Origin of the sequence: Petroclostridium xylanilyticum, assembly GCF_002252565.1 — a bacterium.
Classification (GTDB): Bacteria; Bacillota; Clostridia; order SK-Y3; family SK-Y3; genus Petroclostridium; species Petroclostridium xylanilyticum.
Genome location: NZ_NPML01000007.1, coordinates 57,672 through 173,014, shown reverse-complemented (window position 1 = coordinate 173,014; position 115,343 = coordinate 57,672). Strand labels below are relative to the sequence as shown.

The following is a 115,343-nucleotide window of genomic DNA, read 5'->3' as shown; positions in this document are numbered from 1 at the left end:
AATGTCTTTCATTGAAGTAATTGTGTCGGTTGCTATATTAGGAATCATGGCTATACCTTTTGCCAATATGTTTATTAGTTCCATAACAAGTAATTATGCTGCTCAAAAGGAAATGGAGGCTTACGCAATAGCCAACCAATTTATGGAGGCTGCGAAAGCAAATGATGTCCTGACCGAGGGTTCATCTTCTATGGACGTTGGAACAAAATATAGGGTAGATGTGGTCGTAGAAAGTCCGGTTACTTTAGCAACACAAGATGTTCCTGAAAGCATAGATGATGTGGATATAACGATGGATTTTACAGAGGGGAATTCCTTGAAGACGGGTGGGCATTCAGAAACCCTGTCAGGAAATATTGACAAAGAGATTCATGCCCACTCATCCGATATTGAATATGAAATAGATGCTGTTAAATATTCAGCAACAAGGCAGAATCACAACGTGCTTATAAAAGCTCCCTCCGCTTTTGATGAAAACATTGATAGCATAACCCTTAATTTTTATAATTATTCTGACCAGCTATTGACCATTTATAAAGAGAACGATGTCAGCCAAAAAATAAAAATTAAGGCTATGACCGGGGCAGTCAAAGTGTGGGATAACCTTGTATCATCTCAGGCCAAAACAAAAACATTAAAAATTACTGTAACAGTAATTGATTTAAATGCCGGCCAATCCTTAGTTCAACTGGTATCGGATAAGCTGCAGTATTAGGAATGTGAGAGAGTGCAAATGACGGGTGGTAAAATGGATAATTTCTTTAATATTATAAAGAAACAGCAAGGTTCGACCCTGGTTTTAGTAATGATGATTTTGCTTGTGCTGAGTATTCTTGGATTAGCACTGGTAACTGCATCTACGACCAATTATGTGATGAACAGGGCTTATGTTGATGCCAACCGGGCTTTTTACGGTGCCGATGATATTCTTGAACAGGTACATGCATTGCTGGAAAGCCAGTCCATAGAAGCGCAAAAATATGCAAAACAGGAAATAGAAAAGCATATGGCCGACCTCATTGCCATGTCTACGCTTATTGATGAAGTTACACAAGAAGAATATGTGGATGAAGAACTGCTGGAACAGAACATTCGTCGGTATTACCACGAGAAATATAACGAATATATCTTCAGTGAAGAAGTGGGGGAAGGAGTAAACAGACGGGATGGCGGCAAGAGAATAATAGAAAATACCTTTGCTGCATTAAGAGTTGAATATACCATGCCGGATGCCCCTCCCCAAAATCCCGAGGATGACATAGACAATATTATAGTAACTAAGACCTACACAATTAACAGTGCTCTAAAAAAGGTTAAAGCCGTATTTCAATTATTAAAAGAGCCGCAACAGTTGGCTGTCAGCAAAACTGTACTAAGACAGAAAAATCCCGTTTGGACAAGGCCTGTTACCACAGAAGGGGATTTAATTGTGGTTGGAGGCAAGGTGACCATAGAAGCTGCCAAAAGAAAACATAACGACAAAGATATTTACCTTGATGCTGTTTACGCATGGGGGACCAATCCCGGACGTTTAGGAAACAACAATCAGCCGGGTGAAAAATATGGCGGCGTAGTTGCCGGGCTGGAGCCTGAAATTGCGACAAATTTATTAGGTGAGAAAGCAGTGAATATTGGTATGACGACCGATGGCAACGGAAATGTAGATAGTGCCAATACTGCTAACTATAGGTCGGGTAAAATTGAAATAAAGGGCAATGTATATACCAATGGATACATTCATACTGCATACGGAACTGCTACCCAACCTTCTTCTATTTTGATTGATATTTATCAAAATCAGGATGACAAAGACCATCCGGGGTCCGATAATTTAGATGCTCTGGCAAATGCAGAAAATATTGGCAATGTATTTGCAGAATCCATTCAAACTGAAAAAACCTGCGAAGGAAATGAAAATGTTTATGGGGGAAGTATTACAGTTAGCGGCGATGTTAAATTGACAGATGATATTGAATTGAACGGTATTGCCAATCGAATTGACGTAGAGGGAAGTTTTTACGGCATAAGTACGGGAGACCCCACAGGAAACTTTTTCAATAAAAGTTCGGCAATCCTCTATAAAGACCTGACCTATAGGTCCAAAATCAATATTGGAAGATATGTCTTTGTTGCTGGCGTGGCGTATATTGAAGATGTTGTAAAAGACGGCACTCCTTATGGGTATCCGTATCCTATTCCCTATATGACAGGAGAAAGTGCAGCAATAGCAGGAAATTATTATGCCTATAAATATTACTGGAATGAAGAGGATAGAGAAGCCAATATGGATGATGACTGGAATATTGGCGGATATACTTATCCTATGTATTCCGGCGTTGCTGGAGCAAACGGGCCGAATGACTGCGGGTCAAACCGTCGGGAACGGTTTATGGAGTATGTAAGAAAACAATATGCCGATAGCACTACCTATACTTCACCCATTGGAATGGGGGCAGAATATCTGACAATAGGGACCGGTGTTGGGGGAGTAAAAGGGTATTCTCTTGGTGTTCTTCCTGCCAATGGATACGTTTATCGACCGGATTTTCAAGGTGCTGAATCCAACGGGCTCATTGTTGGATTTGATAAGTACAATTCGTTTGTTTTTATTACGCTGATTGACACATGGAAGAAGCAGTACAATAGTGCTACTTATATATTAAAGGAAAAATCACCCGGTTTTATCAATGATGCTAATACAGTTAAAACAAGCAGTGAATTTGACCATTTAGTTGAAAGCGGTTCATATAACATTAATTACGATATAACCGGTAATAAATGTTTAATTATAAAAACAACGGAAGCAGATACGGTAATTGATATGAGCAGTTTGCCCAAAGAAAATGGCATAGTAAAAGGTCTTATTTTTACCACCGGAAATTTATATCTCTACTCGTCCTCCGATGTCCAATTTGAAGGTGCAATCGTTGCACAGGGCAATATTGTATTTTTCGGAGATAAAATAAAAGAAATCAAGTATAATGAAGAAGCTGTAATTAATGCCATTAACACTAACGAGGATGCAGTGAAATTTTTTTCAAAAGGGAACAAGTTATTGCCGGGAGAAGTTAAATTTGATGCTATTATGGTAAAAACTCAAAAGACCAAAAATGTAAAAATAGTGGATTGGAAAGAGATACGTTAAAAAGACTATTTAATGAATATAAAAATGTTAAACATAAAACATAAAACTGCAAAGAAGGGGGTGGACAATCTGATTATTTAAGATGTTCCTTTTAAAGACATAATAAATAGTCAGATAAGAGGTATGAAGAAATGGATAAGCGGTATGCTGGTTTTTTTAATATTTTGTACATTGCTCACCGGAAACGCTGCAGCTTTGTCGACAAATGCGAATGATGTAGAATTGGAATTTCTCTATGCTGTTTTTGCCAAAAGCAAAATCTCATTAAACGGGAGTAGTAGAATAACAGGAGATGTAGGGATAAATACTGCCGATATCACTATGGGCAACGGCAAGCAATGCATAATTGATGGAAAACTTTTTATTGGTCCGGGGCAAAGTGTAAATTATAACAGCAGCAAAATTACCGGTGGGGTTTTTAACCTCGCTTCGGAGCAATTCTTTGCCCTTCCGGAGTTTTCTCAACTGCCATCGGATATTCCCCAAATGGGTGAATTGACCATAAAAAGTACATATACCATTAAACAAGATGCATGGTATGAGAAACTTTCAATTGTAAGTGACGGGACTTTGACAATTGATGTGGGCAGTGGTGACCGAATTATAAGAATAGGGACTTTAAACTTTTCACAAGGCCATATCAAGATTAATGGGACAGGAAGGTTATTTCTGTTTGTAGAAAATGCATTTTCTATAAAGGGTTCTAGTACCTTGAATAGACAAGGGGACTCGGGTAGAATACATGTGTATGTAGAAGGTGCAGGAACTGTAGAATTATCAGGAAACGCAAGAGTGGCAGGTTCTATCTATGCTCCTAATGCCAATATAGACATCCAAGGAAGTGCACAACTTGAAGGCAATATTGTTGCAGGAGGAAATAGTATTACGTTAAGTGGCAATACACCTGTCATAGGTGCAGTGTATGCGCCAAATGCAAAGGTTGAAATATCCGGCAGTTCCAAAGTTGTCGGTGCAATGGTCTGCAATGAAATAGACATTATCGGTAACTCGGAAGTGCAATTTGAACAGGTGAATTGTACGATACCTGAAGTTCTATTAGGTCCGAAAGTGACAGATAAAGACGCTTTATCATATTCTTTTGAAGATGACAAGGTTATTTTACGATGGAAAGATATGGACGCAGATTACTATTTATTATGGTTTCAGGACGAGAAAATTGATAATATTTTTCGGCATATGCCAATTAACATCGAGGATGAAGGCAAGTACTTGGATGAGAATTTTAATAATCTTAATATTGTCCAAAAAGCGCTTGTTTTGACAAGATTACAAATTAAATTGGAAACAATCAAGCGAAACCTTGAAGAAGAATTAGACAATCCGGCAACTCCATATACTAGGAAGCAAAAGGTTCGGGAATTTTTAAGAAGATTGAATATCTTTCTTGACTACTTAGTTTCTTTAATCCAAGGAAAAGACCCTGCTGCACAACATTATCTGCAAAAAAAAGACGGCTATTATGCTTATGAAGTATCAAACCTTGAAGACAAAATATATTATGCGGCTTTAAAAGCATATAAAGATCGAAAATTGTTTGACCGAAGCGAAAGTGAGTTAATGACCGTTACTATTGATTTGAGGCTGCCGCAATCAATACAGGTTATTCCTAATGCCCAAATAAATGCCGATAATACCTATAAAGTTACGGTGCAGTATATTCCATCTGAGTCATTGCCCGAAGTGACTTATGAGCTGTATAAAAGGATGGAAGGTAGCGATTGGACTAAAGTTGTACCCACAGGTACAACAGAAGATAGTTTTGTATATACCGAAGAAAACCATCAGAAAATATATTATAAGGTTGTAGCAAGAAACAAAATTAACCACACAGTTGAAGCTGGTGCGGGCAATTCAGTCTTTCTGGATTTAAGAAAGGCACCGTCTCCCGGCATTACTGCGAGATATGATAAGCAAGAACAACAAATAAATTTAACGATAGATGTCACTGATGCCGAAGGCATAACCAAAAAAATGGAGATTTATAAAAATGGTGTGCTGGTAGAGACCATAGAAAACGGGTTGTCACAAACCTGGAATGACAGCAGCGTTGTAACAGGTGAGACCTATACGTATCAGGTTTTTGCATTAAACCAATATGGCGTAAAGACCGCATCCAATACTGAAACTATTACGGTTGAAAAAGACATGATGGAGAAGCCGTCCATTCTTGAGGTGAATGTTTTTGAAAAGGATGTTCAGGACGGGGAAAAGAAATATGATGTTCAAGTAAAGTATACGGTTGATTCCAATGCAAAATACTATCACTTATTTATAGAAGGCAAAGCTGATCCGGTCGGGGAAAAAGAAGTAGTTCAAGGTTTGACTAAAGATTCAATAAGTTTTGAGACTTCATCAACTTCTTTTGAAGTTTACGTAAGGCCGATAGATAAAAACGGAGAATATGGAGAAAAATCAGAGTCTGTTGAGTTTGATAAAAATATTTTGTTCGAAGCCGTAAAGCCAAATAAAAATATAACCTCATCCGAAGTATATATTGTTGGAGACGACGTTACTTTCCAACTGACGGTTAATAGTAACAAAGACATGAAGAATGTTAAATTGGATATGACATTGAATGATAACGCTTCGGCGGTTTTTTATGAAAATAATATAAGAATTATTGATAATGAAGAGATAGATAGTTCTGCTGTTCATATGGAGAATAGCGGTAATGTGCTTGCCGGAACGTACCGGTTGTACGATGAGGAATACAATGAAGATGATGTACAAACCATTTTGAAAGCCAATAAAACCTATCAGTTTGTATTTAAAGTTAAAACGAATACAGACTTGGAGATTGGCCGGATAGAAAATGTTAGGAATCTTTTTAAACTTACCTATGAAGAAGAATTAGAAGGAGGAACCGCTTGTTCCGTGTCCTATAACAAGAATATGGATATAAAGGTGTATACTATAGTACCTCAATTAAGGTAATGATGTTTGGAGGTTGACAACAGTTAATAAAAAGTTATAAAAAGTCATAAATTAATGTTGACATTTATAATTTAGTATAGTCTAATACAATTAGAGGTGGTTAATGTGAAGTATTATACTATACATGAGTTTTCTAAATTAGTTGGAAAAACTCCTCAAACATTAAGAAACTGGGACAAAAAAGGATTACTTATTCCACATCATACAGGTGCTAATGGATATAGATATTATTCGCATGATCAATTAAAACAAGTATTAAATATTAAAGAAGATAAAAAATCAAAAGTTATTATAGGATATTGCCGAGTATCTTCGTATAAACAAAAAGACGATTTACAACGACAAGTTGAAAACATGAAATTATATTTAGACAAACAAAATAAAAATTATGAAATAATTGAAGATATAGGCAGTGGGATTAATTATACTAAAAAAGGATTAAGAACATTATTAAGAAAAATAGTCAACAATGAAGTTGAAAAAGTCGTTGTTCTTTATAAAGATAGATTGTTAAGATTTGGTTTTGAATTGGTGGAATATATATCTAATCTGTATGGATGTGAAATTGAAGTAATAGATAGTACAGAAAAAACTGAACAACAAGAACTTGTTGAAGATTTAGTGCAAATAATAACTGTATTTTCTTGTAAACTTCAAGGTAAAAGAGCAAACAAAGCACGTAAAATGATTGAGGAGTTGACCGAAGATGATAAAGACAATTAGAGTACAATTATTACCTAACAATAAACAAAAGACTTTATTAAAGAAATGTGCAGATGTAGCACGATGGGCTTATAATTGGGCTTTATCTAAGCAATTAGAAAATTTTAAAAACGGTGGCAAGTTTATAAACGATGAAGAGTTAAGAAAGGAACTAACACAACTAAAGAAAAATCCTGAATATAATTGGTTAAATGAAGTTTCAGCACAAATACCAAAACAAGCAATAAAGGATTTATGCATAGCTTATAAAAACTTTTTCAGAATAGAAAATAAACATTATTCTGAAAAAACTAAGAAAAAAGCATTAAGACAAGGTAGACAATTGACAGTTTATGATTTAGAAGGACATCCAAAATTTAAAAGCAAAAAAGATGTACAACAAGGGTTTTATCACAGAGAAGATTTAGGACATTTAAAATTTAAAGGTGATAAAGTAAAACTTGAAAAGATAGGATGGATTAAACTATCTGAAAATAGAATCGAATTACAAACAGCGGAAAAATTTTATAATCCAAGAATAAAATTTGATGGTTTTAATTGGTTTATAACCGTAAGTATTGATTATAAACCTACCAACAACCAAAAGTATTCAGATGGAATAGGCATTGACTTAGGAGTTAAAGATTTAGCAGTAATTAATGATGGTAGAAAAATACCTAATATTAATAAGAGTCAAGAAATAAGAAGATTAAATAAAAAATTAAAAAGACTCCAACGTAAATTATCAAGAAAATATGAAAAACAAAAAGAAGGAGGTGTAAACCGTTATAAGAAAACTAAAAACATTATTAAGTTGGAGTGCCTTATTCGTAAAGTCCATAAAAAAATAAAAGACATTCGTACAAATTATTTACATCAAGAAACTGCTAAACTGGTGAAAGCCAAGCCAGAGTTTGTGTGTATGGAAAATTTAAATATTAAAGGTATGGTTAAAAACCATAAATTAGCAAAATCCGTACAAGAACAAATGTTTAGCGAGTTTCGTAGAATAATGGAATATAAATGTAAATGGAATCATATTAGGTTTATAGTAGCAGACAGGTATTATCCATCAAGCAAGACATGTAGTGAATGTGGATATATTTTAGATAAGATGTCTTTATCAACAAGAAAATGGGTGTGTCCTGAATGTGGAATAATGCATGACAGAGATATAAATGCAGCTATAAATCTAATGAAATATGGAAAATCAGCATAATTCACTTAACGAATTATGTTGGTATGTACGGTGTCGTTACATCGGAATTTAAGCCTTTGGAGAGTCATACCAAACGCAAGTAGAATTCCGAAAGCGGACTCTATGAATAAGGAAAAGAACATAAAAGTTATAAAATTTATAACTTTTTATAAGTTTCTTATAACGGAAATAAGGCATTTTTATAATTCCAACCGTGATAATTATGAATACAGAACAATCAGCCATATTTATATTTCAAACTTAAAGCGAACTGATGCCGAGGCTGTGAAATTGGCTGCAGAAGTTTCACAAAAAGCAAAAAGCGGGCAGGATTTTTATCAATTAAAAGGTACTTATTGTGAGGAACTTACTGACAAAAATGATTATATGTATGAGTTTAAGCGTGGTACTAGGGAAAAATTATTTGAAGACATTGTTTTTTCATTATCAGTAAATCAGGTGAGTAATCCAATTAAAACATCATATGGTTATTACATTGTAAAAGTACTAGAGAAAAATTATTATTCTTATGATTCAGTAAAAGAGCAGATTAAGAAAGAGTTGAATTTTAGCAAAAACTATTCCGTAATGCTGCAAACAATAGAGCAATGGTTTAAAGAAGCAGAAATAAAAATAAATATTAATTAGTTAGGGGGAATATAAATGCACCTGAAAAACTACATGGAAGAAGTCGTATTTAATATGCTGGAAAGAGTATTAAATGACATTCATTGCTGTACCTGTGAAAAGTGTTTAATGGACATTGCTGCCCTTGCACTGAATCATTTGCCGCCCAAATATGTTGTTACCGAAAAGGGTGAACTGTATACAAAGGTAAATACTCTCCAGCAGCAATGTGAAGCTGATGTTACCGCTGCCATTATCAAAGCGGCTGAAATAGTGAAAAAAAATCCAAGACACAAATAGATGGAGGTTAGGATGAAACAAAATATTGTTCTTACCGGTTTCATGGGGACGGGAAAGTCAACCGTTGGAAAGCATGTGGCCGGTGAATTGGATATGGGATTTATTGATACGGATCATATCATTGAGCATGAGCAAGGGATGACAATTTCAGAAATATTCTCTCAAAAAGGTGAAGCATATTTCCGGGAGCTGGAGAGCAAGGTTGTTGAAAAGGTTGCACAGCAGGAGAACATGGTAATTGCAACGGGTGGTGGGGTAGTTCTCAGATCTGAAAACATGCAAAATCTCAGGAAGAATGGGATTATAATCCGGTTAAAAGCAGATGTTGAAACCATACTGAGAAATACTTCCCAAAATAGCAACAGACCTCTTTTACAGCATGGTGATTTAAGAAGTAGAATAGAGGCAATATTAAACCAAAGGGAAGCGTATTACAGCAATAATGATTATGAAATAGATGTTTCACTATTAACTGTAGAGCAGGTTGTATCGATGATTATGAATATATACAGGAAAGAAATGGAAAAATAATATTTGATACATTTCTATTGAAGTTGTGAAAGGAGAAACAGATGGCAGCAAAGTTCGGTCCTTCGGGAAATTCGGATATTTTTTATGAACAGGGTTATAAATCATCGCTTCAGATGCCGGAATGGCTTAAAAATATGGGGCTGGATGCTTATGAATACCAGTGCAGCAAGGGCGTCAATATTTCAGAGAAAACTGCCAAAAAACTGGGTGAAAACGCCAGGGCTTTTGGTATTGAATTAAGCGTACATGCCCCTTACTATATTAACCTGGCAAGCATTGAGGCGGAAAAAAGGGAGGGCAGCAAAAGATATATCATTGAAACAATGACAGCAGCCCGCTGGATGGGTGCAAAAAGAGTAGTAGTACACCCCGGTTCATGCAGTAAAATCAATAGAGAAGCAGCTTTAGAATTGGCAAAAGATACATTGAAAGAGGCACTTAAGGAGGCGGATGCTCTAGGGTTGGACGACATACATATATGTCCCGAAACATTAGGGAAGATCAACCAGTTGGGAACGCTTGAAGAAGTGATGGAACTCTGCAAAATTGATGAAAGACTTATACCCACTATTGATTTTGGACATATACATGCACGGGGATTGGGCTGCCTGGTTGGTAAAAGTGATTTTGAGAAAGTTTTTGATATTATTGAGAATTCGTTGGGCAGTGAAAGATTAAAAAACTTTCACAGCCATTTCAGCCGTATAGAATTCACTTCCGGGGGGGAAAAGAAGCACTGGAGCTTCTGCGATATAGAATATGGTCCGGAATTTGAACCGGTTGCTGAGATTGTCTATAAGAGAAATCTCAGTCCTGTAATTATATGTGAGTCGAGAGGTACTATGGCGGAAGACGCTTTAGAGTTAAAGAAAATATATATGAAGAAAGTGGGGAGTGGGGAGTGAAGAGTGAAGAGAAAAAGATACTGGTCATCCACGGGCCGAATTTGAACCTGTTGGGTATCAGGGAAAAAGGGATATATGGGACAGAAACCTTTGACAGCATAAACGATAGGATTAGACAGGAAGCTGAAAAACTAGGCGTTCAGGTTGATATTTTTCAGTCAAATCATGAAGGTGAAATTATTGATAAAATCCATGCTGCAATGGGAGTATATGGAGGAATTGTTATCAACCCGGGTGCATACACTCATTATAGTATAGCCATAAGAGATGCAATAAAGGCTGTAAGCATCCCTACCGTTGAAATTCACCTATCCAATGTTCATGCAAGAGAAGAGTTCAGAGCCAAATCTGTGATTGCTCCGGTGTGTGTAGGGCAGATAAGCGGGTTTGGGGGAGACAGCTACATATTGGGACTAAATGCTGTCATTATGAAGTTGAATGCAAGATGAGGCTAAGAAAGTTGGTGTGTTAATGATTCTACAAACACGATTAAATAATTTGCAGGAAAAGCTAAAAGAGAAAAATTTAGATGCTGTAATGATTACTAACTCTGTTAACCGGTCGTATATCACCGGTTTTTATGGTACGGCAGGGTATGGAATTGTTACACAGGATGGTGCTTTTCTACTTACCGATTTTCGTTATACCCAACAGGCAGCAAAGCAAGCGACCTATTTTGAAGTAATTCAGTTTGAAGGAACACCCTTCGAGTCAATCAATCTTTTGTTAAAAAAGCATCATATAAAAACATTAGGTTTTGAAGATAAAGATATAACTTATTCTCAATATGAGCAGTTTAAAGAAAAACTTGAGACAGCAGAATTAATTCCTATAGAGGATTTAATTGTAGACTTGAGAAAAATTAAAGATGAAGCAGAAATCAGCAGGATGAAAGAAGCGGCAAGAATTGCTGATCTGGCATTTTCACATATCATAAAAAATATTAAGCCTGGGATGACTGAGCTTGAGGTGGCTTTTGAACTGGAATTTTTCATGAGAAGAAGTGGTGCAAAAGCTTTATCCTTTGACATGATTGTGGCTTCAGGGGTTCGTTCCTCACTCCCCCATGGAGTGGCTACTGATAAAAAAATTGAAACGGGAGACCTTGTTACACTGGATTTTGGATGCATATTCGAGGGTTATTGCTCGGATATGACAAGAACCATTGGAATAGGAACCCTTAATGAAAAACAGAAAGAAATATATAATATTGTCTTAGGGGCGCAAAAGAAAGCCCTTGAATCAGTAATCCCTGGCAAAAAGGGGAGAGAGATTGATAAAATAGCGAGGGACATTATTGCTGGTTATGGCTATGAAAAGAATTTTGGACACGGTTTAGGCCATGGTGTAGGTAGAGAAATCCATGAAGCCCCCCGGTTATCTGTACTGAGCGAAGAAATACTTAAGCCGGGAATGGTAGTTACCATTGAACCGGGAATCTATATTGAAGGCTTTGGAGGTGTCAGAATAGAAGATATGGTTGTAGTAACGCAAGAAGGGATAGATAACCTCACATCATCTACCAAAGAATTATTAATAATTTAGTTGTTTAGCAAAATTATCCTTGAAATTTTACTGATTTTAATTTAAACTATTGTAGACAATACTATAAATAAAAGCATTATGAAGATTAGGTTTATAGAAGTATAAAGCTATTATGATTAAGAGGGTGCATTTTCACTATCTTAATCTCAATCTTCAAATAAATAACGGAGGGATTTACTAATGATATCTGCAGGTGAATTTAGAAACGGTATAACTTTTGAATTAGATGGTAATGTTTATCAGATTGTTGAATTCCAGCATGTAAAACCTGGTAAGGGAGCTGCTTTTGTTAGAACCAGGCTAAAAAATGTTATCACCGGTGCTGTTGTAGAAAAAACCTTCAGACCTACGGAAAAAATGCCTAAGGCACACATTGAAAGAAAAGATATGCAATATCTTTACAATGATGGCGGTCTTTACTATTTTATGGATCAGGAAACCTACGAACAATTACCTCTTAATGAGAGCCAACTAGGAGATGCTCTTAAGTTTGTGAAGGAAAATATGGTTGTTAAAATACTTTCATATAAAGGTAATGTATTTGGCGTAGAACCTCCTAACTTTGTTGAATTAGAAGTAACAGAAACAGAACCCGGTTTCAAGGGTGATACGGCGACAGGTGCGACAAAACCTGCTACGCTTGAGACAGGAGCTACTATCAACGTTCCTCTTTTTATCAATCAAGGAGATATAATCAGGGTAGATACAAGAACTGGAGAGTATATGGAAAGAGTTTAATGGTAATAATATCAAATAGTTATTGGTTCGGGGGTTGTATTTGGTAATAAATAGGTATATTGATTAAATATGTATATTTATTAACTGTTAACCACCAACCATGAACTATATTTATAGGAGGATGACACCATGGAATATTTAGGTGAAAGAGTTGCGTACCTGAAGGGACTTGCAGAAGGTCTAAAGATTGATGAAAATACTAACGAAGGAAAACTGCTTAAAAATATTATCGATATTCTTGCTGATTTTGCAGAAGCGATTACCGACCTGGAAGATTCCCATGCTCAATTAAGTGAGCATGTGGAAGATATCGATGAAGACCTTGCTCAACTGGAATATGAAGTATATGATGATGAAGACGAGTATGATGATTATGATGAAGATGAAGACGATGAAGATGAGGAGATAGAATATTTCGAAGTTGAATGTCCTAATTGTCATGAAACCGTATATTTAGATGAAAACATGTTTGATTCCGAAGATGAAGAGGAAATAATTTGTCCAAACTGTAAAGAACCTATTGAAATCGAGTTTGAATGTGACTGTGGCCATGATCATGACCATGAGCATTAAATTTTTAACCTAGCGAAAAGGCTGTAGAGCCTGTTAACGAAGTGGAGGAAAAGTCGCATCACCTGTTTGAGCGATAGCGAGTTTGATGCGACCCGGAACGAGTTTACAGGCTCTAAGCTTTGTAGCTTAGTTCTTGGAATCATATTTAAGCTAGCGCAACACGTTAAATTAAGATAAAGGATATTGAAATTAAAATTTTAATTTCAATATCCTTTATTTTTTTGTTCTAAAAGTGGACAAAGTATAATATTTATATTTATGAGAGAGGGGGCACGTACCATGATAATAGCTAATGAAAAAATAACAAAAATCAGTTGTTATAAGAATGTAGACAGGAGTACCAAAGACATCATTCAAAATGATATACTTCTATGTCTATCAACTGACATTAGAAATATCATTAAAAAGATACCCCAACATGTACTACAGCCGGTTGAGGAGATCCGGTTAAGAGTATATAAGCCTCTTATGCTGTATGATAACGCAATGGGATGGTTTGTTACTCCAGAAGGTAAATTTAGTGAAGATGAGTCTTTTGCATATATTGTTACGCAGGAAGATATAAATAAAACCTTGGAATTAATGAGTAATAACTCAATTTATGCTATTCAAGAAGAATTAAAAAATGGGTTTATTACAATTGCAGGAGGTCACAGGGTAGGAATTACCGGAAAAGTTATAACAAGCAACAATAAAATATCATTGATAAAAGATATATCCGGAATGAATATTCGCATTTCAAAGCAAATTATTGGTGCGGCAGACGATGTAATGAAGCATATAGTCAAAGGAAGCAATAGCGTTGAAAATACGTTAATTATCTCACCCCCTCAATGTGGAAAAACTACCATGTTAAGAGATATAGCCAGGCAGCTTAGTTATGGAATAAAAAGCCTCCATTTCCATGGAATAAAAGTAGGCATTGTAGATGAACGGTCTGAAATTGCCGGGTGTTATAAAGGGGTTCCACAGAATGATATAGGACCCAGGACCGATGTGTTGGATGCATGTCCGAAAGCATACGGGATGATTATGATGATACGGTCTATGTCTCCCACTGTTATTATAACTGATGAAATTGGGACGGAAGAAGATATAGTCGCTATGAGACAGGTTCTAAATGCAGGGGTGAAAATCATAACTTCCATTCATGGCTATAGCCGGCAGGATATCATAAAACGTCCTATCCTTGGAAGGCTGCTTGTTGAAAATATATTTGAAAAGATAATCGTATTGAGCAAGTCCAGAGGGACAGGGACCATTGAAGAAGTATTCGATGGGAGAGGTAGGGGATCGTATGATACTTAAAATTATCGGTTGTATTCTAATCATTGGATCTACAACCATTATGGGATATTCCCTGGCGAACAAGTATGCAAAAAGGCCTGAGGAATTAAGGGCACTCCAGGCAGCACTTCAGATGCTGGAGGCGGAGATAGTATTTTCTGTAAATCCTCTTCCGGATGCTTTTGAAAAAATATCCAGGTATGTACCTGAGAGCATTAAACAGATTTTTGAATATTCCTCACATTTATTAAAACAAAGGACCGGGATGACTGCCCGGGAAGCCTGGGCTCTATCCATCAATAAACTCAGCAGGGATATGCATTTGCAGAAGGAGGATAAAGAAATTCTTATTGCCTTTGGAAACTCCCTGGGGTGTTCTGACAGGGAAAATCAAATTAAGAACATCCACCTTGCCTGTTCTAAACTTTCAATGGAAGAGAAAAAGGCGGAGGTGTTGAAGGAGAAGAATGAGAGACTTTATAAAAATCTAGGATTATTAGGCGGATTATTAATTGCATTACTGTTAATATGAAAATAGTGGGGAGTGGACAGTGGGGAGTGGGGAGTAAAACCGAAACCACAGAAAAAGTCCGGTTTAGCAGGAAGAAGGGATGCGACTTGGGGACGGTTTGTCTGTCGAATGCGCTTTTCATGCGACTGAGGAACCGTCCCCATGTCGAAGCTGTGCCGAGCTTGCCCGGCGTGGCAGTTAGTATGAAAACAGTTCGGAGCTCGGAGTTTGCGGAATAAATATTTTCACTATTACGAAATGGAGGAATATTATATGGGAATTGATTTGATATTCAAAATTGCTGCAATAGGTATACTGGTCTCAGTACTTAATCAATTATTAATAAGATCAGGTCGGGAAGAACAGGCGATGCTTACAACTCTTGCGGGTTTAATCGTAGTTTTGTTAATGGTTATAAGAGAAATAAGCAATCTATTTGATACAGTAAAGACCATGTTCAGATTATAGTTTTCATTTCAGTTTTCTGTGAACTTTTAACTGTGAACCGTGAACTTAATTTATGAAGGTGAAATTATGGAAATATTACAGGTAGTAGGTTTGGGAATGGTGGCAGCAATTATTTCGATTGTCATCAAAGGTCAACGGCCGGAAATCTCCATGCAAATCAGTATAATAACCGGGGTTATTATTTTTATTCTGATTGCTGCAAATCTTTCTACAGTGTTAAAGCTGCTGGAAGGAATCGCGAATAAAGTAGATTTGGATTTAATCTACGTAACAGCAATCATAAAAGTTATTGGAATCGCATATATATCCCAATTTGGGGCAGAAGTTTGCAGGGATGCAGGGGAAGGAGCAATAGCATCCAAGATAGAGTTTGCGGGAAAAATATTGATTATTGTAGTAGCCGCTCCTATTATACTGGCACTGTTAAACTTGCTTGTTGAGATTTTACCATAAGGAGAAAAATATGAGAAAGATACTGCTTTTTATAATTTTATTATTAATACTTGCAACCACCACTGCTTTAGCAGACAATGAAACAAGAGATCTTATTGAGGAACAATATGAAGCAGCTGGTGTAGAAAAGATAAAGGATGTTGCTGATAAAGTAATTGACCCCCAGACAAGACAGGTCATTCCCGATTTTAATGTTGAAAAGATTACCAAGGATTTATCTGCGGGAAAACTTGAGTGGAATATGGATTCACTGTTTAAAAAGGTTCTGGGCCTTTTACTCAAAGAAATATACTTGAATGCAAAAATAATGCTTCAATTAATTGTCTTAGCGATTATTTGCGGCATACTAACCAACCTTCAAAGTTCTTTTGGAAAAGAAGGAGTGGGGGAAGTTGCATTTTTTGCCTGTTATATTTTTTTAGTGGGAGTTATGATAAAGAGTTTCACTTATGCAGTAAATTTAGGAAGGGATGTAATTGACAACATGGTAATGTTTATGCAATCCATGGTACCCACTTTAATGACCCTTTTAATATCTACGGGAAATATTACTTCTGCGTCCATTTTTCAGCCGGCCATATTATTCTCTGTGCAGATTATTGGAACAATCATAAAAAATTTTCTAATTCCCGTTTTGTTTTTTACCACAGCACTTTCGATGGTTAATAATATTTCAGATAAATTTCATGTTACAAAATTAATTGATTTTATGAAACAATTGGGGAAATGGTGCCTTGGGATATTGCTTACAGGCTTTATTGGAGTTATCACAGTTCAGGGATTGGCTTCTTCAGTAGTCGATGGAGTTGGCAGCAAAACAGCAAAGTTTGCCGTGGGGAACTTTATTCCGGTTGTAGGGGGGATTTTATCTGATGCTGTGGATACGGTAATTGGTTGTTCCTTGATTTTAAAAAACGCCATAGGAATTGCAGGGCTTATCATTATTGTTTTGATTTGCTTTATTCCAGTAGTAAAAATAATGGCTTTAATAACAATTTACCGCCTCACTGGAGCTATTATCGAGCCAGTCTCAGATAAAAGAATTGTTCAGTGTATAACCGATTTGGGAAATTCCCTTACTTTGATCTTTGCAATGGTGGTCTCGGTAGCAGTAATGTTTCTATTATCTATAACAATAGTAATTGGTGCAGGCAATATATCTGCGATGTTCAGGTAGGTGAAGAGGATGGACATAGTAAGAAACTGGGTTATAAATATTATAACTGTTATAATAGTGTCGTTCTTTGCAGAAATTCTTATGCCCAACGGTAATTTTAAAAAATATTCCAAGCTGGTAATAGGTTTGATAGTAATGGTCATGATCATAAAGCCGGTAGTACAAATATCAAACAGTGAATTGCTGCTTAATAAAATTACCCTGGAAATCAGTAACTATATTGACAAAGCAAGAATTGCAGAGCAAAGCAAAATAATGGAGGAAAAGCAGGCACAACAGATTATAAAAACATATCATGCTAACCTGACGGATCAGGTTAAACAAAGAGTTAAAGTAATGAGCGAAGCGTATGAGCCGGAAGTAAGAGTCAATGTAGATACTAATTTAAAAAGCAGCGGCTTTGGATCAATTAGGGAAATAGAGATCTCGTTGTTGCCCGATAGGGGTAACAAAGTAGTTGCGGCAATAGCACCTGTAAGACCTATGAAAGTTAATACTCGTTCTCAAAATATCAACCAACAGGAAACTTCTGCGAAACAGACTAATGCTTCACAGCAAGATATACTTACAAAAGAAGAAGAACAGTTGAGAATGAAAATAATAGATGGTTTGCAGGCTGTATATAATATACCCAGGGAAAATATAAAAATACACGTTAAGAAAAATGTACAGTGAGGAGGATTCGTATGGATTGGTTAAAAGATATTTCAAAAAAATATTTTACAAAAGAGCAGAATATTGTTAGCTTAACTGTAATATTAATTATTGGAATCATTATTGTAATAGCGAGTGGAAGCTTTTTTAAGGATAATAAGAAAAATACACCTGACTCTGTTCCGCTTACAGCAAACACAAACTTAACTAAAGCAAAAAATACTGAAGATACCTATGGAGATCAATTGGAAAATAAACTGGAGTCCATTCTTTCGCAGATTGAGGGGGTAGGAAAAGTATCTGTTATGATTACATTTTATTCAGGCTCCGAGATAGTGCCTGCAATAGACACACGGAATGGAGAAACTGTTACAGAAGAGAGTGACAACCAGGGGGGGAATCGAAAAATTACGGCAACTGAAAAAGAAAATAAAACACTTATTATTAATGAACAGGGGGGGCATCAAAAGCCTCTAATATTAAAAGAGTTACAACCAGCGGTAAAAGGGGTGATAGTTGCAGCAGAAGGGGCAGCGGATTTGAGGACAAAATCCAATATTTGTGAAGCAGTGAAAACTGCCTTGGGAATACCGGCACATAAGGTGCAGGTTTTTGTAAAATTAAAAAATTAGGGGGTAAATAAAATGTTGGTTATTAAAAAGAGACAGGTTGTTATTATAGCTTTGATAATTATGATACTGGTTGCAGGGTATTTAAACTGGTCCTATAAAAAGGACATGGAAAGTGTTCCTACCATAAGTCAGGACACCGAGGCATCATCCCAAAAAAACTTAGGGGAGGCAAAACTTGTAAATGGCAATTTGGAAGCAGAAAGTTCTTCTATGGAACAACAGGACCAAAAGGTAGTGGTTGATACGGGCAGCAGCAATAAATATTTCCTGGAAGCCAGAATGCAGAAGGAAAGCACAAGAAGCGAGGCTTTAGAACTGCTGCAATCCATCGTAAATGACCAAAATTCACCGAAGGAATCAAAAACAAAGGCACAAAATGAAGTGATCAAGATGGCTAAAGCGATGGAGACCGAGGCAATTATCGAAAATCTCATCAAGGCTAAAGGTTTTAAAGATACGGCTGTATTTATTAACGAAGGCAATGTAAACGTTGTTGTACAATCGGACGGGTTAATACCTTCCCAGGTAGCCCAGATCCAGGATATTGTTGTTACACAAACGGGGATAGCTGTTGAAAAAATAAAAATAGTAGAAGTGAAGTAAATAATATTCATTAACTAAAAAATATGCCCCAAAAATTATATATATTTGTAGATATTATATTTTTTTGGTATAATGGATAAGAGGCATTATTTTAGCATTAACACATGAGGAGGGAATAACGTGGAAGAGAATCAGATCATCACAAATGAGGAAATCGGTAATGTTAAGATCGCCGATGAAGTTGTCGCTATCATTGCAGGTTTAGCTGCGACGGACGTAAAAGGCGTAGCGGGAATGAGCAGTGGAATAGCCGGCGGCATCGCAGATATGCTGGGAAGAAAAAACCTTACTAAAGGAATTAAAGTAGATATTAAGGAGAAAGAAACTTTCATTGACCTGTACATAATTGTAGAATACGGATGCAGAATTCCTGAAGTTGCCTGGGAAATTCAAGAAAAGGTTAAGAAGACCGTAGAAACAATGACGGGATTAAAAGTTGGTAAAGTAAATATACATATTCAAGGTGTAAATACCGATAAAGAAACAAAAAAGGAAATACTCCCCAAAGAAGAAGAACAACAAAAATCAAAATAATTGCAAAAACCCTCAAATTAGAGGGTTTATTTTTATTTTAAAATAAATTATAATGGTAAATAAGCCAAATTAGATGGATAAGTTTTTCCAAATGGATTAAAATAGATTTTAGATACAATAACACATATAAATTACCTCAGCCTATAACATTTAAGGAGGATATATCATGAGCAGAAGGGCAGCAAGGGAAGAAGCTTTTAAATTACTTTACCAGATGGACATTCATAAGGAAGACAAAGATGAAGTTTTAGAAACCTTTTTTAAAGAGAATAATTTTGAAGATGGTGATAAAGCGTATATACAGGATGTTGTTACCGGAACCATGAAACACATTGATGAAATTAACAGTTTGATAGAGAAAAACACGATAGGATGGAAAATAAATCGAATATCCAAAGTAAATATGGCCATTTTACGTCTTGCTGTATTTGAAATGCTTAAGAGGGAGGATATTCCAATGAGTGTTTCCATCAATGAGGCGGTAGAACTGGCTAAAACTTATGATAATGTAGAGTCTGGTGCTTTTATAAACGGAGTATTAGGTTCCATAAGTAAACAACTGCAGGTCCGGAGTTAAAAACATGTTGCTTTCACTGGGTATAGATACAAGCTGTTATACTACTTCAATCGCTGTTGTAGATGAGAAAGAAAACTTAATAGCCAATTGCAGAAAGCTGTTATCCGTCAAATCCGGTGAAAAGGGTTTGCGTCAGTCGGATGCGCTATTTCAGCATGTAAAAAACCTACCTGAACTTATAGAAGAAATAAGGAAAAATGTTGATATTAGAAACGTAAATGTAATTTCGGTCAGCTCTAAGCCGAGACCGGTTAACGACTCATACATGCCTGTTTTTTTAAGTGGGATCGGTTTTGCAAAAGTGATCGCTGAGACTCTGCAGATACCCATAAAATATTATAGCCACCAGGAAGGACATATGATGGCAGGTATATGGTCAGCAGGAGTCAGGAGCCTGTTAAATCGTAATTTTCTCTCTTTTCATATATCGGGAGGGACTACAGAACTACTATATGTAAATAGAATAGAGAATGGATTTGACATTAAAATAATAGGGGGTACCAGAGATTTACATGCCGGGCAATTTATAGATAGAGTTGGTGTTTCATTAGGTCTGCCTTTTCCCTCCGGGCCATATCTGGAGAAAATGGCTTGTGAGGCAGAGAAAAAGGTTCGAATTCCCATATCAACACAAGATTTATGGATTAACTTTTCCGGACCTGAGACCCACGCCCAGCGTTTAATTTCTAAAGGGGAAAATCCCAATGAAATTGCCCTGGGAGTAATAAATTGTATTTCAGTCTCAATACAAAGAGTTCTTGAGAGTGCAGTGAACCAGACCGGAGTCAGGGATATATTAATGGTTGGGGGAGTATGTTCCAATAAGATTATGAAAGAATATTTAACCGGGAGTTTTTACGGAAAAGCAAATGTTTATTTTGCCCAGCCGGAATTTTCTACTGATAATGCAGTAGGCATAGCACTATTAGGACTGTATAATATGGTGGGAAGTGAGGTTTTTAAATAAATGAGTAAACATATTTTATCAGTAAGTGAAATCAATAGCTACATAAAAACACTAATGGACCACGACTTGGTGTTATATGGTGTATTGATACGGGGGGAAATATCCAATTTTAAACTGCATTATTCAGGCCATATATATTTAACTCTCAAAGATGAATACAGCCTCATCCGTGCGGTTATGTTTAAAAGTGCGAATTGCCGGCTAAAATTTAAGCCGGAAAATGGTATGAAAGTAATTGCTGAGGGAAGGATTACAGTATATGAAAGAGATGGCCAATACCAACTATATATAGAAGATATGCAGCCGGACGGTGTTGGCGCTTTACATATTGCTTTTGAACAACTGAAAGCCAAGCTGCAGCGTGAAGGCTTGTTTGATAAAGAAAGGAAAAAGCCGCTGCCATTATACCCTCAAAAAATTGGAGTGGTAACATCACCAACAGGAGCTGCAATAAGGGACATATTAAATATATTAAAGCGCCGTTTTCCTTGTGCTCAAGTATTTATTTACCCTGTGCTGGTGCAAGGGGAACAGGCTTGTTATCAAATTGTGGAGGGCATTAACTACTTTAATCAATCTAAAACAGTAGATGTGATCATTATAGGAAGAGGTGGAGGGTCTATAGAGGAATTGTGGGCTTTTAACGAGGAAATAGTTGCCAGGAGTATTGTGATGTCTGCTATTCCTATCGTATCTGCTGTAGGCCATGAGACTGATTTTACCATTTCTGACTTTGTTTCTGACCTAAGAGCACCAACGCCTTCAGCAGCTGCAGAAATTGTAGTTCCTTCCCGGTATGAATTAAAGGATAAAATAAATAATCTTCAGACAAGATTATTTTATTCCTTTAATAAAGGGATAGAAAGCAAAAGGCTAAAATTAAAAAATTTAATCCAGTCCCCTTCTTTTCGAAATCCATTGGATAAGATTTATGAAAATAGACTTTTGTTAGATACAGTTAGTAAAAATTTGATAAAAAATATCCAATTAAAAACTAAAATAAGGAGGGAGCTTTTAAAATCAATATGCGGCAAACTGGATGCTTTGAGTCCTCTGGCTGTATTGTCAAGAGGCTATGCAATTGCCAAAGGGAAGGATAATAAAATACTGAGGTCCGTTGATAGTGTGACACCGGGAGAAAACATAGAACTTCAGTTATCTGATGGAAGTATATATTGTAAGGTGGAGAGCTTGGTAAAGGAGGAATAAAGGTGGAATTCTCAATGAATTTTGAAGAGTCATTAAAAAAATTGGAGGATATTGTACGGCAACTGGAAGAAGGCGAATTGACACTTGAACAGTCATTAGATTTTTTTCAGCAAGGAATAATGTTATCTAAAATTTGTTCAAAGATGTTAGATGAAGCAGAACAAAAGGTTAATATCTTGATAAGGGATAAAAACGGGGGAATATCGGAGCAGCCTTTTCAAAGTAACCAGGAGGAAGCAGCAGATGGATTTTAAACAAAAGTTGATGGATAAAATAAATTTGGTGGATAAATATCTGGAAATATATTTACCGGAAAGAGAAAATTATCAAAAAAATATTTACCATGCTATGAAATACAGTATATTTGCCGGGGGAAAAAGATTGCGTCCGGTGATCACCCTTGCTTGCTGTGAAATTGTTGGAGGAAACGAGATACTGGCTATTCCTTTTGGATGTGCAATAGAAATGATTCATACCTATTCACTTATACACGACGATTTACCGGCGATGGATAATGATGATTACAGAAGGGGTAAGTTGACAAATCATAAAGTATTTGGTGAGGCAATTGCTATATTGGCTGGAGATGCCCTTTTGAATAAAGCTTTTGAAATAATGACTGAGGAATCATTGAAAAACAATATTGATTTAAGAAGAGCAATGCATGCAATGTCTGTTATAGCAAAGGCAAGTGGCAGTGAAGGAATGATTGGTGGGCAAGTGGTTGACTTGGAAGCGGAGAATAAAACAATTGACCGGCAGCATCTGGAATATATGCATCTGCACAAAACCGGAGCATTAATTATGGCAGCAGCAGAAGCAGGTGCTATTATCGGTGGTGCGGCGGAAGATGAATTACAGGCATTGAAAACATATAGCAAGAATATTGGATTAGCTTTTCAGATTAAAGATGACATATTGGATATAGAAGGGGTGCAGGAAAAATTAGGAAAGCCCACAGGTAGTGATATAAATAATAACAAGTCAACGTTTATAACGTTAATGGGAATGGACAAGTCTAAAACTTTGGTAGAGAGCCTGACTCAAGAGGCGATTGAACAGTTAAAGATATTTGATGATCGAGCATGTTTTTTAACACAACTTGCTCAGTACCTGGTAAATAGAGAAACATAGTATGAAAATAGTGGGGAGTGGGGAGTAAAATCGAAACCACAGAAAAAGTCCGGTTTAGCAGGAAGAAGGGATGCGACTTGGGGACGGTTCGTCTGTCGAATGCGCTTTTCATACGACTGAGGAACCGTCCCCATGTCAAAGCCCTGAGCATTATTTGTGCCGAGCTTGCCCGGCGTGGGCGTTAATATGAAACGAGGGGGGATAATGGTGGACAACATCAAGTTCTTGTTTTTTAATAATGATATTATTACGACATCGGTAATAGCATGGTTTATCGCTCAATTTCTAAAAGTTGTTTTTGTATTGATTGGACAAAAGAAAATTGATTTTTCAAGATTTATAGGTGCAGGTGGGATGCCCAGTTCCCATTCAGCCTTTGTAGTCTCCCTTGCAACATCTGTGGGGAAAAAAGTCGGGCTGGATTCGGTAGAATTTGCAATTACTTTTGCTATGGCAATGGTAGTGATGTATGATGCTTCCGGAGTACGTAGAGCAGCAGGCCAGCAGGCACGTATTTTAAATAAGCTTGTCCAACAATGGGGAAAACATGACCCTCATTTTGTTGAAGATAAATTAAAGGAATTACTTGGACATACACCCTTTGAAGTATTGGTTGGTGCTTTGTTAGGAATGGCGATAGCATTAGCGAGATAAATATGAATTGAAAATTGAGAATTGAAAATTGGCAATTAAAAATACAGATAAAGACAAAGGCAAAGATAAAAAATAAAGAGAATTAAAGTATTAATTTATATAACAGAGAATAAAGCATTTATAATGTAATATTTATTTTCAATTCTCAATTCTCATTTCTTAATTTATACCGTTTTGCTTTACAATATTTTATATTTATGTTATGATATGTGTCTTGAAAGAAATACGGTGGTGCAGTATTCTAGTCAGATCTACTGGTTCCTAAGACGGGCCTAAAAATCCGTTAAAGGGCACATCGATGAAGTTCCTTGTGTTAGCTTTCGACGCCCAGTCGGGGGTTAGTGCTGGGAGTTAAGGTTGAGGGGCGATCTGCAATGGCATGCGGGCGTTGACCCCTCTTCCGTGGAGACCTATGATCGTGGTTTGCTTCAGAGTATTGCTTAACATACCGGAGAAAGTACGACTTAGGATTAAACCTGTTATGCGGTACTTTTTGCGTGCTGTGAACAGAGTAGCCTGCCTTGAGTGAATATGGTGGATAATGGATCACACATGCCTGTATTGGCCAATACAGATATGTTATTGCTGTTTGAAACCATATTTGCAAAAGAGGCTAAGAACCAGTGTGACTGTTGAGGAAAACTCCTAGACTGTTCGGATAGAGGTGCATAGGGGATTGCAGTGTGGACTGAGTGGTAATCTAGTCCTACCCATGGTAACAGGGTAGAGAAGGATTTAAAGGGAAACCACTGATTTGGCGACATTTCAGTATCCTTCTGGGAAAGCCTACTAGACCTAAGCCGCAAAATTTACTCTATGCATTACCACCGGATAATAATGACATTAACAGCTGTTTTCATCTAATACCGGGAGGATAATCTTTTGCATCAACAGCATACAGAAAAAAAAATCAACAAGCCAAATAAAATAAAAATCAGAAATACAAATGCAGGGAATAAAAAAGTTAACTATAGATGGGCTGCTATTATTGTAATATGGACGTTTATTTTTTCAATCACACTAAGTTTTATTTCATCCAGTCTGATGAATAACGTCAGTATAGGGATAGCATTTATAATATTGATAATAATAATATTTTTAGGAATTTTATTTGATATTATAGGCATTGCTGTTACTGCTGCAAGTGAAACTCCCTTTCATTCTATGGCTTCAAGAAGGATAGGGGGTGCAAAGCAGGCTGTAAAGCTTATCAGAAATGCGGAAAAAGTATCTAATTTTTGCAATGATGTTGTAGGGGACATTGCCGGGATTATAAGTGGTGCAACGAGTGCCACGATTGTTGCCCAGTTAACAGAGCGATACAGTGCTTTAAATACGGTTTTTATTGGATTGATTTTAACGGGGAGTGTAGCGGCTTTAACAGTCGGAGGAAAGGCAATTGGAAAATCTATTGCCATTTCAAAAAGCAATTACATCGTTTATAAAGTGGGTGTTATAATCTACTATTTGAGCGGGGCACTAGGCAATAAAAAGCGTTGAACTATTTCTACACAAGAAAAGAGTTGGGATGATGGGGAAAATTCTAGATACGATAAATCAACCAAAAGATTTAAAAAAACTTAACTATGAACAGTTGAACTTGTTAACGGATGAAATAAGAAAATTTTTAATTGATACTGTTTCTAAAACGGGTGGTCACCTTGCTTCTAACTTAGGGGTTATTGAATTGACCATTGCACTTCATAAAGTGTTTTCTACTCCTGAAGATAAGATCGTATGGGATGTTGGGCATCAAACGTATATTCATAAAATACTGACAGGCAGAAAAGAACAATTTGCGACATTAAGAAAATTAGGTGGTTTAAGCGGATTCCCAAAAGTGAATGAAAGTGAACACGATATATTTAATACAGGACATAGCAGCACTTCTATTTCTGCTGCTTTAGGCATGGCTAAGGCAAGGGACTTAAAAAATGAAAAATATTCTGTAGTAGCAGTTATCGGTGATGGAGCACTTACAGGAGGGATGGCGTTTGAGGCATTAAATGATGCCGGGAGGAGTAATAATAATTTAATTGTTATACTTAATGATAATGAAATGTCTATTACAAAGAATGTAGGAGGTTTATCAACCTATCTTAACAGAATAAGAACAGAACCTGTCTATTTTAAAGTGAAAGAGGATATTGATTTTATATTAAATAAAATACCTGCCATAGGGAAAAGTATGGCGAGGACGGTGCAAAGAGCTAAAGGAAGTATAAAGTATATGATCATGCCTGGTATGCTCTTTGAAGAATTAGGGTTTACATATATTGGCCCTATCGATGGGCATAATATTACTAATCTTGTAAGAGTTTTTAACCGAGCAAAAAAGATGAAGGGGCCCATCCTGATCCATGTTTATACAACGAAAGGGAAAGGCTATTCTTTCGCTGAAGAAGAACCGGACATATTTCATGGAATATCTGCATTTAATATAGAAACCGGAAAACCGATAAGTGCTAAGACAGAACCGGATTATTCAGCAGTATTTGGTGAAACAATAACGGATATTGCAGCCCGGGATGAAAGTGTAGTTGCCATTACTGCTGCTATGCCTATCGGGACGGGTTTGGGAAAGTTTGCTGAGAAGTTTCCAAACAGGCTCTTTGATGTTGGAATAGCGGAGCAGCATGCTGTAACCTTTGCTGCAGGACTAGCGGCATCAGGCTTAAAGCCGGTTGTGGCTATTTATTCATCTTTTCTCCAAAGAGCTTATGACCAGATACTTCATGACGTTGCACTGCAAAATCTTCACGTGGTCTTTGCAATCGATAGGGCTGGAATTGTAGGACAGGACGGTGAAACCCACCAGGGTATATACGATTTGTCCTATTTAAGTCATATTCCTAATTTGGTAATCCTTGCCCCTTCATGTTATAAAGAATTGCAGCAAATGTTGCTCTATGCCGTATCCTCTCACCATGGACCTATTGCAATCAGGTATCCCAGGGGAAGAGAAGATTATCCGATACCATTTAAGCAGGAACAGATACTTCCTGGAAAAGGTGAACTTTTGCTGGAAGGCAGGGATATTTCTATTATTGCCATTGGTAAGATGGTGGAGGTTGCTTTAAAAGCTGCAGAAAAGATGGCAAAAATAGGAATAAATGCGGAAGTAGTAAATGCCAGAAGTGTTAAGCCGCTGGATAGTAATCTGATTTTGCATTCTGCAGCCAAAACCGGAAAAATAATAACATTAGAGGATAATGCGGTGATAGGTGGAATGGGAAGTGCTGTTCTGGCGTTATTAAATGACAGCGGTTATAATAATATCAAAGTGAAAATAAAAGGATTTCCCGATCAGTTTATACCTCATGGGTCGGTAGAGGAACTGTTTAAATTATATGGATTGGACTCGGACAGCATTGTTAACGAGGTTACTAAGCTACTATAAATGATGAAAATATGCTCAATTTATTTTAAATTATCACTTATTATGGGGGAGTTGTAGCTCTTGGCTGGAAAACAACGGATAGATGTTTTGCTTGTAGAAAAAGGACTTGTGGAAAGCCGTGAAAAAGCGAAAAGTATTATAATGTCGGGGCAGGTATATGTGGATAACCAAAAAGTGGACAAGCCCGGGACAAAAGTAGACACCGGTTCGACGATAGAAGCACGGGGGGCTGTTCTTCGCTATGTGAGCCGTGGGGGATTAAAACTTGAAAAGGCACTGCAGCAGTTTGATATCGATTTGAATGGTAAAATTGCTATGGATATTGGAGCCTCTACAGGGGGATTTACTGATTGCATGTTGCAAAATGGTGCCAAAAAAGTATATGCAGTGGATGTAGGATATGGCCAGCTAGCTTGGCAGCTTAGGCAAGATAATCGTGTTGTTAATATGGAAAGGACGAATATAAGGTATGTGGAGTCTTCTCAAATAGAAGATGAGATTGATTTTGCATCGATTGATGTTTCGTTTATTTCATTAAAACTTGTACTTCCGGTTGCAAAAAACTTATTAAAATATGGAGGAGAAATTGTCTGTCTAATTAAACCGCAGTTCGAGGCTGGAAGAGATAAAGTAGGAAAAAAGGGCGTGGTACGGGACCAGGAAGTCCATTTTGAAGTTATTAAAAATATAATATCCTTTGCCCGGTCAATAGAATTGTCGGTATTTGGATTGAACTTTTCTCCCATCAGAGGTCCTGAAGGGAATATAGAATATCTCTTGTATGTAAAAAAATTACAATATCCTCAACAAGACGAGTTTCATGATAAAACAATATATGAAATCGTTAAGCAATCCCATGAAATTTTAGAATAACTTCTATTGTTTTATAAGTTTTTCTTATATATAATGATATTGAATAAAAAACCCAAATTGGATGTGGACGAATGAAAAGAATTTCGGTAATTCCTAATATAGATAAAGATAAGGAACTGCAAAATACAAAAAAAGTAATTGAACTGATAGAAAAATTTAATAAAGAAGTATTGGTTAGTGAACAAATTGCAAAAGCTCTCAAGCTGGATAAAATAGGGTGTAAACAAACCGAGTTGTATTCTAATACAGATTTGGTTATTGTATTGGGAGGTGACGGGACTCTTTTAAATGGGGCACGTCATACAGCACCCTTTGGAATTCCGATATTAGGCATTAATCTTGGCCATTTAGGTTTTCTGGTAGAATTGGAAAAAAACAATCTGGAACAATTTTTTAAGAAATTATTTGCCGGTGAATATACAATAGATCATAGAATGATGATCGAGGGAACTTTATTTAGAGGTGGAATGGCCTTAGATACTTTCATTGCCCTAAATGATATAGGGATTACAAGGGGGTCTTTTTCAAGAATTATCAATTTAAAAATATTTGTTAATGAGCAGTTTGTTGACTTCTTTCCCGCCGACGGCATTGTAGTATCTACTCCGACCGGTTCAACTGCATACTCTCTTTCAGCGGGAGGACCTATAGTAGATCCGAATATGAATATGATTATGGTAACTCCTATCTGTCCCCATACCTTGCATTCCCGTTCCATTATTGTTCCTGATGATAAGATCATCAATGTGCATGTAGAAGACGCTTACCATCATGATGCTATGATTACTGTAGATGGCCAGCAGGGTTATAAATTGCAGCCGAAGGATATAATTACTATTAAAAAATCTACTTATGTTACACGGCTGGTCAGGATTAGCAATAGAAGCTTTTATGATGTACTAAGGAGAAAATTGACAGAAAGGGGAATTAAAAACCTATAGCATGAAGTATGACAGGCATTCAAAAATTCTTGAGCTTATTGAAAGCAATGTTATTGAAACACAGGAAGAACTGGCAGAAAAACTTAAGAGCAGCGGGTTCGATGTTACCCAAGCTACTGTTTCGAGGGATATTAAGGAACTTCGTCTTATTAAGGTGTTAGCGGAAAACGGTAAATATAAATATGCTGCGATTAATACTCCCGATGCCAATATTACAGGAAGGTTAAGAACTATTTTTGCTGAATCGGTTACAAATATTGATTTTGCTATGAATATTATTGTAATCAAAACGTTGTCCGGTATGGCCCAGGCGGCAGCTGCAGCAATTGATGCAATGAATTGGCCGGAGATAGTAGGCTCAATTGCCGGTGACGATACAATCATGGTAATTACCAGGAGTGAAAAAAATTCCCGAGAATTGGCGGAGAAGTTTAGGAAAATGATCAAATAACATACTCTAAGCCTTGTAGCTTCGTTTTTGGAATCATATTTAAGCTTGTGCGACGAGTCAAAATAACCAAATTGTGAGGGAGGGAATTGACCATGCTTTCCCAACTATATATTGAAAACGTTGCAATTATAGATAAGATGAATGTCAGCTTTGAAGAAGGTTTAAATGTTCTGACCGGGGAAACCGGAGCGGGAAAATCCATTATTATCGATTCCATCAATATGGTTTTAGGTGAAAGGACCTCCCGGGATTTAATCCGTTCTGGAGAGGAAAAAGCTGTTGTTGAAGCGTTATTTTATATTCACTCGGAAACGATTAGCGATATGTTAGGACAACTGGGAATAGAGCTGGAAGAAGATAACGCTTTATTGATATCAAGGGAAATAACGTCAGGTGGAAAAAATGTTTGCAGAATAAATGGACGTATTGTTACTTCCTCTATGCTCAAAGATATCGGAAAATATATCGTTAATATCCATGGACAGCATGATAATCAGGCTCTCCTTCAATGGGACAAGCATATTGATTTTTTAGATAGATATGGTGGAAGCGAATTACTAAAAGTAAAAGCTGACTACCAGCAAGTATATGAAGAAGTTAGTAATATAAAATCTGAAATTCGGAGAATCAGTGGTGACGAAAGAGAGAGGGAAAGAAAAATTGACTTGCTTCAATTCCAGTTGGAGGAAATTGAGAAAGCAAAACTTAAAAGAGGGGAAGAGGAGGAACTTACAAGTCAAAAGCTTCTTTTAAGTAATGCTGAAAAGCTTATGAACTCTGTATCCAATGTATATACTATTTTATATACAGGAAATTCGAAAGGCAATTCTGTACATGATAGTATAGCGGAAGCATTAAAAAATCTTGGAGAAGTAGAAAGATTTGATTCGAAGCTCAGCCAATATTATAAAAATCTTGAAGAAATCAGTTATCAATTAGATGAATTGGTACATGATATCCGGGATTACCGGGATAATTTAGAATTTGACCCCGCAATGCTTGAGACGATAGAACAGAGGTTGGATTTGATTTTTAAGCTTAAGCGAAAATATGGTTCATCGGTAGAAGAGATTTTAGACTATCAATGTAGAATACGACGGGAGCTTGAAGAGATTTTTAGTAGTGAAGAAAGACTTGTCCGGCTTAATTCCAGATTATCGGAGAGTGTTAAAAAGTTGGAACGCCTCGCAGATGAATTATCCTACCATAGGGTTAATGTTGCAAGAAGCTTAGAACAGAAAATAATGAAAGAGCTTCATGATCTAGACATGAATAAGACCCAATTTAAGGTAAAGGTAGAAAAACTGTATGATAGATCCGGAAATTATGAATTTTCACAACAAGGATATGACAGGGTTGAATTTTTAATATCAACAAATCCCGGAGAGCCGTTAAAACCACTGGTTAAAATTGCCTCCGGTGGAGAAATGTCAAGAATCATGCTTGCAATAAAAACTATACTTGCTGATACTGATGAAGTAAATACTTTGGTTTTTGATGAAATTGATATAGGCGTAAGTGGACGTGCAGCACAAAAGATTGCTGAAAAACTTTCTTTAGTTGCGAAAAAAAAACAGATATTATGTATAACTCACCTTCCGCAAATAGCAAGTATGGCTGACCATCATTATCTTATTGAAAAAAGCGTATCCGGTGATAAATCTGCTACTACTGTTCAAAAGCTGACTTTGCAAAACCGGAGAAAGGAATTGGCTAGAATTATAGGAGGGGCGGTAATTACTGATTTAACGTTAAAGCATGCTGAAGAAATGATAAATATTGCCAGACAAATTAAGAGTGCCCAAAAACTTCCCACATAAGTTGACATTAAGTAAGGTACAATAATTAATGAAAACTTATATGGAGGTGAAGTTATAAATGCAGTGTAAAGATTGCAAAAACTTCAAACCAGATATAAACTTGGAAGCAAGCCAAGAATTATCTTTTGATAAAAACTGTATTTCCGGGAAGTGCGGTATAACCAGCTCAACCTGTGCAAGTAATAGTAAATGCAGTTGTAACGGTTTTACCGAGAAATGTAGATAACCTTTATAAAGAACTGATCTAAAAACTGATTTTAGATCAGTTTTTTGTTTACCAAAAAAAAGATGAGGAAATATCATTGTTTTTTTGGTATAATTTGAGGTGGTAGATTGAAAGGGGTGACTTAGTTGGAACAAATTGGAGTAGTTAATAAAGTTTATAACAATATTGCCCAGGTTCAAATCAAGCGAACTACAGCTTGTGGAGGAAAATGTGGAGAGTGCGGCGGATGTGAAGTAACATCTCAAAAGGTTGAGGCGTTAAATACGGTAGGTGCAAAAGTAGGACAGGTTGTGCAGATGGAAATGAACGATACGCAAATACTATTTGCTGCTTTTTTGGTATATATTATACCATTGGTAATGCTATTTATAGGATATTTAGCGGGTTATTCAGTTTTTTCCAGTGAGTTTGCTGCAGGTGTAAGCGGAGTATTACTTTTAATTATTTCCTTTTTGGTTTTAAGGAAAATGGATAAAAAGCTTGCCCGCTCAGGAAAATATCAGATTAAAATAACAAAAATATTATCTTGATTATAAGTCTTTTATGATATAATAACTTATGCAAAAATTATGTATATAGGAGGATACTGACAGTGGTCAGATCAATGAAAGAGATTATAGATTTTTCTAAAAATCTTGGAAAAAAGAAAATAGCTGTGGCAGTAGCGCAAGATGAAGATGTACTTCAATCTATTCATCAGGCTTATAATTTAGGATTAATTGATGTCAGTCTCGTTGGAGACAAGGAAAAAATTTTTCAGATAGCCGATAAATTGAATATCGATGTTTCGCGATATGATATAGTAAAGGAACTCGACAAGGTGAAAGCTGCCAGGATTGCGGTAGATATGGTAAGCAGCGGCCGGGCGGATGTCCTTATGAAGGGAATGATTAATACCGCTGATTTGTTAAAGGTTGTTTTAGATAAAGATATTGGCCTTCGGACGAATAGAGTATTAAGCCATATAGCCGTTATTGAAATTGAGAATTATCATAAACTCTTATTTGTAACCGATGGAGGTATGAATATTGCTCCGGATCTAAAACAAAAAGCAGATATCATTCAAAATGCAGTGAACGTAGCTAATAGCTTAGGCATTGAGAAGCCTAAGGTTGCTGTTCTTGCCTCTGTAGAAATGATTAATCCTGCAATGCAATGTACACTGGATGCGGCAGCATTATCAAAGATGGCTGATAGGGGACAGATTAAAAACTGTATTATTGACGGTCCACTTGCCATGGATAATGCAATTAACCTGGATGCTGCAAAACATAAAGGCATTGAAAGCGAAGTTGCCGGAGATGCTGATATTCTTTTAGTTCCGGATATTGAAGCAGGAAATATCCTGCTTAAATCCCTAGTTTTTTTGGGTAAAGGAACACCTTGCGGCATCATTGCCGGTTCAAAAGCACCTATTGTTGTAACCTCCAGGGCCGATGACTATAAGGCTAAGCTTTACTCCATTGCTTTAGCTTCTATCGCATGTGTAAATAAAAATTAAGTTGGGAGGAAAATTATGCAGAAAATTTATAAAATTCTTACTATCAACCCCGGGTCCACCTCCACAAAAGTAGCGTTTTTTCAAGGCCTTGAATGTATTTCATCCAGGACATTGCAGCATAGTTCCGGTGAATTGGAACAGTACAGCTCAATTATGGACCAGTACTTTTTAAGAAAACAAGCCATTATGGAATATTTATCGGAGCAAAATATAGACTACAAGCTATTAGATGCTGTAGTAGGGAGAGGAGGATTGCTCAAGCCTCTAAAGGGTGGAACCTATCATGTGAATCATGCTATGCTGGAAGACTTAAAAAATGCCCGGTACGGACAGCATGCGAGTAATCTGGGGGCGGTAATAGCTTATGAAATTGCTTCTCTGGCGAATATACCTTGTTTTATAGTTAACCCGGTAGTAGTAGATGAATTTGAGCCTCTTGCAAGGTATTCGGGATTGCCTGATATACCTAGGAAAAGCGCTTTCCATGCATTGAATCAGAAAGCGGTAGCAATGAGGGCTGCAAAAGAGACGGGCAAAAGGTATGACGAAGTTAACCTGATTGTTGCTCATCTGGGCGGGGGTATCTCGGTTGCAGCTCATTGTAAGGGAAAGGTAATAGATGTAAACAATGGTCTGGAAGAAGGTCCTTTCTCGCCTGAGAGAAGTGGAAGTCTCCCGGTAATTCAGTTGGTGGATATGTGTTTTTCAGGGCAATATTCAAAAGACGAGATTAAGAAGAAATTGGTTGGCAAGGGTGGTTTAGCCGCATATCTGGGAACTTCTGACGGTAAGGAAATAGAGCAGAGAATTGACAGGGGAGATGAACAGGCAAGACTTGCTTTAGAAGCAATGGCATATCAGATTGCAAAGGAGATAGCATCTTGCAGTGCAGTTTTATATGGTAATGTAGATAATATTATCATAACAGGTGGCCTGGCCCGAGACCAACGACTTGTGACATGGATTACCGAGCGGGTAAAATTTATCGCACCTGTTAAGGTATATCCGGGTGAAAATGAAATGTCTGCAATGGCAGAGGGGGCTTACAGAGTTTTAACTGGAGAGGAAAAGGCACTTCATTATGAATAACTCGAGAATTAATATTTTTACCGGACACTTTGGAAGTGGAAAAACAGAAATTGCAATAAACTTTGCAATTTATTGCAAAAAGTATTATAATAAAGTGGCAATTGTTGATCTGGATATCGTAAATCCCTACTTCAGGACGAAAGATGTTTCGCCGGTGTTGGAAAGTCAGGATATAAAGGTTGTAGCACCTTTGTTTGCAAATACAAATGTAGATATTCCTGCTTTACCGGCAGAAATTATATCACTGTTTCAGGATAAGGAATACAGGGTAATTTTCGATGTAGGCGGGGACGATAGTGGTGCAACTGCACTGGGAAGATACTACCGATATTTTTCCAATGAGCCCTATGATATGTTTTTTGTAATAAATACTAAAAGGCCATTGACTGATAATGAAGATAGTATAATTGATATGCTGCGCCAAATAGAGCAAAGCTCACGCTTAACTGTAACAGGTCTTATTAATAATACAAACCTGTCCTATATTTCAACACTGAAAGAATTACTGGAAGGACAGGAGATTATAGAAAATATTTCCAGGGAAATAATGGTGCCTATTCGCTATATTACCGGGGAAAATAAAATACTTTCACAGTTACCTGACTATTTGAAAGATAAAGCGTTCCCAATTAGCTTATATTTACAGATACCGTGGGAGCAATATTGAATTGAGAAAGGGCGTATATTTTTTAGTTGAAGAATATTATGGAATAATATTTTCAACTAAATTAAATGCACCCATTGAGAAGGGAGAATGGGGGTGACAAGATGGCAAGAGTGATTTTTAATGAAGACAGATGTAAAGGTTGTGAATTGTGTACTACAGTATGTCCTAAAAAGATTGTGGTGATGGCAACTGATAGAATTAATGTAAAGGGATTTCATCCTGCTCAGGTAATTGAACAGGATAAATGCATTGGATGTGCTTTTTGCGCTACAATGTGTCCTGATGTTGTAATAGAAATAGAGAAGTAAGGGGGCAAAGTGATGTCAGATAAAGTATTAATGAAAGGTAATGAAGCTATCGCAGAAGCAGCTATTCAAGCTGGTTGCAGATATTTCTTCGGGTATCCAATTACCCCTCAAAACGAGATTCCCGCATATATGTCAAAAAGAATGCCTAAGGTTGGCGGAGTGTATTTGCAAGCAGAGAGCGAAGTAGCAGCTATCAATATGGTATATGGAGCTGCCGGAGCCGGAGCAAGGGTTATGACCTCTTCTTCCAGCCCCGGTATAAGTTTGAAGCAGGAAGGGATTTCCTACATTGCGGGAAGTGACCTCCCCTGCGTTATCGTTAATATTGTTAGAGGAGGTCCGGGGCTGGGCGGAATTCAACCTGCCCAATCCGATTATTTCCAGGCTGTCAAAGGTGGTGCGCATGGAGATTATTATCTGGTTGTGCTGGCACCTAGCTCTATCCAGGAAGCTGTCGACTTAACGATGGAAGCTTTCGATATTGCAGATATGTACAGGACTCCTGTTATGGTAATAGGAGACGGCATGCTTGGACAAATGATGGAACCTGTCCAGTTTAAAGATTATAAAGGAAGGAATCTACCTCCAAAAGACTGGGCAACCACTGGAACAAAAGAAGAAAGAAGAAAAAATGTTATCAATTCTTTATACATTGACCCTCAGGAATTAGAAATTATGAATCTAAAGAGGTTCGAACGCTATAAACAGATTCAGTTAAATGAAGTAAAATATGAAATGGTTGACTGCGAAGATGCAGATGTTGTCCTGGTTGCTTACGGTACTACAGCAAGAGTAGCAAAGTCTGCTATGAAGAGTGCACGAGCTGAAGGGTTTAAAGTAGGTCTTATTCGTCCTATTACTCTCTGGCCGTTTCCGGTGGAAGCATTCCAAAAGGCTGCGCAGACAGCCAAGGCCTTTTTAACCGTAGAGATGAGTATGGGACAGATGGTAGAAGACGTAAGACTTGCAGTGAATGGTGCAAAGCCTGTATATTTCTACGGCAGGACAGGTGGAATGGTTCCTACACCTGCCGCAATTATTGAAGAAATAAAAAAAATATCCGGGGGTGAAAAATAATGAAAAAAGTATTTGAAAAGCCTAAAGCTATGTGTGATGTTCCTTTCCACTACTGCCCCGGATGTACCCATGGGATTATTCATCGTTTGGTAGCTGAAGTGCTTGATGAGTTAGGTGTTCAGGGCAGGACAATTGGAGTTGCATCAGTAGGATGTTCCGTTTTCAGTTATAATTATTTTGATTGCGACATGCAGCAGGCTGCACACGGAAGGGCTCCTGCAGTCGCAACTGGAATTAAAAGAGTTCATCCTGACAGTGTTGTATTTACTTATCAGGGAGACGGAGACCTGGCTGCAATCGGTACAGCGGAGATGGTACACGCTGCTGCTCGGGGGGAAAAGATTACAATTATCTTTGTGAATAATGCTATTTATGGAATGACTGGGGGGCAAATGGCACCTACTACTCTTGTTGGACAAGTTACCCAGACCTCTCCCTACGGCAGAAACGCTGAAATTCAAGGGTATCCTATAAAAGTATCTGAAATGCTGTCTACTCTTGAAGGTGCTGCTTATATCTCAAGAGTTTCAGTGGATAATGTAAAGAATATTAACGCTGCTAAAAAAGCGATTAAAAAGGCATTCGAAACACAAATAGAAGGAAAAGGATTTTCTTTGGTTGAGGTTTTATCCACATGTCCAACCAACTGGGGACTATCACCCGTCGAATCATTGGATTGGTTAAGGGCAAATATGATGCCTTATTATCCTTTGGGAGTTTATAAAGAAAAATAATACAGGGAGGCATGAAAAAATGAATAATTCTCAAGAAATAATACTGGCCGGCTTCGGTGGACAAGGCATAATGTTTGCCGGAAAGCTTATTGCGTCTGCGGGTATGTTAGCGGGTAAAGAGGTTTCATGGCTCCCATCCTATGGACCGGAGATGAGAGGCGGAACAGCAAACTGTCATGTAATCGTATCAGACCAGCAGGTTGGCTCGCCAATTATTAACAACCCAACCACATTAATTGTCATGAACAGGCCTTCACTAGATAAATTTGAGAACACCGTAACTTCAGGCGGTATAATCATTATTGACAGTTCATTGGTAAATCGAAGCATTGCCCGTACAGATGTAAAAGGAATAGAAGTCCCTGCTACTCAAATGGCAGTAGATATGGGAGAAGGAAAACTGGCAAATATGGTTTTAGTAGGTAAATTCATAAAAGAAACCGGAATAATATCCATGGATATTTTGAAAGAAGCTTTGAAAAAAGTTGTTTCTGCAAGAAAACAAGAACTTCTGGATATAAATATAAAGGCATTGGAATTAGGGTATAATTACTAATGTTTAAATAATGGATAGTGGGGCGTGAAAAGTGGGGAGCAATATCTCCCGCAAAGCTTTCTACTATCCATTATTTTTATTATTATCTATATAGTTCACAGTTAACAGTTCTCAGTTCACAGTAGTAAACGATTTAATAGCTTTTACTGTGAACCGTGAACTGTGAACCGTGAACCGTGAACTTATTTACTTTATCTGCCATGTGAAATCATTATCAGTAAATATATATAAACATGTTAGAGTTTTATTTTTGACCAATGCGGTGATTAAATGAAGATGAACTAACACAACGTGTTAAATTACTTCTATAGGAGGCATATTCGTAAAATGTTAACCCGTCAGGATTTGGTTAAAACGCTTAATAGGATTGATGGAAAAGGCTACGGCGCTTATAAGGATTTAGCAGGAGAATATAAATTTGACAACTTTATTCTGTTTATCGACCATGTGCAAAGCGACCCTTTTGCACCCCCTTCAAGAATTAGAATCCGTGTTGATATGGGTGTGGCACAAATACCGAAAGAACTATTTGGAACCAAAATTCGTAAAATTGGCTTGGAGGATTATTTTACAAGAGAAATTACTTCTGCAATACGTAAAATATCATCCGGAATAACGGGGACAGGAAAAAGCGGGCTCATTGCGATCATGCAGTGCGGCCAGGAAATCTTGGAAAGAACTTCGGTTATTATTAATGAAAAATTTATTGAAGCAAGGTTAAGTATTGGACTGCCCGCACGGGGACGGACTGTGATGGGGAAGGAAGCAGAAAAGATATTTTGCAGTCAAATTCCCGGCATTGTATCCGGTTCGATGCTTTTCAAAAATATCAACGGGGAAAAGGCCAGGAGACAGGTAGAATTAATTGAAGATCAGGAATATCTTAGAAGACAACTATTAGAAAAAGAATTGGTAGCATTCATAGCCAATCAATCCATACTGCCCAGGGAGAGCGGGATAAGTAATAAACCCTTAAGAAATGACAGTATTGTCCCCTTTGAATCTCCAAAGGAATTGGAAGTCAGTTTTGAATTGCCTAATCATGGGCCTATCAGTGGTATGGGTATAAAGCAAGGAGTTACCTTGATAGTTGGTGGAGGTTATCATGGGAAATCGACGCTATTAAAATCCATAGAACGGGGAGTATATAACCATATTGAAGGTGATGGCAGGGAGTATGTTATTACTGTAGGAAATGCTGTTAAAATTCGTGCCGAAGATGGACGGTTTGTTCAAAACGTTGACATTAGTTCCTTTATCAATAACCTTCCCGGGGGGCAGAATACAAAGCAGTTTTCCACACAAAACGCCAGCGGCAGCACTTCACAGGCAGCAAATATTATAGAAGCCATAGAAGCAGGAGCGAAATTATTGCTTTTAGATGAAGATACATCTGCAACCAACTTTATGATCAGGGATGCACGCATGCAAAGACTGGTCCATAAAGAAAAGGAACCTATTACACCATTTATCGATAGGGTCAGGCAATTATACGATGAGCTGGGAATATCCACTATTATTGTTGTTGGAGGGTCGGGAGATTACTTCGATGTAGCAGATACGGTAATCCTGATGGATGAATATGTACCCAGAGAAGTAACCCAACAAGCGAAGTTTATTGCCGGAGACCTATCTACCCAAAGAGTGGCTGAAACTAAAGGAAACTTGAATATCTCTGTAGAGAGGGTTCCTCTTGGCAGCAGTTTTGAAATAAAAGGCCACAAGGAAAAAGTTAAATCAAAGGGGACCTTATCCATTCTTTACGGGTATAATGAAATTGATTTACAGTCTGTTGAGCAGTTGGTAGATAGTAATCAGACCACTGCAATCGCTTTAATGATTAGGTATATCAGGGCTAAATATGTTAATGGTAAAGATACTTTGGATGAGATACTTAATAAGGCGTATGACGATATTCATCGATATGGTCTTGATATTATCTCTCCTTATCATTCACAGCATCCCGGTGACTATTCAATGCCCAGGATACAAGAAACTTTTGCAGCAATAAACCGGCTTCGGACACTCAAAATACTGCACAGGCAATAAATTTATCTAAAAATTTCACCGAAATCCGAGCTCCGAACTAATGATTCATTGAATAGCCACAACACCTCTTGTAAATAATAATTTCCAGGAGGTGTTTTTATGGTTGTAGCAGTTCAGCGGGGATTAGAAAGTGTTAAGGATAAATTAAGGGAGAGAGGATATGATGTTGTCACTTTTGGAGAATATAATTATCCTATTGATGCTGTAGTTTATACCGGAAATGGACTTGAAACATCCTATATTAAAAATAATAATATGCCTAATCTGGCTTCCCACACGTTAGGTTTTGGAAATATTGACAGAAGCTACGGCGTATTGCTTATCAATGCTACGAATAAGACTATAGAAGAAATTGATACTATCTTAAAACGAAAAGTTTATAGTCCGCTTTTCTAAAAGGCATTTATGATAGCAGCAATAAATTTTTTATAAAAATTATATTTTAATATTGACAAAATCACTCGGAAATGCTAATCTTTAATTGAAATCCAAGTGCAAAAGTAGGAATTTGAGGGGTGATATAAATGAGGCTGTCTACTAAAGGAAGATATGGAGTTAAGGCAATGCTTGATTTAGCGATACATTCTGCAGAGGGACACATCGCATTAAAAAACATAGCTGAGCGTCAGGATATCTCAGAACACTATCTGGAGCAATTGATAGCGACTTTGCGAAAAGCAGGCTTGGTCAAAAGCGTCAGGGGTGCACAGGGGGGATACACTTTAGCACAAGAACCATCCCAGATTACTGTGGGTGCGATACTGCGAGCCCTGGAAGGGTCGCTGGCCCCGGTAGATTGTGTGATTGAAGATGAACCGATAGAATGTGCAAACTCGTCAAAGTGTGTAACTCAAAAAATTTGGGCCAAGGTTCGTGATAGTATAAATCAGGTTGTTGACTCTATCACTCTTCAAGATCTCATTGATGATTATAAATCAATGAATAGCAATAATGGTTATATGTATTATATTTAGTTGTTAAATTATTTGCGGTTGTGAAGAAGGAGAAAGTGGTATATAATATTCAGTATTATTTTAGCTGTGGATTATTAAACATAAATAGTACTAGTCATATTTGACTTCTGGAGGAGTTCGATATTATGGATAAGTTTGTATATTTAGACCATTCTGCCACCACATATGTAAAAGATGAAGTATTGCAGGCAATGATTCCTTATTTTACAGAAAAATTCGGAAATGCATCCAGTATATATTCTTTGGGAAGAGAAAGCAAGAAAGCGATTGAAGAAGCCCGTGAAAAAGTAGCGAAAGCATTGAATTGTGAGGCCAGGGAAATATTTTTTACAGCTTCGGGAACCGAGGCTGACAACTGGGCAATAAAAGGTGTTGCCTTTGCCAATAGAAATAAAGGCAACCACATCATTACCACGGCAATTGAACACCATGCGGTTCTTCACACATGTCAGTACTTAGAGAAGGAAGGTTTTGAGGTTACCTATCTTCCTGTAGATGAATATGGAATGGTTTCGTTAGAACGATTACGAGAAGCTATTACCGATAAGACAATACTTATCACCATTATGTTTGCGAACAATGAAATTGGTACAATTCAACCTATTGCGGAGATAGGCAGAATTGCGAGGGAGAAAGGTGTTTATTTTCACACCGATGCTGTACAAGCAATAGGCAATATACCTATTGATGTAAATGAGTACAATATTGATATGCTTTCTCTGTCTGCACATAAGTTTTACGGACCAAAAGGAATTGGTGCTCTCTATGTCAGAAAAGGTGTGAAAATGCATACCTTTATGCAGGGCGGTGCGCAGGAAAGAGGAAGAAGAGCAGGAACGGAAAATGTTGCAGGTATTGTTGGGCTGGGCCATGCCATTGAGCTGGCTACAAAGAATATTGAGGCTTATAATCATAAACTTAGAACACTAAGGGATAGGCTGGTAAAAGAAGTTTTAGAAAAGATACCTTATGCAAGGTTAAATGGGCATCCTACCCAGCGCTTGCCGGGAAATGCCAATTTTTCCTTTGAATTTATAGAAGGTGAATCACTGCTGCTAATGCTGGATATGAAAGGAATTGCTGCTTCCAGTGGTTCCGCATGTACCTCGGGTTCTCTTGATCCATCTCACGTGCTGCTTGCCATCGGGTTGCCCCATGAGATTGCGCACGGATCATTAAGATTGACCTTCGGGGATGAAAATACTCAAGAAGATGTGGAGTATATCATGGAGGTGCTGCCTCCTATCGTAGAGAGACTGCGCGAAATGTCTCCGTTATATGAAGAAGTGAAAAGAGGGGTAAAGAATGTATAGTGAAAAAGTTATGGATCATTTTTCTAATCCAAGAAATGTGGGAGAGATTGAAAATGCCGATGCCGTCGGACAGGTAGGCAATCCAAAGTGTGGCGACATCATGAAGATGTATTTGAAAATTGACAATGGTGTTATCACCGATGTAAAATTTAAAACCTTTGGCTGCGGCGCTGCTGTGGCTACTAGCAGTATGGCAACCGAGATGGTAAAAGGAAAAACAATTGAGGAAGCCTTGAAAATAACCAATAAAGCTGTTGCAGATGCATTGGACGGCCTGCCGCCGGCGAAAATGCACTGTTCAAATCTTGCAGAAGAAGCAATAAAATCTGCTATTCAAGATTATTATAAAAGACAGGGACTTGAAGAAAAAGCAGAAGAAATTTGCAATGGCTGCTGCGAGGGATGTCATGCAGACCATGAAGAAGCATAAAAGATTAAACTAATTGCAAGTTGCAGCATATGCAGATGATTATAAAAATCGTTCGTAGTTCGTAGTTCATGGTTGGTAGAATAAATCTTTTACCACCAACCATGAACCACGAACCAAGAACTATTTTTTATGTATAAAAGGTGATCAAATGACAAAAGAAAAGGTAATTATAGGCATGAGCGGCGGTGTGGATAGTTCTGTAGCTGCCGCTCTTTTGCTTGAACAGGGGTATGATGTAATAGGTGTTACCATGAAAATCTGGCCCGAATCCTTAGGACAGGATAAAATCAGGGAAGGCGGATGTTGTTCATTGTCTGCCGTAGACGATGCCCGGCGTGTGGCTAACCAATTGGGAATTCCCTACTATGTAATGAACTTTCAAGAAATTTTTGAAAAAACGGTTATAGATTATTTTGTAGACGAATATCAAAAGGGCAGGACGCCCAATCCCTGCATTGCATGTAATAAATTTGTCAAATTTGATGCGCTGCTTAAAAAAGCAGTGGCAATGGGGGTGGAATATGTAGCGACAGGACATTACGCCAGGGTAGTATATGATGGGGAGTTGAGCAGGTATTTACTGAAAAAATCAGTGACAGCTGCAAAGGACCAGACATATGCTTTGTATAACCTTACCCAGGACCAATTAAAGCATATCCTCATGCCGTTAGGAAATTATACGAAAGAGCAGACAAGAGAAATAGCCAGAAAACTGGGGTTAACTGTTGCTGCCAAGCCTGACAGCCAGGAAATTTGCTTTGTTGAAGATAATAATTATGCCCGGTTTATTGAAGAGAGAACGGGAAATGCGGGAAGAAAAGGTTTCTTCGTCGATACTGAAGGGAATATTTTAGGAGAGCATAAAGGAATTATCCATTATACTGTCGGACAGCGGAAAGGATTGGGCATTGCTTTTGGAAAGCCCATGTACGTTATTGCCATTGATGCAAAGGATAATAAAGTAGTATTAGGAGAATCCGGGCAGGAATACAGCGATGCTCTTGTGGCTATCCAACCTAATTTTATTCCCTTCGATAGACTGGAAAAGGACTTGGAAGTAACTGCAAAGATCCGTTACTCTGCAAAAGAAGCAGAAGCTACTATCAGTCCTTATCAAGATGACAAAGTATTAGTAAAATTTAAAACTCCCCAGAGGGCTGTTACCCCAGGACAGGCGGTTGTGTTTTATGACGGTGATGTTTTAGTGGGTGGAGGAACGATAGACAAGGCAGTTGAGAAATGATAATAATGCGAAATAAAATGTGCTAATTTCGGGCAAGATTAGCACATTAATTGCGCACCTTTGCCACGTGATTTTCCGGCTGCAACATTCCATAATATATTAAGTGCAGATTTATATTGAATAGTATTAGAATTTTCAATCTTATACTTGTATTTTGTCACAGGATGTGCTAAAATTACACAGTATATGAACATATGTCCTTGGGGCACGTACAAATCATTGTGTATGTATTCACTGAACAGGAAATTAAGGAAAGGGTGATCTTTATGGATAAAAAGTTAAAGGTAGGAATTATTGGAGGCACGGGAATGGTGGGGCAGCGTTTTGTTTCACTTCTGCACGATCATCCCTGGTTTGAAGTGGCATGTATTGCGGCCAGTGAAAGGTCGGCAGGGAAAACCTACCTGGATGCGGTAAAGGAAAGATGGACTCAAAGCATCCCCGTGCCGGAAAAGATAGGCGGATTAATAGTAGAAAACGCCATGGATGTCGATAAAATCAGCGGACAGGTTGATTTTGTGTTTTGCGCTGTTGACATGGATAAAAATGCTGCAAAGCAGCTGGAGGAAGCGTATGCAAAAGCTGAGACGCCTGTAGTATCCAATAACTCGGCTCACCGTGCAACACCGGATGTTCCCATGGTGATTCCCGAGGTAAACCATCATCATCTGGACATTATAAGCAAACAAAGAAAGCGTCTGGGAACCAAAAATGGCTTTATTGCAGTTAAGCCTAACTGTTCAATTCAAAGCTATGTTCCTGCTATCCATGCGTTAATGGAATTTATGCCCAAACAAATCGTGGTATCTACCTACCAGGCAATATCGGGGGCGGGAAAGACCTTTAAAGACTGGCCGGAAATTATTGACAATGTCATCCCGTTTATAAAGGGAGAAGAAGAAAAAAGCGAAAATGAACCGTTAAAAATATGGGGTAGGATTGAAAAGGATGAAATTGTAAATGCAAAGGAACCTGTAATATCGGCACAGTGTATCCGCGTGCCTGTATCAGATGGACACATGGCTACAGTATTTGTTAATTTTGCAAACAAACCTTCAAAAGATGAAATTCTGAAGCTTTGGGAAAATTACCAAGGCAAGCCGCAAATCCTTGGCCTGCCCAGTGCACCAAAACAATTTCTTAAATATATGCAGGAAGATAACAGGCCTCAGACAAAACTGGACAGAGATTATGAAAACGGCATGGGCATAACGGTAGGAAGGTTGAGAGAAGATAACCTGTACCATTATAAGTTTGTATGCCTTTCACACAACACCCTCCGTGGAGCTGCAGGAGGTGCGGTTCTTATCGCAGAATTATTAAAAGCTGAAGGGTATCTTGTTTCGAAGCAAAATTAGTGGTAAACGTTGTGAATATTGTATTATAGTCATAGATGCACCGGTTTGTTTAACCGTGCATCTTTTTTATTTTACTAAAATTGTGGAACAAAAATTCTTTTATAGCAGTCTAATTTTCTGTTAAATATTAAAAAGGTGATGGGATGGAAAAGGTGAATAATATTTTTGATAGTGAATTTCTTAGAAAAATTGAACAGCTAAAAATAAACTCCAGAGTCTTAATGAGCACGAATGGAAGCGGTAACAGAAAATCCAGAAGCAAGGGAAGTTCGGTAGAATTTTCCGACTATAGGGAATATTCCAGCGGGGATGATTTCCGGAGAATAGATTGGAATGCTTATGGAAGGTTCGATAAGTTATTTATAAAGCTTTTTATGGAGGAACGGGAAGCAAGGATTAATATCTTTATTGATACCAGTGCTTCCATGAATTGGGGCACTCCCCACAAGGGCATACAGGCAAAAAGACTGGCGGCAGCTATTGCATATATAGGGCTGGCAAATTTTGATAAAGTTTCAATTTTAGCAGTAAATGAACAGATAACCTCCTCCAGGAAGTCCATCCATGGGAAAGCGGGTTTTTGGCAGGTGCTCAACTATCTCCAGGACTTGCCTTTTACGGGGGGAACAACCTTGAATAAGGCAATCAGGGAATTTGATGGCGGAGGAGCAGGAATTTCGATTATTATTTCTGATTTTTTTTCCTTTGACGGTTTGAAAGAAGCGTTAAAATATTTACAATATAAGAAACAGGACATTATATTGTGTCATATGCTATCCCCGGAAGAAATTGCTCCATCTGTCGGAGGAAGTGTAAGGCTGATAGATGTTGAGACCGGTGAAACCAAGGATATCACAGTTACTCACAGCCTGCTCAAGGCTTATCAAAAGGCTTTGGAGGACTTTACCGGAGATATCAAAAAGTTCTGTTTTAAACGGGGAATAACGTATATTCGTCTAAGTTCAGATTTAAGTATGGAAAATATGGTAAAAATGACTATAGGAGAGAAGCAATGACTTTCTATTTACCACTTGCATTTATATTTTTAATATTATTACCTGTAATTGTGTTGCTGTATTTGCTAAAACAGCAGCACCAGGATTATCCTGTTCCAAGCATCATGCTGTGGCAGCAGGCCTTAAAAGATATAGAAGCAAATGCACCCTGGCAAAAGCTGAGAAATAACCTTTTAATGCTGCTGCAATTGCTGGCAGTATCCTTGTTGGTATTCTCGTTGGCCAAACCTTTTATGATGGCAAAAAGCAATATTTCCACCGATCTTGTCCTTATCATTGATACTTCTGCAAGCATGCAGGCTGCTGATGTTTTGCCCAGCCGTTTTGAAGCTGCCCGGAGAAAGGCTGTAAAGCTTATTGAAAATAGCAAACCGGACACACGTTTTACTGTAATTAACCTGGGGCCGAGCGTTACCATTGAAGTCAATAAAAGCAGCGATAAGAGCACAGTGATTAATCAGATTAAACAGATGAAGGTTACCAATGGAATTGCAAACTATCAGGACGCAAAAAGTATTGTAAATTCAATAGTAAATGAAGCTAAGAATGCGCAGGTTATTTTATTTGGGGATCATCAATATCCGGTTGCGGATAAAGGTGTTGAGTTTATCGATGTGGCAGGGAAGAATGATAATGCTGCCATCACCCTGTTGTCATATACCATGCAAAACGATAAAATTGTAGTGTTGTCCAGAGTTTCTAATTACTCTTCAGACAGTAAAAAGATTTCTTTGAGTCTTTACGGGGATGAAAAAGTTATTGATGCCCGGGATATTGCTTTAAATGCTGGAGAAACAAAAGATATATACTGGAATTCTATTTCTGCGGCTATTACGCTTTTATCCTGTAAAATAGATACTAAAGATGATATTGAAGCTGATAATATAGCCAGGACGGTAGTAAGTCCTCAAAAAAATAAAAAGATACTGCTGGTAACCGAAAAGAATGTATTTTTAGAGAAAGTAATATCTTTAATACCCGGTGTGGAATTATTTAAAACCAATCTACAAAATGCTGACATTAAGGAAGGATACAATTTATATATTTATGATGGTTTATTTCCTGAAAAGCTGCCTGTTGATGGGAATGTTTTAGTGTTTAATCCCCCACCGGGTAATAAACATATAGTAACCAGGGATGGGTATATAAAAGTATCAAGCATTAAAAAATCAACCCATCTCCTCATGTCACATATCAATGACTATAATTTTGCAATAGCAGAGATGAGGGATATGGTTGTTCCGGAATGGGGAGAAACTGTATTAAAAATGGGAGATAAAGCTGCAATTATTGCAGGCCAAAAGGAGAGCAGGAGGATTGTCGTTGTTGGATTTGACCTTCATCATACGGATATACCTCTGAAGCCTGCTTTTCCCATTATGATGAACAATTTTATTAAATGGCTTGTTCCTTCCAGAAGCCAGGAAATAGGCAGCCTGCTGCCCTATGAGAATGCGGTATTTAATATGAGTCCTGAAGTTGAAGAGGCCAGGATAATAAGCCCGTCGGGAAAGAGTACAAAAATTGCACCGCCTTTTCCGGCTGTACCCTTTACGCAAACGGATGAAATTGGATTTTATACAATAGAGCAGAAATCGCCAGGGCAGAAGACATATGAATTTTTTGCGGTAAACTTTCCTGCTTCTACTGAATCGGGTCTAACAGTTCAAAAAAATAGTTTGGATAATGCTCAAAAGGATAAAGAAATTAAAAAAGGAACTTTTGAAGCAGGATATAACCTCACGTGGGTGTTTGCCCTTTTGGCATTGATTACCCTTTGTTTGGAATGGTGGGTGTATAATTATGGGGATTAGTTTTATACAGCCCTTGTGGTTGCTTTTTATACCACTTGGGATTTTAATGGTCGTTTTTTTAAACCGGCAGGTACGGCAGCTTGTAAGGTGGCGAAGAAATATTATCACATCGGCCAGGATAATGGTTATGGTTTTTCTTACGATGGTATTGGCAGGGGTACATGTTAGAAGCTTTTCCGATGAAACGACAACCATTTTTGTTGTTGACCGTTCGGATAGTATTATAAAATCGGAAAAAACTGTTAAAGAATTTATTGACAAAGCAATAGAGAGGAAAAGACCAAAAGATAAGATTGGTATCGTGAGTTTTGGAATGCAAGCTGTGGTAGAACAGTCTGTATCGGATAAGCCGGTTTTTAACGGTTTTGAAGTAAAAGTCGAAAGTGGTTATTCCAATATACAGGAAGGGTTAAAGCTTGCCTATTCTCTTATGCCTACCGGTACCAGAAAGCAGATCGTTTTAATAACCGATGGTGAGCAAAATATTGGAGATGCTGTCCAGCAGGCGAAAATTTTAAAAGATGGGAATATTGCTCTGGACGTGCTTGCTATTGAAGACGGTGATATGGAAGACGTTCAGATATCGCAGGTATCTGTACCTGAATTTATACATTTAAATGAAAGTTTTGATGTACTGGTAAAGATAGATAGTAATGTAAGCACTCATGCAAAAATACAACTGTATGCAGACAATTACCGCATTGCAGAACAAAGGGTAGAAATACAAAAAGGGGAAAATAAATTTGTATTTAAAGATAAGGCTGTAAAAGGTGGAAATATTGTATATAAAGCCGTTATCGACCCTGAAATAGATGGTGTTTTAAAAAACAACGAATATTCCCAATTTACCCATGTGAAAGATACTCCCAAGGTATTGGTGGTTCAGGGGGCTGATGAAGCTGCGAGGGAACTTATAAAAATTTATAAAACGGACAGTGAGGTTACGGTTGTCCGGCCAACAGCAGTACCGCTGGAGATTTCTGAATTGCAGCGGTATGACAGTATTGTGCTGTCAAATGTTTCTGCCCAGGAGTTAAATGATAAATTTTTAGAAGTACTGGAATCCTATGTGAAACACCTTGGAAAAGGTCTGATTGTAACCGGGGGAGAAGACAGTTATGCCCTGGGAGGATATTATAAAACTCCACTGGAAACAATTTTACCTGTCAATATGGATTTAAAAAATAAGGCTGACGTTCCCAACCTGGGGTTGGTTTTAGTAATTGATAAATCGGGAAGCATGAGCGAAGGACAGTACGGCTTATCAAAAATTGAGCTTGCAAAAGAAGCGGCTATCCGTTCAACAGAAGCCCTAAAAGAGCAGGATGAAATTGGAGTTATTGCGTTTGACGGAGCTGTCCAATGGGTTGTGAAGACCGGGAAGGTTGACGACATAAGGTTGGTACAGGAGAAAATAGGAAGCATCAGGGCGGACGGAGGGACCAGCATACTGCCCGCCCTGGACGAAGCAGTTAAATCATTGAAGGGAAGAGATACGAAGTTAAAGCACATTATCCTTCTCACCGACGGACAGGCTGAAAAATACGGCTATGATGGATTGGTAGAGATCATGAAAAGAGAGGGAATTACGCTTTCCACTGTCGCTGTGGGAACCGGAGCAGATTTGGAACTGCTCCAGTATTTAGCCCAAAATGGAAAAGGCAGATTTTATAAAACTGATGAATTTTCAGATTTGCCCAAGATTTTTACCAAAGAGACATTTCTCGCCGGGAAGACATACATCAATAACAGGACTTTTACGCCTGTGCTGGCAGATATCTCTGAAATTATGAACGGTATTACTTCTGTCCCGTACCTGCACGGCTATATAGGGACTTCGGCAAAAAGTACTGCCCGGGTCATTCTGACAAGCGATAACCAAGACCCAATTCTTGCGGTGTGGCAATATGGTTTGGGCAGGACGGTTGCCTGGACACCGGATGTAAAAGGGCAGTGGTCGGCTGACTGGATGGCCTGGAATAAAGCCCAGACATTTTGGAAAAATATCTTGTCATGGACCCTGCAGCAAAACTATACGGAAGAATATTCCCTGGATGGAAATATAACAGGCAACAAGGTAAATTTACAACTAAATCTAAATGAAACAGCAACGGATACAAACGTAGAAGGGATTGTTATTGGTCCTGATAGGAAAGAAAGGGAAGTCCGTTTTAATGCTGTTGCACCGGGAAAGTATAAAGCTGAGTTTGAAGGTGACAGCATAGGGGCATACCTTACCCGTATCAACATTACTCACCCCGATGGCAGGGTAAACGCTATTCATTCCGGTGTTGTCATCCCCTATTCTCCGGAATATGATATCAATAAGAATAATGGCAGGGATTTTATAACAAGGTTAACAAAAGAGGGCGGCGGCAGATTGCTGGAAAATGTTGACCAAGTTTTTAGCAGACAATTGGATAAAGTATGGAGTGAAGTAGATATTACCCATGTTTTTCTTATTTTAGCGATACTGGTATTTATGATGGATATCGCAGTGAGAAGAATTAACATCCCATATAGCAAGATAAAAGTATTATCGAATATAGTTGAAAATTCGTGGATTCAAATAAACAAAACCATGACTGCTAAAGCAAAAACATTTATTCCGCAGCCTAAAGCAGAAAATGTGGAACATACAGAGAAAATTGAAAAGAAAAAGCCGGCGGCAGCACCGCAGCAGAAGGAAAAGGTTATTGAGCAGCCTATCCATACCAGCAGGCTGCTTGATATGAAGAAGAACAGGAAAGTATAATTTATATTTTCCTGTTCACTGCCAAAGCCACCGCTTTTAATTCTTCAACCAGTTGCGCAAATCTTTCAGGTTTCAACGACTGTGGACCGTCACATAATGCTTTTGAAGGGTCGTTGTGTACTTCAATAATTAGTCCGTCTGCCCCGGCTGCTATGGCGGCTTTGGAAAGGGCGTTTACATATTTCCATGTGCCTGTGGCATGGCTGGGGTCAGCGATGATAGGCAGGTGGGACAGTTCTTTTACAACGGGGATAGCGCTAATGTCAATAGTATTCCTCGTAGCTGTTTCAAAGGTCCGGATTCCCCTCTCGCAAAGGATAATATTTGAATTACCAGCAGAAATGATATATTCTGCTGCCATTAACCACTCTTCTATTGTAGCGGATAGGCCTCTTTTGAGAAGGACAGGTTTGTTTGTTGCTCCAACTTCCCGCAGCAATCTAAAATTTTGCATGTTTCTTGCACCAATTTGCAGAATGTCAGAATATTTTGCTACAACTTCCACATCCCGTGTGTCCACTACTTCGGTAACTATTTTTAATCCTGTTTCAGCACGGGCAGTATGCAGCATCTTAAGACCTTCCTCTTCAAGGCCCTGGAAAGCATAGGGGGAAGTACGGGGTTTAAAAGCTCCACCCCTGAGGATTTTTGCCCCTGCCTTCTTTACTTTATGTGCAGTCTCGTAAAAAACCTGCTCATTTTCGACGGCGCAGGGTCCTGCCATAATAATAAGCTCATCATCACCAATCCTGATATCGTCAATTTGAATGATTGTGTTGGCCTGTTTCAGTTCCCTGCTTGCCAGCTTGTAGGGTTTCATAATTGGAACAATATTTTCTACTCCGGGCAGATTAGTAATCAGTTGTGTATCCAGCAGTCTTTTATCTCCTATAGCACCTATAACAGTCTTTACTTCTCCATAGATGGGATGTGTTTTAAACCCCAGGCTGACCAGTTTTTCTTCCACATTATTAATCTGTTCTTTTGTCGCTAATGGACTCATCACAATAATCATATTCATACCTCCCTATAAACAATAAACCTTAAAAGAAATAATAAAAAACTCCTCATCCCATAGGGACGAGGAGTTATAATCCACGCGGTACCACCCAAATTTGAATCCTAAGAAAGGAAACCACTCTAAACAAATATACGGGAAAATGACTTTCTTTCCACTCATAAAGAAAATTTCCGATATACCCTCCTTACTAACGGCTGGAGCAGCCGGCACAGCCTAATAGCATCCGCATTCAGCCTGCAGCTCCGGGGAGAACTTCAGAATAAATACGTTTACCAGGCTCACACCATCCCTGGCTCGCTGAAAAAGTTCTTTAAACCTACTTTTCCCCTTCATGGCATTTAACACAATATGGTTATTTCTAATATTAGCATATGCTATCTTAAATGTCAATAATATTTTGCAATTTGTCTATAGTTTATGATATGATATAGTTGTAAAAATGGTAATAAATAATGACAAGAAAGTTTGAAAACTACTAATGCCAATAGAGGGGGAATCAAGATGCCAGACGTTCAATTGGTAGTATTTGAACTAATTGATGAGATGTGTGGGGCGGATATCTCTCAAGTTCACGAAATCATCAGATACCAGCAAGTTATGAAAGTTCCTGAACTGCCCGCCTTTATAGAAGGAATTGTTAGTCTTCGAGGTAAGGTTGTACCAATCATTGATTTAAATAAAAGATTTAACCTGGGGTCCCAAGTTGAAAATAAAAAGACAAAAATTATTGTAACCGATATTTCCGGTCAATTTGTGGGCTTTAAAGTGAATAACGTAAGTGAAGTGATGAAAATTTCCGATGAAAATATAGAACGGTCAATCGAACTCATAAGGAGAATGGGGGCAAAAAACTACATAAAAGGTATTGCAAAGCGAAATGAACAGTTAATTACTTTGATTGACCTGCATACAATTTTGGATGAGGGAGAAATGGGTCAAATAAAAGAGAAAGAGATCAAAATTTAAACAAAAAAAGATTGAGATTAAGCATAATAAAAATTCTATCTCAATCTCAATCTTAGTCTCAATCTTATAACTATACATTAAACCTAAATAGAATTACATCCCCATCCTGTACAACATATTCTTTTCCTTCAGACCTTACCAGACCTTTTTCTTTAGCGATAGTATAGGAGCCGCATTCCATCAGATCGTGATAGGCAACAACTTCGGCGCGGATAAAGCCCCTTTCAAAATCACTATGAATTTTACCTGCTGCCTGTGGAGCTTTTGTTCCCTTGCGAATGGTCCATGCTCTTACTTCCTGGGGTCCTGCGGTGAGATAACTAATTAAGCCCAGAAGTTTGTAACTTGCTTTAATTAATCGGTCTAAACCGGATTCCGCAAGTCCCAAATCGGCCAGGAACTCTTTTTTCTCTTCGGCATCCAGTTCAGAAATTTCTTCTTCTATCCTTGCACAAATGGGCAATACCTCAGAATTTTCACTACTTGCAAATTGTTTTAGCTCATTGACCATTTGGTTATTTTCTATCCCATTTACAAAATCTTCTTCTGAAACATTTGCAGCATAGAGAACCGGTTTAAGTGTGAGAAGAGGAATCTCATCCATAATTTCCTGCTGCTCTTTATCAAAGCTCATACTCCTGGCGGGTTTGCCTTCTTCAAGGGTAGATTTGACTTTTTCTAATAAATCAAGCTCTACCTGGTACTTTTTATCTCCGGATTTTAGCATTTTTTTTGTCTTATCAATTCTTCTCTCCAACATTTCCAAGTCGGCAAAAATCAATTCCAGGTTGATGGTTTCAACATCCCTCAAAGGTCCAATGGAACCTTCGACATGGACGATATTGCTATCTTCAAAGCATCTGACCACATGGACAATTGCGTCCACTTCCCTGATATGGGATAGAAACTTATTGCCTAATCCTTCGCCTTTGCTCGCTCCCTTTACCAAACCGGCAATATCTACGAACTCAATGGTGGCGGGAGTAATTTTTTCCGGATTATACATTTTCGCAAGATTGTCAAGCCTTTCATCAGGAACCGCTACGATTCCCACATTTGGTTCTATCGTACAAAAAGGATAATTTGCCGATTCTGCTCCAGCCTGGGTAATTGCATTAAACAGCGTGCTTTTTCCTACATTCGGAAGACCAACGATACCGAGTTTCATATATAACCTGTCCTTTCAGAAATTAATGAAAAATCTAAGTTAACTAGCTTATTACGAACAATTATTATACATGAATAAGCGTATTTCTGCAAGGATGTACTGGATCTTATTTTTGAGCAACGGGGACGGTTCTCACTGTCAAGCTTTACTGATAGCAACCCTATTAATCAGAGCAACGGGGACGGTTCTCACTGTCAAGCTTTGTTAGAGCAACGGGGACGGTTCTCACTGTCAAGCTTTACTGATAGCAACCCTATTAATACCCGTTATACCCGTTATTCTTGACAGAAAATTCCTCTATTTCCTTAGATTTCTTCAAAATACTACTTCTTTTTTCGCTATCTAATCTTTGTATGTCCGATGCGTCTATCCCTATCATCTTCAAAAATGTCTTGTTGATTGATCACTTTTAGCATAATATGATATATCCCACTGCTGCTTTTTTTCTCATGCATGTCTTGCCATGCCAAAACACCTCCATTTCGAAGCATATCATCTCGAAATAAAGGTGTCAACAACCCCGTCCCCTTGACACACAACAACCCCGTCCCCTTGACACACAAAAAAGGAATCTTTCTAGACAAAAAAAAGATTAACGATGTCTGTGAAGTGGAAAAAGACCGATTATCAATTAAGACGCCTAATCTGGAACAGACTGTAAATAATCTTAGCGGAGGAAATCAACAAAAAGTTCTGATTGCAAAATGGCTTTTAACAGATCCGGATATTTTAATACTTGATGAACCTACAAGAGGAATTGACGTAGGGGCAAAAGCTGAAATACACCGTTTAATGAGTAATTTGGTGCAGCAAGGTAAGGCAATTATTATGATATCTTCTGAACTTCCAGAGATACTAGGTATGAGCGACAGAATATTAGTCATGCATGAAGGAAGAATTACAGGAGAATTATCCAGAGAAGAAGCTAATCAGGATTCTATTATGAAGTATGCAACAGGTATAACTGCTTAAAAAATATGAAAATATTTGGGAGGGAAAAAAATGGGCAATATAGCTATAGAAAAAAATAGTCCTTCTTCGCAAAAGGAAGCAAGTAAAGAGAAGGCCAGGATAATATTTCGAAAGTATGGAATATTTTTAATTTTTATTGGTATGGTCATACTAATGTCATTTCTTTCACCAAACTTCTTAACTCCAAGCAACTTAATCAATGTTATTAGGCAAGTGGCGGTTGTAGCCATCGTAGGATTCGGTGTCACAATGATTATTATCACTACCGGGATTGACTTAGCGTCCGGCTCAGTCATTGCTTTGGTATCGGTTATTGCAGCTAGCTTTGCACACCCGAACCAATATCCTGTTATCGTCCCGGTTATAGTAGGATTAGCAGTAGGTGCACTTACAGGCTTCATTAGTGGGATCATTGTATCTAAGGGAAAAATTCCTGCTTTTATTGCGACACTGGGAATGATGATTGGTGCTAGAGGTGCGGCCCTAATATATAGTAATGGAAAGCCGATTACCAATTTTTCAGACTCTTTTGACTTTATTGGAAGAGGGTATATCTTAGGTATACCGTTTATGATTTATGTATTGGCGGTGGCATTTATTGTTAGTCATGTTCTACTGAGCAAAACGAAGTTTGGAAAGTATGTATATGCTATTGGAGGAAATGAACAAGCCGCTGTTGTATCCGGTATTAATGTCAGCAAATATCTATTATTAGTTTATACTTATGCTGGGCTTATGTCAGGGCTTGCAGGGGTGTTATTTACTTCTAGAATTAGTGCGGGGCAACCTACCGCAGCAGTAGGATATGAACTAGATGCCATTGCAGGGGTTGTTATTGGAGGTACAAGTTTATCCGGAGGAATCGGTACAATTACCGGAACAATGATTGGTGCTCTTATTATTGGCGTGTTAAATAATGGATTGGATTTACTACATGTATCTGCCTACTGGCAGCAGATTGTAAAAGCTTTCATTATTGTAGGAGCGGTATTAATTGATAAGATGAGACATAAATAACATTCATTAAATATTTAAAATATATAAATCGCAAAAATGATTTTACATAAGACTAATTAAATTTTTGCGATATAAGCAGCGGTAATATAAGCGCACAAAACTTGAAATGTAAAGTCTTTGTGCATTATATATAGTATTTTATTAATTTATCTAACATATTTAAAAATGCAAAAGGAGAGCTAGCTATGAATTCAAGAGAACGTATACTTGCCAGCATTAATCACAAAGAACCGGATCGTATTCCAATCGACTTAGGTTCAACAACAAGCTCAGGAATATCAGGAATTGCGTATAAGAGGTTAAAAAAATATTTATCTATTGATAAAGGGCATACAAGAATTTATGATGTTGTTCAACAACAAGCTCAACCTGAGGAAGAAATATTAGATAGGTTTAATATTGATGTTATTAATATAGGGAGAGCCTTTGGTACTGAAGATAAGGACTGGTATGAAATAAAACTTTCAAACGGAGATATTGTAGAATTTCCAACTTGGTTTAAACCGGTGCTTGAAGAAGGTGGACGTTATAATGCTTATTCTGAAGATGGAACATTGATTGCTACAATGCCAGAGGGTGCAACATATTATGACCAGGTATATTATCCTTATATTGAAGGATATCCTGAGGATTATACAAATATTGAGCAAGCAATGAAAAAAGTGAGTTGGTTTGCATTCCCTGCTAATCCATGGATGTATGCAAATGAACCTGATTTTTGGGAGAATCTACGCAAAAAGGCGCTTGAACTACAGCAAAATTCTGATCGTGCATTGGTCATTGAATGTGGATGTTCACTTTTAGAATCCGGGAATTATTTAAGACGAATGGATAATTTCTTAATGGATATATATACAGAGCCTGATGAAGTAGAACGATTATTAGATGTACTTGTTGAAAGGCATTTGTCCATGTTGGAAAAAGTATGTAAGGCAGTAGGAGATGTAGCGGATATTGTTCGTTTTTGTGATGATTTAGGAACAGACTTAGCACCATTAATGGCACCGGAAATTTATCGTAAAATTTTCAAACCAAGACTTACTATGATGTGTGATTATGTTAAAAAGCATAGCAAGATGCATATTTTAATGCATTCTTGTGGGTCCATTTATAAATTGATTCCGGATTTAATAGAAGCTGGAATTGAGATTTTTAATCCTATCCAGACAACTGCTAATGAAATGGATATTGTACGATTGAAAAAAGAGTTTGGAAAAGACATTACATTTTGGGGTGGAGGATGTAATACAAGAAGTATCTTAAATCGTGCAACACCGGAGGAAGTAAAAGATTATGTAAAAAGACAGATAGAAATAATGGCTCCCGGAGGAGGTTTTGTGTTTAATCAAGAACACAATATTATGCCTGATGTGCCGCCGGAAAATATTATTGCTATGTATGACGCTGTACAAGAATTTTCTTATTAGAATATTTATATACAGTTACATTAACATTAAAAGGGGAGATCTTATTATGAAGGTAGGTATTATTGGTGCCGGAAGAATCGGCAAAGTACACGCAAAAAATATTTCCATGTTTGTACCGGAAATTGAGATTAAAACCATTGCAGATCCATTTATGAATGGGCAGACGGAAGAATTTGCAAAAAAATGTGGAATTCCCAATGTGACTAAGGATGCAAATGACATTTTAAATGATCCAGAAATTGATGCAGTTTTAATTTGCTCTTCTACAGATACACACTCCAAATATATTATAGAAGCAGCAAAGGCAGGAAAACATATTTTTTGCGAAAAACCAATTGATTATGATTTGAAAAAAGTACATGAAGCAATCGATGCTGCAAAAAATGCAGGTGTAAAGCTGCAGATTGGGTTCTGCCGTCGATTTGACCACAATCATCATGCCGTATACCAGATGGTACGTGACGGAAAAGTCGGAAAAGTCAACATTATTAAAATCAGCTCCAGAGATCCGGAACCACCTCCTATTGCTTATGTAAAGGTATCCGGCGGTATCTTCTATGACATGATGATCCATGATTTTGATATGGCACGTTTTCTGGCTGGTTCTGAAGTTACAGAGGTTAATGCAGTAGGCTCTGTGTTGGTAGATCCTGAGATCGGTGCAGCAGGCGATGTAGATACTGCTGTTGTTACACTGAAATTTGAAAACGGTGCAATTGGAATTATCGACAATAGCCGTAAGGCAGTTTACGGATACGACCAGCGTGTGGAAGTTTTCGGTTCTGAGGGATGTGCTCGCAATGAAAATGATATTCCAAATACGGCGGTATTATCTAACGAAAGCGGAACAAGCTATGAAAATCCATATAAGATTATGTGGGATCGTTACACAGGTGCTTTTGTTGCAGAAATACAGGCATTTGTGGATGCTATTGTTAATGATAAAGAGACTCCGGTTACCGGCATGGACGGGTTGTATCCTGTATTAATGGCTGCGGCAGCAACTAAGTCATTAAAGGAAGGAAGACCAATAAAAATATCGGAGGTAGAATAAAATGGCTTTAAAAAAATGTGCATGCATTGATACTTTGTATACAGAATTGCCATGGCTCGAGAGGTTTCAGGCAGCAAAGAATGATGGCTTTGCAGCCGTAGAATTCTGGGACTGGAGAAGCCGGGATCTGGAAGCGACCCGCAATGCGGCAGAAGCAGCCCAAATTGCGATTAGCGGTTTCAACGGAGATGCTGACTAACTCTTTGGTGGATCCGACTCATAAAGAAAAATATTTAAATTATTTAAAACAGTCTATTGCGGCAGCAAAACAGGTGGGTGCATCCAGTGTGACCATTCATTCCAATGCGTTGGGTGAAGGTGGCATAGTTGTTAATCACTATGATAATCTGTCTGATACCGTAAAGCTTTGCTCTATGTACGACACGCTTCTGGCCTGTGTAAAGATTGCAGAAGAAGAACAAATCAATCTGAATCTGGAAGCTTTGAACATTACGACAGATCATGTAGGAAACTTTCTGAAATATACCCAGATGGGAGCAGAAATCTGTCGCCTGATTGGTTCACCGCGGTTGAAACTGTTATATGATGTTTATCATATGCAAATCAATGAAGGATGTATCTGTGATACCATTACCAATTACGGAGATCAGTTCGGTCATGTCCATGTGGCAGATGTGCCTGGACGTCACGAGCCGGGAACCGGTGAGATTAATTATAAAAAAGTGATTCGTCATCTGGAAGCCTGTGGTTATACCGGATTTGTAGGATATGAATTATTCCCGCTTACCGATACGGCTACAGCAGTAAAAGCAATTATGGAACATTGCTAAGGAGAGTGGAATGGGGACGGTTCCTTTTTCCACATTATGATGAGAGGAATTAACAAGCAAAATGTTTTTGAAGAAGATAATGATCGTTATTTCTTTTTGGAAGTGCTAAAGAAAGTAAAGGAAATTAATTGTTTTGATTTATATTGTTATTGTTTAATGAACAATCATAAATCAGGAAAGAAATCCTAAAAAACTAAACGGCAAACAATCACATGAGCTAGGTCAAATGAGTAAGCAGCAGCATAATCTATTTATAAAAGAGTGCAAAGAATTTGGAATGTCTACACGTCAAATTGTAGGGGTTACTGGTTTGAGTAGAGGAATAGTAGAAAGAGAATGGAATGTGGAAAATGAAACCGTCCCCATCCACATCCACAAAAGGTGAGTCTTGGGATAGTAACGAGTGGTTATACATATGGTTAGAACCGGAAAGCTGGTTGAACTATGATATATATGAATAGAATCTAATAAATAAGTATAGAGCATCCCTTCAGGCAGTGATATACCTGAAGGGATAGCTTTTTTGTATACACTTCCTATAAAAAATGATGAAAAATTTATAAAAATGCAAACAAAGTCATAGAAGGAGATTTGGAATTTTTTTATAATTAAACTAAATTGAGAGTAACGAAAATTGTCTGATTAAAAGCAATAAACAGATTTGGTTTTATCAATTTTGTTTGGGGGCTATATTTGTATCGACAATACTTAAAATTAATTTGCACAAAGAAAGGATGCAGAATAGTTATGAGGAGAGATATGAGAAAATGGTTGTTTGAGATTTTGAGCTCCAAGGAAAGATGTGCACTACCTATTATGACTTATCCGGGGCTGGAGTTTGTTAAGAAGAATATTATGGATGTTATTACAGACGGAAAAGCACAGTATGAGTGTATGGAAGCTCTAGCTAAAAAATATCCGTCGGCGGCAGCAGTGACAATAATGGACCTATCTGTTGAGGCGGAAGCTTTCGGCAGCCCGGTAAAATTTTCATACAATGAAGTGCCTGCTGTTTCAGCAAGGATCATAACGGATATGGAAAGTGCAAACGCATTAAAAATACCGAAAGTTGGCGATGCACGTACATCGGTGTATATTAAAGCGGCAGAGCTTGCGGCAAAAAACATTAAGGACCGTCCGGTCTTCGGTGGGGAAATCGGCCCCTTTTCTCTGGCAGGAAGGCTTCTTGATATGACAGAAATAATGGTATTAAGCATGCTGGAACCTGAAATGGTCCACACTGTACTGGAAAAGTGTACCGAATTCCTCATTGAATTCGCAAAAGCATTTAAAAGTGCCGAGGCGAATGGTATAATCATTGCAGAGCCGGCAGCCGGATTGTTATCGCCTGAAATGTGTACGGAATTTTCATCTAACTATGTAAAAAAGATTGTTGAAGCAGTACAAGACGATCATTTTATGGTTATACTTCATAACTGTGGCAATACAAAAAATCTTGTACCTTCATTGCTTTCAACAGGGGCCATGGGGTACCACTTCGGTAATGCGGTTAAAATGGAAGATATTATGCCGCAAATGCCGTGGGGGAGAGTTGCATTTGGAAATATCGACCCGGCAGGAGTATTTAAAAACGGTACTGTCAGTGATATGGAGTCAAAGGTGTGGGAGTTGCTTGAAAAAACAGCTATCTACAAAAATTTTGTATTGTCATCCGGCTGTGATGTCCCGCCGGGGACTTCGCTGGAGAATGTGGAAGTTTTTTATGATACCCTTGAAAGGTTTAATAATACAGTGTTTAAAAAAAAGTCAATAGGGACGGTTCTCATTGTCAAGATTTGCTAACAGCAGTTCTATTAATACCTGTTATCCTAAAATATATCCAAAACAGACATAACCTTGTCGTAAGACAGGCTAATCTGCAGTGAGTTGGACAGGTTAATGTTCATCTGAGAAAAGGAATCAACATAAAATTGTGTAAAACAATAGAGAGCTTTTACCCGAACCTGGCATCCCTGTCACCACAACCAACTGCCTTGAAAAGAAGGCTGATGAGATCAGCGACAGGTTCTTTGTGAAATTATCATTTTCATATGGTACCTTGCTTCTTTGAAGGAATGGCATATTGCCAAGGGAGAAGTGTTCACACACTGATTTTAAAATGTTATTCATCGTCTTCCTCCTTCATTTTTGACAGTTTCTCAAGGTATAGGCTTCGTATCTGCGCAATGTAATATAAAACTTTGCCCCTGCCTTTAATGACATTTCCCAACGCTCTTTAGGGGACATGCCCAGGGAAGAGTGGACTTTATCGTCATATTCTGTCTTCTTCCAGGCAAAGTAGAGGTCGTTGAGTTCTGCCAGGGATTTGACTTTTTAGATATGCCAGTCTGCTGCCGTTATTACCATCGGGTATGTAAAATGCGCTCATTACATCACTCTGCCACATGGCGCAGATTCTGTCCTTTTCATGCCTTACATATATGCGGTTATCCTTTGATAAACTCTCCCGAGTATATCCATACTGGTGGAGTATCCGGTTTACAGTCCTTACATGAATAGAATTTTCCTCGATTCTACCTGCAAGGGTGAGCATGGTTATAATCTTTGCAGCAGACCTGTTAGGAAGCTCCTTTTTAAGGGCAAGTATATCCCTGATAAGGTTTTCATCCAGCCCTGGATGGGTACCTTTATCACACCTGACCTTAGGCTTTAAGCCGTCAAAGCCATACTTTTTGTAATTTGAATAATACTTGAAAATAGTCCTTTCAGAGAATGTAACCATCCGTTTATTGACTACATCATTAAACTGCTGCTTGGAAAGCCTTTTAGCAGTAGCTTCAATAAATCCCTTTGGTGCATCCAGCATTTCAGATATCACTTGGAATCTGAAAAAAGCTACGGCATCTTCCCGTTTTATTGGCAGTTCTGCCATGTAAAACACCTCCATGAATTTTTCTTATGGGAGTATGATACAGCATAATCAATGGTGGGTGTGATACAACGGTTTCTTGCTATGGTACAAAATCTACGGAAGGTACAAATGCAATAGGGATTTAAAACGGGAACGATATGAAAAGTACGTATGTGGACTTGATGAAAACGGGCTAAAAAACAACTTTATTATTACAAAAATAGTTCAAAATGGAAGTATAAGGTTAAATGACTCCATCAGTAAGCATTATAGGTTAATAATAGTATTCACAAGAGCAAGCACTCCAGTATTATTCCCAAAGAATTGTCTTGCTGTTATAACAAGAGCATATATCCATGGGAATCTCCTGCCTTGTGCAGTTTGCTTACCAGAAAGTATTATGGGTCTGTTGTAGACGTCAGTATATCTGGAATTTAGAAAAGTGCCTTAAAATATCCTCACCCTTTCCAACCTGGCAACTTAAGTACTCAAGCATGTGCAGGCATAGTGGGCAATAACGATTGATGAAGTTTGGGAAAATGCTCACATAATTGTCCTTTCCTGTCTCAGGATCGGTCCATAGCGCTGTCTGTATGCGGTATTGCACCCTGTAAAGTCTATTATCTTGATCAAGTAAATATAGCCACCTTTTAAAAGTACCGTTAAGCTTGAGCCTGACACTTTCCGAAAGCCCCAACTTATTGCGAATAAACCCGTGCGATATTTTACTTTTATATTCTTCCTGATAAATTCTTTCAAATTCTTCAGGATTACACTTGAAAGGCAGTTCAACCTTCAATACAATAAAAGTAGTTGTGGTTTGCGTATCTGATATTATATCAGAAAATGGGTGCGGGTGGTGCCGTACCCTCCACAACTAATTAACTGAAGTTGAAATTGTCCATATCAAGCTGATTTACGGAAGAAAACCGTGTCCTGCGCCAAGGAATGGGAACTGAAAAAAGGTTTTTATACTACCTATAAGGAATTGAAACTGGGCAAAAAGCTAGAGATTGACAAAGTGCAAAAACGTTTTTATACTACCTGATTTGCTGAAGAAAACTGTGGCCGGCGGCATGATTAAATCTTTTTTATATACCGTTTCAATTCCTCATAGAAATTTTCACGGGTACCGGCAAGGATAACGACAACGGTTTTGTCATTTTCTTCAACGATGGTATAGGCAAGCTCATAGTTTGTTTTATTGTAAAAAACATCATAACCATAAACACCCAATAAATTGCCCGTTTTAAGTTCGCCGACGTAGGGATCCAGAAGTATTTCATCAACAGCTTTTTGAAATGCTGCCTTGAGCGGTTTTTCTTTGAGTTTTTTCAGAAAACGGGCAGCAGGAGGCAAAATAATTAATTTATGCATTATTGATCCTCCATGTCAAAAACATCCTCATATGTGGAAAATTGAGATTTGCCGGCAGCAGCAAGACGAGCTTCGTCAAGCAGGTTTTCAACAGCAGGACGGATTTGGCGGCGTATCTCCTTGAACCTTGCGAGAAGCTCCTGCCCGGAAAGTCCCTGCGATATTAAATCAGCAAGGATTTGCTCATCAAACTCACCGCTGCTTTCGCGCACAGGGCGGATAACGATGGCGTTGTTTTGAACATAGCACTCAACTTCTTTTTCAATGCCAACACTGTTAAAAAACTCAATAGGAATGGTTATTTGACGTTTCTGGGATACGGAAATGCGTTTTTTTAACATAGGATTACCTCCCATTCGATCTGTTTGTAACACAAATATTCATCCTCTCTTAGTATATGCTGAGTAAAACCTAAATATACAAAGTTTCTTTGAATTAATTATAGCAAAGAAACAAGGAATAATCAATCAGGGAAACTTAAATTTTTATACTGCTTAGCTGTCACAATTCATGTAAATATCTAACTCAAACTTCGCAGTACCAAAATAGCCTATGTTCTTTGAAAATTCAATATTTTATGGCAATTAATAATTCAAAAGCCTGCTAAGAAACCTTTTTCCGAACCAATTTGTTTGACAAGTATTCTGGTAGTTTGAGTATATTTGCCCAAGAATATGTAAACAAATTGCAAGAACGTCAGATTAAAATAGTTGCAATTACAAATCATAATAAGTTTGTACGAGAAGAATATCTGGTAATTAAAGAAAAGGCTGAAAAGAAAGGAATATTGGTACTGCCGGGCGTTGAAATTTCTATTTCGGATGGAAAAAGCGGACTGCACCTGTTGTGTATTTTCCCAGAGCAGCTGGCCGACATTGATAGATATGAAAACCAATGCTTGATTGAAAAATTTATTACAAATATGTTTCCTAACAGGAGATTTGATGACCAAGGGGATCCCTTGAAATCTGATAAAAATCTAAAAGAAATGGTAAATATATTAGAAGGGTTAGGTATTAAATACATGATTATTCCTGCCCATGTAGATGGCAATAAAGGGTGTTTTAAAGAATGGTCTTTTAGTTCTATCATTCCATTTATTAACAGAGAATGGATAAGAAGAAAAATAATGGCTTTTCAAGACATAAGCCATTCATCAAGACAAAAATATGAAAATGAAGCACACGCAATTGCTAAAAGAATGGATATACAGGATAGACTGTTAATACCGGCGTATATAGAGGCATCTGATCCTAAGTGCATAGATGAAGTAGGCAGGAAATTCAGTTTTATCAAATTGGGAGAACTGAGCTTTGAAGCATTGTATTTTGCACTTTCACAGCCGGAGCTGAGGTTGATGAAGGGAATGGACCAAGGGGAAAAAGTACCTTGTATAAAAAATATCAGTTTTCTGACTCAAAAGGGTCTTAAGGGCGTGAATATTCATTTTAACACTGGACTTAACAACCTCGTAGGAATCCGTGGCTCAGGAAAATCAACAATTATTGAGGCTGTCAGATATGTATTTGAAATAGATGCAGATGATGATAGGGATTATAAAAACGGTCTTATGAAAGACTTGACCGTATTGAAGATACTGTAAATGAGACAAAGGAACTACTAACCACTGTATATAATAGGTTGATGAATTTGCCGAAAATTTCAAAAAATACTTGAATTAATATGGATTTCATGTTACAATCTATTTAAATTCCAGTTGAGTTAGATTGAGTTGAGTTTAGGCGAGATGAGATGAGTTGAGTTGAGCAGGTAGTTATATTATTTGATGCAAGGCATTAATAATATAATTACTGTATTTACATTGTATGTTTTCATGCTGTATATCTGCGTCAATGAAACCAGGGTAACTCGTCCTGGTTTTTTGTTTTGTCATCTCATGTGCCTTATTTTGAGGAGGTATCATATGTATTATCCATCACTTGAACAGTATCAGGAATGGAGTGTTTCTTCAAAGGTTATACCTGTAAGCTATGAAATGAATGCCGATACCGAAACACCCATATCTCTTTTTAAAAAATTTTCTACAGACCAGTATTGCTATCTTTTTGAAAGTGTCGAAGGAGGAGAGAGATGGGCAAGATACTCATTCATGGGGAGAAAACCTTTAAGTATATTCAAAACAGTAAATGGAAATACATCCATACAGATGTACAATGAAGAAAAAAGAGTGAATAAAAATCCTATCAAGATCCTTAAAGAATTGCTTGAACAGCTAAAAAGCCGGACATTCAGCCATTTACCAAGATTTTATGGAGGAGTGGTAGGATATTTTAGTTACGATTTTGTCAGATATTATGAAAATATCGAGGATAAGAACATGGATGAAATAGGTTTGCCTGACTGTCATTTGATTATACCGGAAGAAGTAGTTGTTTTTGACCACCTAAAGCAAAAAATATATATCATTGTAAATACCATTCCGCAATATAGGCAAAATGTTTATAATGTTTATAATGAAGCTATTAAAAAAATTGACAATATTATATCTGAATTATCGGTTGAAGCCACAAGCAGCAGAAAGTTAAAAAATGATATAGCAAAAGCTAATATTGAATTTTCATGCAGTGTTTCTAAGGAACAATTCTGCAGTAATGTTAAAAAGGCAAAACAATACATCAAAGATGGGGATATTTTTCAGGTAGTCTTATCTCAAAGGTTGAAATCAAGGTATGATGGAGACCCCTTTGATGTCTATCGTATATTAAGAACCTTAAATCCTTCACCTTATATGTATTTTTTGAAATTTGACGATTACTCCATAGCCGGTGCTTCTCCCGAGATGCTGGTGCGCGTCGAGCAAGGGGTTGTGGAAACCTGTCCTATTGCAGGTACAAGACCCAGGGGAAAAAGTGCCGAAGAGGATGAAGTATTGGCAGATGAATTGCTGAAGGATGAAAAAGAAATTGCCGAACATATCATGCTTGTAGACCTGGGGCGCAATGATGTAGGCAGGGTGTGCGAGTTTGGAAGTGTAAAAGCCGAGAATCTCATGCACATAGAAAAATATTCCCACGTAATGCATATGGTGACAAACGTGCAAGGAATCCTGCGAAAGGATAAGTCGCCTGTTGATGTATTGACCGGACTGCTTCCGGCCGGTACAGTTTCAGGAGCACCCAAGGTACGGGCAATGGAAATTATTGAAGAAATTGAAAATCTCAAGCGGGGAGTTTATGCTGGAGCGATAGGATATATAGGGTTTGACGGCAACCTGGATACCTGCATAGCAATCCGCACGGCAATATTCAGGCAAGGATACGTCTATGTACAGGCAGGTGCAGGAATTGTTGCCGATTCAATCCCCGAAAAGGAATATGAGGAAACTTTAAATAAAGCACAGGCGTTGATAAGTGCGGTTAAAAAGGCGGGTGGAGCAGTATGATTCTAATTATCGATAATTATGATTCTTTTACCTATAACCTCTATCAATATGTTGGGAGTCTTTGCAGTGATATTGAGGTAATAAGAAATGATAAAATTACTATTGGGGAAATTGAGCAAAAGTGTCCAACGCACATTATTATTTCTCCGGGTCCCGGTTTCCCGGCTACAGCAGGAATCTCAATAGATGTCATAAAAAAATTTTATACTTCCATTCCCATTTTGGGTGTATGCCTGGGACATCAGGCCATTGGAGAGGCTTTTGGAGGAAAAATTGTCCATGCAAAAGAATTATTTCACGGAAAGTCATCGGTTGTCAATCTGGAAGAATGTCCTCTATTTAAGGGAATTCCTGAAAAAATAAGGGCTGCCAGGTATCATTCTTTAATCGTAGAAAAAGAGACACTACCACAAGACCTAAAGATTATTGCTTATACTGATGATAATGAAATTATGGGAGTATGTCACAGAAAATATCCTGTCTTTGGTATACAATTTCATCCCGAATCTATTATTACAGAATACGGGATGGATATTATAAAAAATTTTTTAGAGATTGGAAAAGATGAGATGAGAGGGAGATGAGTATGTTAAAATATGCTATTGCTCAATTGATAAAAGGGGAAAACCTTGCCGAGGAAGAAGCGTCAAGCGCCATGGAAATTATTATGGACGGTCAAGCCACTCCGGCGCAAATTGCAGGCTTTATTACAGCTTTACGGATGAAAGGCGAGACCATTGAAGAAATTACAGGATGCGCAAAAGTAATGAGGAAAAAAGCGCAAAATATTTTTCCAAAATTGGATTATTATATAGATACTTGCGGAACAGGCGGTGACGGTGCCCATACTTTTAATATTTCAACTGCAGCTGCTTTTGTTGCTGCGGCAGGAGGGGTGCCGGTGGCTAAACACGGAAACCGTTCGGTATCCAGTAAAAGCGGAAGTGCAGATGTGTTGGAAGCTCTAGGGGTAAATATCGAATTATCCCCTGAAGAAGTAAAAGAATGTATCGAGCATGTGGGCATAGGATTTATGTTTGCACCTGCATTTCACAAATCTATGAAATATGCGGCAGCTCCCAGAAAAGAACTGGGAATTAGGACCATATTTAATATACTTGGGCCGCTAACCAATCCGGCAGCAGCAAAGGGACAAATTCTTGGCGTATTTGATGCTCAGCTGGTACGTCCTCTTGCTCTTGTTTTACGCAATCTGGGTGTTGAAAGGGCAATGGTAGTACATGGAGCTGACGGACTGGATGAAATTACTCTGACAGGAGAAACCCTTGTGTGTGAATTGGATGAGAATGATATTAAAGAATATAGGATTGACCCACGGGATTACGGATTTAACTTGTGTTCCCATCAAGACCTCCAAGGTGGAGATGCTCAAACCAATGCCAAAATTATTTTAGATGTGCTTAATAACCAACAGGGGTACGCATTGGATGTTGTGATTTTAAATAGTGCAGCAGCCTTATACATTGGCAAGAAGGTACAAAGTTTACAAGAAGGGATTGCTAAAGCCAGGGAAATCATTGAGAGTGGAAAAGCAATGGAAAAGTTACAGCAATTAATTAGATTTACAAAGGAGTGATGATATGATTTTAGATAAGATTGTAGCACATAAGCTCAAACAGATTGAGAGAGAAAAGAGAATGGTTACCATTGATGAGTTGAAAGAGAAATTAAAAAATTCTAATATACCCGATACAAAAGACTTTTATAAGGCTTTAAATAAGCCGGATGGGATTTCAATGATTGCAGAGGTTAAAAAAGCTTCACCTTCCAAAGGTATTATATGCCATGATTTTGAACCCGTAAAAATTGCCCATACCTATTTTCAAAACAACGTTGAAGCGATTTCCGTTTTGACAGAATCAGAATTTTTTATGGGCAGTGACGAATATCTTGCACGAATCAGACAAAATGTACCCATCCCGCTTTTAAGAAAAGATTTCATTATTGATTGCTGGCAGGTTTATCAATCAAGGATGCTGGGAGCAGATGCTATTTTGCTCATCGTTTCCATACTGGATGATGAAAAGTTGAAAAAGTTCCAAATCATTGCTAACATTCTCGGAATGCAGTGTCTTGTGGAAGTACACGATGAAAGAGAAGTAGAAAGGGCCTTGCAATGCGGGGCTAAAATCATAGGAATTAATAACCGGAATCTTAAAACCTTTGAAACATCTCTTTCGACAACAGAAAGGCTTATAAAATTAATTCCAAAGGATATTTTAGTTGTAAGCGAAAGTGGAATTAAAGATTACAATGATATGAATACGCTTAGACAGTTGGGAGTTAGTGCAGTTTTAATAGGGGAAACCTTGGTGAAATCGGCATGCATTCAGGAAAAAATTGCAGAGCTGAGGTATGGAATAGGAGCGTAAGGGTTATGGTAAAAATCAAAATATGCGGTTTGACCAGTGTAAGGGATATACTTTTTGTGAACCAGTACCATCCTGATTACGTAGGCTTTGTTTTTGCCGACAGCAGAAGAAAAGTCACGCCATACATTGCCAGAGAAATGATTGGGTTGCTGTCACCTTCTATTAAGAAGGTTGGTGTGTTTGTGAATGAACACATAGAAAAAGTCAATGAAATCAGTGAGATATGTCAACTGGACATTGTTCAACTGCATGGTAATGAAACACCGTATTATTGCTTGCAAGTCAATAAACCGGTCTGGAAAGCCGTAAGGGTTAAAGATGCTAAAAGCCTGGATGTTATCAAAGAGTACGGAAGTGTAGATGCCATTTTGCTTGATACCTTTTCAGAAAAGCAATATGGGGGGACAGGGACGATATTTGACTGGGACATGGTAAAACAGGCGGGTATAGACCAAAAAATTGTTCTTGCCGGCGGTTTGAATGCGGCAAATGTAACTTCTGCAATAAAAGCTGTCCGTCCCTATTGCGTAGACGTCAGCAGCAGTGTAGAAACAGATGGCATAAAAGATGGAGCGAAAATTAAAGAATTTATTGATAGGGTAAGATTGGAGGATAAGAATTATGTATAACTGGAAAGGGAGATTCGGAGTATTCGGAGGGCAATATGTTCCTGAAACCTTAATGAATGCGCTCATAGAATTAGAAGAACAGTATGATAAATATAAAGATGATCCTGATTTTAGAAAGGAACTGGATTACTACCTTAGGGAATACTGCGGCAGGGAAACTCCGTTATATTTTGCGCAAAGGCTTACGGAATACCTGGGAGGAGGGAAAATTTACCTGAAACGTGAGGATTTGAACCATACGGGGGCACATAAAATTAATAATGTGTTAGGTCAGATATTGCTGGCTAAAAAAATGGGCAAAAAAAGAATCATTGCAGAAACCGGTGCCGGCCAGCATGGTGTTGCAACTGCAACAGTAGCTGCAATGTTTGGTCTGCAGTGTGAAATATATATGGGCGCAGAAGATGTGGAAAGGCAGGCATTAAACGTCTTCAGGATGAAATTGCTGGGTGCCAAGGTCAATGCTGTACACTCGGGAACTTCAACCTTAAAAGACGCAACCAATGAAGCAATGAGGGACTGGGTGGCAAATGTGGAAAATACTTTCTATGTAATAGGTTCCGTAGTAGGGCCGCATCCTTATCCTACCATAGTCAGGGATTTTCAACGGATTATTGGCGACGAAGTTAAAAAACAGATACTTCAAAAAGAAAACCGCCTCCCGGACTATATCATTGCCTGTGTTGGAGGAGGAAGCAATGCAATGGGAATTTTTTATCCGTTCCTCGAAGATAAGGATGTTAAACTAATAGGGACAGAAGCAGCAGGTATGGGGTTAGACACCGACCGGCATGCCGCAACCCTGGCCAAGGGGAAAATCGGCGTACTGCACGGAATGATGTCATATTTTTTACAGGATGAAGACGGGCAAATAGACCCTGTGTATTCAATTTCAGCAGGACTGGATTATCCTGGAATAGGCCCTGAACACGCATACTTAAAAGACAGCGGCAGGGCACAATATGTAAGCATTACAGACAAAGAAGCCCTGGATGCATTTCAACTGCTGTCAAATCTTGAAGGCATTATACCTGCACTGGAAAGCTCCCATGCAATTGCCTATGCAATGAAGCTTTGCCCTGCTACAAGTAAAAATAATATTATTATTGTAAACTTATCGGGCAGGGGAGACAAGGATGTCTATACTGTTGCAAAAGTGTTAGGGGTGAATTTAGATGACAAGAATTGAGAGAAAATTTGAAATTTTAAAAGCAAATAACCAAAAGGCATTAATAACCTATATTACAGCCGGAGACCCTGATCTGGAGGTCACAAAACAACTGGTATTGGAGATGGAAAGGAAAGGGGCCGATATCATTGAGCTGGGAATTCCCTACTCTGATCCGGTGGCAGACGGACCGGTTATACAGAGGGCGGCACAAAGGGCATTGTCAAAAAAGATAAAAATCAAAAACATCATGGATATGGTACGGGAGATAAGAAAAGAAACACAAATTCCCCTTTTATACCTGCTGTATTTCAACTGCATGCTTCAATACGGAATCGAAAAATTTATTTCAGAATGTTCGGAAGCCGGTATAGACGGACTTATCATCCCGGATCTTCCTTATGAAGAAAGCAAGGATGTGAAGGATATTGCTGCAAGATACAATGTAAATATTATTTCTTTGATTGCACCTACCTCTACGGGAAGAATTAAAAAAATTGCACAGGACGCAAAGGGCTTTATCTATTGTGTATCCTCTACAGGGGTTACCGGGACGAGGGAACAATTTAAAACAAATTTTTATGAATTTATGGAAGAAATAAAAAAATACAGCGACACCCCTAAAGCAATAGGTTTTGGCATATCATCGCCGGAACAGGCAAAGGAAATCAAGAATTATTGTGAGGGAGTAATTGTAGGCAGCGCAATTGTCCGAATAATAGAAGACTATAACCAATCTTCAGAAGTAATTGATAAGATTGGTGAGTTTGTGAGCCAATTAAAAGCAGCTTTGAATAGATAAGCATTTAATAAAATTATTAACAATTTGTAAAGAATTCAAAAGGTTATATATTGAATCCGTTGATATATGGTATAATAATAAGGGTATCACACCAGTGTGATGCCCTATTATTATGGATAGCTGCAGGGGGGATATTATGACAAATTCCATAAAAATTCTTGTTGTCGATGATGATTACAATATTTGTGAATTGATACGGCTGTACTTAGAAAAAGAAGGCTATGAGGTAATCGTAGCATATAATGGCTCAAAGGCACTGGAGATTTTTAAATCGGAAGCACCATCGCTGGTGATTCTGGACATTATGCTGCCCGGCATGGACGGATGGCAGGTTTGCAGGGAGATACGGAGAATCAGCAATATACCCATCATTATGCTTACAGCCAAGGGAGAGACCTTTGACAAGGTTTTAGGGCTGGAACTGGGTGCCGATGACTACATGGTCAAGCCCTTTGAAACCAAGGAGTTGGTTGCAAGAATAAAAGCGGTTCTAAGAAGGTATGAGCATAAGCCTGCCGAAGTAAAGGAAGTCGTATTTCCCAATCTTGTTGTAAATCTTTCAACCTATCAATTGAAAGTGAACGGAAAAGAGATGGAAATTCCGCCCAAAGAACTTGAACTTTTGTACTTTCTTGCTTCCCATCCGAACAAGGTTTTCACGCGTGAACAGCTTTTGCAGGAAGTGTGGGGATTCGACTATTTTGGCGACTCTCGTACGGTAGATGTACATATAAAACGCTTAAGGGAAAAATTGGATAGCGAGGAACAGGTATGGCAGTTGAAGACTGTCTGGGGCGTAGGATATAAATTTGAGGTGAAATAATTTGTTTAAAAGTATATTTAGCAAGTTGCTGTCGGTGTATTATTTAATCATATTAATTTCTTTTATTATTCTTGGAACCTTGCTTTTCAGTCTGCTGGGAGACTATGTTACTTCTGAAAGGGAAGAAGTTTTAAGATATACAGGTGAAAAAATTAATGAAATAACATCTGTCTTAATTGAGAATAACAGCCCTGTCGTAGAAAGGTTATATAGGATGAATATAGAGTCTTACGGCGCAAATACGCAATCATTAATCATAGTGATTGACCAGACCGGTGAAATATTTGCCACATCCGGTTACCATTACAAATCTATAGAAGGGCAGAAGCTGAGCAAGGAACAATATGGGGATGTTTTGCTTGGAAAGAACATCAAAAAAATCGGGAATTTTGAAGGAATGTTCAGCCAGACGGTTTTAACCATTGGCATGCCGTTAAAATATAATAATGAAATTGTAGGAGGGGTTTTTTTAAACACCCCTATTCCTGAAATTAACAGAGTTCGGTATGATGTCTTTAAATTATTTATGATTTCTGTATCTGCAGCCATTTTTATCGCTTTCATTTTAATATTCTTTTTATCGAAAAGAATTTCAAACCCCTTAAAAATGATCAATAAGGCAGCAAAGACAATTGCAGATGGGCAGTTTGAAAACAGGGTTTTAGTTACTTCAAAAGACGAGATTGGAGAACTGGCAAAAACATTCAACAGCATGGCTGAATCACTGCAAAATTTGGAAAATATGAGAAGAAGTTTTATTGCAAATGTTTCTCATGAGCTTAGAACTCCTATGACAACCATTCAGGGATTTATAGAAGGAATTATAGATGAAACCATTCCGCAGGACAAGCAAAACAAATATTTAACCATCGTATTGGATGAGATAAAAAGACTATCAAGGCTGGTAAATGACCTTCTAGATCTGGCTAAAATGGAAGCAGGGGAAAAACAGCTTGACATCCGGGAATTTGATATCAATGAATTGATCAGGATAGCAATTATAAAGTTTGAAAATCGGATTATGCAGAAAGACATACACATCAATGCCCATTTTGAAGATGAACACTGTATGGTTAAAGCGGATATGGACAGCATTCAGAGGGTAGTTACCAACCTGCTTGATAATGCCATTAAATTCTCTGATAATAAGGGGGTAATTGATATCAGCGTGGAGAGCAAGGGGAATAAGGTGTATGTATCCATTAAAGATGACGGTATAGGAATTGATGAACAGGAACTTAAATATATCTGGGACCGGTTTTATAAAACTGATAAGTCCAGGAGCAAAGACAAGACGGGTACCGGATTAGGCCTTGCAATCGTGAAAAATATTATCCACCAGCACGGCCAGGAAATATTTGTCGAAAGCAAGATTGAAGAATACACCAAGTTTACCTTTACCCTTCAAAAAGCCTGAATATGTAATTATTCAGCAATTGATAAACATTCTTCCATACCTATAATCGTTTACAATCTGTTCATATTTTTTTAAAAAAGATATTTTAAAATGTAGTTAAAAGGGTAAAAAATATGTAAGGAGGTATAAAACAAATGGATGAATTCAACAATTATCAATGGAATAAAGATGATTTTGAAAAAGATATGACTCGTAAAGGTCCAATTATATTTAGCCATACACAAACTTATTATACTGAAAACTATTCACAAAAAAAGAAGAAAAAACGTTTTCCGTTAAATTACATTACTGTTGCAATCATTAGTGCGATAATCGGAGGCTTAATCTTTGGGGCGACTTTTGCATTTATGAATCCAATTTTAAACAAAGATGCTATCTCCAATGCTCCAAAATCAGCATTACTACCTGCTGATGACAATAATCAAAATAGCAGCCAGAGGGATACCGGCAAAAAAGACTCAGGGGAAAACAATGCAGCAACTGTGGCACCTAAAGCAGTTACTCAAAATAATAATAGAAAAGAACTATCGGTAGTAGATATTGCCAAAAAAGCAGGACCTGCAGTAGTAGGTATTGTGAATAAGGTTCAGACAAGAGGATTTATCCGTGAAACTGTTGAACAGGGCAGCGGTTCAGGAATTATCATTAGTGCCGACGGTTACATTATAACCAATAACCATGTAGTGGATGGAGCTAGTGAAGTAACAGTTATACTAAGTAACGGTAAAAAATATGATGCAAAATTGATTGGTAAAGATCCAAAGACTGACCTTGCAGTTATTAAGATTGATGCAAAAGATTTGCATTATGCTGAATTGGGGGATTCTTCCACTTTGGAAGTGGGTGAACTTGCCGTTGCCATTGGGAATCCGTTAGGTCAGGAATTTGCCGGTTCTGTTACTGTTGGAGTCATCAGCGCACTAAATAGGACTATAAAGATAGAAGGCAGACAGCTTACATTAATTCAGACCGATGCAGCAATTAATCCAGGTAATTCCGGTGGGGCACTTGTCAATTCCTATGGAGAGGTTATTGGAATCAATACAGTAAAAATGGCGGCCACCGGTGTTGAAGGATTAGGATTTGCCATCCCTATTAATGAAGCAAAACCTATTATTGAACAGCTTATCGCGCACGGATATGTGAAAGGGAGACCTTTAATCGGTATTAGCGGAAGAGATATAACTTCAGAAATTGCAAGTATGTATAATTTACCGGAAGGGATTTATGTAATCCAAGTTACCCCATACAGCGGAGCTGAACTTGCCGGCATCCAACCCGGTGATGTCATTACCAAGTTTAACGGGCAGCCTGTCAAAACCATGGAGGAGCTCAATGCATTAAAGGAAAAATTTAAAGCCGGCGACCAAATTGAGTTAGAAGTCAACCGCCAAGGTGAAGTTAAAAAGTTTAAAGTAAAACTTTCTGAAGAAAAATAATTCAGTAAACAACATATTTAGTATTACTTATATAGAAGTATCCTAGTATCCTAATTCTAGTATCCTAATATTAGGATATTTTTTTTGTAAATATTATTAAATAAGTTTAAAACTAATTATACAAGCATACATTATAAACATTATAAAATGATTATAAAATGATTAGTCTTTTTAGTTTTGTGGTAATAAATAGTTGCCAATATTAGGAATGGAGGAATTTGGTTTGGAACAGAAACAATCATTGAAAATATTAGTTGTATCCGCTGAGGTGGTACCCTTTGCCAAGTCTGGAGGATTGGCTGATGTAGCTGGCTCACTGCCTCAGGTTTTAGCTGCCAAAGGGAATGATGTAAGGATTGTCATGCCGCGATATAGAGAAATTACTCAAGAAATGCACTATATTACTGATTTTCCGGTCCAAATGGACTGGAGAAGAGAAACCTGCATTATCCGCAGGTCACAAATAGGGTGCAATTCAAAGGGAGAGACAAAGGAAATACCGGTATATTTTGTTGATAGCTACCATTATTTTGATAGAGAAGGAATGTACTGTCATTTGGATGACGGCGAAAGATTTGCCTTTTTTTGCAAGGCGGTTCTTCACATGCTTCCTAAGATAAACTTCCAACCGGATGTCATACATTGCAATGACTGGCATACGGGCCCCATTACTTTTTTATTAAAGCATAAATTTAAAACAGACCCCTTTTATAAAAACATAGCCACTGTTTTTACAATCCATAACCTGCAATACCAAGGGAATTATTCAAAGGATATTTTAAAAGTCTTTGACATAGATGAATCCTATTTTAACCCTGAGCAGCTTGAATTTTATGGCCGGTTCAGTTTTATAAAGACAGGAATACTATATGCTGATGTCATTAATGCGGTAAGTGAAACCTATGCCAAAGAAATACAGACTCCGGAATTTGGTGAGTTGTTGGATGGAGTGTTAAGAAAAAGGTCGAAGGACTTATATGGAATTGTTAACGGAATAGGTGCTGAACAATTTAATCCCAATAGCGATCCTATGATATATAAAAATTATGATGTAAATCATATAGAATTAAAAAAAGATAATAAACATGGATTACAAAAAGAAGCAGGTCTTCCGCTGAAAGATGTACCATTAATTGGGTTAGTCCATCGCTTGGTAGAGCAAAAAGGTTTGGATTTGATTATTGACGTTTTCGATGAGCTGATGAATTTTGATGTCCAGTTTGTAGTATTAGGCTTAGGAGATCTCTATTATGAACGGATGTTTAAAAAATTACAGGAAAAATATCCGGATAAGGTTGCAGCATTTTTTGAATTTAATGAGGCCCTTGCACACAAGATATACGCAGGAGCCGATATTTTCCTGATGCCATCCCGCTTTGAACCCTGCGGGCTGGGGCAGCTGATAAGCTTAAAGTATGGGACTATTCCTATCGTTAGAGCGGTAGGGGGATTAGTAGATACAATACAAGATTTTAACTTAGGAACTGCAACAGGAAATGGTTTTGTATTTGAGGAATATTCGCCTGAGGCATTTTTCCAAGCAGTAAAAAGATGCTTGTCAATTTACAATGATAGAAAGGATTTATGGGATAATCTTGTGAAATCGGCATTGACTTCTGATTATTCATGGGATAAGCAGGCAGAGAAATATATTCATTTATTCCGTTTGGCAACAGAAAAAAACAAATTGAAAATTTTTCAAGAATCGTGTAAAATCTAATTCAATACAATTTATGATTTATGAATGGAGGTTGACTTATGCCGTTACCATCAAAAAATCCAGAAAAAAAATATACTTATGAAGATTACTTGAATTGGCCGGAAGAAGAAAGATGGGAAATTATTGATGGAATAGCTTATATGCAGGCAGCTCCTTCGCGAATTCATCAGGAAATTCTTATGGAATTATCAAAACAGATAGCAAATTATTTAACAGGGAAACCCTGTAAAGTTTATCCTGCTCCTTTTTGCGTTAGACTGCCTAAAGGTGACGAAAAGAGCGACAAAGATATTAAAAACGTTGTAGAACCGGATATTACGATAGTATGTGATCCCTCAAAGCTTGATGAAAAAGGCTGCAATGGCGCTCCAGATATGATAATTGAAATCATGTCACCGTCATCGGGAAAAAAAGACCGGGTGGAAAAGTTCAATAAATATGAAAAGGCTGGAGTTAGAGAATATTGGGTAGTTGAGCCGGACGAAAAGCTGGTAAGCGTATTTGTTTTGCAGGAAAACAAGAGATATGGCAGGCCTGAAATGTATACTGACGAAGATAAGGTTCAGGTATCAATTTTTCCTGACCTTATTATTGATTTAAAATCAGCCTTCTTATCCAAGTAACCTGGAAAGTTTCGAACGGTTCTTAGAAACTTAAGAACCGTTCGAAACCACATCGGATGCTTTATTTACAAAATCACACAAATGACTTATCTGGCACTGGGCACATTTTGGCCTTCGTGCATCACAGACTGCTCTGCCGTGATAAACCAGCTGATGGCAAAATTTTGACCAGTAATCTTTAGGGACTATTTCCATTAAGTCAAACTCAATCTTGACAGGGTCAGTATTTTTGGTAAGCCCTATACGATTGGACAGGCGTTTAGCATGAGTATCAACTACAATCCCGGGTATACCAAAAATATCTCCTAAAACCAGATTGGCTGTTTTTCTTCCCACGCCGGGGAGTTTTAACAAATCTTCCAGATTGTTTGGCACTTTGCCGCCGAATTCTTCTATTATCATCTTACAGCAATTGATGATATTCCTTGCCTTATTCCGGAAAAAACCTGTGGATTTAATATCCTGTTCCAATTCAGCAATATCTGCATTTGCAAAATCATAAACATTTTTATATTTTTGGAAAAGATCCTTGGTTACCACGTTAACCCTTGCGTCGGTGCACTGGGCTGCAAGCTGCGTGGCAATCAGTAATTGCAGCGGATCTTTATACTCTAAGGAGCAGTCGGCATCCTCATATAATTGATCAAAAATTTTTCGTATTTCCAGCACCTTATCTATTTTATCTCTAAATTCTTTTTTCATGTCTCTTACCTCCATAAAGATTTAGCTGCTATGTTTTTCTTCTTTTTTTTAAAAAGCGAGGAACTGATGGCAATTGCTACTGCAATAGAACCGGCTATAAAGATAGTTTCCACTCCCTTACTGACAGCAGCAGCATAATTGTTTTGGACCAGTTCAAACATAGTATAGTATAGCCCTGCCCCTGGTACTAAAGGAATAATGCCGGATGTCAGAAAGATGGTTACGGGCATTTTAAATTGTCGTGCGAAGAATTCACTTAATAGCCCTACTACCAAAGCACCGACAAAACTTCCAAGTACTATAGCCTGATGGATATTAAAAAAATAGATATATACCAGCCAGCCGCTAGTTCCAATTAAACCTGTTATAAATATTGATTTTTTAGGAGCATTAAAAATATATGCAAAAAAGATGGTTGCAAAATAGGAGAATAATATCTCATAAATTAAATCATACATACAAGCCTCCTTGGAGCAACAGCCATATTCTAAGTATGATACCAACTCCCGAAGCTATGGAGACAGCTATTAAAAGTGCTTCTACAATACGTGTCGTACCGGAAACGAGGTCACCATATATTGTGTCGCGAATAGCACTAGTTATAGCCAGTCCGGGTAATAAAGGCATTATGGATCCTATGATAATTTTATCAACATTTCCTAAATTTAATACTCCGGAAAAAAATACAGCAACAATGGCAGATATTGAACCTCCTGTCAAATTTACTAAAAAAGAGGATATGCCCTTGTTTAGCAATATAATGGCTGCCAGTTGAATCAAGGCGCCACAAAAAGCAGCAATGATGCCGTCCCATAATGAACCACCAAGGAGCAAGGCAAAAAAACCGGAAGAACACCCGGCAACAAAAGTTAAAAATACTTTGTCGGGGGGAGGTTCAATATTTAGTTGTTCCAGAGAATGTAATGCCTGGCCAATTGTAATATCCCCCTGGACAAATTGACGTGAAATGTTATTAACCTGATAAACTTTAGATAAGTTAGTAGTCCTGGTTTTTACTCTTTTAATGGTGGTATAGTGTTCACGGTTTTTGGTTTGGATAGAAACAAAAATTCCGGTAGGAGTTGCAAAAGTATTAACGCTTTTTATATCCGTCGCACTGCAAATACGCTCCATGGTATCTTCTACCCTATAAGTTTCTGCGCCATTTTCCAGCATAATTTGTCCTGCTAAAATTACCAGCCTGATAATATCTTTATCATCCATTTCATATATCATATTTTTCACCACATTATTATTTTTTCATTATATAAATTATATTCTATTTTGGGGATATTTTAAACCAAATCTCAAATTATTATAAAAGGCTTGTAAATAAAAAATTTTATAAGTATAATATGTATAAACATAAATGAAATCTATAAGTTTACGGTTAATAATTCAAAAAATTATATCGGGATAAGCCTAAAATCACCGTCCATGGTGGTTTTCCGGCCGCAGCATTCCATACATGATGCTGCTTACCTGCCACAATGGATGTAATATATTTATTATTTTTTATATAGTAAATACTAATATCATATGACCCGTAAACTATTAACAAATTATATAAGAAAGGGTGTTAAAAATGTATAGTACACAAGAAGTAAAAAAAATTGATCCAGAAGTCGCAGAAGCCATAGAATTGGAAGTGAACCGGCAAAGGAATAAAATTGAACTTATTGCTTCAGAAAATTTTGTTAGTCCTGCAGTGATGGAAGCGATGGGAACACCGCTAACGAATAAATATGCAGAAGGCTACCCGGGTAAAAGATACTACGGCGGTTGTGAATATGTTGATATTGTAGAAAGATTAGCTATAGAAAGGGCCAAGGCTATTTTTGGAGCAGACCATGCCAATGTCCAGCCTCACTCCGGTGCCCAGGCAAATACGGCAGTTTATTTTTCCGTTTTAAAACCGGGGGATACTATTTTAGGAATGAATCTTGCCCATGGCGGCCATCTGACCCATGGAAGTCCGGTAAACATTTCCGGTACATACTATAAAATTGTGCCTTATGGAGTAGATGAGAAGACACAAACCATTAATTATGATGAAGTAAGGAGACTGGCAAAAGAAACCCGGCCTAAACTTATTGTTGCCGGTGCCAGTGCATACCCCAGGACGATTGATTTTGCAGCTTTTAGTGAAATTGCAAACGAAGTTGGGGCTTATCTTATGGTTGATATGGCACATATAGCAGGCCTGGTAGCAGCGGGACTCCATCCCAATCCTGTGCCTTATGCTCATTTTGTAACAACAACTACCCATAAAACTCTGAGAGGGCCAAGAGGCGGAATGATCCTATGTAAAGAAGAGTTCGCCAAAGCTGTTGATAAAGCGGTATTCCCCGGTATCCAGGGTGGTCCGTTGATGCATGTTATTGCTGCCAAAGCCGTTTGCTTTAAAGAGGCACTAAGTGAAGACTTTAAAAACTATCAGAAACAAATTGTCAAAAATGCTTCCGCACTATCTCAGGCTTTGATTAATGAAGGCTTTAACCTTGTTTCAGGCGGAACGGATAATCATTTAATGCTGATTGATTTGCAAAATATGAATGTCACCGGAAAAGTTGCTGAAAAAATGCTGGATGAAGTAGGGATTACCGTTAATAAAAATGCAATTCCTTTTGACCCTCAAAGCCCATTTATTACAAGCGGTATCAGGATAGGTACTCCCGCCGTTACATCCCGGGGAATGAAAGAAAAGGATATGGCTGAAATTGCAAAATTGATTAAACTAACCATTACGGAATTCGACAGCAAGAAGGAAGAAGTGATGGGAAGGGTAAAGGCTCTATGTGAAAAATATCCATTGTACTGATTTTAGCGGAGAATGAGTAATGTATTAAGGGCGATTTATCTAATAAAGGCGGAGAGGTGTATGACACAACCCCTGGCAGATAGAATAAGACCTACTGCTCTTGAAGATGTTGTAGGACAGGAACATTTGTTAGGAAAAGGAAAGATTTTAAATAGAATTTTATCATCCGGACAGGTACCCAATATGATATTTTACGGGCCTCCAGGCACCGGAAAAACAACAGTTGCCAATATAGCGGCTCATTTATCCAACAAAAAATTGTATAAACTTAATGCTACAAATGCTTCTGTAAGTGATATCAAGAATATTATAGAAGACCTGGACAGCCTGATTGCCATAAATGGAGTACTGTTGTATCTGGATGAAATACAGAACTTTAACAAGAAGCAGCAGCAGTCGCTATTAGAATTTATGGAAAACGGCAAGATTACTCTTATCGCGAGTACAACCGAAAACCCATACTTTTATATCTATAATGCTATCTTAAGCAGGGCCACGGTATTTGAATTTAAATTGCTTGAAAAAAAAGACATTATTATCGCATTAAAGCGGGCAATTGAAATTGTAAAACAGGACTTGAAAGATAAATTTATAAGTTATGATGAGAGAGCCATTGACCATATCGCTGAAGTTAGCAATGGGGATTTAAGAAAAGCCATTAATGCTGTTGAACTTGCTGTTTATTGTGCGCAAGCCGATAGTAAGGATACAGTACATGTTAACATGGATATTGCACAGGAATGTACACAAAAAAAAGCTTCCAATTATGATAAATCCGGAGACAGCCACTATGATATCCTGAGTGCTTTTCAGAAATCCATCAGAGGAAGTGACCCGGATGCGTCCCTTCATTATCTTGCAAGACTGATATCGGCAGGGGATATGTTTTCCATTTGCAGAAGATTGCTGGTAATTGCATCAGAGGATATCGGACTGGCGTATCCTACTGCTGTTACAATCGTTAAAAGCTGTGTAGATGCGGCGCTGCAATTGGGACTGCCGGAGGCGAGAATACCACTGGCGCAGGCTGTGCTGGTACTGGCTACCGCACCCAAATCCAATTCTGTAATCACAGCCATAGATGCAGCGCTGAGGGATGTAGAGACAAAAAATATCGGAGACATTCCTCCGCATCTTAAAGATGCCCATTATGGAGGCGCTGCAAAATTAGGCAGGGGCATAAACTATAAATATCCGCATAATTACGAGAATAATTATGTGGAACAGCAATATTTACCTGATAGTCTAATAAATGCTGTTTATTATGTACCGGGCAAAAACAAAATGGAAGACCAGATAGCACAGTATCGTAAAATTATGAAAAACAAATAAAAGAACCAGGGGGACAGGGATATTGATGAATGGGACAGAATTATGGAATTAACGAAACCTGTCCCTTTGATTTTGTTTACAAAGTTGACTATACATTATTACGGGTCTATAACAAATCATGCGTTGCTTGTATTAGAGAATGATGAGGGGGAATCTTGGATGAGAGAAAAAAACAAGAATAATATTTCTAATACCCTGTTTCATTGGCATAACTTTCGTTTGACACTTGTTTTCGAAGGAGTCATAGTAGGTTTATTATCTGGCTTATTAGTGGTATTGTATCGGTTTTTACTAGAAGAAACAGGCATTTTATCAAAAAATATATATTTTTATTTAACACGCCATCATTGGCTGATTCCTGTTTGGCTTATCATCTTACTGGTAATAGGTTATATATTAGGAATACTAATCAAAAAAGAACCGATGATTAGCGGAAGTGGGATTCCGCAGGTAGAAGGGGTGTTACTGAGACGTCTTCGTATGAATTGGTGGAAAGTAATTATCGGAAAATTTATTGGCGGTGTTTTATCTATCGGCGCAGGACTATCATTGGGCAGAGAGGGTCCTTCCGTGCAAATAGGCGCTGCTGTTGGCCAAGGGTTTAGCCGTACATTTAAGAGAATAAAAATTGAGGAAAAATATCTTATTACCAGTGGAGCTAGTGCAGGATTGGCGGCTGCGTTCAATGCTCCTTTAGCAGGAGTAATTTTTGCGTTAGAGGAAGTACATAAGAATTTTTCTCCTCTGGTTTTACTTTCTGCAATGTCAGCATCCCTTACAGCAGACTTTGTTTCAAAAAAATTTTTTGGATTAAAGCCAGTTTTTAATTTTAATCGTCTTTCGGTTTTACCGTTAAACTTTTATCTATATTTAATATTGTTAGGCATTATTATTGGCATATGTGGAGTGTTTTTTAACCGGACGCTGCTTAAGACGCAAGATATGTATGCAAAGCAAAAATGGCTTCCGGCTCAATTCAGGCTGTTGCTTCCTCTATTGGTTGCAGGATTTTTAGGACTGTTGTTGCCACAAGTATTAGGCGGAGGACATGAATTAATTGTTTCTTTAGTTGAAGACGGTTTTACACTAAAAGTACTTATTATCCTGTTGGTGGTAAAATTTCTTTTTACAATGTTGAGCTATGGTTCAGGAGCTCCCGGAGGAATATTTCTGCCGTTGTTAGTCATTGGAGCTTTAACAGGAAATATATATGGAAATATACTTGTTAAAGCATTTCATATTAATAATGAATATGTGAATAATTTTATCATCCTTGCTATGGCAGGATATTTTACTGCTATTGTAAAAGCACCTATTACAGGAAGTATTCTAATAACAGAGATGACGGGTTCCTTTCAGCACTTATTGGCCTTAAGCGTTGTTTCTATTACTTCCTATATTACAGCTGATATTTTGCGCTCGCAGCCTATTTATGAATCTCTTTTAGAAAAATTTCTGCAACGCAACAGTAATAACGAATTCGTCGGCGATAATAATCAGTGTGTAATTTTGGAAGTAGCAGTATATTTAGGGACAGTTTTAGACGGCAAAAGAATAAAAGATATAAATTGGCCTCAGCATTGTTTACTGGTGGGAGTTAAAAGAGGAGAAAAAGAAATCATTCCTAAAGGTGACACTACCATTTGTGCAGGAGATTATTTAATTGTACTAACCAATGAAGAAAATGCTGCAAAAGTAAAAGAGGAATTATTGCAAATGGCATCAAAAAGCATTATATCAAAGTGACTTATCAGGTATATCAAAGGGACGGTTCTTTTGATATATCAAAAGAACCGTCCCTTTGATATTATAAAATTAATAGGCATTAAGCCTTTTTTTTTTGCATAAATTTATTATGACATAGAACACCCAAAAGGGGGTTAGGCAGTGGGAAAGAAAAATACTAGAAATAATAAAGAGAAAAAAGATGTGAAAGACATAAAAGAAAAAGTCAGCGATATATTAGAACTCCCAAGGGAAATCATTTTAGACGTCCCTAAACTGATTTTTATAGGTAATAAAGACCTTTCAATAGAAAACTATAAAGGAATTATTGAATATAGTGATAAGCTGATTAGAGTAAATACCAATTCCCATATGCTCAAGATAACCGGACAAAAACTTGAAATAAAAACCATTACAGCTGAAGAAATCATTATTGCAGGAGAAATATCGACAGTAGAGTTTATCGCTTAGGGGTGAAAAAATGTTGCTGGTCAATTTATTCAATTTTTTAAGAGGGTATATCGTTATATTAGTGGAGGGATATTTTCTTGAAAAATTTATCAATATTTGTACCCGGCGGGGAATATATTTATGGGATGTTAAGAAAATAAATAGTTGTACCATGAAGTTGAAAATAAGTATAAGAGGATTTAAGGCTCTTCGACCAATTGCTTATAAAACAAAATGTAGAGTTAAAATACTTGCAAAAAAAGGAACCCCTTTTATATTGTATAGGTATAGAAAAAGAAAGACCTTTATGATTGGGGTTTTATTATTTTTTGTTCTATTATGGTACATGACGTCTTTTATATGGGTTATAGAGGTGGTAGGCAATGAAAACATAGTTAGAGAAGAAATTATCATGTATTTACAACAATGTGGCTTGAAGGTTGGAGCATCTAAAATCGGATTGGATACGGATATTATTGAAAATGAAATGATGCTGAGATTAAGTCAATTGTCCTGGATAGGTATAGAAATCAAAGGAACAAAAGCGGTTGTTGAAGTAAAAGAAAGAAAATTGCCTCCTGAAATGGTGGAAAAACACATTCCATGTAATATTATTGCTTCTAAAGATGGAGTAATAAAAAGTATGATTGTTAAAAGCGGTCAACCGGTGGTGAAGAAAGGAGATACTATAGAAAAGGGGCAGTTATTGGTGAGTGGGGTCATAGACAGCAAGGTGGAAGGGATAAGATATATTCATTCCATAGCATCCGTAAAGGCAAGGACATGGTATGAGAAATCAAAAGAGGTTCATTTAACCAGACTCAAGAGAATAAAAACAGGTAATAAAATAACACAGGTGTCATTGAAATTTTTAGATAATAAAATAAATTTATTTCTGGATAGTAGTATTCCTTATGCAAATTATGATAAAATTACATATAGTAAGGAATTAAGCATAGGAAAAGACTATGTACTTCCGGTGATACTGGAAAGCAACACTTTTGAAGAGGTGAAAATAGAAGAAGAAAAGATAGGATTAGAGGATGCAATTTCGGAAGCAGCACAGCAGTTATATGAAGATACTAAAAAGGAACTTGCTTCTGATGCTCAAATATTAAACCAAAAAGCAGACCACATATTTGTTGATGACGACACTGTAGTCGTTAAATTATTGATAGAATCCATTGAAGAAGTAGGCATGCAAGAGGAAATTATAAAAAATTAGGAGGAATTCTTTTGAGCAGCATAACAGAAAAAACTCTCGAAGTAGACAGAATGGAACAAATAATCAATGTATTCGGGAGCTTTGATGAAAATATCAGGATCATAGAAGACAAGTTTGATGTGAAAGTCTTGAACCGTGGCACTGAATTGAAAATAATTGGTGAAGAAAATAAAGCAAATAACGCAGAAAAGGTTCTGAAAGGCCTGTTAAATCTCTCTGCACGGGGAGAGAGCATTAATGAACAGAATGTAAGATACATTATCTCATTGGTGGATGAAGGGCATGAAGATAAGATAAATTCTCTGGGGGAAGACTGTATATGTTTAACTTCCCGGGGTAAGCCTATAAAAACTAAAACATTAGGACAAAAGAAGTATATAGATGCCATTAAAAAGAATGTTGTCGTTTTTGGTGTTGGACCTGCCGGTACAGGGAAAACATATCTTGCAGTTGCAATGGCTGTCACGGCTTTCAGAAACAAAGAGGTAAATAGAATTATTCTTACCCGGCCTGCTGTAGAAGCAGGAGAGAAATTAGGCTTTCTTCCGGGAGATTTGCAGAATAAGGTGGACCCATATCTAAGACCGCTTTATGATGCACTATATGACATGCTTGGTGTAGAAACCTATCAAAAATATTTAGAAAGAGGAATGATAGAAGTTGCTCCTCTTGCTTATATGCGAGGCCGGACTCTTGATGATTCTTTTATCATTTTAGACGAAGCACAAAATACCACTCCTGAACAAATGAAAATGTTCCTAACAAGAATCGGATTTGGTTCAAAGGCAATTATCACAGGGGATGTAACGCAGGTTGATTTGCCCCGGGGGAAGCGGTCAGGGCTGAAAGAAGCTATTAAAGTTCTAAAAAATATAGAAGGTATTGAATTTTCTTATCTAACCGATAGAGATGTCGTAAGGCACCCTCTGGTACAGAGAATTATAAAAGCCTATGATAAGTATGATGAGGAGATGGAAAATCGTGAAAGATAAGTGCTGATATAATTAAGGGGGTTAAGGATAATGGCATTAAAAAAGCTTAATCCAAAAGTGAGGCTTGGTCTGCGGGATTCTATTCTAGTGCATAGAATCTTAATTGGAATCGTGTGTTTCATCATTACGCTCTTCATCCTAATCAATGGGACAGCCCCAACGAAGTATGATTTAAAAGTTGATGATCCAAGCCCGGTGGATATCTTTGCACCAAGAGATATTGTGGACAAGCTTACTACCGAAAGGTTAAGAAATGAAGCGGAAAGTAAGGTTGCTCCACAATATGATTTTGATGCTGATGTAACCAGGCGGTCACAGAGAAAAATTTATGAGTTCTTGTCGGATGTTCATCTGGTAAGAGGGATGAACGACATCAATCTTGAAGCTAAAGTCAGTAAATTAAAGGAATTGTCGACAATTCAATTAAACGATGAAAAACTTGCAACCTGCATTAAAATGAGTGACAATGAACTTGCCCAATTGCAAATTGCAGTGCTGAATGCACATACGCAAATTATGGACATTGGTGTTGAACAGGATTCTCTTGACAAGTCATTAAACGATGCAAAAGAACTGATTCAGAAGATAGAATTCAGCCAGGAATTACGGGACTTAAGCTACAGTATTCTGGCTAATGTGTTGGAACCCAACAAAGTAATAGATGAACAAAAGACCTTACGGATGAAACAGGAGGCGCGAGATAGTGTTGAAGCAAAGGAGTATAAAAAGGGAGAAAAAATAATAGGCAACGGTGAAAGAGTTAAACCGGAACATATACAAATGCTGGATGAGCTTGGGTTAATTAAGGATAACCAGAAGATTTTAGACTACCGGTATATTATAGGAATAATTTTTATAACCAAGTTATTATTTTTAATTATTATCGGATACCTTTATTATTTTAACCCTAAAATTCTTAATGATAGGAGCAGTTTGATTTTACTTGGATTAATTTTTATGTTGACTTTGGTAATTCCTTTAAGCTTTAAACAGCTTCCTGCATATATAATCCCTGTTTCTGCTGCAACTATGCTTATAGCCATATTGTTGGATACTAAACTGGCGATACTTGTAAATTTTGTTCTTAGCATTTTAATAGGTTTGCTAACAAAAGGAGATACTATTTTTATATGCATCACTTTATTAAGCGGAACTTTTGCAGCTTTTGCCGTAACAAAAACCTACCAAAGAAATAAATTGTTTTTAGCAGGAGTTGCAATAAGCCTGGTAAATGCGTTGCTTATTATCAGTTTTGGCCTGCTAAGTGCCAATGAATTGAAAGCTGTATTGCATGAAGGGTTGAAGGGAATATTGAACGGGCTTTTGTCCATTGTTATAACGATTGGTACATTGCCTTTTTGGGAAGCAACGTTTAATATTATTACTCCGTTAAAATTATTAGAGTTGTCAAACCCTAACCAGCCTTTGCTCAAAAGGTTGTTGCTGGAAGCTCCGGGAACCTACCACCATAGTTTGATGGTGGGAAATCTTGCGGAAGCAGCTACAGAGGCCATTGGGGGTAATGCATTGCTGGCAAGGGTTGCTGCTTACTACCATGATATAGGTAAATTAAAAAGACCTTATTTCTTTAAAGAGAACCAATTTAATGATAATCCGCATGACCGGATGACAGCAAATTTGAGTACCCTGATAATTACTTCTCACACTAAAGATGGGGAGGAACTGGCAAAAGCAAACAAAATTCCTTTGGTTATAAGAGAAATTATAGAGCAGCACCACGGCACTACGCTGGTTGCCTATTTTTATCATAAGGCTAAAAAAGGTGAAAGTGTAGAATTGGTAAATCCTGAGGATTTCAGATATGAAGGGCCAAAACCCCAGACAAAGGAGGCTGCGGTCGTCATGTTGGCTGACTGCGTTGAAGCTGCCGTTAGATCTATGGCTGAACGGACTGAAGGGAAAATTGAAGGTATGGTCAGGAAGATCATTAAAGATAAATTAGATGATGGACAGCTCGATATGTGTGATTTAACCCTAAAAGACATTGATACGATTGCAAAAGCCTTTTTAAAGGTATTAAGCGGGTTCTTTCATGAAAGAATAAAATATCCTGAAGCAAACGTGAAGGATGAAGATGTCGTTATTGTAGAGGTAGGAGATGGTTAATTTTGAACAAAGTGGAGATAATTATTGAAAATAATCAAAATTGTGTATTAGTAGATAGTGATTTGGAAAATTTGATTCGTGATACAATTATTCACGCACTTGAGTATGAGCGCTTTAATAAGGCCGTTGAGATAAGTGTAACTTTAGTGAATAATGAACAGATTAGAGAAATAAATAAAGAATTTAGGGATAAGGATTCAGTAACGGATGTACTTTCCTTTCCAATGTTGGAATTCGATGAGGAGTACAGGGTTATGCATGAACATCATATAGGTGATTATAACTATGATGAAGATGTACTTCTTCTTGGTGACATAGTGATTTCACTTGAAAAAGCAAAGGAGCAAGCCCAGGAGTATGGACATTCTTTTGAAAGAGAAGTAGGTTTTTTAACTGCACATTCGATGCTTCATTTACTTGGTTATGACCATGAAGAGCCCTCAAAAGCTAAGGTTATGCGTTATAAAGAGGAGCAGATATTACAGAAAATAGGCTTGGTCAGAGAATAGCATGGAGGCAGGCCATGAAAAGCAGAAATATTTTTGACAGCTTTAACTATGCCATAAATGGAATAATATACAGCATAAAAACTCAAAGAAATTTAAAAATTCATTATGCAGCGGCACTAATAGTACTATTTCTAAGTCTTTTTTATAATTTTTCAAAAATAGAATTGCTTATTCTGCTTTTTACGATTGTCATTGTTATAGTAACTGAAATGGTCAATACAGCAATAGAAAAGGTTGTCGATATTACTGTAAGTTCTTACCATCCTCTTGCTAAAATAGCAAAAGATGTAGCTGCAGGAGCGGTATTGATTTCAGCTGTAAATGCTGTTATTGTTGCCTATATCTTGTTTTTTAGCAAGCCTAGAGTTATAAGTTCTTTAACTGGTTTGTTTTCAAAAATTAGAGAAACGCCTTTACATGTAGCATTTATTTCACTATTAATTGTGTTAATTCTTATCTTTATCATAAAGGCTTATTTCGGAAAGGGTACTCCGCTGCGTGGAGGAGTGATAAGCGGGCATTCTGCTTTAGCTTTTGCAATTACGGCCAGCATCTGTTTTATTACAGAAAGTCCAATTATTATTACATTATCTTTGCTGTTAAGTTTAATGGTTGCGCAAAGCAGGGTGGAAGGTAAAATCCATAGTGGATTGCAGGTGACTCTGGGAGCGGCACTTGGAGTTGCTGTAACACTATTTCTTTTTAGTTTATTAAAACTTTAGAAGTTAGAAATCGAGTCTCAAGAGGAGTGACAGTTATATGGATGAAAGAAAATTATTACAATTAGCTTCAGATGCACGAAATAATTCCTATTCACCTTATTCAAAATTTAGAGTAGGTGCAGCCTTGCTTACAAAAAGCGGGAAAGTTTTTACGGGATGTAACGTTGAAAATGCTACTTACGGGGCAACTTGCTGTGCTGAGCGGACCGCAGTGTACAAGGCTGTTTCCGAGGGTGAGAAAGAATTTGAAGCAATAGCAGTACGGGGGGATAATGATGGGTTCACATTTCCATGCGGCATTTGCAGGCAGGTTATTGCAGAATTCTCTCCTTCAATTAAAGTTATACTGGGTGATGGCAACGGAAATATAAAAATCTGTTCATTGGATGACTTATTACCCCATGCATTTTATAAAGAAGATTTGTATAACAAGGGAGGCAGTTAAGAATGGTTCAAGAATTTAAATCAGGTTTTATAGCAATCATTGGAAGACCTAATGTAGGAAAATCTACCCTGCTGAATAGTATGGTAGGAGAAAAAATTGCAATTATGTCTGATAAGCCTCAGACTACCAGAAACAAGATATTAGCAATTCTTACAGAAGATAATTACCAGATGATATTTATGGATACCCCCGGAATACATACGCCAAAGAATAAGCTTGGTGAGTATATGGTGAAGGTAGCCGAGCAAACTTTGAAAGAAGTGGATGTAGTCCTTTTTGTTGTGGAAGCAGATAAACCGCCAAGACAGGGGGAACTGGAAATAATACAAGAGTTAAAAAAAATTAATACTCCTGTTATTTTGATAATTAATAAGGTGGATTTAGTCAAAAAAGATTCAATACTATTGTTAATCAATGAATACAGTAATTTATTTAATTTTCATTCTATTATTCCTGTGTCCGCACTTAACAGCGATGGTATTCATATAATAAAAGGGGAAATCAGAAAAGTCCTTCCTGTCGGGCCTAAATTTTTCCCGGAAGATATGGTTACTGATCAACCGGAAAGACAAATTGTTTCCGAGATCATTCGAGAAAAGATTCTACATCTTTTGGAAAAAGAAGTACCCCATGGGATAGCTGTTGAAGTTATATCAATTAAAAATAAAGAAAACAAGAATATTATAGAAATAATGGCAAATATATATTGCGAGAAAGATTCCCATAAAGGTATAATAATTGGAAAGAACGGAGAAATGCTAAAGAAAATAGGCAGTCTTGCAAGAATGGACATTGAAAATTTGTTTGGCTCAAAAGTTTTTCTTGAATTATGGGTAAAGGTAAAGGATGATTGGAGAAACAAAGAATTCTATATTAAAAATTTTGGATACCAATAAAAATTGTGAAATTTATGTAATTTTATAAAATTAATTCCTTGTATATTAAAATATCTTTAAGGATACCCTAATATTACATAATTCCTAAATGAGGGGGACTTAGAGAATATGTTACAAAACTTTATGTGGAATGCTTTTGAGAAGACGGGTAATATCGATGCCTATTTATTTTATAAAGAAATGGAAAAGATAAATTGTAATGGAATTATATCTGCAAATAACATTCAAGAGTCTATACATGACAATACACCTACAGATACGTAATAATAAACCGGGACGTTTTATGTCCCGTTTTTATATTATATAGTTCACAGTTAACAGCTCTCGGTTCACAGTAGTAAACGATTTAATAGCTTTTACCGTGAACCGTGAACTTATTGACTTTATCTGCCAGGCTGCGACATGGGGACGGTTCGTCTGCGACATGGGGACGGTTCGTCTGTCGAATGCGCTTTTCATGCGACTGAGGAACCGTCCCCATGTCGCAGCCCTGAGCAATCAAGCACATTTTCATCATTATTTGTGCCGAGAATACTAATCGTAGCTGTTAAAAGGAAGGATTGATAGTGAGCATATTAAGAACACAAGCATTGGTAATAAAGGAAACAAATGTAGGAGAAGCTGATAAAATTATCACTTTATTTGCACGCGGCAAAGGAAAGGTCCAGGCTTCTGCCAGGGGAGCGAGGAGTCCTAGAAGCAGATTAATTGCTGGAACGCAATTTTTATGCTATGGAGATTTTATTTTATATAAAGGAAAAGAATTATACAGAGTGAGCCAAAGTGAAGTGATTGAAAATTTTTATAACATCAGAAACAGTATCGAAAAGCTATCTTATGCCACCTATTTTGTAGAACTGGCGTCTGAAGCGATTGATGAAGGATATGCAAACAACAATCTGTTGAAATTATTATTAAATACGCTGCATATGCTTTCTGCAACAAACAAAGAACCTAGACTTTTGAAAATAATTTATGAGTTAAGGTTAATGAGTATTATCGGGTATGCACCAAACCTGATCGTTTGTACAAACTGTGGGAGTAATGAACAGAAGATGTATTTTAATAGTGCAGCCGGGGGCCTTGTTTGCACGAACTGCCTGCCGAAACTTAAAAGTAGGAATAGCCTTATGTTAAGTGAAGGTGCACTTTATGCAATGCGTTATATATTATATAGCGAGCTAAATAAAATTTTCTCCTTTGAAGTATCACCCAAGGTTCAGGATGAGCTTGACGCTATTACTAAGGACTTTCTCCTTACCCACATAGGGAAGGAGTTTAAAACATTAAAATATTTAGAAAATATAATAACGACGACAAAATATGGGCACTAATTATATCGATAACCAATATAAAAATCAAAAACAAATGAATGTAGCTATCGATGAAATTCGCGAAGTTTGTATTAAGGAAATATTGAATTTTAAACTTCGCTCATTATAAAAGAAGGTTAAAAAAGATTTGTGAGAAAATTTTTTAATAAAATTAATAAAAATATGATGAAAAAATTTTAATTTGTGATATAATAATAGCCGCAATATGCTAATAAGTTGTTATTACAACTTACATATAAAAACATATATATAAAGTACATAGGAGGTAGAAGAATTAATGAGCAAAAAATATGTTTACCTTTTTAGCGAAGGTGACGCAAGCATGAGAAATTTACTAGGTGGTAAAGGTGCTAACCTTGCGGAAATGACGAAGCTGGGTTTTCCTGTACCACAAGGCTTTACAGTAACCACTGAAGCCTGCACAAGATATTATCAGGATGGAAAGGTTATTGGTGATGATATCCTGGCGCAAATCGAAGAAAAATTAGCTGAAACAGAAAAAATTGTAGGTAAAAAATTTGGTGATGTAAATAATCCTTTCCTAGTATCAGTTAGATCCGGTGCTAGAGCTTCCATGCCTGGTATGATGGACACAATTCTTAACCTCGGTTTGAATGATGAGGTTGTAGAAGGTCTTGCAAAGCTTACAAATAATGAAAGATTTGCATATGACAGCTACAGAAGATTCATTCAAATGTTCTCTGATGTCGTAATGGAAGTTCCAAAGCCAAAATTTGAAAAATTAATCGACATTATGAAAGAAGAAAAAGGTGTTCATTTAGACACCGAACTGGATGCTAACGATTTAAAAGAGCTGGTTGTAAGATTTAAGAAGTTATTTAAAGAAGAAAAAGGCTTTGATTTCCCGCAAGAGCCAAAACAGCAATTAATTGAAGCTGTGAAGGCTGTTTTCCGTTCATGGGATAACCCAAGAGCAATTGTATATAGAAGAATGAATGATATTCCAAGTGACTGGGGTACCGCAGTTAACGTACAGGCAATGGTATTTGGTAACATGGGTAACGATTCCGGTACCGGTGTTGCATTTACCAGAAACCCATCTACTGGTGAAAAGAAGCTTTATGGAGAGTTCTTGATGAATGCGCAGGGTGAAGACGTTGTTGCAGGTATTAGAACACCACAATCTATTTCCCAGTTAGCAGAAATTATGCCTGAAGTTTACAATCAATTTGTTGCAATTGCTGAAAAACTTGAAAAACACTACAGAGATATGCAGGATATGGAGTTTACCATTGAAAGAGGTAAACTGTACATGCTCCAGACCAGAAATGGTAAGAGGACTGCTGCTGCTGCATTGAAGATTGCAGTTGACCTTGTAAGTGAAGGAATGATTACAAAAGAAGAAGCTGTATTAAAGGTTGATCCAAAGCAGTTGGATGCATTATTACACCCAACCTTTGAACCAAAGGCTTTGAAAGCTGCCAAAGTTATTGCGAAAGGTCTTCCTGCTTCTCCCGGAGCTGCTGCCGGTAAGGTTTACTTTACTGCAGAAGAAGCTGTTGCAGCTGCAAAAGCCGGCAATAAGGTTATACTTGTAAGATTGGAAACTTCGCCTGAAGATATCGAAGGTATGGCGGTATCACAAGGTATTTTAACCGCAAGAGGTGGTATGACTTCTCACGCAGCAGTTGTTGCAAGAGGTATGGGTACCTGCTGTGTAGCCGGATGTGGAGATATTAAGATAAACGAAGAAGAAAAATATTTTATTGCTAAAGACGGTAACAGATATAATGAAGGCGACTATATCTCTTTAGATGGCAGCACCGGTAATGTATATGGTGAAGCGGTACCTACTATAGAAGCACAACTAACCGGTGATTTTGCTACTTTCATGGCATGGGCTGATGAAATCAGAACCTTAAAGGTTAGAACAAATGCAGATACACCTAAAGATGCTGAAACGGCTGTTAAATTCGGAGCAGAAGGTATCGGACTTTGCCGTACAGAGCATATGTTCTTTGAAGAAGATAGAATTCCTGCAGTAAGAGAAATGATTGTTGCTAAGACCGAAGAACAGAGAAGAAAAGCTCTTGCTAAACTTCTTCCAATGCAAAGAGGCGATTTTGAAGGTATATTCAAAGCGATGAAAGGATTCCCTGTAACCATCAGATTACTGGATCCACCATTACATGAATTCTTGCCACATGCTGATGAGGATATCAAAGCGTTAGCACAAGAAATGGGACTAAGCTTTGAAGAATTGAAAGAAACAGTAGAAAGTCTGCAAGAGTTTAACCCAATGCTTGGACACAGAGGGTGCCGTCTTGCAGTAACTTATCCTGAAATTGCGGAAATGCAAGCAAGAGCTATTATAGAAGCTGCAATTAACGTAAATAAAGAAGGAATGAATGTTGTTCCTGAAATTATGATTCCTCTTGTAGGAGAAGTTAAAGAATTAAAATACGTAAAAGATGTAGTAGTAAAGACTGCAGATGCTATTATTAAAGAAGCTGGGGTAAATCTTGAGTATAAAGTGGGTACAATGATTGAAGTGCCAAGAGCTGCTGTAACAGCAGATGAAATAGCTACTGAAGCAGAATTCTTCTCTTTTGGTACCAATGACTTAACCCAGATGACATTCGGGTTCTCAAGAGACGATGCAGGTAAATTCTTAAATGACTACTATGATAAGAAGATTTTTGAATCCGATCCATTTGCAAAACTTGACCAAACCGGTGTTGGTAAGCTGGTTAAAATGGCAGTTGAACTTGGTAAAAAGACAAGACCGGATATCAAGTTGGGTATCTGCGGTGAGCATGGTGGAGATCCTTCTTCCGTAGAATTCTGCCATAACGCAGGATTGAACTATGTGTCCTGTTCACCATTCAGAGTACCAATTGCGAGATTGGCTGCTGCACAGGCAAGAGTAAATGAAATGAAGGGAACAAAAGATTTAGGACAAAAATAATTTGCTGAAATAGGGGAAAGCTTGGCTTTATGCCAGGCTTTTTCTTTTTAACCGCCACGCGCCGGAGATGTCGAGGGGACGGAGTTGTTGACATAAGCTTATGTCAACAACTCCGTCCCCTCGACATCTGCCCTTGACACGTCAGTAAATATATAGAATAAATAAATATAAAAAAGAAGGAAATCTTTTATTTTTGTAGTATATATTTAAGTAGAAAACTTTAAAGGTGGTGAGCCTATATGAATATTCGCGAACACACAGAGTATATTGAGGAACAAATACTATCCCCCCATGCACAACTGAGTTCAAAGAGCAAAGGTAGAGCCAGGCCGGAACGCAAATGTGAGATAAGAACCGATTTTCAAAGAGATAGGGATAGAATCATTCATTCAAAATCTTTTAGAAGGTTAAAACATAAGACACAAGTATTTATTACTCCTGAAGGCGACCACTACAGAACGAGGCTTACCCATACTTTAGAAGTTGCACAAATTGCCCGGACGATAGCAAGAGCTTTGAGATTGAATGAAGACCTGACGGAAGCAATTGCCTTAGGCCATGATTTGGGGCATACCCCTTTTGGTCATGCGGGTGAATTTGTATTAGATAGTATTTGTCCCTATGGCTTTAAGCACTATGAGCAAAGCTTAAGAGTTGTAGATGTTTTAGAAAATGGCAAGGGAATCAATTTAACCGCAGAAGTAAGAGATGGTATTGTAAATCATACAGGAGAAAATAAGGCTATGACCCTAGAAGGACAAATTATAAAGTATGCTGACAGGATTGCTTATATTAATCATGACATTGATGATGCGATCCGGGGAGGGGTCATCGCTAAAGAAAGCATACCAAAGCATTGTTTGGAAATCCTGGGTAAAACCCATGCAGAGAGGATTAATACGATGATTTCAGATATTATATATGAAAGTGCAAGTAAAGATATGCTTAGCATGAGTAAGGATGTATATCAGGCTACTATGGATTTACGCAAGTTTATGTTTGATAATGTTTATATTGGCTCTATTGCAAAAAAAGAAGAGCAAAAAGCACAAAATATAGTAAGCGAATTATATAATTATTTTGTTAAACACCCGGAAAGTCTGCCGGATGAGTTGCAGGTTTGCCTGGAAAACTCAGATATACATAGAGTTGTATGCGATTATATAGCGGGTATGACAGATAGGTACGCAATTCATAAATTTTATGAGATATTTATCCCTGCTTCCTGGAGAAAAGCATAATGTGCATAAAAATGTAAAATATGGCTATAACTATTTAATAGCGATTAGTCGGATGGAAACTACTGTTGTTTAACTTAGAATATCATAGGTAAACAATATATATAAAAATAGTTTTTATTTTAGCAAATATATTTAACAAAAAAGAAGGAATTTTAAAGCTTATGTCGAATAAAATAAGTCGGATGAAATTTATATAACATTAATGAGCAATTTTATTTTATCAATATAAATATAAAGGTGTAAGGAGATTTCTAATGGCTCAATTTTATCCTGAGGAAGTTATACAGGAAGTAAGAGCTGCTAATGATATAGTAGATATTGTATCAGAATATGTAAAATTAAAAAGGGTAGGAAATAGATTTACAGGTCTGTGTCCGTTCCATAAAGAGAAAACTCCTTCGTTTACCGTTTCGCCAGATAAGCAGTTATATTATTGTTTCGGATGCGGAGCTGGAGGCACAGTCGTCCAGTTTATAATGTCCATTGAAAGGATAGATTTTATCGAAGCGATAAAGCTACTTGCAGAAAGAGCTAAAATCAGGCTTCCTGAAGGAGACTATCGCGGCGATGAGGCTAAAAGGTTTGAGAAAAAGCAGCTTATTTTAAAAATTAATACTGAAGCTGCAAGATTTTTTTATAGATGTTTACATTCTCAAGAAGGAGAAAATGGAAGAAAATATTTGAGAAAGCGGATGATCAATCCAAAAACTGCCACAAGCTTCGGATTAGGATATGCCCCGGATTCATGGGATGCCCTTATTCAATATCTAAAAGGAAAGGGATATGCAATACAGGACATTCTTGATGCGGGATTGATTATTGAGAACAAAAATAAAAACACTTATTATGACAGGTTTAGAAATAGAATTATGTTTCCGATTATAGATTTAAGGGGAAATGTTATAGGGTTTGGAGGTAGAGTATTAGATGATTCTCTTCCCAAGTATTTAAATTCCCCTGAAACTGTTGTGTTTAACAAAAGCCGGACTCTTTATGGACTTAATTTTGCGAAAAATGCAAATAAAAATGAATTAATTATTGTAGAAGGATATATGGATGTTATATCTCTTCACCAAAATGGAATAATAAATACCGTAGCTTCATTAGGGACGGCCTTTACGCATGAACAGGCAAAATTGATCAAAAAATTTTGTCAGGAGGCCATTATTGCTTATGATTCTGATGCTGCAGGACAGGCAGCTACTTTAAGAGGAATGGATATTCTTACAGAAGAAGGATGTAGAGTGAAAATTTTATCACTGAGTGAGGGCAAAGATCCCGATGAATTTATAAGGGCCAAAGGTGCAGAGAAATTTGAAAAAGCAATTAGAGAGTCAAAAAGCCTTATTGAGTATAAAATAAATTTATTAAAAGCAAAATACGATATTAATGACATCGTACAAAAAGTTGATTTTGTAACTGAACTGGCGAATATATTTGCAAAAATTGATAATGCAGTTGAAAGAGATGCTTATATACAAAAGATTTCTGAAGAAACAAAGATTAGCAGCCAGGCTATTTTGGCAGAAATAAAAAAGATAATATCTAAAAATGCTGACAAGGGCAATAAAAGTTTGAAAAATACCAGGGAAATAGTGCCAGAGCCTGTAGCAATAGTAAAAAACAGCAGTGAAAATAATATTGTAAACACAAGATTAATAAATGCTGAAAGGATGCTAATCAATGTATTATGTTATGACAAGTTTGTATTTAATAAGGTTAGGGAATTAATAAGGCCCGACGATTTTTCTGACGACCTGCATGTAAAGATTGCAACAATTATATACGCATTAAGAGAAAAAGATGAAGCAGTTGACCCTGCTCAAATAGTCTCCAGATTTGAAGGTGAGGAAATTAAAACAGCTACTTCTATATTTCAAATAGAACCAAATTTTGAAGACAATCTTAAAGCCGCAGTTGAACTTATTGAAACGATAAATAAAGAAAAAAATATGCAAAAAATTAAGATAAGTCTAAAAGAAGGGAATGTTGAAAAATTACATACGTTATTAATAGAATACAAACAAAAATAATCATGAACTGGAAGGAGGGACAACAGTAAATGAAATCAACTGAAAGCAAAAAAGCTATCATCAAAGAGTTGGTAGATAGAGGAAAAAGCAAGGGAATGCTTACCTATAAAGAAATAATGGATACCCTTGAGGAAATTGAACTGGATCCAGATCAAATAGAGAAAGTTTATGAAACGATTGAAAATATGGGTATTGAAATTGTTGGAGATATAGAGCAGGAGTTGGAAGACATTCAGATTACTGAAGAAGATCTGGATTTAAGTATTCCTGAAGGGATAAGCATAGATGACCCGGTAAGAATGTACCTGAAAGAAATTGGGAAAGTCCCTCTACTTACTCCTGAGGAAGAAATTGAGTTAGCCCAGAGAATGGAAAAAGGAGATCAGGAAGCGAAGAGGCGTTTAGCTGAAGCAAACTTAAGGCTTGTTGTAAGTATTGCTAAACGATATGTTGGACGCGGAATGTTGTTTCTTGATTTGATTCAGGAGGGGAATTTAGGGCTGATTAAGGCTGTAGAAAAATTTGATTATAAAAAAGGATATAAGTTTAGTACTTATGCAACCTGGTGGATACGCCAGGCGATTACCAGGGCAATTGCCGACCAGGCAAGGACTATCAGAATTCCGGTTCATATGGTAGAAACCATCAACAAATTAATACGTGTTTCCAGGCAATTGCTGCAGGAGCTTGGCCGGGAACCGCAGCCTGAAGAAATTGCTAAAGAAATGGGGATGTCTATTGATAAAGTCAGAGAGATCATGAAGATAGCACAAGAACCTGTATCTTTGGAGACGCCTATAGGGGAAGAAGAAGACAGCCATTTAGGAGACTTTATACCCGACGATGATGCTCCTGCACCTGCTGAAGCAGCATCATTTACACTATTAAAAGAACAGCTTATAGATGTTTTAGATACACTTACCCCTAGAGAAGAAAAAGTATTAAGGTTGAGATTTGGATTGGATGATGGTAGAGCAAGAACACTTGAAGAAGTGGGAAAAGAGTTTAACGTTACCCGGGAAAGAATTAGACAGATTGAAGCAAAAGCACTAAGGAAGTTGAGACATCCTAGTAGAAGTAAAAAACTAAAAGATTATCTGGATTAAAAGGCTCGATTGACCTAACTGTCAATCGAGCCTTTTAATCTTCTTGTATGTAATGGTATAAAACAGCCAAAGATGTATAAAATAAAAATATTAGGAGGTGATGTTGCAATGGATGCTATTGATTGCCTTGAAAGAGCATGGCTTAATACCCAGGAAGCAGTAAGAGATTTTGAAATGTATTCAAAAAGAATAAAAGAAGGTGAAATAAGTTCGGTATTTAAAAAGTTTGCTGAACGAGAAGCTGAACAAGCAAGTCAGTTAAGGGAATTATTGATTAAGTATAAAGGTGAACCAATGGATAGTGCGTTGCACAATAATAATACCGGAAATGGAAAATAAATAAAAAAATTTTACTTTGATATTGCAAAACATTTAATATGATTGTATAATATTTATTGGGATGTTCCTCAATAGCTCAGTCGGTAGAGCATGCGGCTGTTAACCGCAGGGTCGTAGGTTCGAGTCCTACTTGAGGAGCCATTATTTTTTTGGGCCTTTAGCTCAGTTGGTTAGAGCAACCGGCTCATAACCGGTTGGTCCGGGGTTCGAGTCCCTGAAGGCCCACCAATATAGAATTAGCATAAGCCAGGTATTGGACGTGAGGTTCATTATCTGGCTTTTTTAGATAAACAACACTAAATATTTTACATGCCTTGTGAAGGGTAAGGAGCATCATATAGGTAAATTTAATACATAAAATCGGGAATGGAGAATGGAGAATTGAGAATACAGGATAACTTATTAAAAGATCAATACACTTCTTCGTTACTTAAGCTTTCTCCACGGCTTCAGCTTATTGCCAATAAAGTTCCGGTGGGTGCAAGGGTAGCTGATATTGGTACTGATCATGCGTATATTCCTATATATCTTATAAGCAAAGGCATTGCTGAATATGTGATTGCTTCTGATATTAGAAAGGGACCGGTAGAAAAGGCCGCTGCTAATATAAAAAAATATGGATTAATGCATAAAATAGATGTCAGGCTGGGTAACGGTTTGGAAAAAGTAGAAAGCGGAGAAGTTGATACTATTATTATTGCAGGAATGGGTGGGGTGCTCATTACTGAAATTCTGTCAGTATCTGAACCTGTTCTTAGAAATGTTAACAAATTGATCCTTCAACCTATGATTGGACATGAGGAAGTAAGGATATGGCTTTCAGAAAATGGTTATAAAATAGTTGATGAAGAATTAGCTTCAGAAGGGGACAAGATATATAATGTAATTGTAGCCGAACATGGAAAAGAAAAAATAGAAAAAGAAATTTACCATTATATCGGCAAGAAGCTTATTGAGAAGAAGGACCCTCTTTTGAAAAAATTACTGGCAATAAAAATAAATGAAATGAAAAAAATTATTAAACAACTGCAAAATAATCATTCTGAAAACGCATTAACACGGCTTGCAGATTGTCAGATAAGATTAAAGGAATATGAAAGCATAAACTGCTTGATTGGATAAGGAGTGCAGACAATGGTAAAATGCAGAGAAATTATAGAGAAAATTGAAAAGCTGGCACCTCTAAATTTGGCAGAGTCCTGGGATAATGTAGGGTTATTAATTGGCGATTATCAAAAGGAAATCAAGAATATCATGGTTACACTTGATGTAACTTTAGAAGTAGTCAAAGAAGCTGTTGAAAAAAAGATTGATTTAATTATTGCACATCATCCAATAATTTTTAAGCCATTGAAAAAGATAACCATGGACGATTATACAGGACAGATGGTTTGCAACCTAATAAAGAATGATATTTCGGTATATGCTGCACATACCAATTTAGATATTGCTAAAGGCGGCTTAAATGACGTTCTTGCATCAAGATTGCAGCTCAATAATGTTAAGGTGCTCAAAGCATTAAAAAACGTACAATTAAAAAAAATTGTAGTTTTTATACCTGACGGATATCAAGATGCAGTAAGAGAAGCAATGGCAAAAGAAGGGGCAGGATGGATCGGGGACTACAGCCATTGCACGTTTATGACTAAAGGAACCGGAACTTTTAAACCCCTTGAAGGTACTAACCCCTTTATCGGAAAGCAAGGGCAAGTAGAAAAAGCCGAAGAATACCGACTTGAAACAATTGTACCGCAAGACAAAGTGGGTAAAGTGATAAAAGCTATGCTTGAAGTGCATCCGTATGAAGAAGTTGCATATGACATTTACCCTCTTGAAATTGAAGGAGAGGCTGTTGGCATAGGAAGAATAGGGACTTTGGAAAATGAAATGACTTTCAGTGAGTTTATCAAACTCGTAAAAAACACGTTAAATATTGAATACATAAAATATATAGGAAATGAAAAAAGTATTATATCTAAGGTTGCAATTTGTACAGGAAGTGGGGCGGATTTTATATCTGCCTGTGTAAAACAAAAAGCTGATGTATATATCACTGGGGATGTTAAATATCACGAAGCGCAATTTGCACAGCAGAACGGACTCAATTTAATTGATGCCGGACATTATGAAACTGAAAATATTGTTGTTCCATTTTTAATGAATTATTTAAATGATACATACCAAAATAAAGGTATTAAAATTTTTTCGGCTCAATCAAATCAGGGTATTTTTAGAATAGTATGAAAAGGAATAAAATTACATTTGACAATTGGTTTAAAACATGTTAACATATTTTCTGCGCTCAAAAAATGAGCTAAAAATGAATATAAAACGAGTAAGTCAGATAGTCGCGTGTGCAGTGCCGAAAGGCCGCACATGAGGAAAGTCCGAGCTCCATAGGGCAGGGTGCCGGGTAACACCCGGTGGAGGCGACTCCAAGGAAAGTGCAACAGAGATATACCGCCATTTGTATACCAAATGGTAAGGGTGGAAAGGTGAGGTAAGAGCTCACCAGCGGCTAGGCGACTAGTCTGCTATGTAAACCCCACCTGGAGCAACACCGTATAGGGGAGAGTTAAGTTGGCCCGACGTTCTCCCGGGTAGGTGGCTTGAGCCATGCAGTAATGTATGGTCTAGATAGATGACTATCGAATACAGAACTCGGCTTATAGACTTGCTCGCTTAAAATATGTGAAAAACGTCCGAAATCGGGCGTTTTTTGCTGTATATAAACCTGAATTCAATTTACATATCTGTATATCGCTATTAATACATATTCCTCTATAAAAAAGGTGAATAATATTCTAATATTTTGACATAGAGTTTTGAGATGCCTTATATGGGTTTTAGCCTTACAACAGCTTCAGGAAATGCAAAAATTGTTAATTTGTCTTCCAATATTGCGGCAGTGATAACGTTTTTAATGAATGGAAAGGTAATGTTTATAGTTGGTATTCCTGCTGCATTGTGCTGTATTCTGGGACACTGGGTAGGTTCAGGCTTAGCTATAAAAAACGGGGCTAAAGTTATACGTCCGGCATTCATAGGTGTTTTAGCGATTTTATTTATTAAAATAGGAATGGATCTTATTAAGTAAATAAGTGGAAATTGTATGCTAAATATATGATAAACAGGTATTTTATCAGGAAATGTGCCGAGATAGGGATGAATTGTAATAACATGGAAAGAAGCTAGGGAATCTTACCTAGACCGCTTTCAGTTCATTAAGTTTGAGATGATTGAATCACATATTTGGAAAATGAAGAGCATTGGCCAAGGAAGCCGGTGGAGGAAATTCTACATTTTGAGGATTAGGACGTATTAATACATCTTTGCTATTATTATATGTTGCTGTATATAGTAGTATTAGAATCTGAAACTTAAATAAGATAGCTGGAAGCTATCTTGTTTATAGATATAACTAAGAATAAGGGAGATCACTTATTGAGTAGGTCCGCCAGCGGGGTATTATTATATTGTGACTGTAAAGATTAATCAAATGGACAGAAGCGGCGGAAAATAAAACTTAATGCAGAAGATGTTTTACGACATTGTGAACATTGTCTTAAGCGAGTAAGAAAAGATGAGAAAACTGGTGAAGAAAAGATCATTTACTATCATAACGTATTAGAAGCAAAATTAATTGCAGGTGATTTTGTATTCAGTATAGCAACAGAATTCATTGAAAATGAGGATGAAGATGCAGGCAAACAGGATTGTGAAAGGAAAGCCTTTTATCGGTTGGCCAAACGGCTAAAGCAGGATTTTAAAAGATTACTTGTTTGTATTGTTGCTGATAGTTTATATGCATGTGAGCCGGTTATGACACTTTGTAAACAGATTATAGTTATTCAATTTTAGCTTAGAAGGGCATTATAAAAAAAATTTACTCTTCATAGCTGATAACAGTTGAGCGGTTGTTTGCTGTAAATATGATTTTGAATATAATTTATTATAAATAATAAAAATTAACTATTTATACAAGTCTATAAACATTGTGTTATAATATAGATGCATAAGCAATTATGGATTAATATATTCTTCAATAAACTACATAGGGAGGTAAAAAATGTTAGGCTCAAAAATTAGAGAACTACGTCAGCGAAATGGGATGACTTTAAATGAGCTAGCCGAGAAAACACAGTTTACAGCCAGTTATCTCTCGCAGATTGAAAGAGAGCTAATTGATCCTTCTTTATCCGCACTAAGGAAAATTTCAAATGCTTTTGGTGTTTCAGTGCACTACTTTCTGGCAGATGAAGTTAAAGACCATGTATTAATTAAGGCGAATCAAAGAAAAAGGCTGGGCCTTCCTAACAGTAGCATTATATATGAGTTTATAACGCCAATTGCAGATATATCATCAAAAACAAAGATGGACATAATATATTTCGAGTTGGAACCCGAAAGCTGGAGCAGTGAGGAATCCTTGATCCATACCTCAGATGAATGCATACTGGTCTTAAAAGGAACAATTGAAGTAAGTGTTGGAGATAGTAAATACGTTTTAAATGAAGGAGATAGTTTATATATAAGAGAAAACTCATACCATAGATTGTTTAATCCTAGCAAAGAAAAAGCAGTAGGGATAAGCACCATATGCCCTGCTTTATATTAGCAAAAGTAACCGAGAATAATTGTAAAGGACTGTCCCAGAGTGCACTTTAAGCGAAAGGTTTAAAGTACATTCTGAGGCAGTCCTTTTTGGATTATATTTAATAAATAATTAAAAAAATGATTATTTATTAAATTTTATATTGACAAGATTTGAATATGCCCCTATAATGTACTTAATAATAACTAAAATTATTTAATAAATAGTTAAAAACCCTATGTATAGGTATATTATTAACATAATTTTTTGGGGGTAGGTTATGAAAATTACTGATATTGAAGTGGAAAAGCTCCAGCTTAAATTATATAAGCCGTTTAAAGTATCTCTGGGAGTGATTGAACACTATGATACAGTTATTGTTAAAATCACTACTGATGAAGGGGTAAGTGGAATTGGGGAGAGCTCGCCTATTGAGTTTGTAACCGGTGAAAGTGTTGATACAGTAGCTTTTGTGATAAAGGCTATTGCCAAGCAGATAATAGGTATGGATCCGCTGAATATTGAGGCTATTCACCATGTTATGGATAGATACATAACAAACAATACATCTGCAAAAGCCGGTATTGACATAGCTTTATTCGATATCAAAGGCAAGGTTATGAACGCACCGCTTTATAAGGTTCTAGGCGGTTTTTCAAATCAAGTGGAGACAGATATAACATTATCAATAGCTGAACCAAAGGAAATGGCTCAAGCAGCAAAGGAAAAAGTAGATAGTGGCTTTAAAATACTTAAAGTAAAAGCCGGAATTAACCCTGAAAAGGATATAGAAACAGTCAGACTAATAAGAGAAGCGGTAGGTAGCAGTATTAAGATTAGAATGGACGCAAACCAGGGATGGACCGTAGCAGATGCAGTTATGGTTATGAAAGCTGTTGAAAAATATGGCGTGCAAGCTGTAGAGCAGCCTAGACCGTACTGGGACATAGATGGAACCGCTCATATACGGAGCAAGGTTAATGTTAAGGTAATGGTGGATGAAAGCGTATTCTCACCTGTAGATGCTATGAAAGTCGTAAAGAAGGAAGCAGCGGACATCATCAATATCAAGCTTATGAAATCAGGTGGAATATATAAGGCTGAACAGATAAATGCAATTGCCCAGGCTGCAGGCTTAACATGTATGGTAGGCTGCATGCTTGAAAGCAGAATAGGTATAGCAGCAGGGGCTCATTTTGTAGCTTCTAAGAAGAATATATTAGATGCAGACCTGGATGGATTTATGGTTTGCCAGGAATGTGAAGGAATCAGTGGTGGATTTGATATAGAGGGTGGAACGATGACACTTTCCGATAAGCCTGGTATTGGAGTAGATGTAAACATGTAGAGAAAACTTAAGTCGATTGGAGGATTTATATTATGGAACCGATGTTGAATTCAACGATAAGCTTATTGGCCGTAATGTTCATGACAATAAGCATTGGACTTTATCTTAGCAAGCACAAACCTTTTACTTCTTTTGGACCTGCAATTATAGTTATAGTTATAGGTATTATACTATCTAATTTTAAGATAGTACCAACCTGGGCAGATGTGTACGGAGTTATGTTTGAATATGCAATACCGCTATCAATAGCTATTATGCTTTTAGGTGTGGATCTTAGCGGTATGTTGAAGCTTTCAAAGCAACCGCTTCTAGCAATGTTTTTTGCAGTTGTAAGCGTTTCTATAGCCGCACTAGTTGGTGGAATATTTATGGCAGGACAGATTCCGGAAGGGTGGAAGGTAGCAGGTATGTTCGTGGGTACATACACAGGAGGCAGCTCAAACCTTACAGCTATAGGAACTGCTCTTCAAGCTTCGCCGGAGACTTTTGCTGCAGCAAATGCTGCTGACTATGTAGTTGGTATTCCAAGCCTTGTACTTCTGATGTCAGCTCCTGCATTTATGAAAAACTCCAAGTGGTTTAACAAGGTATGGCCTTATAAGCTAACTGATGAAGAGCTTGAGCTTGAAGGTGGCCATGACTTTATGCAGGCTAAGGAATGGAGCATAAACGATATAGCGTGGTTACTTGGAATAGGTTTTGCCATCGTATTTGCTTCAACAGCTTTAGCACAACTCTTTCCCGCAGACCTTACAAGTGTGATGAAAATAATATTAATAACTACAATTTCAATTATAGTGGCACAATTTAAAGTAGTTAGGAATCTTAGAGGTAAAATGGACCTTGGACTATATGTAGCGTTATTCTTCCTCGTTATTATTGGATTTATGGTAGATATAAGACAGTTTTTCAGTTCAACTATAACTATTTCAATATACTGTACAATAGTTATATTGGGCTCCCTGGCTTTACATTTACTGCTATGCAGACTTGCAAAGATTAAGTATCAGTATGTGGGTATTTCAATAATGGCATCAATTGCAGACGGTACTACAGCAGCCCTGATGGCTGCAAGCGGAAAATGGGAATCACTTATTAGTATCGCAGTTGTTTTAGGTATAATAGGAAACGCTGTAGGTAATTATGTTGGCATAACTATTGGATACCTTATTAAAGGCATAATAGGCATGTAGTTCAATTTTTAATCAGATATGCAAAATAGCCGAATACTCAGCTTTAAAAGTGAGTATTCGGCTATGTATCTATGCAGGACTAAATTTTATAAGGAGTGAGCAGATTGGAAAGGTTTAAACTTTATTATTCGGGGATACATATATCGGATATTTACTTAGGTGGAAGTGAAGTGTATTATTCAGAAAAAGACGTGGTAACAGGGTCATTTGGGGAAAAAAGAACCATGTCTGCTGAAGAGGGCAATAGATACAAAGGAGATTACTTAATAAATCCCATATTTATAGGGAAAAACCTTCCTGAGTATAAAAGGATTTTTAAAACTGATGATAACAAGGTTGTGACTTCCTGGGGAGATGTGTATGAAAAGTATGGCGAAAAGGAAGGAATATGGGCAAGGAGAAATGGGATACATCCAATTGATGTATTGGTTCTTGATGGAGATATAAAAGGATTCATAGCAATATCCAGAGAAATGGTATCAGTACTAGTAAAAGAAGGGTATGAAAGCTACACACCGGTAAAATACTGGACTGAAGGTATAGTTTCAAAGCCAGAGTACCTTGTTGATTACAAGGGAGTCTTTATGGTTGAAATGAGAGATAAAGTAAAGCTTGCGACTGAGGTATGGCTTCCCAAGGGAGTTAAGGGTAAAGTACCAGCAGTACTTATAAGAACATGCTATGGAAGAAATAGAAGGCTTCATGAACATTTTAGATATGTTATGAGAGGATATGCATTGGTTATTCAAGACACCAGAGGACGTGAAGACTCGGAGGGCAAATGGCTGCCTATGCATTATGAAGTAGAGGACGGAGACGATACCTTGAACTGGATTGCAGCTCAGGAGTGGTCGGATGGAAGTGTTGGAACTATAGGAGCATCCTATCTGGGTTACGTCCAGTGGGCGGCAGCAGCTAGCGGGAATGAACATTTAAAGGCAATGGTAAGCATAGTGACAGCAGGAAGTCCTTTTCTGGACATACCCAGAAAGGGAGGAACCTTAGTATCCGGTACAATGGCATGGGCCTTTGCCATGATAGATAAAAAGGTTAACCTTGAAAACATGGTGAGGGACGATTGGAACGAGATAATGAAGATAAGGCCTATTAAAGATATTCCAAAGAGAGTATTTGGAAGAGATGTTGAGTTCTGGACAGAATGGTCATCCCATGAAGTACAGGATGAGTTTTGGGAAAAGTCAAGCTGGTATAGGCTGAAACACAAAATAAAAGCTCCGGCTATGATAATATCAGGATGGTATGATGATAATGGAATGGGAACAACTGAGGCCTGTCAAGTAGTAGAAAGCTATGCAAAGTCAGATAAAAAGATAATACTTGGACCATGGATGCACAATGCCAACAGTCTAAGAGAGATACACAAGGTCTCATTTGGAAATAACTGTGTGAGGGATGATATAGACTATTTGTACCAATTATGGTTTGACAGGCACCTGAAGGGAATCGACAATAGCGTAGATAAGGGAAGTCCCGTAGAGTATTATGCAGTAGGTGACAATAAGTGGGTAGGCTGTAATACTTGGCCTCCGGAGAATAGCAGCTTGACAGATATGTATATTACAAGCGGGGGAAATGCCAACACTTCATCAGGAGATGGAAGGATAGTATTTGAAAAAGTTAATGAAGTAGGCGTAGACAGCTATAATTTTGACCCTGCCGATCCAGCACCTCATATTATTGACATGTCAGAAAATGAGATAGGCGTGCCGGAAAACTATACAGATATGGAAAAAAGAAAGGATGTACTAGTTTATACGTCGGATGCCTTGACAGAGGATGTTAGTATAGCCGGAGATGTGTATGTAGAATTTTATGCAAGCAGCTCAGCCAAAGATACCGATTGGGTGGTGAGGCTTACTGACGTAGACGAGGACGGAAACTCTATAAGACTGTGTGATGGAGTTCTAAGAGCTAAGTTTAGACAGGGATTTGATAAGATGGTTCTTTTGGAACCAGGTAAGATTGAAAAATATGTAATCAAGACATCGAAAATAGCAAATACCTTTAAAAAAGGCCATAAAATAAGACTTCAGATAACTTCAGGGGCGGAAAACTATATATTCCCTAATCCTAATACAGGAAATAACTTCTTTGAAGATACAGAGTCTCTGGTAGCCTTTCAAAAGATTTATCATGGTGGAATATATGAGACAAAATTAAGGCTTCCTGTGGTAAAATAGAGCCCTGTGCATTACAAAAAAAGGATTTTGGCTATAATAAAATTCTAAAAGTGCAATGCAAAATAACTTTTTGAAAGGTTCATTGAATAGGTCTTACTACGCAATTTTTCATGCTATGAGAGCAGTCTTATTTTAAAATATATTTATGAATAACAAATAAAATTGCCAAAAGCGCAGGTTGGTGTATTAAATAAATAGGCAGCGAGTGTTTACCCAGAAGAGAAATGAAGTCATGTTTAAAATTAAAAGGAAAAATACTTTTACGGTTTTTATATACTGTTTTTCCAATTAAAATTCCTGCAGCAAATATTCCAAACCAGGGGAATAAAGGATAATAATCTAAAGAAGCAAAGTTTTTATTTATTAGCCCGATTGGAAATAGATACGGGGAATCTACCAGCATATTGGAAAAAATGTTTCCTACCAGAATAAATAAAATACTGATAGCTATTAATACTTTATTATTCAGATTTTTAATGAAATCATATAAAATCATGCTGGCACCTAAAAAATGCAGAATTCCAAATCGGATATATGTTTCCGGATCATAAAAATACGTAGTAAGTGTCAGGAGCATGCCAAATGAAAAAACTTTAAGCCCCCGCTTGATATTATTTTTACTAAAAGTACAGCTTATCCCCGAAACAAGCATAAACAGAATTGCGGATAGTTTTCCTTCATAATACCAGAATCCGCTTAGATATTCAATTTTATAAGCGTAAAAGTCTTTTAGGTCGACTATTAAATGAAATATGGTCATCAGAATAATGGCAATACCTCGTATAAAATCTATTTCCCATACCCGGTTTCTTTGCTGCATAATCATTCTTCCTTTTCTCTTTGATTTATAAATGATAAAATATATATATACTTACTGATAATGATTTTACATGGCAGATAAAGTCAATAAGTTCACAGTTCACGGTTCACAGTAAAGGCTATTAAATCGTTTACTACTGTGAACTGAGAGCTGTTAACTGTGAACTATATAATAATAATATATTATTTTTTGATATAATGCTATATGAAGTTTTTGATTTTTATAGGGCAATCTATCGGAGATTCTTTTATAATATTTGCTCTAAAGGGGTAAAATACCTTTTGAGGTGATTTTATGAGGATTGAAATGAATGGCTCAGAATATAGGGGAGATTATGTAGATATCGTCAGGCAAATGAAAAATGATAATGTGGTAAATGAAGATATTTCGATATTTGAATATGCAAATGATGTGGAATATCTTATGATGAGATTCTTTGATAAAGACGTAGATACAGGGACAACTGACCTGGAAGACAAATGTGAAAGCCTGGTAAAAGAACTATTAAGAAAAGGCCTGGCAAGGAGACTTGATTGATGGATATGTGAAAACATATCCTATTTTTATGATATAATATACGACAAGAATTCATTAAAGTTTGATAAGAAATGTCATAAAATCTTGAATTTTCTTAATTCCCAGGAAATATTCGAGGATAATAAAATGAATAATATTCATCAACTAAAAAATATGCACCTAATAAGAATATAAATGTTTTATTGTGTGAAAAAATATGATAATATAATTATTTGAAATGTAAAGACAGAGGTGCAGCAAATGAGTAAAAGAGAAAAAATTATAATTCCTGCAGATGAGATTAATAAGCAGAAAGAAATAATTAACAGAATAAAGCAAAGAAATGACTTTGATATACAACGTTCCGGTAGAAATAAGCTTGCTATGATTGTTACCTATGGCTGTCAGCAGAATGAAAATGACTCTGAACGCCTGAGAGGAATGTTGAGGGATATGGGGTATCATTTTACTGAGGACAAGGAAGAAGCGGACCTGATACTTTATAATACCTGCTGCGTGAGAGAAAATGCCGAATTAAAGGTATTTGGCAATATAGGGGCATTAAAACATTTGAAAACCAGAAAACCGCATTTGTTAATTGGCATATGCGGATGTATGATGCAGCAGGAGCATATTGTTAAGCAAATCAAAAAGAAATATAAACACGTCGATATGGTGTTTGGTACCCATACATTATACAGGTTCCCGGAAGTATTGGAAAAAGCTATGAACGAGACTTATACCGTAATAGATATATTAAATACTGACGGCTATATTGTAGAAGATATTCCAATTCACAGGGAAGGAAGTGTAAAAGCCTGGGTTTCCATTATGTATGGATGCAATAATTTTTGTTCTTACTGCATTGTTCCTTATGTAAGAGGGAGAGAGCGCAGTAGAAATCCAAAAGATATCATAGATGAAATTACTCAACTGGTTTCAGAAGGCTATAAAGAAATTACCTTGTTGGGACAGAATGTAAATTCCTATGGCAAAGATTTAAATGAAGAAATTGACTTTGCAGATTTATTAAAAATGGTAAATGACGTCAGCGGTATAAAACGGATTAGATTTATGACTTCCCATCCAAAAGATATCAGTGATAAACTGATCAAAGCCATGAGTGAATGTGAAAATGTTTGCGAGCAGCTTCACTTGCCTTTCCAGGCAGGTAGTAATAAGGTGTTGGATATGATGAACAGAAAATATACGAAGGAAAAATATCTCGAAATCATCAGCAAGGTAAAAGCTGCAATTCCGGGTGTTGCTCTTACAAGTGATGTAATTGTGGGATTTCCGGGAGAAACAAATGAAGATTTTGAAGAGACACTGGATGTTATTAGACAGGTAGAATTTGACTCATTATTTACTTTTATATATTCTCCCAGAAAAGGTACTCCTGCAGAAAAAATGGAGGATGTATTAAGCAAAGAAGAGAAGCAGGCTAATTTTCAAAAATTATTAGATATACAGAACGAAATTTCTTTAAAGAAAAATCAGCAATATATGGGAAGGATTGTTGAGGTGCTGGTAGAAGGGTATAGTAAGAATAATCCGGAAGTTCTTACCGGCAGAACCCGCACAGGAAAAATTGTAAACTTTGTAGGAAATGAAAAAATGATTGGGACTTTAATAAATGTCCGGATTAATGAAGTACAGACGTGGTCTCTGGCAGGACAAGTGGTTGAGGAGGATTTATAGTGGATGTTATTGATAAAGCAAAAGAGTTGGGCGAAATGTTAGCTGGCTCAAAGCAGTACCTGAGATTCAAAGACGCCGAGATTGCCAAGCTGAACGACGAGGAAGCACAAAAACTATTAAAAAAGTATAATGAAAAAAGAAGACAAGCAGCAATGATTTTGAAACGCAACCGGTTAAATGCTGAAGAAATTAGTGCAGTAAAACAAGAGCTGCAGAGAGAATTTGAAATTCTAAACCAAAATCCGGTGATAAGAGAATATATAGATGCAAAAAAAGAATTTGAACAGTTGGTTCAATCAATTAATAGTGTGATCACCTTCTATATCGATGGAGGGGAAAAAGGCTGTGCCTCAAGTAAATGCGGCACTTGCGGAGGTTGTAGTTAAGGGGGGATATAATGGCTGCTTTAACACCTATGATGCAGCAATATGTACAGATAAAAGAACAATATAAAGATTGCATACTCTTTTTCCGCCTTGGAGACTTCTATGAAATGTTTTTTGACGACGCCGAAATTGCTTCAAGGGAATTGGAAATAACATTGACCGGTAGAGACTGCGGGCAGGAAGAGAGGGCCCCTATGTGCGGTGTTCCGTTCCATTCTGCCGATTCCTATATTGCCAAGCTTGTGAATAAGGGATACAAAGTAGCGATATGTGAACAGTTGGAAGACCCCAGTGAAGCAAAGGGAATTGTACAAAGGGATGTAATTCGCGTAGTTACCCCTGGGACTATTACAGATACTTCCATATTAGATGAGAAAAAAAATAATTTTCTTACATGTTTATATAAAGATTTGGAGGGAATTGGCATAGCACTGGTGGATGTAACAACCGGGGAGCTATATGCAACACAGTTTAGTCATGAAGATTATAAAGCGAAATTGATGAATGAACTGGCAAGATATTGTCCATCGGAAGCCATTGCAAATAAAGAGATGATTGATGACCGGCAAACCTGTAAATTACTCAAAGACAGGTTTAACTGCTATGTAGAATATTTTTATGACTGGAGTTTTGATTTGGATACGGCTTCAAAAAAGATTGCCGACCAGTTTAAAATTTTAAACCTCAATAGCATTGGCCTAAAGGATAACCATCATGCAGTGAGATCCGTTGGTGCTTTGTTAGAGTATCTTGAGCAGACCCAGAAAATAAATTTGTCTCATATTACTACCGTGAATTATTATTCAACCAACAATTTCATGGATATTGACATTTCTACCCGCAGGAATTTGGAACTAACCGAGACAATGAGGGAAAAAGCAAAAAAGGGTTCTTTGCTCTGGGTGTTGGACAGGACTCAAACTGCCATGGGCGGCAGGCTGCTGAGGAAATGGATAGAACAGCCGCTGATGAATTGTACACATATTAATAAAAGATTACAGGCAGTTAATGAATTGTTTACCAATAACTTATTAAGACAGGAATTGATGGACTCTTTAAAAAACATATATGATATTGAACGCTTATTGAGTAAAGTTATTTACGGTTCCGTTAACTGCCGGGATTTGATTGCTCTAAAAAAGTCAATTAGTTATTTGCCTGAAATAAAAAGCAACCTGGAAAAGTGTGATACTTCACTCTTGAAAGAAATGTATAACCAGTTAGATATATTAGCAGATATCTACCAACTCATTGATGTTGCAATTATGGATGATCCACCGTTTTCAGTGCGGGAAGGCGGCATCATAAAAGAAGGATACAATGAGCAGGTTGACCAGCTCAGAAGAGCAACAGTAGAAGGAAAACAGTGGATTGCTTCTTTAGAATACGAAGAACGGGAAAAAACGGGAATTAAAAATTTAAAAATAGGATTTAATAAGGTATTCGGGTATTTTATTGAAGTAACAAAATCACATTTATCAAATGTTCCGGAAAGATATATAAGAAAACAAACCTTAGCAAATTGTGAAAGATATATTACCCCTGAATTGAAAGAAATAGAAAATAATGTTTTAGGGGCGGAAGAAAAGATAGTTCAATTAGAGTATCAGCTTTTTTGCGATATAAGGGAAAAAATTTCCTCACAGCTGGATAGAATTCAAAAGAGTGCAAAAACTATTTCAGCGGTGGACGTTTTGTGCTCTTTAGCTGACGTTGCACAAAAAAATAACTATTGTATGCCGGAAGTGGACCTTTCAGATAAAATCATCATTAAAGACGGAAGGCATCCGGTAGTTGAGAAAATGCTAAGCAGCAATATGTTTGTACCTAATGATACATTCCTGGATAACGGAGATAATAGACTTTCCATCATTACCGGCCCTAATATGGCGGGAAAATC

The 115,343-nt window shown here is 37.3% G+C and carries 114 protein-coding genes, 2 tRNA genes, 1 other RNA gene, 1 pseudogene and 1 other annotated feature (2 of these 119 cut by a window edge); of the genes and pseudogenes, 106 read left to right on the top strand and 12 right to left on the bottom strand.

Annotated elements, in window-relative coordinates; all coding sequences use genetic code 11:
- From CIB29_RS04090 to CIB29_RS03830, 52 genes are all read left to right on the top strand, one after another.
- A protein-coding gene (locus CIB29_RS04090; protein ID WP_198543742.1) for a type IV pilus modification PilV family protein crosses the window boundary here: on the top strand, positions 1–715 show its 3' portion. 29 nt of this gene lie to the left of the window's left edge; 715 of the gene's 744 nt are visible here — the last part of the coding sequence; the start codon falls outside the window, past its left edge; its stop codon occupies positions 713–715.
- Between the two features lie 18 nt (positions 716–733).
- Positions 734–3,145: a pilus assembly PilX family protein gene (locus CIB29_RS04085; protein WP_094547025.1), complete on the top strand. Its 2,412-nt coding sequence runs from the start codon at positions 734–736 to the stop codon at positions 3,143–3,145.
- 123 nt (positions 3,146–3,268) lie between these two features.
- Positions 3,269–6,100, top strand: a complete 2,832-nt coding sequence (locus tag CIB29_RS04080) for a DUF7305 domain-containing protein (protein WP_094547023.1) — start codon at positions 3,269–3,271, stop codon at positions 6,098–6,100.
- A 105-nt stretch (positions 6,101–6,205) separates the two neighbouring features.
- Positions 6,206–6,823, top strand: a complete 618-nt coding sequence (locus tag CIB29_RS04075) for an IS607 family transposase (protein ID WP_094546561.1) — start codon at positions 6,206–6,208, stop codon at positions 6,821–6,823.
- Entirely contained in the window at positions 6,807–8,021 is a 1,215-nt protein-coding gene (locus CIB29_RS04070) for an RNA-guided endonuclease InsQ/TnpB family protein (RefSeq protein ID WP_094546563.1), read from the top strand. Before CIB29_RS04075 ends, CIB29_RS04070 begins: the two co-directional genes overlap by 17 nt.
- Positions 8,022–8,123: 102 nt before the next feature.
- Positions 8,124–8,648, top strand: a complete 525-nt coding sequence (locus CIB29_RS04065) for a peptidylprolyl isomerase (protein WP_157910198.1) — start codon at positions 8,124–8,126, stop codon at positions 8,646–8,648.
- A 15-nt stretch (positions 8,649–8,663) separates the two neighbouring features.
- Positions 8,664–8,927, top strand: a complete 264-nt coding sequence (locus CIB29_RS04060; RefSeq protein ID WP_094547019.1) for a late competence development ComFB family protein — start codon at positions 8,664–8,666, stop codon at positions 8,925–8,927.
- Between the two features lie 12 nt (positions 8,928–8,939).
- Positions 8,940–9,458 (top strand): shikimate kinase, encoded by a 519-nt coding sequence (locus CIB29_RS04055; RefSeq protein WP_094547017.1) that lies wholly within the window; start codon positions 8,940–8,942, stop codon positions 9,456–9,458.
- Between the two features lie 41 nt (positions 9,459–9,499).
- Entirely contained in the window at positions 9,500–10,363 is an 864-nt protein-coding gene (locus tag CIB29_RS04050; protein WP_094547015.1) for a TIM barrel protein, read from the top strand.
- The gene (gene aroQ / locus CIB29_RS04045; protein ID WP_094547013.1) at positions 10,360–10,812 is read left to right on the top strand and encodes a type II 3-dehydroquinate dehydratase; all 453 of its coding nucleotides are present in this window, start codon (positions 10,360–10,362) and stop codon (positions 10,810–10,812) included. Before CIB29_RS04050 ends, aroQ begins: the two co-directional genes overlap by 4 nt.
- Before the next feature lie 25 nt (positions 10,813–10,837).
- Positions 10,838–11,908, top strand: coding sequence for a M24 family metallopeptidase (locus tag CIB29_RS04040; RefSeq protein WP_094547636.1), 1,071 nt, complete (start codon positions 10,838–10,840; stop codon positions 11,906–11,908).
- A 180-nt stretch (positions 11,909–12,088) separates the two neighbouring features.
- Positions 12,089–12,646 carry an elongation factor P gene (gene efp, locus CIB29_RS04035; protein ID WP_094547011.1) on the top strand — a complete coding sequence of 186 codons (558 nt, stop codon included), beginning with the start codon at positions 12,089–12,091 and terminating at the stop codon, positions 12,644–12,646.
- A gap of 129 nt (positions 12,647–12,775) precedes the next feature.
- A complete protein-coding gene (locus CIB29_RS04030) occupies positions 12,776–13,219 on the top strand; it encodes a CD1247 N-terminal domain-containing protein (protein WP_094547009.1) in 444 nt (147 codons plus the stop codon).
- A 279-nt stretch (positions 13,220–13,498) separates the two neighbouring features.
- Positions 13,499–14,527 carry a stage III sporulation protein AA gene (gene spoIIIAA / locus CIB29_RS04025; RefSeq protein ID WP_094547007.1) on the top strand — a complete coding sequence of 343 codons (1,029 nt, stop codon included), beginning with the start codon at positions 13,499–13,501 and terminating at the stop codon, positions 14,525–14,527.
- Positions 14,517–15,038 (top strand): stage III sporulation protein SpoIIIAB, encoded by a 522-nt coding sequence (gene spoIIIAB / locus CIB29_RS04020; protein WP_157910197.1) that lies wholly within the window; start codon positions 14,517–14,519, stop codon positions 15,036–15,038. Before spoIIIAA ends, spoIIIAB begins: the two co-directional genes overlap by 11 nt.
- Before the next feature lie 252 nt (positions 15,039–15,290).
- The gene (gene spoIIIAC, locus CIB29_RS04010) at positions 15,291–15,485 is read left to right on the top strand and encodes a stage III sporulation protein AC (RefSeq protein WP_094547001.1); all 195 of its coding nucleotides are present in this window, start codon (positions 15,291–15,293) and stop codon (positions 15,483–15,485) included.
- 66 nt (positions 15,486–15,551) lie between these two features.
- Complete coding sequence (gene spoIIIAD / locus CIB29_RS04005; protein WP_094546999.1) at positions 15,552–15,938, top strand: stage III sporulation protein AD; 387 nt, start codon at positions 15,552–15,554, stop codon at positions 15,936–15,938.
- Positions 15,939–15,948: 10 nt separating this feature from the next.
- Entirely contained in the window at positions 15,949–17,115 is a 1,167-nt protein-coding gene (gene spoIIIAE, locus CIB29_RS04000; RefSeq protein ID WP_094546997.1) for a stage III sporulation protein AE, read from the top strand.
- A 9-nt stretch (positions 17,116–17,124) separates the two neighbouring features.
- Positions 17,125–17,790, top strand: coding sequence for a stage III sporulation protein AF (gene spoIIIAF, locus CIB29_RS03995; RefSeq protein ID WP_094546995.1), 666 nt, complete (start codon positions 17,125–17,127; stop codon positions 17,788–17,790).
- 11 nt (positions 17,791–17,801) lie between these two features.
- Positions 17,802–18,401 (top strand): stage III sporulation protein AG, encoded by a 600-nt coding sequence (gene spoIIIAG / locus CIB29_RS03990; RefSeq protein WP_094546993.1) that lies wholly within the window; start codon positions 17,802–17,804, stop codon positions 18,399–18,401.
- Positions 18,402–18,413: 12 nt separating this feature from the next.
- The gene (locus CIB29_RS03985; protein WP_094546991.1) at positions 18,414–19,004 is read left to right on the top strand and encodes a SpoIIIAH-like family protein; all 591 of its coding nucleotides are present in this window, start codon (positions 18,414–18,416) and stop codon (positions 19,002–19,004) included.
- 120 nt (positions 19,005–19,124) lie between these two features.
- The gene (locus CIB29_RS03980) at positions 19,125–19,538 is read left to right on the top strand and encodes an Asp23/Gls24 family envelope stress response protein (RefSeq protein WP_094546990.1); all 414 of its coding nucleotides are present in this window, start codon (positions 19,125–19,127) and stop codon (positions 19,536–19,538) included.
- A 166-nt stretch (positions 19,539–19,704) separates the two neighbouring features.
- A complete protein-coding gene (nusB, locus tag CIB29_RS03975; RefSeq protein WP_094546988.1) occupies positions 19,705–20,115 on the top strand; it encodes a transcription antitermination factor NusB in 411 nt (136 codons plus the stop codon).
- A 4-nt stretch (positions 20,116–20,119) separates the two neighbouring features.
- Positions 20,120–21,082, top strand: coding sequence for a Kae1-like domain-containing protein (locus CIB29_RS03970; protein ID WP_094546987.1), 963 nt, complete (start codon positions 20,120–20,122; stop codon positions 21,080–21,082).
- Positions 21,083–22,291, top strand: a complete 1,209-nt coding sequence (xseA, locus tag CIB29_RS03965) for an exodeoxyribonuclease VII large subunit (protein WP_094546985.1) — start codon at positions 21,083–21,085, stop codon at positions 22,289–22,291. It abuts the gene before it with no gap.
- 14 nt (positions 22,292–22,305) lie between these two features.
- Positions 22,306–22,545, top strand: a complete 240-nt coding sequence (locus CIB29_RS03960; protein WP_094547634.1) for an exodeoxyribonuclease VII small subunit — start codon at positions 22,306–22,308, stop codon at positions 22,543–22,545.
- Positions 22,535–23,425: a polyprenyl synthetase family protein gene (locus CIB29_RS03955; RefSeq protein WP_094546983.1), complete on the top strand. Its 891-nt coding sequence runs from the start codon at positions 22,535–22,537 to the stop codon at positions 23,423–23,425. The genes CIB29_RS03960 and CIB29_RS03955 overlap by 11 nt, the downstream gene beginning before the upstream one ends.
- Positions 23,426–23,629: 204 nt before the next feature.
- Positions 23,630–24,079, top strand: a complete 450-nt coding sequence (locus CIB29_RS03950) for a divergent PAP2 family protein (protein WP_094546981.1) — start codon at positions 23,630–23,632, stop codon at positions 24,077–24,079.
- Between the two features lie 882 nt (positions 24,080–24,961).
- Complete coding sequence (locus tag CIB29_RS03945; protein WP_242965049.1) at positions 24,962–25,579, top strand: Mg2+ and Co2+ transporter CorB; 618 nt, start codon at positions 24,962–24,964, stop codon at positions 25,577–25,579.
- A gap of 31 nt (positions 25,580–25,610) precedes the next feature.
- Entirely contained in the window at positions 25,611–27,479 is a 1,869-nt protein-coding gene (gene dxs / locus CIB29_RS03940) for a 1-deoxy-D-xylulose-5-phosphate synthase (RefSeq protein WP_094546979.1), read from the top strand.
- A gap of 60 nt (positions 27,480–27,539) precedes the next feature.
- Positions 27,540–28,352, top strand: a complete 813-nt coding sequence (locus tag CIB29_RS03935; protein WP_094546977.1) for a TlyA family RNA methyltransferase — start codon at positions 27,540–27,542, stop codon at positions 28,350–28,352.
- 71 nt (positions 28,353–28,423) lie between these two features.
- Positions 28,424–29,293 (top strand): NAD(+)/NADH kinase, encoded by an 870-nt coding sequence (locus CIB29_RS03930; protein ID WP_094546975.1) that lies wholly within the window; start codon positions 28,424–28,426, stop codon positions 29,291–29,293.
- A 1-nt stretch (position 29,294) separates the two neighbouring features.
- A complete protein-coding gene (locus CIB29_RS03925) occupies positions 29,295–29,744 on the top strand; it encodes an arginine repressor (protein WP_094546973.1) in 450 nt (149 codons plus the stop codon).
- A gap of 92 nt (positions 29,745–29,836) precedes the next feature.
- Positions 29,837–31,564, top strand: coding sequence for a DNA repair protein RecN (recN, locus tag CIB29_RS03920; RefSeq protein ID WP_094546971.1), 1,728 nt, complete (start codon positions 29,837–29,839; stop codon positions 31,562–31,564).
- Between the two features lie 351 nt (positions 31,565–31,915).
- Positions 31,916–32,320, top strand: a complete 405-nt coding sequence (locus tag CIB29_RS03915; RefSeq protein WP_094546969.1) for a SoxR reducing system RseC family protein — start codon at positions 31,916–31,918, stop codon at positions 32,318–32,320.
- Positions 32,321–32,382: 62 nt separating this feature from the next.
- Positions 32,383–33,291 (top strand): phosphate butyryltransferase, encoded by a 909-nt coding sequence (locus CIB29_RS03910; protein WP_198543741.1) that lies wholly within the window; start codon positions 32,383–32,385, stop codon positions 33,289–33,291.
- Positions 33,292–33,306: 15 nt separating this feature from the next.
- Positions 33,307–34,380 carry a butyrate kinase gene (gene buk / locus CIB29_RS03905; protein WP_094546967.1) on the top strand — a complete coding sequence of 358 codons (1,074 nt, stop codon included), beginning with the start codon at positions 33,307–33,309 and terminating at the stop codon, positions 34,378–34,380.
- Entirely contained in the window at positions 34,373–35,047 is a 675-nt protein-coding gene (locus CIB29_RS03900) for a hypothetical protein (RefSeq protein WP_094546965.1), read from the top strand. Before buk ends, CIB29_RS03900 begins: the two co-directional genes overlap by 8 nt.
- Positions 35,048–35,148: 101 nt before the next feature.
- Entirely contained in the window at positions 35,149–35,355 is a 207-nt protein-coding gene (locus CIB29_RS03895; protein WP_094546963.1) for a 4Fe-4S dicluster domain-containing protein, read from the top strand.
- Between the two features lie 12 nt (positions 35,356–35,367).
- A complete protein-coding gene (locus CIB29_RS03890) occupies positions 35,368–36,432 on the top strand; it encodes a 3-methyl-2-oxobutanoate dehydrogenase subunit VorB (RefSeq protein WP_094546961.1) in 1,065 nt (354 codons plus the stop codon).
- Complete coding sequence (locus CIB29_RS03885) at positions 36,432–37,166, top strand: thiamine pyrophosphate-dependent enzyme (RefSeq protein WP_094546959.1); 735 nt, start codon at positions 36,432–36,434, stop codon at positions 37,164–37,166. Before CIB29_RS03890 ends, CIB29_RS03885 begins: the two co-directional genes overlap by 1 nt.
- A gap of 19 nt (positions 37,167–37,185) precedes the next feature.
- Positions 37,186–37,722, top strand: coding sequence for a 2-oxoacid:acceptor oxidoreductase family protein (locus CIB29_RS03880; protein ID WP_094546957.1), 537 nt, complete (start codon positions 37,186–37,188; stop codon positions 37,720–37,722).
- A gap of 327 nt (positions 37,723–38,049) precedes the next feature.
- A complete protein-coding gene (locus CIB29_RS03875) occupies positions 38,050–39,771 on the top strand; it encodes an ABC-ATPase domain-containing protein (protein WP_094546955.1) in 1,722 nt (573 codons plus the stop codon).
- A 99-nt stretch (positions 39,772–39,870) separates the two neighbouring features.
- Positions 39,871–40,167 (top strand): YkuS family protein, encoded by a 297-nt coding sequence (locus CIB29_RS03870; RefSeq protein WP_094546953.1) that lies wholly within the window; start codon positions 39,871–39,873, stop codon positions 40,165–40,167.
- Between the two features lie 128 nt (positions 40,168–40,295).
- Positions 40,296–40,745: an RrF2 family transcriptional regulator gene (locus CIB29_RS03865; RefSeq protein WP_094546951.1), complete on the top strand. Its 450-nt coding sequence runs from the start codon at positions 40,296–40,298 to the stop codon at positions 40,743–40,745.
- Between the two features lie 125 nt (positions 40,746–40,870).
- A complete protein-coding gene (gene nifS / locus CIB29_RS03860) occupies positions 40,871–42,058 on the top strand; it encodes a cysteine desulfurase NifS (RefSeq protein WP_094546949.1) in 1,188 nt (395 codons plus the stop codon).
- Positions 42,051–42,488, top strand: coding sequence for a Fe-S cluster assembly scaffold protein NifU (gene nifU / locus CIB29_RS03855; RefSeq protein WP_094546947.1), 438 nt, complete (start codon positions 42,051–42,053; stop codon positions 42,486–42,488). The genes nifS and nifU overlap by 8 nt, the downstream gene beginning before the upstream one ends.
- Positions 42,489–42,636: 148 nt before the next feature.
- A complete protein-coding gene (gene mnmA / locus CIB29_RS03850) occupies positions 42,637–43,731 on the top strand; it encodes a tRNA 2-thiouridine(34) synthase MnmA (RefSeq protein WP_094546945.1) in 1,095 nt (364 codons plus the stop codon).
- Positions 43,732–43,997: 266 nt separating this feature from the next.
- On the top strand, positions 43,998–45,089 hold the full coding sequence (asd, locus tag CIB29_RS03845) for an aspartate-semialdehyde dehydrogenase (protein ID WP_094547627.1): 1,092 nt from the start codon (positions 43,998–44,000) through the stop codon (positions 45,087–45,089).
- A gap of 143 nt (positions 45,090–45,232) precedes the next feature.
- Complete coding sequence (locus CIB29_RS03840; protein WP_094546943.1) at positions 45,233–46,105, top strand: DUF58 domain-containing protein; 873 nt, start codon at positions 45,233–45,235, stop codon at positions 46,103–46,105.
- Positions 46,102–47,919: a vWA domain-containing protein gene (locus CIB29_RS03835; RefSeq protein ID WP_094546941.1), complete on the top strand. Its 1,818-nt coding sequence runs from the start codon at positions 46,102–46,104 to the stop codon at positions 47,917–47,919. The genes CIB29_RS03840 and CIB29_RS03835 overlap by 4 nt, the downstream gene beginning before the upstream one ends.
- Positions 47,909–50,674 (top strand): VWA domain-containing protein, encoded by a 2,766-nt coding sequence (locus tag CIB29_RS03830; RefSeq protein WP_094546939.1) that lies wholly within the window; start codon positions 47,909–47,911, stop codon positions 50,672–50,674. The genes CIB29_RS03835 and CIB29_RS03830 overlap by 11 nt, the downstream gene beginning before the upstream one ends.
- A 1-nt stretch (position 50,675) precedes the next feature.
- Here CIB29_RS03830 and aroF read toward each other — a convergent pair whose 3' ends face one another.
- A complete protein-coding gene (gene aroF / locus CIB29_RS03825) occupies positions 50,676–51,689 on the bottom strand; it encodes a 3-deoxy-7-phosphoheptulonate synthase (protein ID WP_094546937.1) in 1,014 nt (337 codons plus the stop codon).
- A 58-nt stretch (positions 51,690–51,747) separates the two neighbouring features.
- Positions 51,748–52,037, bottom strand: a binding site (T-box leader).
- A gap of 159 nt (positions 52,038–52,196) precedes the next feature.
- On the opposite strand from aroF, the gene CIB29_RS03820 reads away from it, so the two are divergent.
- A complete protein-coding gene (locus CIB29_RS03820; protein WP_094546935.1) occupies positions 52,197–52,661 on the top strand; it encodes a chemotaxis protein CheW in 465 nt (154 codons plus the stop codon).
- 70 nt (positions 52,662–52,731) lie between these two features.
- On the opposite strand, the gene ychF is transcribed toward CIB29_RS03820, so the two are convergent.
- Positions 52,732–53,829, bottom strand: a complete 1,098-nt coding sequence (gene ychF / locus CIB29_RS03815; RefSeq protein ID WP_094546933.1) for a redox-regulated ATPase YchF — start codon at positions 53,827–53,829, stop codon at positions 52,732–52,734.
- Positions 53,830–54,167: 338 nt separating this feature from the next.
- Positions 54,168–54,344 (bottom strand): hypothetical protein, encoded by a 177-nt coding sequence (locus CIB29_RS18840; protein ID WP_198543768.1) that lies wholly within the window; start codon positions 54,342–54,344, stop codon positions 54,168–54,170.
- Between the two features lie 61 nt (positions 54,345–54,405).
- Between CIB29_RS18840 and CIB29_RS03810 the strand changes: the two are divergent.
- The 8 genes and pseudogenes from CIB29_RS03810 to CIB29_RS03785 all read left to right on the top strand — a co-directional run.
- Positions 54,406–54,801 (top strand): annotated as a pseudogene (locus CIB29_RS03810) (ATP-binding cassette domain-containing protein); the annotation flags it as partial.
- Positions 54,802–54,831: 30 nt separating this feature from the next.
- Complete coding sequence (locus tag CIB29_RS03805; protein ID WP_094546929.1) at positions 54,832–55,818, top strand: ABC transporter permease; 987 nt, start codon at positions 54,832–54,834, stop codon at positions 55,816–55,818.
- Between the two features lie 185 nt (positions 55,819–56,003).
- Positions 56,004–57,245, top strand: coding sequence for a uroporphyrinogen decarboxylase family protein (locus CIB29_RS03800; RefSeq protein ID WP_094546927.1), 1,242 nt, complete (start codon positions 56,004–56,006; stop codon positions 57,243–57,245).
- 43 nt (positions 57,246–57,288) lie between these two features.
- Complete coding sequence (gene iolG, locus CIB29_RS03795; protein ID WP_094547625.1) at positions 57,289–58,299, top strand: inositol 2-dehydrogenase; 1,011 nt, start codon at positions 57,289–57,291, stop codon at positions 58,297–58,299.
- Position 58,300: 1 nt separating this feature from the next.
- Positions 58,301–58,498, top strand: a complete 198-nt coding sequence (locus CIB29_RS19160) for a hypothetical protein (protein WP_242965048.1) — start codon at positions 58,301–58,303, stop codon at positions 58,496–58,498.
- Between the two features lie 7 nt (positions 58,499–58,505).
- Positions 58,506–59,090, top strand: a complete 585-nt coding sequence (locus CIB29_RS03790) for a TIM barrel protein (protein WP_242965047.1) — start codon at positions 58,506–58,508, stop codon at positions 59,088–59,090.
- Positions 59,091–59,316: 226 nt separating this feature from the next.
- A complete protein-coding gene (locus CIB29_RS18490) occupies positions 59,317–59,475 on the top strand; it encodes a hypothetical protein (RefSeq protein WP_157910196.1) in 159 nt (52 codons plus the stop codon).
- Positions 59,476–59,849: 374 nt separating this feature from the next.
- Complete coding sequence (locus CIB29_RS03785) at positions 59,850–60,893, top strand: uroporphyrinogen decarboxylase family protein (protein ID WP_242965046.1); 1,044 nt, start codon at positions 59,850–59,852, stop codon at positions 60,891–60,893.
- A gap of 117 nt (positions 60,894–61,010) precedes the next feature.
- On the opposite strand, the gene CIB29_RS03780 is transcribed toward CIB29_RS03785, so the two are convergent.
- The 5 genes from CIB29_RS03780 to CIB29_RS03765 form a co-directional block, all read right to left on the bottom strand.
- Complete coding sequence (locus tag CIB29_RS03780; protein WP_094546923.1) at positions 61,011–61,220, bottom strand: hypothetical protein; 210 nt, start codon at positions 61,218–61,220, stop codon at positions 61,011–61,013.
- 142 nt (positions 61,221–61,362) lie between these two features.
- A complete protein-coding gene (locus CIB29_RS03775) occupies positions 61,363–61,983 on the bottom strand; it encodes a COG3415 family protein (protein ID WP_094546921.1) in 621 nt (206 codons plus the stop codon).
- Between the two features lie 397 nt (positions 61,984–62,380).
- Positions 62,381–62,761, bottom strand: a complete 381-nt coding sequence (locus tag CIB29_RS18835) for a hypothetical protein (RefSeq protein ID WP_198543739.1) — start codon at positions 62,759–62,761, stop codon at positions 62,381–62,383.
- 281 nt (positions 62,762–63,042) lie between these two features.
- Entirely contained in the window at positions 63,043–63,339 is a 297-nt protein-coding gene (locus tag CIB29_RS03770) for a type II toxin-antitoxin system RelE/ParE family toxin (protein ID WP_094546919.1), read from the bottom strand.
- A complete protein-coding gene (locus CIB29_RS03765) occupies positions 63,339–63,680 on the bottom strand; it encodes an AbrB/MazE/SpoVT family DNA-binding domain-containing protein (RefSeq protein WP_094546917.1) in 342 nt (113 codons plus the stop codon). The genes CIB29_RS03770 and CIB29_RS03765 overlap by 1 nt, the downstream gene beginning before the upstream one ends.
- 287 nt (positions 63,681–63,967) lie before the next feature.
- On the opposite strand from CIB29_RS03765, the gene CIB29_RS03760 reads away from it, so the two are divergent.
- The 13 genes from CIB29_RS03760 (at position 63,968) to CIB29_RS03700 (ending at position 77,756) form a co-directional block, all read left to right on the top strand.
- Complete coding sequence (locus CIB29_RS03760; RefSeq protein WP_198543738.1) at positions 63,968–64,942, top strand: AAA family ATPase; 975 nt, start codon at positions 63,968–63,970, stop codon at positions 64,940–64,942.
- 321 nt (positions 64,943–65,263) lie between these two features.
- Positions 65,264–66,742: an anthranilate synthase component I gene (gene trpE, locus CIB29_RS03755; RefSeq protein ID WP_094546913.1), complete on the top strand. Its 1,479-nt coding sequence runs from the start codon at positions 65,264–65,266 to the stop codon at positions 66,740–66,742.
- Positions 66,739–67,326 (top strand): anthranilate synthase component II, encoded by a 588-nt coding sequence (locus CIB29_RS03750; protein WP_094546911.1) that lies wholly within the window; start codon positions 66,739–66,741, stop codon positions 67,324–67,326. The genes trpE and CIB29_RS03750 overlap by 4 nt, the downstream gene beginning before the upstream one ends.
- Positions 67,327–67,328: 2 nt before the next feature.
- Positions 67,329–68,339 (top strand): anthranilate phosphoribosyltransferase, encoded by a 1,011-nt coding sequence (gene trpD / locus CIB29_RS03745; protein ID WP_094546909.1) that lies wholly within the window; start codon positions 67,329–67,331, stop codon positions 68,337–68,339.
- 4 nt (positions 68,340–68,343) lie between these two features.
- The gene (gene trpC, locus CIB29_RS03740; RefSeq protein WP_094546907.1) at positions 68,344–69,135 is read left to right on the top strand and encodes an indole-3-glycerol phosphate synthase TrpC; all 792 of its coding nucleotides are present in this window, start codon (positions 68,344–68,346) and stop codon (positions 69,133–69,135) included.
- 5 nt (positions 69,136–69,140) lie between these two features.
- A complete protein-coding gene (locus tag CIB29_RS03735) occupies positions 69,141–69,764 on the top strand; it encodes a phosphoribosylanthranilate isomerase (protein WP_094546905.1) in 624 nt (207 codons plus the stop codon).
- On the top strand, positions 69,748–70,953 hold the full coding sequence (gene trpB / locus CIB29_RS03730; protein ID WP_479724517.1) for a tryptophan synthase subunit beta: 1,206 nt from the start codon (positions 69,748–69,750) through the stop codon (positions 70,951–70,953). Before CIB29_RS03735 ends, trpB begins: the two co-directional genes overlap by 17 nt.
- Positions 70,940–71,734 (top strand): tryptophan synthase subunit alpha, encoded by a 795-nt coding sequence (gene trpA / locus CIB29_RS03725; protein ID WP_094546901.1) that lies wholly within the window; start codon positions 70,940–70,942, stop codon positions 71,732–71,734. Before trpB ends, trpA begins: the two co-directional genes overlap by 14 nt.
- A 136-nt stretch (positions 71,735–71,870) precedes the next feature.
- Positions 71,871–72,557: a response regulator transcription factor gene (locus CIB29_RS03720; protein ID WP_094546899.1), complete on the top strand. Its 687-nt coding sequence runs from the start codon at positions 71,871–71,873 to the stop codon at positions 72,555–72,557.
- Between the two features lies 1 nt (position 72,558).
- Positions 72,559–73,974 (top strand): HAMP domain-containing sensor histidine kinase, encoded by a 1,416-nt coding sequence (locus CIB29_RS03715; RefSeq protein ID WP_094546897.1) that lies wholly within the window; start codon positions 72,559–72,561, stop codon positions 73,972–73,974.
- Positions 73,975–74,108: 134 nt separating this feature from the next.
- A complete protein-coding gene (locus tag CIB29_RS03710; protein WP_242965045.1) occupies positions 74,109–75,413 on the top strand; it encodes a S1C family serine protease in 1,305 nt (434 codons plus the stop codon).
- A 223-nt stretch (positions 75,414–75,636) separates the two neighbouring features.
- Entirely contained in the window at positions 75,637–77,133 is a 1,497-nt protein-coding gene (gene glgA / locus CIB29_RS03705) for a glycogen synthase GlgA (RefSeq protein ID WP_094546895.1), read from the top strand.
- Positions 77,134–77,171: 38 nt separating this feature from the next.
- The gene (locus tag CIB29_RS03700; RefSeq protein WP_094546893.1) at positions 77,172–77,756 is read left to right on the top strand and encodes a Uma2 family endonuclease; all 585 of its coding nucleotides are present in this window, start codon (positions 77,172–77,174) and stop codon (positions 77,754–77,756) included.
- 30 nt (positions 77,757–77,786) lie between these two features.
- On the opposite strand, the gene nth is transcribed toward CIB29_RS03700, so the two are convergent.
- The 3 genes from nth to CIB29_RS03685 are packed head-to-tail and all read right to left on the bottom strand — an operon-like array spanning position 77,787 to position 79,694.
- Positions 77,787–78,458, bottom strand: coding sequence for an endonuclease III (gene nth, locus CIB29_RS03695; protein ID WP_094546891.1), 672 nt, complete (start codon positions 78,456–78,458; stop codon positions 77,787–77,789).
- Between the two features lie 5 nt (positions 78,459–78,463).
- Entirely contained in the window at positions 78,464–78,916 is a 453-nt protein-coding gene (locus CIB29_RS03690) for a threonine/serine exporter family protein (protein WP_094546890.1), read from the bottom strand.
- A complete protein-coding gene (locus tag CIB29_RS03685) occupies positions 78,909–79,694 on the bottom strand; it encodes a threonine/serine exporter family protein (RefSeq protein ID WP_094546888.1) in 786 nt (261 codons plus the stop codon). Before CIB29_RS03685 ends, CIB29_RS03690 begins: the two co-directional genes overlap by 8 nt.
- 349 nt (positions 79,695–80,043) lie before the next feature.
- Between CIB29_RS03685 and CIB29_RS03680 the strand changes: the two genes are divergently transcribed.
- The 28 genes from CIB29_RS03680 (at position 80,044) to CIB29_RS03545 (ending at position 110,020) form a co-directional block, all read left to right on the top strand.
- The gene (locus tag CIB29_RS03680; RefSeq protein WP_094546886.1) at positions 80,044–81,279 is read left to right on the top strand and encodes a serine hydroxymethyltransferase; all 1,236 of its coding nucleotides are present in this window, start codon (positions 80,044–80,046) and stop codon (positions 81,277–81,279) included.
- A gap of 60 nt (positions 81,280–81,339) precedes the next feature.
- Positions 81,340–82,611 carry a replication-associated recombination protein A gene (locus CIB29_RS03675; RefSeq protein ID WP_094546884.1) on the top strand — a complete coding sequence of 424 codons (1,272 nt, stop codon included), beginning with the start codon at positions 81,340–81,342 and terminating at the stop codon, positions 82,609–82,611.
- Between the two features lie 159 nt (positions 82,612–82,770).
- Entirely contained in the window at positions 82,771–84,357 is a 1,587-nt protein-coding gene (clcA, locus tag CIB29_RS03670) for a H(+)/Cl(-) exchange transporter ClcA (RefSeq protein ID WP_094546882.1), read from the top strand.
- A gap of 141 nt (positions 84,358–84,498) precedes the next feature.
- Complete coding sequence (gene yqfC, locus CIB29_RS03665; RefSeq protein WP_094546880.1) at positions 84,499–84,807, top strand: sporulation protein YqfC; 309 nt, start codon at positions 84,499–84,501, stop codon at positions 84,805–84,807.
- Positions 84,808–84,817: 10 nt separating this feature from the next.
- Positions 84,818–86,011, top strand: a complete 1,194-nt coding sequence (yqfD, locus tag CIB29_RS03660; protein ID WP_094546878.1) for a sporulation protein YqfD — start codon at positions 84,818–84,820, stop codon at positions 86,009–86,011.
- An 11-nt stretch (positions 86,012–86,022) separates the two neighbouring features.
- Positions 86,023–87,003, top strand: a complete 981-nt coding sequence (locus CIB29_RS03655) for a PhoH family protein (RefSeq protein WP_198543737.1) — start codon at positions 86,023–86,025, stop codon at positions 87,001–87,003.
- Between the two features lie 30 nt (positions 87,004–87,033).
- Positions 87,034–89,130 carry an HD family phosphohydrolase gene (locus CIB29_RS03650; RefSeq protein ID WP_094546876.1) on the top strand — a complete coding sequence of 699 codons (2,097 nt, stop codon included), beginning with the start codon at positions 87,034–87,036 and terminating at the stop codon, positions 89,128–89,130.
- An 11-nt stretch (positions 89,131–89,141) separates the two neighbouring features.
- Positions 89,142–89,639, top strand: a complete 498-nt coding sequence (ybeY, locus tag CIB29_RS03645) for an rRNA maturation RNase YbeY (protein WP_423241288.1) — start codon at positions 89,142–89,144, stop codon at positions 89,637–89,639.
- 14 nt (positions 89,640–89,653) lie between these two features.
- Positions 89,654–90,361: a diacylglycerol kinase gene (locus CIB29_RS03640; RefSeq protein WP_094546872.1), complete on the top strand. Its 708-nt coding sequence runs from the start codon at positions 89,654–89,656 to the stop codon at positions 90,359–90,361.
- Between the two features lie 37 nt (positions 90,362–90,398).
- Positions 90,399–90,806, top strand: a complete 408-nt coding sequence (gene cdd, locus CIB29_RS03635; protein ID WP_094546870.1) for a cytidine deaminase — start codon at positions 90,399–90,401, stop codon at positions 90,804–90,806.
- A gap of 2 nt (positions 90,807–90,808) precedes the next feature.
- Positions 90,809–91,702: a GTPase Era gene (gene era, locus CIB29_RS03630; protein ID WP_094546868.1), complete on the top strand. Its 894-nt coding sequence runs from the start codon at positions 90,809–90,811 to the stop codon at positions 91,700–91,702.
- A gap of 108 nt (positions 91,703–91,810) precedes the next feature.
- Positions 91,811–91,966 (top strand): YqzL family protein, encoded by a 156-nt coding sequence (locus tag CIB29_RS03625; protein ID WP_094546866.1) that lies wholly within the window; start codon positions 91,811–91,813, stop codon positions 91,964–91,966.
- 302 nt (positions 91,967–92,268) lie between these two features.
- On the top strand, positions 92,269–93,036 hold the full coding sequence (gene recO, locus CIB29_RS03620; RefSeq protein WP_157910195.1) for a DNA repair protein RecO: 768 nt from the start codon (positions 92,269–92,271) through the stop codon (positions 93,034–93,036).
- A 277-nt stretch (positions 93,037–93,313) separates the two neighbouring features.
- Positions 93,314–95,965, top strand: a complete 2,652-nt coding sequence (ppdK, locus tag CIB29_RS03615; RefSeq protein ID WP_094546862.1) for a pyruvate, phosphate dikinase — start codon at positions 93,314–93,316, stop codon at positions 95,963–95,965.
- Positions 95,966–96,204: 239 nt separating this feature from the next.
- Positions 96,205–97,206 carry a deoxyguanosinetriphosphate triphosphohydrolase gene (locus CIB29_RS03610; RefSeq protein WP_094546860.1) on the top strand — a complete coding sequence of 334 codons (1,002 nt, stop codon included), beginning with the start codon at positions 96,205–96,207 and terminating at the stop codon, positions 97,204–97,206.
- A 254-nt stretch (positions 97,207–97,460) separates the two neighbouring features.
- Positions 97,461–99,239 carry a DNA primase gene (gene dnaG / locus CIB29_RS03605; protein WP_094546858.1) on the top strand — a complete coding sequence of 593 codons (1,779 nt, stop codon included), beginning with the start codon at positions 97,461–97,463 and terminating at the stop codon, positions 99,237–99,239.
- A gap of 29 nt (positions 99,240–99,268) precedes the next feature.
- The gene (gene rpoD, locus CIB29_RS03600; RefSeq protein WP_094546856.1) at positions 99,269–100,345 is read left to right on the top strand and encodes an RNA polymerase sigma factor RpoD; all 1,077 of its coding nucleotides are present in this window, start codon (positions 99,269–99,271) and stop codon (positions 100,343–100,345) included.
- 108 nt (positions 100,346–100,453) lie between these two features.
- Positions 100,454–100,684: a hypothetical protein gene (locus CIB29_RS03595; RefSeq protein ID WP_094546854.1), complete on the top strand. Its 231-nt coding sequence runs from the start codon at positions 100,454–100,456 to the stop codon at positions 100,682–100,684.
- A 65-nt stretch (positions 100,685–100,749) separates the two neighbouring features.
- Positions 100,750–100,825, top strand: a tRNA-Asn gene (locus CIB29_RS03590).
- 10 nt (positions 100,826–100,835) lie between these two features.
- Positions 100,836–100,912, top strand: a tRNA-Ile gene (locus CIB29_RS03585).
- A 153-nt stretch (positions 100,913–101,065) separates the two neighbouring features.
- Positions 101,066–101,806 carry a tRNA (adenine(22)-N(1))-methyltransferase gene (locus CIB29_RS03580; protein ID WP_157910194.1) on the top strand — a complete coding sequence of 247 codons (741 nt, stop codon included), beginning with the start codon at positions 101,066–101,068 and terminating at the stop codon, positions 101,804–101,806.
- A 12-nt stretch (positions 101,807–101,818) separates the two neighbouring features.
- On the top strand, positions 101,819–102,928 hold the full coding sequence (locus CIB29_RS03575) for a Nif3-like dinuclear metal center hexameric protein (protein ID WP_094546850.1): 1,110 nt from the start codon (positions 101,819–101,821) through the stop codon (positions 102,926–102,928).
- 88 nt (positions 102,929–103,016) lie between these two features.
- Positions 103,017–103,369, top strand: an RNA gene (gene rnpB / locus CIB29_RS03570) — RNase P RNA component class A.
- Positions 103,370–103,523: 154 nt separating this feature from the next.
- Positions 103,524–103,781, top strand: a complete 258-nt coding sequence (locus CIB29_RS03565; protein WP_198543736.1) for a TSUP family transporter — start codon at positions 103,524–103,526, stop codon at positions 103,779–103,781.
- 972 nt (positions 103,782–104,753) lie between these two features.
- On the top strand, positions 104,754–105,302 hold the full coding sequence (locus tag CIB29_RS03560) for a helix-turn-helix domain-containing protein (RefSeq protein ID WP_094546846.1): 549 nt from the start codon (positions 104,754–104,756) through the stop codon (positions 105,300–105,302).
- Between the two features lie 256 nt (positions 105,303–105,558).
- A complete protein-coding gene (locus CIB29_RS03555; protein WP_094546844.1) occupies positions 105,559–106,626 on the top strand; it encodes a mandelate racemase/muconate lactonizing enzyme family protein in 1,068 nt (355 codons plus the stop codon).
- A 32-nt stretch (positions 106,627–106,658) separates the two neighbouring features.
- Positions 106,659–107,819: a DUF819 family protein gene (locus CIB29_RS03550; protein WP_094546842.1), complete on the top strand. Its 1,161-nt coding sequence runs from the start codon at positions 106,659–106,661 to the stop codon at positions 107,817–107,819.
- A 104-nt stretch (positions 107,820–107,923) separates the two neighbouring features.
- Positions 107,924–110,020, top strand: a complete 2,097-nt coding sequence (locus tag CIB29_RS03545) for a CocE/NonD family hydrolase (RefSeq protein WP_094546840.1) — start codon at positions 107,924–107,926, stop codon at positions 110,018–110,020.
- 127 nt (positions 110,021–110,147) lie between these two features.
- On the opposite strand, the gene CIB29_RS03540 is transcribed toward CIB29_RS03545, so the two are convergent.
- Positions 110,148–110,840: a heparan-alpha-glucosaminide N-acetyltransferase gene (locus CIB29_RS03540; protein ID WP_198543735.1), complete on the bottom strand. Its 693-nt coding sequence runs from the start codon at positions 110,838–110,840 to the stop codon at positions 110,148–110,150.
- A gap of 294 nt (positions 110,841–111,134) precedes the next feature.
- Here CIB29_RS03540 and CIB29_RS03535 point away from each other — a divergent pair, with 294 nt between their 5' ends.
- The 4 genes from CIB29_RS03535 to mutS all read left to right on the top strand — a co-directional run.
- Entirely contained in the window at positions 111,135–111,377 is a 243-nt protein-coding gene (locus CIB29_RS03535) for a hypothetical protein (RefSeq protein WP_094546836.1), read from the top strand.
- 240 nt (positions 111,378–111,617) lie between these two features.
- The gene (miaB, locus tag CIB29_RS03530) at positions 111,618–113,057 is read left to right on the top strand and encodes a tRNA (N6-isopentenyl adenosine(37)-C2)-methylthiotransferase MiaB (RefSeq protein WP_094546834.1); all 1,440 of its coding nucleotides are present in this window, start codon (positions 111,618–111,620) and stop codon (positions 113,055–113,057) included.
- On the top strand, positions 113,057–113,443 hold the full coding sequence (locus CIB29_RS03525) for a YlbF/YmcA family competence regulator (protein WP_094546832.1): 387 nt from the start codon (positions 113,057–113,059) through the stop codon (positions 113,441–113,443). The genes miaB and CIB29_RS03525 overlap by 1 nt, the downstream gene beginning before the upstream one ends.
- A gap of 11 nt (positions 113,444–113,454) precedes the next feature.
- Positions 113,455–115,343, top strand: partial view of a DNA mismatch repair protein MutS gene (gene mutS, locus CIB29_RS03520; protein ID WP_094546830.1) — the 5' portion only. 745 nt of this gene lie beyond the right edge of the window; the window shows 1,889 of its 2,634 coding nt (coding positions 1–1,889); its start codon is at positions 113,455–113,457; its stop codon lies beyond the right edge, outside the window.

What these genes read in the sequence shown, in the direction of transcription:
- CIB29_RS04085 (WP_094547025.1), top strand. Translation starts at nt 734, where the DNA reads ATGACGGGTGGTAAAATGGATAATTTCTTTAATATTATAAAGAAACAG.
- CIB29_RS04080 (WP_094547023.1), top strand. Translation starts at nt 3,269, where the DNA reads ATGAAGAAATGGATAAGCGGTATGCTGGTTTTTTTAATATTTTGTACA.
- CIB29_RS04070 (WP_094546563.1), top strand. Translation starts at nt 6,807, where the DNA reads ATGATAAAGACAATTAGAGTACAATTATTACCTAACAATAAACAAAAG.
- CIB29_RS04065 (WP_157910198.1), top strand. Translation starts at nt 8,124, where the DNA reads ATGAATAAGGAAAAGAACATAAAAGTTATAAAATTTATAACTTTTTAT.
- CIB29_RS04060 (WP_094547019.1), top strand. Translation starts at nt 8,664, where the DNA reads ATGCACCTGAAAAACTACATGGAAGAAGTCGTATTTAATATGCTGGAA.
- CIB29_RS04055 (WP_094547017.1), top strand. Translation starts at nt 8,940, where the DNA reads ATGAAACAAAATATTGTTCTTACCGGTTTCATGGGGACGGGAAAGTCA.
- CIB29_RS04050 (WP_094547015.1), top strand. Translation starts at nt 9,500, where the DNA reads ATGGCAGCAAAGTTCGGTCCTTCGGGAAATTCGGATATTTTTTATGAA.
- efp (WP_094547011.1), top strand. Translation starts at nt 12,089, where the DNA reads ATGATATCTGCAGGTGAATTTAGAAACGGTATAACTTTTGAATTAGAT.
- CIB29_RS04030 (WP_094547009.1), top strand. Translation starts at nt 12,776, where the DNA reads ATGGAATATTTAGGTGAAAGAGTTGCGTACCTGAAGGGACTTGCAGAA.
- spoIIIAA (WP_094547007.1), top strand. Translation starts at nt 13,499, where the DNA reads ATGATAATAGCTAATGAAAAAATAACAAAAATCAGTTGTTATAAGAAT.
- spoIIIAB (WP_157910197.1), top strand. Translation starts at nt 14,517, where the DNA reads ATGATACTTAAAATTATCGGTTGTATTCTAATCATTGGATCTACAACC.
- spoIIIAC (WP_094547001.1), top strand. Translation starts at nt 15,291, where the DNA reads ATGGGAATTGATTTGATATTCAAAATTGCTGCAATAGGTATACTGGTC.
- spoIIIAD (WP_094546999.1), top strand. Translation starts at nt 15,552, where the DNA reads ATGGAAATATTACAGGTAGTAGGTTTGGGAATGGTGGCAGCAATTATT.
- spoIIIAE (WP_094546997.1), top strand. Translation starts at nt 15,949, where the DNA reads ATGAGAAAGATACTGCTTTTTATAATTTTATTATTAATACTTGCAACC.
- spoIIIAF (WP_094546995.1), top strand. Translation starts at nt 17,125, where the DNA reads ATGGACATAGTAAGAAACTGGGTTATAAATATTATAACTGTTATAATA.
- spoIIIAG (WP_094546993.1), top strand. Translation starts at nt 17,802, where the DNA reads ATGGATTGGTTAAAAGATATTTCAAAAAAATATTTTACAAAAGAGCAG.
- CIB29_RS03985 (WP_094546991.1), top strand. Translation starts at nt 18,414, where the DNA reads ATGTTGGTTATTAAAAAGAGACAGGTTGTTATTATAGCTTTGATAATT.
- nusB (WP_094546988.1), top strand. Translation starts at nt 19,705, where the DNA reads ATGAGCAGAAGGGCAGCAAGGGAAGAAGCTTTTAAATTACTTTACCAG.
- CIB29_RS03970 (WP_094546987.1), top strand. Translation starts at nt 20,120, where the DNA reads ATGTTGCTTTCACTGGGTATAGATACAAGCTGTTATACTACTTCAATC.
- xseA (WP_094546985.1), top strand. Translation starts at nt 21,083, where the DNA reads ATGAGTAAACATATTTTATCAGTAAGTGAAATCAATAGCTACATAAAA.
- CIB29_RS03960 (WP_094547634.1), top strand. Translation starts at nt 22,306, where the DNA reads ATGAATTTTGAAGAGTCATTAAAAAAATTGGAGGATATTGTACGGCAA.
- CIB29_RS03955 (WP_094546983.1), top strand. Translation starts at nt 22,535, where the DNA reads ATGGATTTTAAACAAAAGTTGATGGATAAAATAAATTTGGTGGATAAA.
- CIB29_RS03950 (WP_094546981.1), top strand. Translation starts at nt 23,630, where the DNA reads ATGGTGGACAACATCAAGTTCTTGTTTTTTAATAATGATATTATTACG.
- dxs (WP_094546979.1), top strand. Translation starts at nt 25,611, where the DNA reads ATGGGGAAAATTCTAGATACGATAAATCAACCAAAAGATTTAAAAAAA.
- CIB29_RS03930 (WP_094546975.1), top strand. Translation starts at nt 28,424, where the DNA reads ATGAAAAGAATTTCGGTAATTCCTAATATAGATAAAGATAAGGAACTG.
- CIB29_RS03925 (WP_094546973.1), top strand. Translation starts at nt 29,295, where the DNA reads ATGAAGTATGACAGGCATTCAAAAATTCTTGAGCTTATTGAAAGCAAT.
- recN (WP_094546971.1), top strand. Translation starts at nt 29,837, where the DNA reads ATGCTTTCCCAACTATATATTGAAAACGTTGCAATTATAGATAAGATG.
- buk (WP_094546967.1), top strand. Translation starts at nt 33,307, where the DNA reads ATGCAGAAAATTTATAAAATTCTTACTATCAACCCCGGGTCCACCTCC.
- CIB29_RS03900 (WP_094546965.1), top strand. Translation starts at nt 34,373, where the DNA reads ATGAATAACTCGAGAATTAATATTTTTACCGGACACTTTGGAAGTGGA.
- CIB29_RS03895 (WP_094546963.1), top strand. Translation starts at nt 35,149, where the DNA reads ATGGCAAGAGTGATTTTTAATGAAGACAGATGTAAAGGTTGTGAATTG.
- CIB29_RS03890 (WP_094546961.1), top strand. Translation starts at nt 35,368, where the DNA reads ATGTCAGATAAAGTATTAATGAAAGGTAATGAAGCTATCGCAGAAGCA.
- CIB29_RS03885 (WP_094546959.1), top strand. Translation starts at nt 36,432, where the DNA reads ATGAAAAAAGTATTTGAAAAGCCTAAAGCTATGTGTGATGTTCCTTTC.
- CIB29_RS03880 (WP_094546957.1), top strand. Translation starts at nt 37,186, where the DNA reads ATGAATAATTCTCAAGAAATAATACTGGCCGGCTTCGGTGGACAAGGC.
- CIB29_RS03875 (WP_094546955.1), top strand. Translation starts at nt 38,050, where the DNA reads ATGTTAACCCGTCAGGATTTGGTTAAAACGCTTAATAGGATTGATGGA.
- CIB29_RS03870 (WP_094546953.1), top strand. Translation starts at nt 39,871, where the DNA reads ATGGTTGTAGCAGTTCAGCGGGGATTAGAAAGTGTTAAGGATAAATTA.
- CIB29_RS03865 (WP_094546951.1), top strand. Translation starts at nt 40,296, where the DNA reads ATGAGGCTGTCTACTAAAGGAAGATATGGAGTTAAGGCAATGCTTGAT.
- nifS (WP_094546949.1), top strand. Translation starts at nt 40,871, where the DNA reads ATGGATAAGTTTGTATATTTAGACCATTCTGCCACCACATATGTAAAA.
- nifU (WP_094546947.1), top strand. Translation starts at nt 42,051, where the DNA reads ATGTATAGTGAAAAAGTTATGGATCATTTTTCTAATCCAAGAAATGTG.
- mnmA (WP_094546945.1), top strand. Translation starts at nt 42,637, where the DNA reads ATGACAAAAGAAAAGGTAATTATAGGCATGAGCGGCGGTGTGGATAGT.
- asd (WP_094547627.1), top strand. Translation starts at nt 43,998, where the DNA reads ATGGATAAAAAGTTAAAGGTAGGAATTATTGGAGGCACGGGAATGGTG.
- CIB29_RS03840 (WP_094546943.1), top strand. Translation starts at nt 45,233, where the DNA reads ATGGAAAAGGTGAATAATATTTTTGATAGTGAATTTCTTAGAAAAATT.
- CIB29_RS03835 (WP_094546941.1), top strand. Translation starts at nt 46,102, where the DNA reads ATGACTTTCTATTTACCACTTGCATTTATATTTTTAATATTATTACCT.
- CIB29_RS03830 (WP_094546939.1), top strand. Translation starts at nt 47,909, where the DNA reads ATGGGGATTAGTTTTATACAGCCCTTGTGGTTGCTTTTTATACCACTT.
- aroF (WP_094546937.1), bottom strand. Translation starts at nt 51,689, where the DNA reads ATGATTATTGTGATGAGTCCATTAGCGACAAAAGAACAGATTAATAAT.
- CIB29_RS03820 (WP_094546935.1), top strand. Translation starts at nt 52,197, where the DNA reads ATGCCAGACGTTCAATTGGTAGTATTTGAACTAATTGATGAGATGTGT.
- ychF (WP_094546933.1), bottom strand. Translation starts at nt 53,829, where the DNA reads ATGAAACTCGGTATCGTTGGTCTTCCGAATGTAGGAAAAAGCACGCTG.
- CIB29_RS03805 (WP_094546929.1), top strand. Translation starts at nt 54,832, where the DNA reads ATGGGCAATATAGCTATAGAAAAAAATAGTCCTTCTTCGCAAAAGGAA.
- CIB29_RS03800 (WP_094546927.1), top strand. Translation starts at nt 56,004, where the DNA reads ATGAATTCAAGAGAACGTATACTTGCCAGCATTAATCACAAAGAACCG.
- CIB29_RS19160 (WP_242965048.1), top strand. Translation starts at nt 58,301, where the DNA reads ATGGCTTTAAAAAAATGTGCATGCATTGATACTTTGTATACAGAATTG.
- CIB29_RS18490 (WP_157910196.1), top strand. Translation starts at nt 59,317, where the DNA reads ATGAGTAAGCAGCAGCATAATCTATTTATAAAAGAGTGCAAAGAATTT.
- CIB29_RS03785 (WP_242965046.1), top strand. Translation starts at nt 59,850, where the DNA reads ATGAGAAAATGGTTGTTTGAGATTTTGAGCTCCAAGGAAAGATGTGCA.
- CIB29_RS03780 (WP_094546923.1), bottom strand. Translation starts at nt 61,220, where the DNA reads ATGAATAACATTTTAAAATCAGTGTGTGAACACTTCTCCCTTGGCAAT.
- CIB29_RS03775 (WP_094546921.1), bottom strand. Translation starts at nt 61,983, where the DNA reads ATGGCAGAACTGCCAATAAAACGGGAAGATGCCGTAGCTTTTTTCAGA.
- CIB29_RS03770 (WP_094546919.1), bottom strand. Translation starts at nt 63,339, where the DNA reads ATGCATAAATTAATTATTTTGCCTCCTGCTGCCCGTTTTCTGAAAAAA.
- CIB29_RS03765 (WP_094546917.1), bottom strand. Translation starts at nt 63,680, where the DNA reads ATGTTAAAAAAACGCATTTCCGTATCCCAGAAACGTCAAATAACCATT.
- trpE (WP_094546913.1), top strand. Translation starts at nt 65,264, where the DNA reads ATGTATTATCCATCACTTGAACAGTATCAGGAATGGAGTGTTTCTTCA.
- CIB29_RS03750 (WP_094546911.1), top strand. Translation starts at nt 66,739, where the DNA reads ATGATTCTAATTATCGATAATTATGATTCTTTTACCTATAACCTCTAT.
- trpD (WP_094546909.1), top strand. Translation starts at nt 67,329, where the DNA reads ATGTTAAAATATGCTATTGCTCAATTGATAAAAGGGGAAAACCTTGCC.
- trpC (WP_094546907.1), top strand. Translation starts at nt 68,344, where the DNA reads ATGATTTTAGATAAGATTGTAGCACATAAGCTCAAACAGATTGAGAGA.
- CIB29_RS03735 (WP_094546905.1), top strand. Translation starts at nt 69,141, where the DNA reads ATGGTAAAAATCAAAATATGCGGTTTGACCAGTGTAAGGGATATACTT.
- trpA (WP_094546901.1), top strand. Translation starts at nt 70,940, where the DNA reads ATGACAAGAATTGAGAGAAAATTTGAAATTTTAAAAGCAAATAACCAA.
- CIB29_RS03720 (WP_094546899.1), top strand. Translation starts at nt 71,871, where the DNA reads ATGACAAATTCCATAAAAATTCTTGTTGTCGATGATGATTACAATATT.
- CIB29_RS03710 (WP_242965045.1), top strand. Translation starts at nt 74,109, where the DNA reads ATGGATGAATTCAACAATTATCAATGGAATAAAGATGATTTTGAAAAA.
- CIB29_RS03700 (WP_094546893.1), top strand. Translation starts at nt 77,172, where the DNA reads ATGCCGTTACCATCAAAAAATCCAGAAAAAAAATATACTTATGAAGAT.
- nth (WP_094546891.1), bottom strand. Translation starts at nt 78,458, where the DNA reads ATGAAAAAAGAATTTAGAGATAAAATAGATAAGGTGCTGGAAATACGA.
- CIB29_RS03690 (WP_094546890.1), bottom strand. Translation starts at nt 78,916, where the DNA reads ATGTATGATTTAATTTATGAGATATTATTCTCCTATTTTGCAACCATC.
- CIB29_RS03685 (WP_094546888.1), bottom strand. Translation starts at nt 79,694, where the DNA reads ATGATATATGAAATGGATGATAAAGATATTATCAGGCTGGTAATTTTA.
- CIB29_RS03680 (WP_094546886.1), top strand. Translation starts at nt 80,044, where the DNA reads ATGTATAGTACACAAGAAGTAAAAAAAATTGATCCAGAAGTCGCAGAA.
- CIB29_RS03675 (WP_094546884.1), top strand. Translation starts at nt 81,340, where the DNA reads ATGACACAACCCCTGGCAGATAGAATAAGACCTACTGCTCTTGAAGAT.
- clcA (WP_094546882.1), top strand. Translation starts at nt 82,771, where the DNA reads ATGAGAGAAAAAAACAAGAATAATATTTCTAATACCCTGTTTCATTGG.
- yqfD (WP_094546878.1), top strand. Translation starts at nt 84,818, where the DNA reads ATGTTGCTGGTCAATTTATTCAATTTTTTAAGAGGGTATATCGTTATA.
- CIB29_RS03650 (WP_094546876.1), top strand. Translation starts at nt 87,034, where the DNA reads ATGGCATTAAAAAAGCTTAATCCAAAAGTGAGGCTTGGTCTGCGGGAT.
- CIB29_RS03640 (WP_094546872.1), top strand. Translation starts at nt 89,654, where the DNA reads ATGAAAAGCAGAAATATTTTTGACAGCTTTAACTATGCCATAAATGGA.
- cdd (WP_094546870.1), top strand. Translation starts at nt 90,399, where the DNA reads ATGGATGAAAGAAAATTATTACAATTAGCTTCAGATGCACGAAATAAT.
- era (WP_094546868.1), top strand. Translation starts at nt 90,809, where the DNA reads ATGGTTCAAGAATTTAAATCAGGTTTTATAGCAATCATTGGAAGACCT.
- CIB29_RS03625 (WP_094546866.1), top strand. Translation starts at nt 91,811, where the DNA reads ATGTTACAAAACTTTATGTGGAATGCTTTTGAGAAGACGGGTAATATC.
- ppdK (WP_094546862.1), top strand. Translation starts at nt 93,314, where the DNA reads ATGAGCAAAAAATATGTTTACCTTTTTAGCGAAGGTGACGCAAGCATG.
- CIB29_RS03610 (WP_094546860.1), top strand. Translation starts at nt 96,205, where the DNA reads ATGAATATTCGCGAACACACAGAGTATATTGAGGAACAAATACTATCC.
- dnaG (WP_094546858.1), top strand. Translation starts at nt 97,461, where the DNA reads ATGGCTCAATTTTATCCTGAGGAAGTTATACAGGAAGTAAGAGCTGCT.
- rpoD (WP_094546856.1), top strand. Translation starts at nt 99,269, where the DNA reads ATGAAATCAACTGAAAGCAAAAAAGCTATCATCAAAGAGTTGGTAGAT.
- CIB29_RS03595 (WP_094546854.1), top strand. Translation starts at nt 100,454, where the DNA reads ATGGATGCTATTGATTGCCTTGAAAGAGCATGGCTTAATACCCAGGAA.
- CIB29_RS03575 (WP_094546850.1), top strand. Translation starts at nt 101,819, where the DNA reads ATGGTAAAATGCAGAGAAATTATAGAGAAAATTGAAAAGCTGGCACCT.
- CIB29_RS03565 (WP_198543736.1), top strand. Translation starts at nt 103,524, where the DNA reads ATGGGTTTTAGCCTTACAACAGCTTCAGGAAATGCAAAAATTGTTAAT.
- CIB29_RS03560 (WP_094546846.1), top strand. Translation starts at nt 104,754, where the DNA reads ATGTTAGGCTCAAAAATTAGAGAACTACGTCAGCGAAATGGGATGACT.
- CIB29_RS03555 (WP_094546844.1), top strand. Translation starts at nt 105,559, where the DNA reads ATGAAAATTACTGATATTGAAGTGGAAAAGCTCCAGCTTAAATTATAT.
- CIB29_RS03550 (WP_094546842.1), top strand. Translation starts at nt 106,659, where the DNA reads ATGGAACCGATGTTGAATTCAACGATAAGCTTATTGGCCGTAATGTTC.
- CIB29_RS03540 (WP_198543735.1), bottom strand. Translation starts at nt 110,840, where the DNA reads ATGCAGCAAAGAAACCGGGTATGGGAAATAGATTTTATACGAGGTATT.
- CIB29_RS03535 (WP_094546836.1), top strand. Translation starts at nt 111,135, where the DNA reads ATGAGGATTGAAATGAATGGCTCAGAATATAGGGGAGATTATGTAGAT.
- miaB (WP_094546834.1), top strand. Translation starts at nt 111,618, where the DNA reads ATGAGTAAAAGAGAAAAAATTATAATTCCTGCAGATGAGATTAATAAG.